This window comes from Ruminococcus sp. BSD2780120874_150323_B10 (assembly GCF_015553695.1).
Taxonomy (GTDB): domain Bacteria; phylum Bacillota; class Clostridia; order Oscillospirales; family Acutalibacteraceae; genus Ruminococcoides; species Ruminococcoides intestinale_A.
In genome coordinates this window covers 57,672-144,539 of record NZ_JADNHD010000003.1, presented here as the reverse complement: position 1 = coordinate 144,539, position 86,868 = coordinate 57,672, and the positions used below count along the sequence as shown (strand labels likewise).

The window sequence follows — 86,868 nt, the reverse complement described above, 5'->3', positions numbered from 1 at the left end:
GCTGAATATTGAGAGTGATTCGGTAGGCGGCGTAGATATTATTTACAACAAACTTAATGAGTTTTTAAAGACTACAAGCGGTCTTGAGTTATGATTTTATAAAAACACAGCAGTTCCCAGGTGTATTCTTCGGAACTGCTGTGTTTTTTAATATTTAACTGTAATTTACCATATAATTTCCGTTTTCATTTATTGAAATATTTACATAAACAGTTTTTGTGGCATTGTTTTTATAATGCAATTCAAAGGTTAATGTATCTCCAAAATACTCATCAAAATTTTTGATACTGTCATACACTGTTTTTTCGGCATCGGAGTATGCTGTTCTATCCAGAATATTACTGTTATAATCGGGTTCTTCCTTACCGGTTATAGACAGAATTTCTGTTGAAAATTTTTCGCAGGTGGGTCGCCATGTTATGAAACCGTTGTCTGAAATTTTAATATTTTCAAATGATTTTTGACCTGAAAAAACGGTTGAATCACTTTGATAAGATATGCAATTATTTTTTACTGTTACATTATAATATTCAACAGCATCGCTTGCAATGGAAAATTCTATACTGTCGGGCGATATATCAAATAAATCTTGTTTAATGATATTTCCGCTATAAGAAGTATCTCTTTCATCGTAAGGTGAACCGTCTGATTTAAAATCAACGGTATAAGTAATTGCATGAATACCCGTGTTGCTGTCAAGTAAAGTCTTTACAGGGCTTAATAAAACCTTTTGCTTTGAATTTTCACTGTTCTCTGATAAGACTTTAGGTAGGGAGTAAATGTGAAAGTCAGAACTGCGGTTAGTTGTACTTAAAACTTCGGAATTATTGACCGGCTTATTAAAATTATTTTTATATATGACTGCATAAGTAACGGAGACCGCACATAAACAGGCTGCAAGGCTTGCCCATATAATAATTTTTTTGCTTTTGGGTTTATAAACCAAAGAAGATGCAATTATGTTTTCGTCAATATTGCTGATTGAATTATATAAGATTTCATCATTGTTTTTTTTCATAGAAATATGCCCTCCTTTTCGAGTGCCTGTTTTAAATTGTTTCTTAATCTGAAAAGTTTGCCTGAAAGTTTGTTTGAAGATGTGTTCCATTGCTTTGCAATGCTTTTTACAGATTCTCCTTGCCAATACCTCAATATAAATAAAGCCTGTTCTTTTTTACTCAGAGTTAATAACCATTTATTAATTATTGGTGTAATTTCTTCAAGTTCATATTCGGTGTCTGTCTGTGGTACTGATAATATATCTTCCATTTCGCTGAAAAGAATTTCAATACCTGCGTTTCTTTTTTGAGTATGGTTTTTCTTCCATATATCAAGTGCAATATTCCTTGTGATTTTGCCTATGTATGCCTTAAAATTTTCAGGGTTATTAGGCGGAATTGAATTCCATATTTTAAGGTAAGTATCATTTTCACATTCATCGGTATCTTCATTATTTGATAGAATGTTATATGCTATTTTTCGACAAAAAGAACTGTACTTGATTTTTGTTTCTTTTATAGATTGTTCCGATCTTGAAAAGTACAAATCAATTATTTGTTTGTCATTCAATTAAATCCCTCCTTTTTAGCTTTCATATATATAGACGATATAATTATAAAAATATTCGTGAGCAATTTATATTTTAACATTATTATATCAAAATATTAAAAGTTACACAAAAAACAACAGCTTGACTTTAGTCGAGCTGTCAGCATTTTTAAAGGCTTGCGCCGTTGTGTTCAAGCCGCTTAATATTGAGAGTGATTCGGTAGGCGGCGTAGATATTATTTACAACAAACTTAATGAGTTTTTAAAGACTACAAGCGGTCTTGAGTTATAATTTAATATTATTGTAAATTCAGCAGTTTCAAAGCATTGCCTTTGAAACTGCTTTTGCTTTTTTATTGTTTGGCTACTTGAACATAACGGTGAGAGATTTTAATAGGCTGTTCAAAATTTTTATTATATAATCTGAAAAAAGTCCTTGACATATAATACTGTGTGATGTATAGTATTATGCAAAGGGAGGTATAATATGGATGTTCAGCTGAAACGAGGACTTTTGGACATATGCGTGCTTGCCGCTATAAAAAACAAAGATTCTTACGGTTATCAGATTATAAAAGATATGAAACCGTATGTGGAAATATCCGAATCAACTTTGTATCCGATTTTAAGAAGATTGGAAACCGCTCAAATGCTTACCGTCAATAAGGTAGAGTATAACGGACGGTTACGCAAGTATTATCATATTACACAAGAGGGATTAAACAGAATAGAAGATTTTAAAAATGAGTGGCACGAGATAGTATCAATTTATCGGTTTATCATAAAGGAGGAAAATGATGATGAGTAAACAGGAATTTCTTGGGGCATTGTATAACGGTTTATCGGGATTGCCGAAAGAAGATATAGAAAATTCGGTTCAGTTTTACAGTGAAATGATTGACGACAGAATGGACGAGGGTATGACCGAAAATGAGGCTGTTGAAGATATAGGCTCGGTAAACGAAATTATACAGCAAATTTTATCGGAATCTTCATTGCCAAAATTGGTTAAAAGAACAGTCAGCAAAAAACACGATTGGAAGGTGTGGGAAATAGTATTGCTCGCAGTAGGATCTCCCGTTTGGTTTCCTCTGCTTTTAACCGCAATAGTTATTGTTCTGACGGTTTACATAGTTATATGGTCTGTGGTTTTGTCATTTTATGCGGCTGATTTCAGTTTGGCGGTAAGCGGAATTTTTACATTGGTAAGTACAGTGGCATATGCTTTTACCTCAAATGCCAATATATTTGCGATGCTCGTGCTGATTGGCGGAGCTTTTGTATGTGCGGGTTTGTCAATACTGTCGTTTTTCGGAATTAATCAAATTACAAAAGGAATGGTATTTGTCAGTAAAAAAATATGGATTTGGATAAAATCCTTGTTTATAAGAAAAGAGGAAGTATAATGAAGAAATCAAAAAAGATACTGATAACGGTAGCTGTAATTCTTGTAGCGGTTGGAATGATTTGCGGATTTTGCGGTATATACAGTCTTGGATTTAATTTTAATGAAATCAGCACATCAGATTTTGTAACGCATACTTATACTGTTGAAGACGATTTTACAAATATTATAATAGAGGACGCGGCAAGCAATATAAATTTTTATAAATCAAATGATGATAAATGTCGGGTATTGTGTGATGAACGGGAAAAAGTCACTCACACTGTTGTAAACGAAAACAATACATTAACAGTCCGTGTGAAAGATGAACGCAACTGGTTTGAGCGTATTAATATCGGATTTTTCGCTGCGGATATGAGGGTTTCGGTTTATTTGCCGAAAAACAAATATGATTCTTTGAATGCAGCTTCAATGAGCGGAGATATTGATGTTGCAAACGAATTTACTTTTGATAATGCAAAGGTCGGCAGTATCAGCGGTGATGTAAGTGTAAAAGCCGATGTAAAACAAGAACTTAATATTTCATCAACAAGCGGAGATGTAATTATAAATAATATTTCGGCAACCGAGTGCATTAATGCGAGTTCTGTAAGCGGTGAGATTGACTTGTCAAATGTAAAAGGCAAAGAAATTTTTGCAAAAACAACCAGCGGTGGAGTTATGCTTACCGATACGGTTGCAAGCCAAAAGCTTAAAGCAAACAGCACAAGCGGAGAGATAGATTTGAAAAGATGTGACGCAAAAAATATTGTACTTGATACCGTAAGCGGCGAAATATCGGGAACATTGCTAAGTAATAAACAATTTATTACCGAAACAACCAGCGGCACGGTAAATGTACCGCAAAGCGTTTCAAACGAAGAGTGCCGAATAACTACGGTAAGCGGAGATATTTATATCGAAATTGCAGATCAGTAAAAAACAACAGCTTGACTTTGGTCGAGCTGTCAGCATTTTTAGAGGCTTGCGCCGTTGTGTTCAAGCCGCCAAACAGCAGGCTGTTCGGCTGTCGTTAGATTGTGCAAACGAAAGTATTTGTGGGCTTTGCCCACACCCACAACCTTTGAAAAGGTTGACCAAACTTTTATAATTACCTGACGAAGTATTCACCTAAGCTATAATTTGCCCAACACAAAAACAAACATAACAACTAAAAACACCGTCATTGTCGGACAGAACCGATAATGACGGTGTTTTGTTTTTAAATATTATAAAACAATTAATTTTCGGCAATAGCTTTAAGCTCTGCAATGGCTTTTGCGCTGTCTTCGGCTTTGAAAACAGCTGTGCCAGCAACACATACATCAACGCCTGCATCGGCTGCCTGTTTGATTGTCGATGTGCTGATTCCGCCGTCTGCCTCAATAAGAACATCAAGACCACGATTTGCGCACTCGGCTTTGATTTCCTGTACTTTCGGCAGCATATCCGCCATAAAGCTCTGACCGCCAAAACCCGGTTCAACAGTCATAACGAGCACCATAAACAATTTGTCAAGGTAAGGGAAAACTGCGCTTGCCGGAGTGTTCGGTTTGATTACAAGTCCGGGTTTTATGCCGTTTTCTGTGATTTTATCAATAGTTTTGCTGATGTCGGAGTCGCTTTCTGCATGAAAAGTAATAATATCTGCGCCGGCTTTTGCAAAATCATCTATATACTTAAGCGGTTCTGAAATCATAAGGTGCACATCAAAAGGCTTTTCTGTGTAACTTCTTACCGCTTTTATTACAGGTGCGCCGAATGTGAGGTTCGGCACAAAGTGGGCGTCCATAACATCAAGGTGCATATAGTCGGCACCGCATTTATCCATTTTTTCAATTTCTTCTCCCATTTTTGCAAAGTCACAGGAGAGGAGTGAAGGAGCAATTTTCATTTTGCAAACTTCCTTTCATCAGGTTTTATGTATAAGCGGTGCAACAAGTGTGGCAACGCCCCAGAACATTGAATATATAAGTACCTCAAGTGTGCCGAGCACGCCTACTCCCGCATAAAGTGCAAGGGTGGCTGTGAGCAGTACGCCGAGTACAATCGAGATAAGCTGAATTACGATTGAAAGCGAAATATTACGCTTTATTTGTACACTTCCCGATACAGCCTTTAAGAAAGCCGATGTTTTACCGTTTGTGATGAGGTAAGCTCTTGAAGTTTCTTCAAATGTAGACTTACATTCCTTAAGTACCGTGCCAAGTCCTGTGGGAAGTACCTTTACCGTACGGTAAAATACATTGTAAAGACTGCATATAAGGTCATTTGTAATATTGCAGTCGGTTGAGTGAACAAGTATGCTGATTCCGTTTGCCTCGGCTCTGTGAAGTTCCGGCATAAGGATTGAATCGGCGATATAGTGAGTTACAAACATTGCAATCAGTCTGCCTGCACGGGCAACATATGTTACCTGTTTGCCGCTCTGAATGTACTTGTCCTCATACTCAATACTCGGAGTTTCTACGCTGTATTTTGTCATAAGCTCACGGTTGCCGACAAGGATTCGTTCACCGTTTACCCAGCCTACAAGTCCAAGCTCATCTTCGTAGAGAACGCTCTCAACCTCCGGCAAATCGCCCTCGGTTTCATCGACTACCTTTTCAAATACTTTGGCAATCGGGTTTTTAGCCTCTTTAAGAATTGCAATTCCGCACAAAAGCGATTCGTCTGTATTGTAATCCTCAAAAGTCTTTATGCCGTCAAGGAATACCGAGTCGGCAGGGAAAAGCTCGTTTGCGTCAATCATTACCGCCGTACTGTCGCAGAACTGTTTTACCGACGGATAACCCGAAAGCATTGCGCCTGTAGGCAAAAGTTTTTTGCAGAGGTTATACATAGGAATGTTTACCGCAAGTAATGTTGAAACAGGAACGCATACCGCACATACAAGCGCAAATGCATTTACCGCACCCGAAAACGAACCGAAGAATATGCCGTAAAGGAGCGCAACCACTACCGCAATTATTGAGGTTGCAGGTGCAAGCTTGGAGGCGAGGTCTTCACTGGGGTCGGGTGCATAGGAGATCTTAAGAAAGTTTGACGGAAAACCCGTGCGGTGCTGATAAGCAATGATTGGCTGCTCAACAGCCGTACCGCTCATCATCTGTGTTGCCACAGATTCGTTATTGTAAATTTTAGCGGCATATCGCTGACCGTCGGCAGCGGTAAACTTAAAGTTTTCTTTAACTCTAAGTACCATAAGCAATTTGCCTAAGTTGTTGGCAAAGAAAGCAACCAGAACTATTACCGTATAGTAGTTGATGTCAAAGCCGGTAACTCCGTACAGACAGAAGAAAGATACCACTGTCTGTATTACGGACGCAACCGCCGCAAGTGCAACCGCCGTATCGGAATTTCCTTTAAAATGCGTAAGCGGTGTAAGTCCGCTCATTATTGATACTCTGTTTACAAAGGTTGAAAAACCGATTAGCAAAAAGTTGATTACCGCATAGGCAACAGGAGCAAAAAATACTGCGCTGCATATTGCCTGCGGGAACAGTCTTACAAGCACTGTAATTATTATTGATACAAGTGCAAGTCCGCCTGTGAGCATTGTTCTGCCAAAGAGCTTTTTTATGTTCAGGTTGATTTCCTGCATTATGCTCTTTTCGTCATCTTCGCCCATATAGTCATCGACCACTTCGGTTTCCTTAACGGGAGTGTCGTTATCGTCCGACGCATCTTTTGAAAAAAATCCCACAAGGCTCGACATTATCTTTTCTGATGCCGAATGAAAATCAAGCGGCTCAACTTCGTCATCGTCCTCTTCAACAATGACTGTACGCTTGGTTTCGGGCTTTATTACATGAGCGATTACCGACGGATTTTTTGATTTTATATATTCCTCGTACTCATATCCGACAACCTCGGAAAATTTGCCCGCTTTTACATTCAGTGCGTTCTGCTCGCCCTCTTTGCGGTAAACAGGCACTTTGGCTATAACCTTTTTGTGCTGTTTTACATCGGGCTCGGGAGTTTTGAACAGTTCGTCAAACTTGCCCTGCGGCTCGTTCGGAGCTTTGGGCGGTTTGGTATCGTCGTCCGTAATATCTATATCAATAGTATGTATACTTTTTATGTGAGTTTCGTTGTCGTTGAACTGGTCGACATCATCTAAAATATCTTGAGAAAAAGTTGTGCCCTCGGAATATTCGGGAGTAAGGGTGACAATTTCTTCGTCGTCTTCGTTTTCCGAGTCTGTATCTGTTTTTTCGTCGGAGTTTGTTTGCTCTGTTGACTTGTTTTCTTCAAGAGCGGTTTCTTGCTTTTCCTCCGATTTTTCGTCTTTATCCTGCTCCGTATTTTTTTCGGTTTCTTTTAAAATTTCGTTTTGCGGTGACGGGTAGTCATCGTCCGTACCCTCAAGAACAAGCTCGGCTTGCAGGGTGGTGGCTGTTTTGTCGCCTGAAATTTCATTTTCGTTTACAGTCTGTTCTTTATCCACATCAAGAGGATTGCTGTTTTCAAGCCTCGGCTTTTTATCTGCATTGCTGAAAATTTCGGCAACAGGCTGTTTTGCTCTGTATTTTTGAGCAGTAAGCTCCATTTTTTCCTGATCTAAGAGGTATTTTGATTCCTCTAAGATTTCGTCAACCTCTCTGTCACGGTCAATAAGCTTGCTGTCCTCATTGGTTTGGTTATTCGGCAAATTTATCACTCCTTTAACAAAAAGCGTTTATCTGTCTTTCATTGCGCTGTACATTATAATGCCTGCCGCAACAGATGCATTAAGAGAATTTATTTGTCCTTTCATCGGCAAAGATACTATAACATCGCATTTCTCACGCACAAGTCGGGAAATTCCCTTACCCTCGTTGCCTATTACAATTGCGCACGCACCCGAAAAATTGCATTTTTGGTAGTCTGTACCGTTCATATCTGCACCGTACACCCATACGCCCTTGCTCTTAAGGTCATCAATCAGGGCGGCAATGTTTGTTACTCTTGCCACACGCATATATTCTATTGCACCGGCAGACGCCTTGCCTACTGTGTAGGAAAGTCCCACACTGCGTCTTTTCGGAATAATTACACCGTGAACTCCGGCACATTCTGCGGTACGGATGATAGCGCCGAGGTTGTGCGGGTCTTCGATTTCGTCAAGAATTACAATAAAAGGAGGCTCGTCCTTTTCTGCCGCATACGCAAGAATATCATCTACCGTTGAGTATTCTCTGACAGCGGCAAAAGCAACAATGCCCTGGTGGTTTTCGTTGCCGCTTACATAGTCAAGTTTTGTGCGGTCAACTTCTTTTACAAGTATGCCCTTGTCCTTGGCTTTGGCAAGAATTCCCACAACAGCGCCGCTCTTTTCGCCCCTTGCGACAAGAATTTTATCAATAGGTCTGCCGCTGCGGATAGCCTCGCTTACAGGATTTCTGCCTGCTATAACATCAGGCTTTACTTCTGTATCGTTGTTTCTGTTATTCATATAAAGCTTTCCTCGCTTTGTCGATAATCTGTTTTTTGAGTATCTGAAAGTCATAATTTTGTCTGTATGCTTTCAGATACTCTTTAAATTATAACACATATTAAATTGATTAGGAATAGTTTAGCGAAAAAAAGCTGTCGAGATATACTGCTCCTTTGTCAAAATTTTCGGGAATTATGCCGTACAGCCCTGTGGTTCTGTCCATAAAAAGATAATTGTGCATAGGGAACGGAGTAAGCGAGCAGTACAAAACCACAAACAGCAGCAACATAAAAAATGCGGGGTAAAACAGTACCTCACACTTTTTGTTGCCGACCGTCAAGCGGAAAGATATGAAAAAAGCTAAAGTACAGCAAATGAGTGCGGCGGTAAATTCGGGCAGAAAGTGGGTTTGCGCACCTGTGAGAGAATACAGCAGGCATATTGCCGAATATGAAAGGCAGAAAAACCAAAGGGAAACCGCCTTTGCGACAATAAATTTGCGAAACGGAATTTTTATACATAAAAGTTCGATTCCCGCCCATAAAAGATACGGAAAGAGCAAGGTTTTTTCTATTTCCCATATACTGTCGTTTACCGAACCGAACATTACGCCGATAAGTGTGTGTCCGCTCAAATCAAGCAGATTTTGCATAAAGACAGACATTATAACTGTAAATAAAATTCCCGCTATTTCAAGATACATCAGTTTTTTCTGCATATAATCACCTCGTTTGTAAAATATATGCAGAAATTACCTTGGTAATGATTTAGCGTGGGTTGCGTATTCGCAGAATTTTGCGCAGAAATTCTTTGCCGTTAAACGGAACAAGCGGATATAAATAGCTTTTGCTTGAGAGCGTACGGTTGGTGCAAAGTAAAACGAGATTTATTATAAACGCAATTATAAATCCCCATACATTAAATATATAGGTCAGTACAAGCAGGAGTACACGGCAGAATTTAAACGAGTAGCCGAGTTCAAAATTCGGTTGTGTGAAGTTTGCAACGGTGACAAGCGCCATATAAAGGATTGCCTCCATTGATACCCAGCCCGACTCAACGGCAAACTCAGAAAGAGCTATAGCGCCGATAATACTAAGCGGTGTGGTAAGACTGTTCGGAGTGTTGAGAGCGGCAAGCCGCAGTCCGTCAATTCCGACCTCCATAAGAATAAGCTGCCAGAATACGGGAATGTTCTGCGGTTCGTCAAGCAGTACAAAGCGAAAAAACTCGGGGCAGTAGTCGGAATTTTGCAGTGCAAGCAGCCACAACGGGGTTATAAGCACGGTTACTATTGTTATAAAATACCGTGCAAGTTTTAGGTATGTGCCTGTGACAGGCGGAAAGTAATAATCGTCAGCTTCTTCGAGCACATCAAAGATAGAAGTCGGCAAAAGCAGGGCAGACGGTGCGTTATCGACGAGAATAACTATATTTCCGTCAAGAATTGCCGATGCCGTGGTGTCGGGGCGCTCCGTGTGCTTTACCTTTGGAAAAGGGTTGTACCACAAATTTTTGTAGAGCGCCTCGACAAGGCTTTGCTGATTCATTGTAAGCGATGGAACATCAATGGCTTTTAAGCGTTTGTCGAGATTTGCAAGGAGCTTTTTGTCAACCTTGTTTTCCATATATATAACTGCGATATCTGTGTGGGATTGAGTGCCTACCGAGTATGCTTTTACCGTGAGATTTGTATCACGGATTCGCCGACGGATAAGGGCGGTGTTGTTTATCAGCGTTTCCACAAAGCCGTCACGACTGCCACGCAGAACCTTATCGTTGTCGGGCTCGCTTGTACTTCTCTGTGGGTATGTTCGTGTGTCGAGCAGGATAACTTCGGTAAAATCCTCTATTATAAGTGCGGAAATACCGCTTAAGACATCTGTACATATTTTTTTGAGGTCAGAAGTTACTTCTACTTCAACATAAGGGACTGCGGACTGTGCAAAATAGAGTGCGGATTTAAAATTTTCGGATTTTATATTTTTGTAAAAAAATTCAAGTATTTTTTCTGTAATGTCATCTTTTAAAAGCCCGTCAATAAAAAATAAAGCAGCTTTACGGTCGGCAATTATAAGGTCACGCTTGACAAGGTCAAAACTCTGTTCACTGCGCAGAGCGTCTGAAATTATTTGAAGATTTGTGTTGTAATCGGTAGTAAACATATTTCCTCCGTGTTGTATTAAATGATTGTTCAAGGTTTAGTTTTTAACATTTTATTGAAAATATGTTAAAAGATTGGAATTGATTAAAATCGGGTACTGAATTTTGAAAAAACTTAGAAAAAACCGATTTTAAAAAATTTTTTAAATTATTTTTTGAAAAATTAGCCTAATTAATGCAATTTTTGAAGTTTTTGTATGTATAGTTGAAAGGCAGTTTTAAATTTGCTTTTCAAACGGAGGTGTTTATGGAAAGAAAATCAAAAGGACTTACCGCCAAGGAAAAAACTTTTTGCAATTGTTTTGTAAGCTGCGGAAGTGCTGACGAGGCGGCTTATAACGCAGGCTTTGTCAGAAATCCCAAGAGGAGCGGAGAAGAGCTTTTATGCAGAGAAGATATTGCCGATGAAATTAAAAGGCTCGGCAAATGCCGCACAAGTTCGCTTTCGGAGATTGCCACCGTGGGTTACAGAAGGCTTGCTTTCGGCAAAATTTCTGACGCCGTGTCGCTTTTATATATGGAAAATCCGTCAAGGGAACAGCTTGAGCATATGGATTTGTTTTTGATTTCAGAAATAAAAAGACCAAAGGACGGTTCTATGGAAATCAAATTTTTTGACAGGCTCAAAGCACTTGAAAAGCTGACAGACGACAGCGAAAAAGAGGACAGGGCAACTCCTTTTTATGACGCTATTGCCAAGGGAGCGGAGGCATTGAGAAGTGAAACCGATGAAAGTTGATACTTTTTCAAAACAACAGCTTAAGGTGCTTTCGTGGTGGTGCAAGGAGAGCCGATACAAAAATTACGACGCAATCATCTGTGACGGTGCAGTGCGTTCGGGCAAAACTTTCTGTATGAGCATTTCGTTTTTTGCGTGGAGCTTTTACAGCTTTGCAAATTCGGATTTTGCCCTCTGCGGAAAGACTATTCGCTCTCTGCGCAGAAATATGGTAACTCCGATAATTCCCGTGCTTAAAAGCCTCGGATTTGAGTGCAGTGAGCAAATTTCAAAAAATTTACTTATCGTGCGCTACGGCGATATTGAAAACAGGTTTTACCTTTTTGGAGGTAAGGACGAGTCCTCTGCCTCTCTCATTCAGGGTATGACACTTTGCGGTGTGCTTTTTGACGAAGTGGCGCTTATGCCCCGTTCTTTTGTGGAGCAGGCGCTTGCAAGATGTTCGGTAAACGGTTCAAAGTTTTGGTTTAACTGCAATCCCGAATATCCCCGTCACTGGTTCTACACCGAGTGGATTCGGAAAGCCGACAGCAAAAATGCGTTATACCTGCATTTTACAATGGAGGACAATCCGTCACTTTCAAAAGAGGTGCGACAAAGGTACGAGGGTTTGTATTCCGGTGTGTTTTATCAGCGATTTGTGCTCGGCAGATGGGTTGCGGTGCACGGTGCGGTGTATCCGTTTATGGACGATGAAAAAATGTACTGCGAAGTGCCCAATGTCGGTTTTGACGATTTTGCGGTTTCGTGCGATTACGGTACGGTAAACCCTGCGTCATTCGGTTTGTGGGGTGAAAAAAATTCCGTATGGTATCGAATTAAGGAGTATTATTTTGATTCCCGCAGAGAGGGTTATCAACGCACCGACGAGGAGCACTACGCAAAACTCGAAGAGCTTGTCGGCAACAGAAAAGTAAGTCGGGTAGTAGTTGACCCGTCAGCCGCAAGCTTTATTGAGGTAATACGCAGACATAAAAGATTTAATGCAGTGCCCGCCGAAAACAATGTTGTAAACGGTATTCGGCTTGTAAGTCAGGCACTCAAGGACGGCAGAATAAAAATCTGCTCAACCTGCAAAGACGCAAGGAGAGAATTTGCACTTTACAGGTGGGACACAAAAAACGGCGCAGATGTGCCGATTAAGGAGAATGACCATTCAATGGATGATATAAGGTATTTTACGGCGTCAATATCGACAGGCAAAAAGGGCTTTTCGGTATTTGCCCTTAGGCGATAGGAGGTGTTAGATTGAATTTGTTTTCACGCAAAAAGAAAGAGAGCAAGGGCACGGTTGTGCAGACCGCACAGAGGAAAATCAATTCCCCTCTTGCAATGTTTTCGGATGTGAGCAGTACGGCTGCGGAGCGTGAATTGTTCAGAAATCTGCGAAAATCAGTCCCGGTAATAGATGCGGCAATATGTAAGCTGATACGCTTGCTCGGTACTTTTACCGTTACGGCAAAAAACAGCCGCTGTCAGCAGATTATTGATGATTTTATGAGCAATGTATGCACAAACGGCACAGGCACGGGCATTAACGGCTTTGTGTATTCGTATATGGAGTCACTTTTGACTTACGGCGAGGCTGTGGGCGAAATGGTGCTTTCCCGTGACGGAAAAAGAGTTGTCGCACTTTACAATGCAAGTGTTGACGATGTTGAGATACAGGAGGGCAGTTCACCGCTTGACCTTGTGATTTGCACAAAAAACGACGGAATGATTACCCCGGTTAAGTATTCAAACCTTGTGTTTGCCACTCTGTTAAATCCCGAACCCGGCACTGTCAGAGGCAGTTCGCTTTTAAAAGGTTTGCCGTTTGTAAGTTCGGTGCTTTTAAAGATTTTTGAGTCAATCAAAACCAACTGGGAAAGGGTAGGCAATGTGCGTTTTGCGGTTACTTGCAAACCGTCCGACAACACTGTATTTACAGAGGACAGCGCAAGACTTATTGCAGACGAATGGAGCAAGGCTATGCGCAGTGAAAGCGTGTGCGACTTTGTTTCGGTGGGTGATGTATCGGTAAAAGTAATCGGTGCGGAAAATCAGATTCCCGATTGCGATGTGCCGATTAAGCATCTGCTTGAGCAGATTGTTGCAAAACTCGGTTTGCCGCCGTTTTTACTCGGATTTTCGTGGTCAAGCACGGAGAGAATGAGTGAACAGCAGGCGGATATTCTTACAAGTGAGCTTGAATATTACAGAACATTGCTCAACCCGATTATCACCAAAGTTATAAGAACTGTGTTAAGGCTTGAGGGTTACACCGACGGTTTTGCGGTTGAATGGGACGACATTAATATGCAGGATGCGGTTCAGCTTTCAAACGCAAGACTTAACAATGCAAGGGCAGAACAGATTGAATTTGAAACAGGTAAGGTGAAAAATGACAGGAGAGATTAAAAAGGAAATTAATGCGGTGACAGACAGCACAACCGCCGAGGTTACCGATAAGGAATTGGAGCTTATCAATGCGTATTCACGCAGAAAGCTGACAAAGGACGAGGTATATGTTTTCGGTGTGGTTTTGTGCGACAACGATATTGACCGTGACAACGAGCGTTTTACTGTGGAGTCGCTTTTTGAACTTGAAAAACTTTTTGTAGGCAAGACGGGTATTTTTGACCACTCGCCGACAGCCAAAAACCAGACGGCAAGAATTTTTGCCTGTTCGGTTGAAAGCGTTGACGGCAGAAAAACGGCAACGGGTGATGATTATTTCAGACTTACCGCAAGGGCATATATTCCGAAAACCAAGGGTAACGATGAGATTATTCAGGCGATTGACAGCGGTATTTTAAAGGAAGTAAGCATAGGCTGTGCCGCAGGTGAAGTAAAATGCAGTGTTTGCGGCGAAAGCCTTAATCATTGCTCGCACATAAAGGGCGAAACCTACGGCGGCAGAAAGTGTTACAGCGAGCTTTGCGGTATTTATGACGCTTACGAATGGAGTTTTGTTGCCGTGCCTGCACAAAGAAGTGCGGGAGTTATTAAAAGTTTTAAGGGAAAGGAAATGAAGATGGAAGAAATTTTAAAGAGCATTTACACCGAAAAGGATATTAATTTAAGCGGTGAAGAGTGCAAAAAACTTTGCTCGTACATAGATGAGCTTAAGAAAAGTGCCGCCGACGGAGTATATTACCGTGACAGCCTTACTTCGGAAGTGCTTAGATTATCGGCTGTTGTTCAGCCTGATATTTCAAGAGAAACTATGGAGAGCGTTGCAAAGAGTATGAGCGTAGTTCAGCTTAAGGAATTTAAAAATGCTTTTGAAAAAAGGGCGGACAGCATTTTGCCGTCGGTTCCCCAGCTTTACAAACAGAAGAACGATATTACAGCCGAATCAAACGGCAATTTTAAAATATAACGGAGGATTAAATAATGAATGTAAATTTTAACGGTTATGACGAAAATGTGCTTACTTTTGAGGCAGGCACCAATCTTAAAACAGCGGGTGTTCCTGTAAAAATGACTGATGACGGCAAGGTAACGGCCTGCACAAGCGGAGAAGTATTCTGCGGTATTTGCCTTTCATTGAGAGGCGGTTATGCAACGGTTCAGCTTAAGGGCTATGTTACAATGCCCGCAAAATCAAAAATCACAGTGGGTTACAAGAAACTTGCTGCGGGCGAGGGTTCTGCAGTGGCATCATCAACAACAGGCAGAGAGTATCTTGTGTTAAATTCAACAGCCGACTCGGTTGGCTTTATTCTTTAAGGAGGTAAAAATTATGGCAAATTTTGAAAATATAACAATTGAAAAGGGAATGTATCAGCAGAAGGGCAAGACACTTACAGATGTACTTGAAACTCTTGACCCGTCGGAAAACTATAAGGGTACGGCGCTTTCAAATCTTGACGCTTTTTCAAGACAGCTCAAGCGTTTTGACATTAAGGTGAACGGCAGCGGCAGTGACTGCGTGGAAAAATTCTTCCAATCCTCGGATTCGGCGGCACTTTTCCCCGAATATGTCAGCCGTGCGGTAAGACAGGGTATGGAGAGAGCGGATATTCTCCCGCAGATTGTGGCTACCGTTACAAATATTGACGGTATGGATTACAGAAGCATTGAGTCCGATATGACAGACGATGACAAGACTTTAAAGCCTGTGGGCGAGGGCGCTGTAATTCCGCAGACAAAAATCAAGACAAGAGAAAACCTCGTAAAACTTCACAAGCGTGGCAGAATGCTTGTGGCATCATATGAGGCGGTAAGATTTCAGCGTATTGATTTGTTTACGGTTACATTAAGACGAATCGGCGAGTACATTGCAAGGGCACAGCTTAAAGACGCTATTGATGTGCTTGTAAACGGTGACGGCAACGCAAATCCTGCGGCAAATGTTGATGTTGCGGCGAGCGGTTCAATTACTTATGCCGACCTTTTAAAACTTTGGTCACAGCTTTCACCGTATGAACTCAATACAATTATTGCACCGACAGACGCTATGCAGAAGTTGCTTTCTATGAGCGAGATGCAGGATGCAAACGCAGGTCTTGATTTTCAGGCAAGCGGCAGAATGATTACACCGCTCGGAGCATCTCTCCTTCATGCTCCGGAAATGACAGGCAGCAAGATTATCGGTTTTGACAAGAACTGCGCACTCGAAATGGTACAGGCAGGCAATGTAAATACCGATTATGACAAACTTATTGACCGTCAGCTTGAAAGAGCGGCAATCACCTGTACCGCAGGTTTTTCAAAGATTTTTGCGGATTCCGTAAAGACTTTGTCTTACTGATGAGGTGAAGTTTTGAATACGGGCAACATTGTTGAAAAATTTGAACTGCTTTCCGGTATTGAGAGCAGTGAGTCGATTAAGTGGCGTAGTGTTGTGGACGATGCCTGTGCCTATGTGTATTCAAGAATTGCCGACAAACCGCTTTCAGTAAGCGATGAACGCAGGATTGAGTTTTTATGTGCCATATATGCGTACAAACTTTATGTTATGTGCGGTAAAAGCGAAGTTTCTTCATTTAAGGCGGGAGATGTTACCGTGACAGCTCCCGCTGATGAGGGCGACAAAGCCGAAAAGCTCTGGCAGGACCAGCTTGCAAAATGTTCTGATTTAATTAAGAAAGAGGGATTTTTGTTCGGGAGAGTGGTAACTTGAAAATCTACGGCACAGTAGGCAAACTTATTGACAGATACGGCACGGAAATTACGGTCGATAACGAAAAGACAAAGGCTTTTATTCAGCCGATAAGGTATAACAGCAGATATTACGGTACAACAAAACGCAAAGTGTCGGGAACGGTTACTTCGGAAAGATTTTTGTATATAGGCAAGCCCGAAACAAAACTGACTTGCGACAAAAGCGTAATACAAATCGCAGACCGTAAATATATTGTTAGGAGATACGATATTTACCGTGTGGGCAGGTACGGAGTATATGCATATGGCGTACTTGCACCGTGCGGTGAGGTATTGGAGGATGAGTATGAATCAGATAACTACACAACTTGACAGAATTATTGCAAGGCTTAAGCAAAACGAAAAACTTGCAAAGGTAAAATTTATCAGAGAGCACGGAAACCACGGTGCAGAGATAAATTTAACAAGTTTTCTTGCGGTAGTTGCGGTTACGGATACCGTACTTTCAAAAAAGTATGTGGGTGATTATCTTTCCGCATCTGTAAAGGGCGAGCAATTTTTGGCAAAAGTGCAGATCTTTGTTTATGCTCCTGCCGATGAAAACGGCAGCGGACTTTCTGAAATAACCTGCGAGATTATGCAGGGATTGAAAAAAGCGGATACCGAAAAAATAATTTCGGAACTGTCGGTATCCGCAATTGATTTTGATACGGATATAAATGCTATTTTCAGAAAAGTTGAGTTTACTATGGAATTTTTTGTTTGCGAGGAGGTTTAAAGGTTGAGGGAATTTTTAAAGGGAGAGGATATTACCGTGCTTAAAAACGGCAATATCCTTGGAGGAATAATAAGTGTTGAAACGCAGAAAAACAGCACGGTTTATGAGGTGAAACAGTATATGAGCGACAGTGTGAGCTGTGCACATACAAAGGACGAATACACTGTTACCATAGAGATGAATGTGCCGAGCAGAGAGGGCTTTTTAAAGGAAAGCAGAATGGACAGCATTGAACTGAAAACTGCCGACGGCAGTGAAACCTACAGAAATTGCACGGTGAAAAGTGCATGGTGCAGACACAAATCCGCCGATTTTTCAATACTGAAAATGGTGCTCGGCTGCGAGAAAAGAGAGGTTACATAATGAATTACAAAGAAAACGATTTTGCCAAAAACGAGGGACAGGCTGAAAAAATCAGCGAGGAACTTGAAAGAGAGAGCAGACGATACAGTCACGGATTTTCGGAGGAAGAAGAGGCAAGAGAAAGATGACGCTTGTTCCTATGAGATTTAAAAACTATGAATGGAGATATAATCCGGAAGAGATAAGTTTTGAGTGTGAAAAAAACATACAGGAGCTTAACTCGCCGAAAAACACGGCATATATTCAGAATCTCGGCAGAAAAAACAGGCTTATAAAAGGAAAAGGTCAGCTTTGCGGAGAGGATTGCCACGAGCAGTTTGCAAATTTGTGGAAAGTTTTTGAGGAGGGCGGAGTAGGTGTGCTTGCTTTGCCGTTTATAAAACCGGTGTATGCGGTGTTTGAAAAACTTACGGTAATCGGCGAGCCTGTACCCGATATGCTTACATACAGCTTCGTTTTCAGAGAAGTTATGGAGAAAGAGAAGAAAACGGCGGTAAATACATACATCACAAAAGCAGGCGACTGTTTGTGGGATATTTCTTACGCTTTCAATGTTCGGATTGAAACGCTGTTAAAACTCAATCCGTGGGTTAAGCGGGCGGACGAGCTTATGCAAAAAGGAAAGGTGATAAAGCTGTGCTGAAATTTAAGATGACAACGCATAGCGGAATGCTTTTACTGCCATCACCCGTTACCGTGGTGTATAACAGTGAGTTTTCTGTGCCTGCCGATGATGTAACCGTTGAATTTCCGTATATCAAAGGATGCGAGGACGGCGATTTTCTTTACGGCTTTGACGGCGAAAACTTAGTGTTTAAGGGGCAGATTGACGAAATTATCACCAAAAGCAGCGGTGAGAAAATTACCGTAAAAATTACGGCGAGGAGTATGGCAGGTATTTTGCTTGACAACGAGGCAGAACCTTGCATTTACTTTAATGCGTCATCATCCGTGATTTTTGAACGGCATTTACAGCCGTTTGGCTTTAACGGTTACATCGGCGACAACAATCCTTATTTCGGTTATATAAAAATCAGTAAGGGCATGAGCCAATGGCAGGTGCTTGAAAATTACTGCGTAAATAAATACGGAAAAAAGCCGAGAATTACAGGCGACGGCAGAGTTATATTAAACGGCGGTATCAACGGTGAAGTGCTTTGCTTCGGCAACAATGAAAGTTACAGGTATATTTCGGCGGAAAGCAGAATAAAGCGTTACAAGGTGATTTCCGATGTCAGATTAAAGGTGAAGCAGGGCAACAGATACGGCAGTGTAATAAAAAACAGCCTTGCTGATACAAGGCTTGTGCGCAGAAGATATGTTGACGCATTGACAGGCGGTGGTTCTGTGGGAACAGCCGACAGAATTATAAGCACCAGCAACGGTAATGCTTTTGAAATTGAACTTGTATGTCCGTATATGCTTATGTGCGAGGTCGGCAACAAAGCAACGATTAACGATGAGGTTATCGGTTCTTATGACGGACTTTATGTGCACAAGATAAGATACACTGCCGACAGCAAGAGCGAAAAAACAGTTATTACACTGAAAAAGGAGATTTGATATGTGGATTGCGGAGAATTTAAGTAAAAATTCAATTAATAAACCTACAGCGGAGAGCGGTAATGTTGTGATGAGTGAAATCGGCAACAATGCGATCATCGCCTCGGGCGAACATATAGGACTTGATTTTGTTACACCGTACGGAATCGTGTCTATTCCTCCCGTAAAGGAAAAAGCTGTTGTACTTCCGCTTGCCGACAAGGAGGTTTGCGTGGGCGTTATTTCGGAGGTTTCTTCCGTTCAGCCGGGTGAAATCCTGCTTAAGTCAAAGGGCGGTGCAGAAGTATATCTGAAAAATGACGGCTCGGTATATATAAACGGTGTAAAGGTTGGTGACTGATACGGATACGCTGATTAAAAATAAAGATATTGCGGTTGACAGCGGCGGCAGGTATATTCATATTTCGGGTGACGATGAAATTTTACAGCAGGCATTTTTTAAAATCAGCGCAAAATTTGCAGGTTTTGTGTATAACCGTGAACTCGGATGTGAACTAAACAAGGTGGATTTTGATGATAAGAATTTTCAAGAAAAAGTTAATCTTATAATGTCGCAGGCACTGGCGGATTTTCCGACAGTTACTGCGAAAGTTTTGGCTTTGAGAAAACCGAAATTCAGTATCAGACTGATTTGCAACGAAAGCGTAAGAGAGGAGATTATTAATACAGATGATTACCTATGATGAAATTTACAACAGAATGAAATCGGAGTTTTCGGCAAAAAGCAAATATGATTTTGACGAAGCGAGTGATGCGGCAATAAGAATGAGAGTGCTTGCAGGCGAAATTTTTAACGCAATGACAAATATTGAGTGGCTGAAAAATCAGATGTTTGTTGCTACCGCAAGCGGCGAGTATCTTGATTATTTTGCATCTCAAAGAGGACTTGAGCGTAAACAGGCGCAGAAAGCGCAGGGTGAAATTACATTCTTTATCAATGAACCTGTTGAAAACAGCATTTTTATTCCTAAAGGAAGTATGGTCGCTACGGCAGATACCGAGCCGCTAAGATATGTTACTGTTGAAGATGCGAAGATTGCGGCGGGAAATACACTTGTCAGCGTTTCGGCAGAGGCGGACAAGGCGGGTAAGATTTCAAATATTCCCATTAATACAGCAAAAATCATTGTATCCGCACCTGCGGAAATCAATTACGCATATAACAGAGAACCGTTTGAGGACGGTTGTGACGAAGAAACCGACGATGAATTAAGGGAAAGAATTAAGGCAAGTTTTCTTGTGCCGTCAAACGGAACAAACAAAGCATATTACGAAAAACTTGCGCTAAGTGTACCAGGAATTACTAAAGCGGGAGTTATAGCAAAGGGCAGAGGTACGGGCACGGTAGATGTATATGTAAGCAACGGAGAAAATTCGCCGTCATCGGCGGCAGTGGCACAAGCACAGGTGCTTATCGCCAAAAACAGAGAACTGAATGTTGATGTTAAAGTTATTTCGGCACAATTGAGAAAAATTAATTTGTCTGTCGCAGTGTATGCTAAAGACGGATATATCAGAAATGATATAGTGAACATTTGTACACAGGTGTTTAAAGATTACTTAAATGAAATTGAGATCGGCGGTACTATGTATGTGGCGGAGCTTGGAAAAAGGCTGATGAACAGCGGCTGCATTTGTTCATATAAATTTCCGACGAATTTTGTTGATGTGAATGCGACGGCGGCGCAGGTGTTTTCGGCAGGTACGGTAAATATTGAGGTGAAATAATGAACAGCTTGGATTCAATGACAAAAAAGCTTGAAAATACTAAGATTTATGCAGTTAAGCCGGGCGGCAGAAATTATGCAGAGATAAAGGCATTTTCTGTCGGACTTGATATGATTTTTAATGAACTTGATGAGATGCTCGGGGAATACTATATAGATACGGCGCAAAGTTACGGACTTACCGAACGGGAAAGATTTACAGGCGCAGTGAGAGATGATTTGAGTATTGAGAAAAGGCGGGAACTTTTAAAGATAAGAGAGCAGACAAACGAGGAGTTTTGTACTCCCGAGGGTTTTAATAAGATTTTGGAGGGATACGGACTCGGTAATTTTAAAATCACCGAAAATCCGTCCCAAAACGCTTTGAGCGTAAAAATTTCCGATTCCTTGAGCGAATTAAATAAAGTATGGGTAAATAAGATGATTGAAAACGACTTCCCTGCTCATCTTGAGATTACGGTTGAATTTGCAAGTTGATTTTAAGGGCGAACGGTAAAGTGTGGTTCGGCTTACTTTAGTCAAGCGACAAAATATTAAATAACAAAAAATTTGAGCGGTAAACCACAACCCACCACTCATTAAAATACAAACAAAAAACTCCTATCGGTAATGGTTACTGATAGGAGTGTAATTTTTTAATCCTCATTTAATTTTCTGACCTTTTCCATGTGGCGGAAATGTTTATAGCGGTAAAGTACATTTTCTGCCCATTCTCGGTCAATTTTTATAAAGCCTTTAAGTTTTTTGTCTTTATAAGCAAATTTGTCAATGATTCCCTTTGACTTGCCGTATATTTCAAGTCGTGCGGTTTGTACATACGGTTCTTTGTTTTTGCCTGTAAAATATGTAAAGCCCATTGTGTTGGTTTCTCTGTCATACATTGACAGGTATCCCTCGTTTACTTCAATGTTTCCGAGCTTTTTCGATACCGTCTGGCTAATTGCGAGTTTTGTCAATTCTACAGCCATATCGTCAAGTCCCGATTCAAAAATAAACAGTTTTTCCTTGAATGCATTGAATGTTGGCACAATTCGCTTGTTGATGTTGCGCAGATTGCTGTATTTGTTTTCAAGCTCATTGTCGCAAAGCTGAAAACGGTCAATTTTAGGTATAAGGTAAACCATAAAACGGTTTTTCATATCGTTATATAAAAGCGGATAGTTAAGTTTAGCGGTGTAGCCGCAGGACGGACATCTGAAATCAAACAACTCTCCGTCAAGCACTCTTTTTCTTATAGTTTTATCTCGTGCAGGATTTATGCTTGTGTGGATTTCCGCTTTGCTAAGTTCTCCACAACCCGGACACACTATTGCTTTTATTACCTTGTCCGACATATTTCAACACCTCTTTCTAAAATATTATATCAAACAAGTACATTTTTAACAAGCAAATTCAAAAAAAATATTGATTTTATCTTTAATATCTGTCATAATAATAGTGTTATAAAAACGAACCCGCATTTATGCGTTAAAGGAGATATTGCTATGACTTTTTTTGATACTGTTAAAGGTACAGTCAACACTGCGGCAGATACTATTTCTAATGTTACTCAGAATATTGTTGAGAAAAACCGTACAAATGCAAAACTTAACCGTCTTCGCCTTATTATGAAATGTGAAAGTGAGCTTATGAACAGAGCATATATTGCTTTGGGTAAGTCTTTCTATGAGAATACAAAGAAAGGCGAGAGCGTTTCTGAAGAACAGCAGAAAAAGCTTTTTGAAGTAATTGAAAATTCCAAAGCTAAGATTGCCAAGGCAAGAGAGTGTTACCGTCAAATTGTTGACAGTTCAAACGATATTTTTTACGGTACACCCGAAACACAGCCGAAACCTGAATTTAAAAACGAAGAGGTTGTTGACATTACAGTTGCTTGCTCAAATGAAAACGAGTACAAAAGTTCTCCTTTCGAGGCACAGCCGGAGAAAAAGGAAGAGCCTGCAAAAGAAGTTCAGAACGAACCCGTAAAAGAAGAAGTTAAAACAGAAGAGAAAAAATCTGTTGATAGGGAGATGGAGGCTTTAAAGGCTTATGTAAATAAGCTCTCACAGAGAGATGCTAAGGACGAAAGCCTTGACGCCGACACCGAAACCGATGACAAAGAGTTATTTTGATTTTAACTAAAAAATAAATTCTTATCCGCTGTTCTTTGTGAATGGCGGATTTTTTTTGACGTGAATTTAGGCGGTTATTTATCAAAAGTTGGGGTAAATTATGGTTAACTAAACTTTTATAATTCTTATGCCAAAATTCACCTTAATTTCACACGGTCAATATAATATAATCATATACAGAGGCTATGATATTTACACAGTCAGAAAAAAGTATAGTATCATACGAAACGCCGATTTTTGTATCATTTTTGCATCTAAAAAAAATTGTTGTTCTTTTTGGCTTGACAAAATCACTGTATAGATATATAGTTATATGTATTAATGAGTGTAATACAAAGTGCGTATATAAAAGCTGATTTGTATAGAAAGGGAGCAACTTTTTAATGAAAAAGTTTGTGTTGATATTTGTTACTGCGGTTGCGGTGGCTAGTGTTTCTGTTTTTGCCGCATATAATTTACCGGAAAACACCGATGCATCTAAATACGAAAACACGCATACTATGGCGTCAACTGTTATTAACAAAAAGCCTGCAGAGTTTACTACATCGCCGAATGTTGATATGACAGGATTTGAACTTACCAAAAATTCGCCGTCAAAGTTGAACTTAAAATGCGTTGATGAGTATCAGGAAGAGTGCTTTCCAAACAATGCTTACCACCCAAAGGTGCTTGATTTAGGTAAAGACGGTTGGAACGGATACAGATACTGGGTGTCATACACTCCGTATCCGCAAGGCAATGATGAATACGAAAATCCGCATATTGTTGCATCGAACGATTTAATTAACTATTCCGAAATTAAATTTTCGCAACCTGTTCTCTCAAATTATAAAAATGGCAGATGCTTTAATTCGGACAGTGAGATTGTTTATAACAATGACTTGAATCGTCTTGAGATAATATGGAGATACACAGACTATGATATTGATTATGCCTCTCTTTTAATGAGTTATTCATATGACGGCAATACATGGAGCAAACCGGAAACTTTTTTTGAAACCTATGACAGAAAAAAAGAAGATATGGTAAGTCCCGGTATTGTATATGATAGCGGTACATACAGAGTATGGTATGTAAATGCTTATAAAGTAAAGTATCGTGAACTCAAGGATGGAAAATGGTCAAAAATAAGAATGTGTAAACTGCCTTATGAAAACGATGCATTTACATGGCATATAGATTTAATTAAGAATAATGATAAGTACGAAATTCTGACTTGTGCAACCAAAGATAAGCAAGATAGAAAACATATGAATCTTTACTATGCAAAGTCAGATGACGGATTGAAATTCGGCACTGCCAAAAAGGTTCTTGAGCCTACCGGTAACGATTTTGACTGGGACGGCAACGGACTTTACAGGTCGACATTTATGTATTCGGACGGAATGTATTATGTCCTTTACGGCGGAAGAAATGACGCCAAAAATTTTGGTGTGGGACTTTTATTCGGCAAAGATATGTATAATCTTTACGGTACAAACTGCGATTATATAAATGACGGAGTAAACAGCGCCGGGAAGTTTTGGAGATTTATAGATCAGTATAAAGATTTTTCAAGTGAATCGGAGATAAGCGAGGAAGGCTTTAAAGTTGACGGTTGACTTAGTAATGCTGATTTAGTTTAGAAAGGGTACATATGAAGAGAATACTTGCATTTTTGCTTGTGGCAGTTATGACTGCATCGGTTTTTGCAGGCTGTGCAAATACAGGAAATGCTGTTTCAAACGGTGTGAGTGAAAGCACAACATCAACATCAGAAACAAAGCCGCAGATACCATCAGCCGCTTTAAGCAAACAAACTAATTTAAAAAGTAAAAATACAGAAACTGACTCAAAAAAGAAATTTAAACAGGATTTTAATTTTTCTTCAAATTCAATAAGCAAACTTAATTTGATAAATTCCGACAGTACAATTGAAAGTTACTATCCGAACAATGCATATCATCCAAAGTTGATTGATATGGGTAAGGAATGGAACGGTTACAGATTTTGGTTGTCTTACACACCTTATCCAAGTGGTAATGACTACTACGAAAATCCGCAGATTGTCGGAACAAACGATCTTATAAATTATTCGGAGGTAAAATTTACAGAGCCGCCGCTTGCAAATTATAAAAAATCCGTACGCTATAATTCGGACAGTCATCTTGTATATAACAAAGAACTTGACCGCCTTGAGCTGTTTTGGAGATATACGGATTATGATACCGACTATATGGCATTGTATATGAGATATTCGTATGACGGTGATAATTGGAGCGACAAACTTGTCTATTTTGAAACCTACGAAAAAGAAAAGTATGATATGGTGAGTCCTGCCATAATCCGTGACGATGGTGCATATAAAGTATGGTATGTGTGTCATTATCAACTCTATTACAGAGAATTGAGAAACGGTGTATGGTCGCAGCCTCAGCCCACAGACTTAACTTTTGAAGACGGTGCATATGTATGGCACCCTGATGTAATAAAAACAAACCGTGGATATGAATTGTTAGCCTGCGCTACAACCAATAAAAAAGACAGAAAGCATATGAATCTGTATTTTTCAGCATCGGAGGACGGGTTCAATTGGGAAACAGCAATGAAAGTAGCTTCTCCGTCAGATGATTATACAGTGTGGGACGGCGGCGGACTTTACAGACCGTCATTCATATATGCGAATAATCACTATATAGTTATGTACAGTGCAAGAAACGATTACAACGACTTCGGTATCGGACTCCTTGTCGGCAGGAATATGTTTAACCTGCATGGTACCGATTTGGATTATATATATAATGGTCAGTCAGATGCCTCACGCTTGTGGGATTATCTGAAAAACGATTTATAAACCGTGCAATGCGACTTACGCACGGAAATGTTTGGAGGTGACAAAATGAATACTGAAAAGCGTGCTGTAGTGCTTGCTTGTGTAACACTGCAGTTTGATTGCGACCGAATTATTAAGATTGCAAAGCAGATTGCAGACGATACAGACTGCGACTTAAGAGTATTGTCTGTGCTTGAGCCTACGCACGATTACACCGAGGCAGCTTGGCAGATTGAATACCTTAATATGGTATCAAAACAGTTTGGTGCGGATATGACAGTGCTTTTTGATAAGAACGCAGATCGTGCAGCGGCTGAATTTGCCAAGAAAAATAATGTCGTAAGAATTGTAACGGGACTTCACGATGGCGGTAAAGAAAGCTTCCTTGTAGGCTTTAACATAATTTTGCCTGAAATGCCGCTTACAATGGTTGCAAAAGATAATATGGTCTATTCTATGGATGTATGTAAGGTATGTTCATAAGAATTTAAAATTATTTAATATGTTAATGTGATTTAAAAGTTTGCAAATTCTTTTTCTTTCTTAATATACTCTCCCTAAAAAGGCTGACTTCGGCAATTGATACCGAGTCAGCCTTTTATAATTATTTTGCTAAACTATAAATTATTTAGATTACCTTATAATTCAGCTGTGTTAAAATTCTATATTGTTTTCCAAAGTTGAATTAGCGTTAAAAAACATTATATAATAAATCGGAATATAAGTTATTTTGCCTTTTGTTTGAACTTTTCTTTCGTTTGATACTACAAAGGCTTTTTTTATGTGGTAGTCTTCATTTTGTACAAATGTATTAAGTGCACTGTGAACTGTGTAATCTTTGCCCGATTTAACCTCAATAGGTACTGCCGAAAGGCTGTTATAGTCATCTATCAAATAATCAACTTCGCCCTTACTGCGGTTGTCATAGTAAAATAATTTATATCCGTGCGCAGTCAATTCGCTTGCCACTACAGTTTCATATACCGAGCCAAGATTTATACTGCTTTTATTATCCAAAATTGCTCTGATATTATTACCGTACAAAATACTTGTCAAAATACCCACATCATTAAGATATAGTTTCAGCAGATTTTTTCCTGTGGATTCAATTAACGGAAAAACAGGATTGGAAATTGCCTGTACATTAAGTGCTATGCCGGCGCTTATAAGATATTCAAATTCATCGCTGTAATCTGTAAAAGTTTTGCCTTTTTTATTTTCAATGTTTTTTGCTATTACTCGTTTCTTTTTATTTTCCATATTAGAAGGAATAAGATCATAAATTCTGCGTATTTTTAGCTTTTTTTCTTCATCATATTTTGATGCGTCTGCTGCATAATAATCGTGTGTTTCGTTTTGGATATTTCGCACGGACTGAATATTTTTTTCATTAAGATATGAGTTGACTGCATCCGGAAGACCGCCTATAAGCAGATATTTTTGAAAATAATCCATCATTTTATTGTGCATATTTTCATCAAGTGATTGTAATTCTTTGAATTTATTTTGCACTGCGGAGATTACAAATTCATTCATTCCGTTAGCATACAAAAATTCTTCAAAATCAAGCGGATACATTCGTACTTTACGAATACTTCCTATAGGAATTGATGTTGTTTGCGACAATGTTACACCCAAAAGCGAGCCGCTTGCTATATATGTGAACTTATTATCTTGAGATAAAAACTTAAGCAGTGTAAGTAAATGCGGATATGCCTGAATTTCATCTATAAATATTAATGTGTCGGATTTAGCTTTCATTTTATTGCCTGCAATCATACTTACTTGCAAATAAAAATCTTCAATAGTTTTTGTATTGGCAAAAAGACGGTCGCCTATGGAATCTTCAACCATATTTATTTCAATAAAATTTTCAAATAATCTTTGACCTACATAACGAATAATATATGTTTTTCCGACCTGCCTTGCGCCGTCAATCAAAAGAATTTTTTGAGTGTCAGATTTTAAATGTTCGTCAATCAATTTTTCGATTTTTCTGTAGAGCATATCATTTCCTCCGTTCTGACTTTTCAAGTAAATTTTATCACAAATAATCTGACTTTTCAATAATATGATGTCGAATAAATTATAACTTTTCAAAGTTTGTGGGTGTGGGCAAAGCCCGCAAGACTTTAAAAAGCCTTGTTCTGATTTTTTAATTATTTAAGCAATGCAAAAGGGCTGTCCCAAAACGGGACAGCCCAAAATATTACGCTATATAATATAAGTACAAAAATGACTGAATTACATTTCAGCAATAGCAGCCTGTGCAGAGTAGCCACGAAAAACGATTTTTTGTTTTTAATTTCCTGTTTCAAAATATTAAAGAAAATAATCTCTTTAAAATGTACCGGGGGAATTTCCCCCTCGTCGCAGAATGCGACAGTCGCATTGGATTTTCTGCCGTTTACCTTAACATCTGCCATCTGTGTTCCCGTGCCGTCTAAGTTCAGATACCACCTGTAATGTGTTTTGCTGTAAGGTGTTACTTTTGAAACAAACTTTTGATAAATTTCACGGGGCAAGACCAGTTGTGAAAAATCAATCAGCTCATTCAGCGCCGCTTCAATTTTGCCAAGTTCCAAACCCGCTTCGTCGCTTTCGGTCGGGCAATCGTCTTTTTCATATTCTGCGGTCAACTGTGAAATCTTTTTATCAATGTCTTCTTTCTTTTTCAAAAATTCCTCTTTTGTGATTTCGCCGTCGCTGCGCATATCCAAAAGAATATCTTTTTTGGATTTTAGTTTTTCGATATTTGCAAGCATAACCGATTTGTTTTGTTGAGGAGCTTTACTATCCGGTTTATAACATTCTTGAAGTATCTCGCAGGCAAGCTTTATATCTTCGGCTCTTGTCCGCCATACCTGCTCCATAATCATTTTGCCCATCATTTCAAGCTTCCAATCGGGTATTTCCGTCTGGTCGCAGTAGCCTGTATCGTCCAATCCTGCGTCACGTCGTTTTTGAGCAGAGCCGTTATTCAGCCTGTTATAGCACAGGTATCCGTATGACCAAGGTGCGTTGTTATTTTTATGCCAGCGATTTCTGCGGAAAGACGCTCCGCATCGACATTTCAATTTGGTTGCCCACAGGTCTTTTGTTTCGTTTTTACCGTGATTCGGTTGTTTCTTCTTGCCGTCGGTAGAAACGCCTATTGTTTTTGTTACTCTCCGTTGTTTGATTTCCTGACACCGATACCATTCTTCCTCGGTTATAATAGGCTCATAATCGCTTTTTACGAGCATATATGTGGAAAAATCGTTATTAAGTATTCGTTTTTGTTCAAGATAGTTGTTGCTGTATGATTTTCCGTAAGCCTGATAACCCATATATGTAGGGTTATTGACAATTCTCGTAATTACGCACGGTGACCACTTTACCAAACCCGATGCATTTTTTCGTCCAAGCCGTGTGAGCTCGTTCGCAATTTTGGAAGCGCCCATTTCGCCCTGTAAGTACAAATCAAAAATCATTCGCACGGTTTCCGCCTGTTCGGGGTTTATCGTGTATGTGGATTTTGCTTTACGGTTATAACCCAAGATATTTCCTCTGCCGTACACCATACCTTGCTGGCGGCTGATATGCTGTCCGGCTTTTACACGCTCCGATGTTTTGCGGCTTTCTTCTTGTGCAAGAGTTGCCATAATTGTCAGTCGAAGTTCACCGTCTCCGTCCATTGTCCAAATATTATCCTCCACAAAATAAACCTCAACGCCGATATTTTTCAGTTCTCTTGTGGTAACAAGAGTGTCAACGGTGTTTCTCGCAAATCGGCAGACCTCACGGGTTACAATCAAATCAAATTTTCCTTTCTTTGCGTCCTCTATCATTTGCAGAAATGCCGGTCGCTTTTTCGCCTGCGTTCCCGTTATTCCCTCGTCGATATATTTGTTCAGCACCTCCCAGTTGGGGTGATATTTCGCTTGGTCATCGTACCATTCAATTTGATTTTCGAGAGCAGCCATCTGTGCTTCGTGTTCGGTGGACACACGGCCGTAAAAGACCATTTTGCGATGTCTGTTGCGATCAAGAAAATCGTAAGGATTCCCGATTTTCGTGTTGTTTTTAAAAATTGTGTTTGTCATAAAAATTCCTCCTTGTGTTTTTAAGTATATTTGACATTAAGCCGCCTGTGAATTGTGCGGATTTTCGGATTTAACTTTTTCTCTCACGGCGTCAAATGTGGCTTTGTTTATAAGCCCACGCTCATATAGAATTTCAATAAGCATAAGCGCTGCATATAAGCTGTCGATTTTCTTATTCATTATCGCTCCTCACCTCTGTTTCTTTCTCTTTGTCTCTGCCACTTTTCAAGCAGGCTGATAATTGTCTTTTGCATATCAAGGCTTGTATAACTTTTGGGGAAATATTTGCGTATATCTTCGGTTTTGAATTTGACCTGTTCTTTTTGATTGGGCTTTTCTTCACTTAAAACGGCAAATATTGTGTCTATGGACAGTCTGCCTTGCTCGCTGAATTTTCGCAGTCGCTGTGCCTGGGATAACGAAGGCGTGGCATCTGTGTATTCTATTTCTTCGGCTAATATTTTCTGCTCATTCTCGGGCAGATACGAGAGCTCGACAGCCGGAGTAAAGGCTATCCTTTCTTCGTCAACGAGTTTCAACAGTTCGGGTATTAAGTGCGTTAAGCGGATATATCGTTGCACCTGTCTGCCACTTTCATTGTCCGAAATGCTATCTCTCGACTTGTGGACAACTTGTCCATAAGTTTTCCCCTGATGTTTCATTGCTTCAAGTTTCATCTTGTAAGCAAAAGCTTTTTCGCTTGGCAGTAGATGTTCTCTTTGCAAATTTGAATCCACCATTGCTATTACAGCTTCATCTTTTGTCATATCTCTGATTATTGAGGGAACGGTTTTTATTCCCAGCTCTTTGCAAACTTCAACTCTCCTGTGACCGCTGATGATTTCGTAAGTACCGGCGGAAAAAGAACGAACAATTATCGGCTCAAGTAAACCGTTTTCCTTTATGCTCTCTTTCAGCTCTTCATTTTCAATTCCGTCTCTTTTCTTAAACGGATGATTTTCAAAGGGAACAAGTAAATCTATGTTGATGTTCTTTATTGGTTCTTGCATTTCAATGCCTCCTTAATCCAATATTTCAATTTCTTTCAGTGAGATGCCTTTGCCGTTTCTCTCATAAATCAATCGAAGATTTGTACCGTTATCTATCTCATAAAATCCGAGATAACTCTGCCACCAGAACACAGGCGTGATTATCTTTCTTCCGTCGCTTAACTGAAAGAAAAGACGCATCATATTTTTGCTTGCCTCTGCTCTCATTATCAGTTTTGCAAAGTATTCGCCCTCTTTGTCTATGAACCGATAATCGGAAGTGATGATGTGTTCCTCTCTCATTTCATCTCTTGTGTATACTTTATTTGCTATCATCTTTAAGTCCTTTCTTTTACGGCAGGTAAGAACTATATATTTATTTATATATTTATACGGTTACCTGCTATTTGAATTGTTTTGAACGGCGAGTGAAAATGATAGTTGCAACAACCGTTTTTCTGTATCAAAAAGGAGCCGAAACCATCAAAAATTCTCTCTGTAAGCCGTTTTATTTTAAAACAAATATCTGTTATCCTCTTATCCCGAATCGTTAAAAACGTTGCTGTTTGGTGGAGATTTGATGCTTCTTTTAGAACAATACAGAGGACAACAGACAACGATTGCTCGAAAACTTTGTTTGCAATCCTTCCGACATTTACGGCACAAGTCGTTGTATGTTCTTCTGCCTGTTTTGGGACTGATAAAAAAATCCCATTCCTGTTTCAATTTCTTTGATAATCTTGCCATAGAAAAAACTCCTTTCACTCATTTGGACAAAGGGTGTCAAAATGCACACCCAAATTCGCCCGATTTTGAAAAAATTTTTAATACCCTTCACTTGTTTGAACCAGGAAGCGAAAAAATGGGGGTATTTTTGAAAAGAAAATTAAAAGTCCTTTCACTTGTTTGAAATGGGAAAGGATTCTTGGGGGTGTTTTTGCAAATATTTTTAAAAATTTCTTTTGAAAACAAAAAATCTCCTCCCGATTCATGAACCGAGAGGAGAAAGTGTTTGAAAAAATATTAAGTTGTAATCTTTACAGCATTAACTTCCCAAAAATGAAAATATATTGATTTTGGGAAATAAAATCATACCCAATAACGCTTATCGTCGTTGAGAAATGAAATATTTCATTGAAATATAATGGATTCAGTTGAAAAACAAAACATAAAATGTTATAATCTATTGTAGATATTTATAGCCTTTTTAATTGCTGTCGATTAGGAGGTAAATAATGGCGATTTCATATAACAAGTTGTGGAAACTACTTATTGATAAAAATCTAAATAAAACCAAACTTCGCACGGAAGCAGGGATTTCATCAAACGCAATGGCAAAGCTCGGAAAGAACGAATCTGTGCAGGTTGAAGTGTTAGCAAAGATTTGCTGTCGTCTTAACTGCACGATTGACGATATATTAGAAATTTTACCAGAAGAAAACTAAGGGGCAAATATAATGGATATTACAACAAGAACAAAAATAGACGCCATATGGCAAGGTATGTGGGATAATGGAATGGCTGACGCCAAAACAAACATTACTCAAATTACATACTTACTTTTTATTAAAATGTTAGATGACGCTCAAATCAAAAAGGAAGCAAATGCCAACGCTTTTGGTGTAAAAATTAAAAATCCTACATTTCCCGAAGGGACTTTTGCCGAGGATAAAGATGAGGACGGTAATGTAATAGATGCTGTCGCATACGAAGATTTAAGATGGCACAACTTTGTGCATTTCTCAACCGAGAAAATGTACCATATTGTTAAAGATTTTGTTTTTAAATTCATTCGTGAAATGCACAACGGAGAAAACAATGCTTTCTCCAGATTTATGACCGATGCGAAGCTTGATATTCCCAGTGGAAAAATTCTTGAAAAGGTTATTCGCGGATTGGATGATGACGAACTGAATCTTGACAACAAAGAGATTATGGGTGATGTTTATGAGTACTTGCTTGCTAAGTTATCCGTAAACGGTACAAACGGACAGTTTCGCACGCCTCGACACATTATCAATATGATGGTGCAGCTAATGCAGCCGAAATTAGGCGAGAAAATTTGTGACCCCGCAATGGGCTCTGCCGGATTTTTGATGGAATCTGCTAAATATATTGCCGAAAACCAAAAAGGCGAACTGAATAACAAAGAAAGCAGATACGCTTTTAACAATGAAATGTTTTACGGAAATGAAACCGACCCTGATATGCTCAGAATCGGTACAATGAATATGACATTGCACGATGTATCCAATCCGCAGATTTATTACAAAAATTCACTTACCGATGATAACAAAGATGAATTCAAGTATGATTTGATTTTGGCAAATCCACCATTCAGTGGCTCTCTTGATGCTAATGACCTTGCAAAATCCCTAAAAGATATTTGCCCGTCCAAATCAACGGAGCTCCTGTTTATTGCTTTGTTCCTCAGAAGCCTTAAAATCGGCGGAAGATGTGCTTCAATCGTTCCTGTCGGTGTAGTAAACAATACTAATGAAAAGGCATACACGATTATTCGTAAGGAATTAGTTGAAAACCAAAGATTGAGAGCAATCATATATATGCCGAGTGGCGTATTCAAGCCTTATTCCGGGGTGCAAACCGCTATAATTATCTTTGATAAAACAGAAAACGGCGGTACCGATAAGGTATGGCTTTACAATATGGAAGCCGACGGATTTTCTCTTGACGACAAGAGAAACGAGGTAAAGTCAAACGACATTCCTGATATAATCGAAAGATTTCAAAATTTAGACAAAGAGGAAAGCCGTACCCCATACGAAAAATCTTTTTTCATAACAAAGCAGGATATCGTTGACAACAACTATGTGCTCAGCCTTAACAAATATCAGAAAAAAGAAATTGTAAAGAAAGAATATCGCCCTACTGCCGAAATATTGAAATCTATAAATGATTTGGAAGTTCAGTTCAATGAACTTATGGGTGAGATTAGCAAAGGTACGAAATAATGGTTATTTGTTTAGAAAATGTACTTGAGTACGAACAACCAACTAAATACATTGTAAAATCCGAGAATTATTCCGATGATTTTGCTTTACCCGTATTAACCGCAGGAAAATCTTTTGTTTTAGGTTTTACCGATGAAACAGACGGCATATGCAAGGCGTCAGAAAATCCCGTGATTATATTTGATGATTTTACCGCTGATTGCAAATACGTTGATTTTGACTTCAAGGTAAAATCTTCAGCTATAAAAATTTTGCACAAGGCAAATGCAGAGGATAACCTTAAGTATTATTTTTACGCAATGCAGGCGATTGATTACACACCTTTTAGCCATAAAAGGGTTTGGATTTCCGAATATAGCAAATTCAAAATTAAAAATCGTTCTGTTGCAGAGCAGAATAACATCGTAAAGAAATTAGACACTGTTGCAACCGCTATAGATAATGCAAAGCAACGCTTAAATGCTCTTGATGAGTTGGTAAAATCACGATTTATCGAGATGTTTGGAGATCCACAAAATAACAACAAGCAATTCCCTACTAAAAAGCTTATTGATGTTGTTACACTTCAAAGGGGACATGATTTACCTGTCCAGAATAGAGATAGCCATGGTTCCGTTCCTGTTTATGGTTCTAACGGGGTATTAGGTTTTCATACTATCGCCAAATGCGATAGAGGGATAATTACAGGAAGGTCTGGAACCATAGGTGAAGTTTATGTTAGCGAAGAACCTTTTTGGCCTTTAAATACAACTTTGTACTCTAATAACACACATGGAAATAATTTGATATACTTAAAATACCTGTTGATGTTTTTTAATCTTAAAAGATTTAAGTCTGGTGCTGGCGTTCCAACTTTAAATAGGAACGAATTTCACGGGAAAGAAATAATGGATGTACCAATCGAACTTCAAAACGAGTTTGCTGACTTTGTTAAACTAATCGACAAATGATAATTTGAATATCAGTAAATTATGACCTTTCAACAGAGGTTACAGTGCTTTAATAAAATCCTCCAAAAGCCTTGAAAACAAAGGATTTATCGCAATGTGTTCGCCTTATCTCTTTATACGGTTACACACAAGTTTACTCTTTCCCTCCTTGCTCATAAGGGCAAATGCAAGGGCAAGAAAATCTCATAACAAGATATAACAGAGTGTGGCAATCGGAGAACTGTGATGTATGTGCGAATATATTATAACGGAGGATTTTCAATGGACAAGTATATTTACGATGATAAAAATGGTCTGTGGTATGAACTGCAAGGAGATTATTATATTCCTTGTCTTATCTTACCAACCGAAAAAGAACAGCCTATCGGTTTGTGGGGACATCGGCATTTGCACTATCTGAAAGAATATCACAGGCTTACATATACCAATTTGCTCACAAGCGGAAGGCTGAACGAATACCTTGCCGAGATAGACAAACAGGCAAAGGATATGTTCCTTCGGTTGATAAAACAGATGTCGGAGCGTGAGGGCGTAACCGAGCAACTAAAGACAGAAAATCAAATGGAGTGGGTTGGCAGGATGAATAATATTCGCAGTAGAGCGGTGGAGATTGTAAATGCAGAACTGATTTACAGTTAAGCCGGAGCGGCGGCGAGGAAAACCTTGCCGCCGTTTTTATGTATATGACCGAAAAATCAAAGATTTATGGTATAATTCTAAAAGAGTTATTTTTTTAAGACCATCGCCTCAAAAAACGTACTTAATAGGTGAAAGCGCTTTTAGGTCAAATGAGGGAGGTGAACAACATGGATGATCTGAGAATCATAGAACTCTACTTTAATAGAGATGAACAGGCGATCAAGGAGACGGATACAAAGTACGGAAAACTCTGCCACAGTATTGCCTATAACATTCTAAATAATCACGAAGATTCTGAGGAATGCGTTAATGATACTTATGTGAGTGTGTGGAACACCATTCCGCCTACAAGACCGCACAATTTCATGTCCTTTATCTGCAAGATTGCACGAAATCTCTCTTTGAAGCGACTGGAGTTTATGAAGCGAAAGAAACGGTCGGCGGAAATTATTTTATCCTTGGATGAGCTTGCGGCAGTATTGCCGGATGAACGATATGCTCCCGATGTGAGCGACGAGGATGTAGGTAAGCTGATCAGTAAGTTTCTTCGCAGTCAGGAGGAATATGTCAGGAATGTTTTCATCCGCAAGTATTTCTATTTCGATTCTATAAGGGAGATTGCAAAGCGCTATTCTTTTACTGAGAGTAAGGTCAAAAATATGTTGTTCTACACCCGAAACAAGCTAAAAGATTACTTGATTAAGGAGGGCGTTGAAATATGAAAACACCGAGAATCGCAAATGCCATCGGGCAAATTGATGACGATCTTGTCGCCGACGCAGCTAAGTGCAAGAAGAAAAATAAGAAACATTGGTTAAAATGGGGTTCCTTGGCAGCATGCTTTGCAGTGATTGTAATTGTAGGGGCGGCAATCCTCCCATCGCTATTTCGGGAAAATGTAACACCGGAGGGAACCGACGGCAGATACAAGGACTTTTCTATCCAAGCCAGCGAATCTGCAATTGTATGGCCATGGGAGTATCAGACTGTATATGAAAAATATAGAAATGTCGAAATTGACGGTATTGAGTATCATGGAAAAGGCCGTGCGGTATCAGAAGCATGGATTGGCGAGAGAATTGGCAACTACACTGTGGTTGGATATGATGAAGTCAATAATGGAAAAAAATATTCTGCCGAGTTTGAAGCATATGCACTGAAGGATATTGCTCAAAGTCAGTTTATAGCCGTAAAGATGGAGGACAGTTATTATGTCTTTCAGAATGACGAGTATGCTCCTCCGAACACCCTTGGTGAGCTTATGGATGTCGTAAATCTGTCCGAGGTCGTGGAGCTTCAGCGCTTTTCCGAAGGAGACAATAGTCCTGATAGCAAACATTTTGCATTGAGCAGTGACGATTATGTGTGGGAAGTTCTGTCCGAATGTAGGAACGCCCCTTTCGTTGAAGATCAAACATGGACGGTTGGTGACAGAAGTTACCTCAGTTTTACGATTACTTCCGAAGCACTTGGTGTTTACAAAGTTGCTCTGTATGTGACGGAAGACGGCTATCTGTGGACAAACGCATTTAATTGGCAGTATCTATTCAACATCGGCGAGGATGCTGCAAGCAGGATTATCCATTATGCGAAAGAGAATTCCACTGAAGTAGAGTATGAACCGTACAGAAACTCGGTAGCCGGTACAATCATTAAGATTACGGAAGAATATATCTTGGTGGATGATTCTATCCTGTGCAAGAATCCGGCGGACGGTATCACCTACAAGGTTCTGCTAAATGACCTTCGTATCTCCCGTTATGTAGATTATGGAATTGTCAAGGTTGGTGATACCGTGCAAATTTCCTATGAAGGCGAAATTGATGAAACCAGTGGTAACACCATTGCAGGTGCAATTTCGGCATTTAAGGCAACAATCTCCGATGGAGATGTATTAATTCCTGAATGAACCACCTACGCCCTGTAAGACTTCAAAATCTTGCAGGGTGTTTCTCTGTCTTAAAATGTATGTAATCCCGCAAGGCAGGGGTACTGCCCTGCGGTGTTGTTTTCGGCATTAAAGCTATCTTTCTCTGTCGTGGGATTTTCGCTTTGGCTGGCTTCTCTGTCTGCCCTCTGCCTGTAGCCGCCTGAGCTGGTCACGAATACTTTTCTTTTCGGGCGGTGTAAGCCTTTCTTTTTCGGCTGGTCTGCGGTTCTCCCTGACCTCCCGCTCCCATGCGGCAAGGTCACGGTTGTACTGCTCCACAACAGCCTCCGCCTTGCGGTAGGTTGCCATGAACGCCTGCACATCGGGATAACCGTCCTCTTTCAGAACATCGGGTAGTTTATCCAGCTTTTCAGCGATTTCCTTTTCTGTCCGCTGTATCTGCTCTGTGAGCGCCTTGCGCTCCTTACCCTTGAAAATCCCTTTTGTATCGGCAAGTTGCTGTTTCAGCTTCGGAAGTACCGTATCCTGCAAATGCCGGATTTCTTTCGCCTTATCCTGCGCCTTTATCATCAGCTTTTGCATGGTGCGGAACTCTGCCATATCTATCTCAAGGACAGGCTTAGGCGGTATATCATGTTCACAGATTAGGTTTTGCAGGAAGTCCTTTGCCTTGCTGACAATACTGCGAAACAGACCCGGCAGCCAGCCCTTGCTTTTGATAGACTGGCTCGTTTTTTCGTGTATCTCTGTCCGCTTGACTTCTAAAATCTTTGCTTCGGAGATACCCGATAATAACGCCATATCCGCTGTCCTGTTCCATTCCTGCCTTGCGGCATTGTCGGCTTTGATTTCGTCCTCTTTGGGATTGTTCTTGCCGATTTTCTTGGTCGGCAGATAGACGCTGTTTTTATCAAATACCTTTAAGTGCTGCTCAGGATCAGAGATATGGCGGTTGATAAGTTCCGTATACACTTCCTTTATCTCCCGGAGAAAAGGCTCTCCCTTAAAGCGTGTATCTTTGGTAGTAAACAGATGGCTTTCGTATACCTCGCCTTTTTTGATGACGGTACAGCCTTTCCGTATCTGCCCGTCCTCCCCCGTGATTTCCTTTTTGGTGCGGACACGCTTTCCAGTCTCGTCAAAGAACACGCTGCGGGAAGCAATCTTCACATCGGGTTCGGGGAGCAGTTTCCTCTCGCTGAAAATCAGATGGATATGATAATTTGTCTTGCGCTTGTTGTGGTGGAGTGCGGACACGCATTCCACACCGTACCGCCTGCGGAACTCCTCTGTAAAGTCCGTGAGTACCTGCTGCGGCTCGTATTGCGTATAGATTTCGGGCAAGGCGATAATCAGCTCCCTTGCTTCAATACACTTTCCCTCTGCGCCGCTTCTCTTAAACTCCTGCTGGCTTTCCCTTGCAAGATTGCTCCAAAAGGTGCTGTCGGCGGTGCGGTAGGTGGCATAGAGATTTTCCTGCCTTGCATGGCTTGTAATATACGATATTCGCCCTTTGACATTGGGCAGCTTCGACATCTGGATAAAACTGTGTCTCGGCATACATCATCTCCGTTTTCTGTTGTCAAGGTGCGTCCTTTTTTGCAACCGTTTACGGTTGCGGCTGTCGCTGCGGCAGCGGTGACAGCCCCGTATCATACGCCGAAGGCGGTTGATACGGAAGCCCCCTGCAAGGGCGAAATACCCGGAGTACAAATCGAAGATTTGTGCGAGGGGTGTATTTCGCTCTCAAACGCCGAGGGCTTAGGGTTACTTTCCGAAAAGAGAATGGATGGTCATTCCACTCTGCGGACATCATCGGGTTTCAGAAGATTTCTTCCCTGATTGACCGTCAGAAACCGTTCCAGCGTGTCCCTGCGGATAATGGTCTTGCGCCCTACTTTGAGGACGGGCAGCTTTCCCCATTCCACCAGCTTCCGCATGGTATTCCTGCCGATACCCGTACATTCTGCGGCTTCCTCTATGGTAAGTCCCATTTTGACTGCGCTCATTCTATCAACCTCCTTTTAGAATACTCATTTTGCAACTATTGTTTTATCATTATACTTATTCTGTCATCTCTTGTCAACCTATTTCGCAACTATTCATAGTTTATTTACAACTTTTATTGAAATGAGGGTTGCAAAATAAGTATCGGCGTGTTATACTGATACCAGTCAGGAGGTGAACACCTTGAAAAAAGAAACCACATTCACCGCAAAACAGGTCGGCGGACGGATTAAGGAACGCCGCACAGAGTTAAACATTACCATGCCGGAACTCGGCAGGCGTGTGGGCGTGAACAAATCCACCATTCAGCGGTACGAAGCGGACGGGGTTGATCCGAAGCGCACAATGGTTATCAACGGTCTTGCGGAAGCGTTGCTCACTACTCCCGAATGGCTGACAGGTCTTTCCGATGATAAGGAATATGACACCTATACTCTCTGCCAGCGGGATATTGAGGAACACATCAGGAAGTATCTGGACACAGTTTCCCATACAGTAAAGGGCGAGCCGCACCAGCAGCTTCTCACGACATTTCTCGGCAAGATGGTTGACCTGTATACGGTTATGACCTGCTACTTTGCTGACGCTATGGAGGAAGTTGACCGTGTGGCGGAGGACAAAGGGCTGAAAGAGTCTCTTGGGCGGTACGCCATAGAGTCCGGGGCAATCATGGAGCAGGTATACCGCAAGAAGATGGAAGTACCGATTGAAGATATGAAACGGTTTTTAGACGGGATTTTACATATCCACGATGAGGGGCGCACAAAAATGTCGATGGGCGCACTTTTCGGGATAGTGGAGGAAGCCGAAGAAAGGCTATCCGAAAAAGAAAATTCCGTGGCACCTTGACAAGTAAAGACGCCAGTTGACTTTCACTGGCGGAAGTGACACAATTACTTTACGCACACCATATGTCACAGTCCCGATTGCCACGGATAGAAAGGAGTTTTTTATCTATGGCAAAAGGTTCTGTAAGAAAGAAAGGCAAAAAGTGGTACGGACGCTTTTACATTGAAGATGAAAGCGGCAGAAAAGTGCAGAAAGAGTTTGCAGGCACAGAGAGCAAGGCGGAAACAGAAGCCATGCTCCGCAAAGCGATAGCGGACTACGAGGAAAAGCAGTTTGTCGGGAAAGCGGAAAACATCACGGTAGGCGATATGCTGGATATGTGGGTAGAGGAAGAACTGAAACCCGGCAACTTAAGCAACGGGACGGTCATGTCCTATCAGGGAACGGTCAACCGTATCAAGCAATATCCCATTGGCAAACGCAAGCTGAAAACAGTGACCGCCGACCATTTGCAGGCGTTCATTGATTTCCTGAGCTACGGTGGGACAAACCCGGACGGGACAACTTCAAAGCCCATGAGCAAAGGGTATATGCTCCTGTTCTCGGCGGTGTTGCAAAATTCCTTCCGCTTTGCGGTTTTCCCGAAAAAACTGATTACCTTTAACCCTATGCAGTATGTGAAGCTGAGAGGCAGGAAGCAGGAAACGGATATTTTCTCGGACAGTGAGGAAGATACTTCCAGTATTCCTACTATCACGCATGAGCAGTTCCAAAAGCTGGAGGAATTTCTCAAGGCAAAGGATAATCCTGCTTTGCTGCCTGTGCAGATAGCCTACTATACGGGGCTTCGTATCGGGGAGGTATGTGGCTTAACTTGGCAGGATATTAACCTTGAGGAACAATATCTTACAGTACGCCGCAGTATGCGCTATAACGGGACAAGGCACACAACCGAAGTAGGAACGACAAAGCGAAGCAAAGTCCGCACCGTTGATTTCTGCGACACGCTGGCGGCAATCCTGCGGGCGGCGAGAACAGAACAGCGCAAAAACCGTTTCCGCTACGGGGAGCTTTATCACCTGAACTACTACAAAGAAGTAAAGGAAAAAGGGCGCACCTATTATGAGGTTTACAGCCTGCAAAGGACAGAGGAAGTCCCGGAGGACTACAAGGAAATCTCCTTTGTCTGCCTGAGAGAAGACGGGGCGTATGAAGCGCCGAGTACGGTGGGGATTATGTGCAGGGCGGCAAAGAAGAAAGTGAAAGGGCTTGAGGATTTCCATTTCCACACGCTCCGCCACACCTACACAAGCAATCTGCTTTCCGGCGGCGCAAAGCCGAAAGATGTGCAGGAACTTCTCGGACACTCTGATGTCAGTACCACAATGAACATTTACGCTCACTCTACAAGGGAAGCGAAGCGCACTTCCGCAAGGCTGCTGGATAAGGTGGTCGGCGGGGAATAAAAAGTTGCCCTTGTTTCGGCTCGTAAGGGCAAAAACAAGGGCAAACAGATAAGGTTTGAATGAAAAACAGGCGTGAAACCTTGAAAAATCAATGGTTTTTGAGGATTAGATAGTTAAATCGAAATTTATCGTGCAGAAACAGATTGATGATTTACAGGAATTGCTCGACAGTAAAATGGATGAATACTTTGGTTAACAGCAAAAAGAAAGGAGTAACCTATGAATTTTGATTACTTAAAAAATATAGAAGAACTCCAAAACCTGTATATAGCGGTTTCATCGGACAATCAAACAGATTCCGCTTATTTGCGTTGTATCAAGTACGGCAGATGTTTGGAAAGCCTTGTCCGTTATACTTATGCAAAGCATTTTCCGAAATATAAAGCAGCTTCAAGCGAACTTATCAAATTGTTAAAGGATAAAACTTTTAAACAGTTTTTGGGTAAAACGGAGTACTATAATAAACTGCATTTTACATATCTTGCCGGAAATAATGCTGCTTTTGACCACGACATCGATAAAGAAACCGCCGACCTTGCTTTAGAAAACTTAAAAGAAGTAACATTTCAAATTTTCTCCAAACTAAATAACTTTGACGAAACGCAGAAAAGAACATTTGAATATGTATCAAAGGTTGAATACTCTATTACAGAAGCAAAAACAAGAGAACTTTACATCGATACCAACTTGAAAAGTGCCGGGTATTCCGTTCTGAAAGAAAAGGGAAAAATTGTGCCAAATAAGGTTGGTATTGAGATAGAGGTGCACGATTTACCGAATCAAAAAGTCGGGTATGTTGACTATGTTATATACAACAAAGTAGGATTGCCTGTTGCCGTAATTGAAGCAAAGAGAACAAGCATATCCGAAGAAGCCGGCGCACAACAAGCGAAAGATTATGCAGACGCACTGGTGAAAAACTTAAATTTGAAATACAGACCGGTTATTTATTACACCAATGGATATATCATAAAAATTCAAGACCGTTTGGGTTATCCGGCAAGAGAGGTGGGTAATTTTGCATCTCTTGATGATTTGGAGTTGCTTATAAAGCGCCAACTTCCAGGTGTTGAAGATAAACGAAAGCCTATCAAAAATAAGGAAGTTGACACTTCGATTATTGACAGAAGCAAGCTTGTTGAAGCAGTTAAAGAAATGATTGATTCGATGAACACCGATGGCGCTATGCGAAGAAAGGGCTTGCTTGTTCTTCCTTGCGGTGTTGGCAAAACGAGAACCGCTGTTGCACTCAGCAAAATTTTAATAAACAACGACTGGGCGCAGAATGTACTCTTTCTTGCGGACAGAAACAATCTCGTTTCCAACGCACTGAAACCGTTCAGCAAATATATAGAGGGTGGCGTCAGCGATATTTCCGCCGAAAATCCGGACAGAGATACCGGTGCTCGAATTTGCCTGTGCACCTATAACTCTATGCTTAATTTTTTGAACAAGCCGAAAAAGGAATTTTCAGTAGGACATTTTGATTTGATATTCGTTGACGAAGCACACCGCTCTCTTTTCAATGTGTACCGTGCTATTTTTGAGTACTTTGATTCGTTTATAATCGGCTTGACTGCTACTCCAAGCAAGGCCATTGATAGGTCAACTTATGAAATATTGGATTTGAACACCGACGAGCCAACATTTGAAGTGAAGTTTGAAGAAGCGGTAAATCTCAATTATTTGGTAAGTTATCGTGCTTTTGACAAAACTTCGGCGGTTATGAAAAACGGTTTGAAATACAATGACCTGAGTGAAGCAGAAAAAGAACAGTACGAGGAAATGTTTGCTGATGAAAACGGAAATATTCCTGAAGAAGTTGCAGGAAAAGCGTTTTACAGAGATATTTTTAACAACGATACCATAGATAAGATGTTTGCTGACCTTTTTGCGAACGGGTTGCGAGTAGAAAACGGTAACAAAATCGGTAAAACGCTGATTTTTGCGGTTGACCATAATCACGCCGTGAAAATCGCAGAGCGTTTTAAGAAAAAATATCCGCATTTAGGTGATGAATTCTGTCAGGTAATTGACAATCAAATAAAAAAGAATAAAACCCGCCAAGACAACTTTGCAAAGAAAGACTCAAATCCTCAAATTGTTGTATCTGTGGATATGATGGATACGGGCGTGGATATTCCGGAAATTGTAAACCTTGTATTTTTCAAGCGTGTTCTTTCGAGAATTAAATTTGACCAAATGTGGGGTCGAGGAACAAGAACCTGCAAGGATTTACATGTAATTACCCCACCGAGAGATTATTTCGAGGGAAGAACCTTAGACGATGAGCGCAAAGATTATGTGGACAAGCAAGGTTTCTTTGTTTTTGATTATTGCAATAACTTTGAATATTTTGACTTGCATCCGGACGGGAAAGACCCTTCAACACCGCTCAATCTAAACCAAAAAATATATGCTTTGCGACTGGATATTCTTGCAAAGTTGCAAAGCATTGAGTATCAGGAGCAACCGGAATACAAAGCATATCATCAACAACTAAAAAACAATCTTGTTGAGAAAATTAAAAAACTTGATACAAATCGTATAGATGTTAAACCGAAACTGTTTTATGTAGATAAATACAGTAAACTTCCTGCTTTTGACTATTTGTCAGACAAGAATGTGTATGAAATTAAGACGCAGCTGTTGAAGCTTATAGACCAAGATACTACCGATGATAATTACTCCAAATCTTTTGATTACAGAGTAAGCATAGTTCAGCTTTCGTTATTGGACGATTCGGTTGATTCTTCAAAGCAACAAGGACAACTTCTTAAAACGGCATTAGCATTATTAAAAAAAGCAAGTATTCAAGATGTTTTTGATAAAAGGGAAATTCTTAAACGCCTTGCCGATGAGGACTATTACGCAGACTTAGATTTCTTTGAACTTGAAAAAGTAAAAAAGGAAGTCGGACCGCTTATTAAATATTTGCGTGGGGAGCCTGATGGCGACAAGATTTCAGATTTTAATGACAAGATTGAAACCAAAGCGCGTGATGTAAAGTATGATTTTGATAATTTCAAAACATACAGAGAAAAAATCATTACATATTTGCAAAAACATTTCGGTGAATTGGAATCTGTAAAGAAAATCATAAATTTGGATGAGCTGAACAGCAAAGACCTTAATGAGCTTCAATCAGTATTGGATTCATTAAAAACACCGGAAACAAGCGCCGAAGAAGAATTTGCAAGCACACAGGAGTTAATTATCTTTATAAGAAAAATTGTCGGGCTTGATAAAAAAGCCATTGATGAAAAATGTGCAAAATTCTTAAACATCAATGACTTTAACAAGAAGCAAAGGCAGTTAATTAACTTAATCATAGATTTTGCAATACGCAACGGAAATGTTACAAAAGATGATTTAGTTAATACAGAGCCATTTTCTGAAATTGAAATTCCTGAGTTGTTTGATAATGAGCTCGCTCCTATTCTTCAACTTGTGGCAATGTTCACAAATTCGCTCAATGTTGCTGCTTAATCTCAAGTGAATATTTTTTTGAAATTACCTCCTGTGAAATATAGGAGGTAATTTTTATGAGCACTAAAATTATTACAGAAATTGTCGAGAGTTTAAAAGATAATTTTGACGAAAACGCATTGCAGATTATTGAAAGAACTCTTTACAAGGCATTAAAAGACAAGGAAATTATTGATGTGGTAAAAACACAACCCCAGTCCAACGAAGAAGCATTGGTGTCGTTCTTGGCGGCAAAGAAAATCGAAGGTTGTTCAAGTCGTTCCATTGCGTTTTATCAAACAACATTACAGAAAATGTTTTCTCATATAACTAAAATCTATTACTCCGTTACGACCGAGGATATTCGATTGTATTTATCAAATTATCAGGATACTAACAAAGTTTCAAAATCCACTATTGATAATATGCGAAGAATAATTTCATCGTTTTTTTCTTGGCTTGAAAGTGAGGATTATATTGTAAAAAGCCCCGCCCGAAGGATACATAAAGTTAAAACACCGAAACTTGTGAAAGAAGTATTTTCGGATGAAAGTATTGAGCTTATGAGACAAAACTGTAAAAATCCAAGAGACCTTGCCATAATTGACCTGCTTTATTCAACCGGTATTCGTGTAGGAGAACTGGTAAGGCTTGATATTTCCGATGTTGATTTTTCTAATAAGGAATGTATTGTTTTTGGTAAAGGCGATAAACAGAGAAAAGTTTATTTTGATGCTAAAACAAAAATACATCTGCAACAATATATTGAAACGCGAAAAGATAACAATCCTGCGTTGTTTGTAAGTCTGTTATATCCATACAACAGATTAAAAGTCAGCGGTGTTGAAATTGCTTTGCGTAAAATCGGAGAACATTTGGAAATTGGTAATGTTCATCCACACAAATTCCGCCGTACCCTTGCAACAAAAGCAATAGATAAAGGAATGCCCATAGAACAGGTTCAGCACCTATTAGGACACGCAAAGATCGATACTACCCTTGAATACGCTATGGTGGATGATGAAAATGTGAAGATTTCACATAAAAAATATTTAGGGTAAAGTAACCAACAAATTTCGATTTGTCGATTAGTTTAACAAAGTCTGCAAATTCGTTTTGAAGCGAAATATTAGCAACTGGTACTTTGATTTTAGAAACGTTTGTTTTAGAAATTTCCTTGAATGTTGTACCGGTTCCAAGAGAATTCAAATATTCGTTATTGTTTTTTAAAAGGGTATAAAGATATATGGGATTTAAAATCGTATTATTACAATGAAAGTTTTTGAATCCTTGATTACAACACATTTCTATACCTGCTATTGCAACTTTACCGATAGGTGCCCTTGTACTTAATAACACGGTATTTTTAGGCATCAATGATAAAGATTTCGATTTTAATCCTTTTTCTGTAATTTTTCTTTCCGAATCAAAGACAAAAAAAGAGTCTTCCGATAATTCTGCAGGTGTAATCCACGGTATCTTACCATCCCAATTTTCTTTTTCTTTTGTGCTAGGTGTTGTCCCCGTATATATTGTTGATATCTCTGACAAGGGAAGCCAAGATTCACCTTGAATAGAAAGGTCAAGGGTTCCAAACATCTCGATAAATCGTGATTTTACAAGGTCATCGAACTCTTTTAGTTGTTTCTGCTTTGTAGAAATCGTTTTTTCAAGAGTGGATAATTCGTTGACTATTTTATCTTGTTCTTCAAGTGAAACAACCGTTATTTCAAGACGGGCTAAATCATCTTTACTAAAACCTGCTTGTGCGGCACGCCCACCTAAATTCAAAATATAGTTTTGAAAATTCGGAGATAGAAAATAATATCTCAAATATTGCTTTCTGACCACAGATGTATCAGGAACAGCTTTCATAATGGCTACATTATAAGCCCCCGATTTACCTGATAATATTTTGCCGACAGAAGCACCATATCTGCCAATTAGAATATCGTCCTCTGTGCATAATCGCAAACGATTGGAGATTTTTACATACTCTGGAGTTACTCTTCCTTCCTGTGTAAAATCTCTAATCTGCAACATCCTTATATAACCATCTTTATATTCAGATGACCATTCACTTTTAGGAGGTTGTGAACCTCCATGAAATTCGCATATATCTGTCAATTTCATCACGCCACCTCCTGAAAGATAAATCGTGATTTTACCAATTCATCAAGATGATTTAAAATAGATTCTTTTAATGAAATCGCCAAATTAATTTTGTCTAATTCGTCGATTATGGTATTTTGAATTGATTTATCGTATTTGCGAATTTTCGTTTCCTTTAATAGTTTGAAGTGTCTACTATATCCTTGATGTTCTACAGGATTAGCCAACATAGCATAATAAACAAATTTAGGAATGAAATCGTTATTATAAACTTTTAACAACTTAACACCATCAGCACCTATATAACACGGTTCATTAATGTATTTTATAACACGAGTATGGTCACCAAAAACAATATAAGGATAATCTGAAGCTACACCGTTTGCTGTGTTGCAATATCCACCGATATAATTTTTTCCTTGGTCAAAAATTTTATATGTTCCATCAGATAAATATTCGCCCTGTGGAATTTTTCTTGTAGTTTTTGTTACATCTTTACACACAGATAAAAAGTTTTCAAACATCACGCCACCTCCTGAAAGATAAATCGTGATTATTCTTTCGGAACAGGTCTTAGGGTGTCACCCTAACGAGGTATTTATGGAATGTATCCATAAATACACTGCTCGCTGAAAGCACGAGCGACAGCACCGTTTTGGACAATCTGTCCATAAATGGTCTGCTCGCTCAGTATGTGCAGAAAGCGGGCAGATTACCGTTTGGTTATCCAAATGGTCTGCTCGCTCAGTATGTGCAGAAAGCGGGCAGATTACCGTTTGGTTATCCAAATGGTCTGCTCGCTTAGTTTGCATACGCCTTTTTATCCCATTTTTTTAACATTCAAAATTAATTATCAAACAAAAATTTAAGCACGGACAACTGATTATTCTGCAATCCGTGCTTAATTTTTATGCGTATCCGATGTAGAGTTCATACTGTGTATCGGATACTTTTTCTGCCCATATCCACACCGATGTAAATCCATCAACATTCTTGTATCTGTTCAATCTGCTTTCAATATCAGCGCCGATATTTTTGTTGTTTGTATTAGCGGATATTGGATTGTCCCAACATTCGGTAGCAGTTTCATCGAAGGTTAAACCTATACTTTGAGCATAATTTTGTGCATAAGAAATCCAATACGATATATCAAATTCTTCATTTTCTTCAACTGTTGTGATGACTTCCGAAACAGTATTTGTTGTTATTTCGGGCTCAGATGCTTCGCTTTTAGGCATTTCTTTTTGTGTGTGAATATCTTGCTTCGGCTCGGTATTTGCTGTTGTTGTTTGAGAAAAAATCGGCTCTTTTGACACCTTTTCTGTACTGGTTTCAGCGGCAGGCGAATGTGTTGTTTCTTCCAAAAATGTGCTTTTCTCAACTGTTCGACCCTCTGCTTTCTCGGACAATTTTTCCACTTGAGTTGTATCAATTACAGCGTTAGTCGATGAACTTTCAACCGCCTTTTTGTCTGGTTCGTTATGGGCAGTGCAACCTACCAAAGTAAAAATGAATGTCAATATCATTGCGAATATTACGATTTTTCTCATACAAAAATCACCTCGCTATTCACAATTTCCATTGCTCTGTTACGGATGCTGTTCATCTTCTGCACCCATAACATAGGGTTATCCGATTTCAGCTTTTCTGTAATATTTTCTTTTTCGGCAAATGATTTGACAAGTTGTGAAAACATTGTTTGTGCCTGTTCCTCGATGTCCGCAAGGTAAGGGTACAGCCTTTCCGTTGTGAGCAGATTGTAATATCTTATTCGATGATGTTGTTTAAGATACTGTCTGTGACGGTTTGCCCACACGCCGATATGCAATTCATTCTGCTTTTTTGTTGCGATGCAAGGCAGTTGATAATCACCTTGTATTTCGTAGTTGCACACGCTTTGTTCAAATAATGTGTTCATAATGAAACCTCCTTAATTTTGTTGATTTCATTATAACGAAAACACAATCTAAACACGAATGTGCAAAAAAATCCGCCTACCGATTTATTCGATAGACGGATATTTTTTAGAAAATCACTTCCACCGTTATATCTTCCCATTGTGATTGGCGAAGATATTGACCGTTGGCGTTACGAAAAGCTTTTGCCTGTTCGTAGTTTATTGTGAAGCAGAAGTAAAAATTACTTCTCATCCCCGCTTCTAATAGCTGCCTGTGCAGATAGGTAAAAATATGGGGGTTTTTAATGAAATGAGCATTGTCCTCATTCTTTTCCCTATGTACCGAGGAAATCTTTTCGATTTCCTCCAATTTGATAATGCAGTTTTTCTTTCTGCCTTCCGCTGTAAAGGTTGCTTTCACATCTGCTGTCCCATTCAGATTAACATACCAATCAAATGTAGTATCCGATGTCGGTGTTATCAGATATACAAACTGATTGACAACATCGTGGCTGATAGTGCTACCACTAAAATCAATAAAGCTGTTCAGAGTGGAACGGATACCCTCTATATCCAATCCTTTCGGATTGCTTTTTTCCTGTGGAATTTCATCAAGTGCTTTTTGAAGTTTCTTGATTTCTTCATCGACAGGACTTCTCATTGCTTGATACTCGTCCTTGGAAATCTCTCCATCAGCTCTCATAGCAATCAAGTTAGTCAGTCTGCTATTTGCCTTATCCAATTTCGCCTGTATCGTTACCGTATCGGATTGAGTTTCGTTAGATTTTTCTTCCTTATAATAATACTTAATAAGGTCTAACGCAATCAGTACAGACTCTTTTCTCTCCGTCCAGAGATGCTCTAACAAAGCTTTTGCCATAAAATCGAGTTTCCAATCGGTTATCATTCTGCTGTCACAATATCCCTCAGTATCTAAACCGATTTCAGCTCTTTTCCGTTTAATTCCGTTGTTAAGCTGATTGTAGCATTGATAACCGTAAGAGGTTTTTCCGTCCAATTTCGTATGCCATTTATTTTTACGGTATGATGAGCCGCAGGAACAACGTAGCTTATTGACCCATATATCTCGTGAATCACGCTTACTATGTGTGTTTTTCCCTGCCGATACACATACAGGTTTTACTCTACTTTCCCTTATCGCCTGTGCTTTATTCCATATCTCTTGAGAAATAATAGAAGGGAAATCACCCTCAACATATTCATAAGTGGACATATCAAGATTGTTTATTCGCTTCTGCTCTAAAAAGTTATTGCTTCTGGATTTGTTGTAACACTTTGTTCCTGTGTAAGTGGCATTTTTAATCGCTCTCATAATATTTGAAACGCTCCACTTTATAAGTCCAGAAGCTGTTTTCCTTTTTCGCTCCGTCAAAATCTTTGCGATTTTCATCGAGCCATAACCTTGCAGATACAAATCATATATCATTCTGACCGTTTCTGCCTGTTCCTCATTGATAACATAGGTATCTCCAACACGGTCATAACCTAAAATATTACCGTTTCCATAGAGAACACCATTATCACGGCTGATTTTCTGACCTGCTTTTACACGCTCGGAAGTCTTGCGACTTTCTTCCTGTGCCAATGTTGCCATAAGAGATAGCCGCAGTTCTCCATCTCCGTCCATTGTCCAAATATTATCGTCGATAAAAAACACCTCAACGCCTATGCCTTTTAACTCTCTTGTAACAACAAGGGTATCCACAACATTTCGTGCAAAACGGCATACCTCTCTGGTAACAATTAAATCAAATTTACCTTGCTTGGCATCTTCAATCATTTTCAAAAAGGCAGGGCGTTTTTTTGCCTGTGTTCCCGTGATACCTTCATCAATATATCGTTCACAGACCGTCCAGTTCGGATGATATTTTACTTGGTCATCATACCATTGTAACTGATTTTCCAATGCAGATAACTGTGCTTCGTGTTCTGTTGAAACACGACCATAAATAGCAACTTTTCTGGCTCTGTTTCTGTCAAACAGAGAATAATCTGTGAGCTTAAATCTGTAATTATATTCATTTACTGCTGTGTTCATTAAGCATACCTCCAATTCATTTTTCTGAATATATTGTACTGATTATCAAGCCGCCTGTGAAATGTGCGAATTTGCGTGTTTCACGATATTTGTATATGTGGCTTGATTTATCATTCCTTTTTCAAGAAGTATCTCAATGAGTTTCAGAGCCGCTACATTTTTATCTACCTTAATTTCATTCATTATTGACCTCCCTCAAAGAAATACTAATGGCAAGAGCTTTATCGGCTCTTGCCATTATGACTGTGGATAGCATACCAACATATTTACGCAGGCGTTGTTTGTCTATGGTGCGGATTTGTTCAAACAGGATAATTGAGTTCTTATCCAAACCTTCAAAATCATTGATTAAAGTGTGTGTCGGCAATTTTGCTTTAGTGTGTATTCGGCTTGTGATGGGTGCGACAATGACCGTAGGGCTATGCTTATTGCCGACATCGTTTGAAATGATAAGTACAGGTCTTGTTCCGCCTTGCTCCGAGCCGATAACAGGATTTAGATTTGCGTAGTAAATATCTCCACGCTTGATTTTTCTTTCCATTATGTTTGACCTCCCAGATTTATTTAGGCAGGTATGTTCTGCCTATGTAGGCAGCCAAACAAAAGGAAGTATTTAAGGTCGGGAGAGTATAAGCAAAATCTCTGTTCCTATGACTACCTTTTATCTGGCTTTATGATAGGAGCATTTCAATTTGTCCTCGACACCCCGAAATGCTATGGGAAGTCGCCAAACGGTCAGTAGCGAACTGACACCACGGGAGTTCCACCCCTCTGACGGTCTGCCAGAGCCGCCCTCATTGCCTGCGACGGTTTTATCACGCTCGGACTGTGACTGGACGGGAGTACCATTATTCTCTTTGTGGGTTATGGCGAAATCGGAAGCAATCCGATATTTTCAGTCGGTAATGAATGAGATCACCCCCTTTCATCGCTCGCTGCTTCTTAACAGGTCTTGGCGTACCGCTGCACACGCTTATGCTCATCACAATCACAAAGAGGAAGTATTTGGCGAATGGATATTCGGTTGTCAAGGATCACTCCCGTTTTCGCCACACAAAGCAAAACAGGTGGAAGGAATTTAATCCCTCTCACCTGTTTGCTCACTTAAAAGCGGTTTCGTATAGGCTAAAATTAAAATTTTTCAAAAAGTTTTTTTAACTTCTTTAGTGCAATGTCAACGCTTCCTTTAACCGCCATTTTGGTGCATCCCTCCAACTTGGCAATCTGCTCATAGGACAACTCTCCGAAAAAGTACAACAGCAGCCTGCGTCTTTGTGTTTCGGGCAGTTTTGATATTGCCTTATGTAGCAGTTCGTATTCGATGCACCTTGAAACGGTTTCCTCAAGACTTTCTTCCTTATAAAAAACTCGGTCATTCAAGGAGTTTTCTGTCAACTCGGAGTGTTCAATGTGCCTGCTCACCCGATTAAGATAGGAAATATCCTCAAGCTCAAAACGGTTAAACAGGTCATACAGCACTTTCTCTATTTCAATATTTTGCATAACACCCCGCCCATCTTTAAAAGAGAGGTAATATCTGCCCTCTACAATCATCAGCGTATAAGGGTTATGCTTGTCCTTTTTTCGGTTAGGATGTTTTTCATTCATTCTTTGTTCCTCCAATCAATCTGAATTTTTGAAATTTCAGATTGATCGGCGGTGAACGACACCCTACGCCACAAACAGGCTTACGACTTAATTCAACAAAAAACGACAAAAGAAAAACCGCAAAGGCTGTCAAACCCTTACGGTTATAAGAAATAACAATTCTATTATATAGATATTTAACATCTACTTTTGGAACATAATTTCCCCAAATGGAGATAAGAATTTTTTTAACAGATTATTCTCATCTCTATCGAACGGTATGTAAATAACTGCTGCTTAAAATCAGCAGCACAGTGTTATCAGACCAACACATAAGAAATCCCTCCAAACTTGAAACAGGTCTGGAGGGATAAAATAGCCATCTGAGCATGACAAAATTGCCCACCAAAACACCGTTTTTTTTATTTGGCGGACTTGTCAAATTCTATATTCATGTAAAAAAAGAGCCGATGACTTATGAGGTTATCTCACAAGTTCATCGGCTCTGCGTCTATGCGTCTGGCTCTTTGATGACGGTTATATGTAATTTCTTTGCATTTATTAAAGTTTCTTTCTTACATTTCGGACAGTAAAGAGGATAATTCTTTAAAACAGTATCTTCTCTAACTCTATCACGGGTTTTGTTGCCACAAATCGGGCAAATTATCCATTCTGAAATCATAAATTATCCATCTCCATTTATCATGTTTTATTTAATCTTTCTATTTTATATTTACTATCTTGACAAATTCATATCGTACACTTATCTGGAATTACTATTATTCTCTAAACTTTTTTCAAGAATAAAGAAAATATCGTACCTTTTTCATCGGATGCCACCTTGATATACCCGTTCTGCTTATTCACAATATCACGGGTAAGATATAAACCGATCCCTACACCGTCAACTCCTGCTGACTGCTTTCCACGGTAAAATCTGCCGAAGATTTTTGCCTGTTCTTCTTCAGGAATGCCAATTCCGTTATCGGATACATCCAATCGCAAATACGATGGATATTCGGTGATTTTCAAGTCCACAACTCCTCCGCTTGGTGTATATTTCACAGCATTGTCAAGTACATTGGTAACAGCTTCTGCCGTCCAGTTAAAATCAAGCAGGGCTTCAAAGGTCTGCCCACAATCAAAGGTAATCGTAATATTTTTATCCCTTGCTTTGGCATAAACCGTTTTTACCGCTTGCATAACAATATCATTTAAACTGCTTTGTTCAGGTTTTAATCGGATAATGCCACTTTCCAAACGGGACATTTTAATCAAACTGTTTGTCAAAAAAGTCAGCTTTTCAAGGGACATCTGCAAGGTGGCAATATATTCCCTTCTCTCCTCATCGGATAACCCTGTATCACCTAATAACTGTGCAAAGGTGTTTGCCGCTGCTACGGGCGTTTTAATTTGATGCGAAATATCGGAGATTAAAGTTTTAATCTGTTCTTTCTCCTGTGTCAGCATTTGATTCTGTGCCTTTAAAATATTGCGGAGTTTTAGAAGTTGATGCTGCAGCCGTGCGGTCAGGGTATCCTCAGCTTCTGAAAAGACCGTACGTTCCTGCTGTTCTACCAATGCTTCAATGAGCAGCGTAATCTCCTCTAACAGATTATCATTATAGCGGTTGTGCAGAAAGTCCAGCAGGAACAACAGACCCCCAAAAAATACAAATGCAAAAGAGATAAAAAGCGTACGGAAAAGGATGTCCTCCATAAAAAAGAACACACCAACAGATACCACCGCCGTAGCAGTACCTATAATTAAAATCAGTTTTCTATAAATCACAAAATGCTTCATCGTCATTCTCCAAAAGAGTAGCCCATGCCAAAAACTGTTACAATGTATTCCTGCTTTTCATCATTCAGTTTCTGCCTTAGCCGCTTAATATTCACACGCACGGTATTATCATCAACAAAGTTTCCATCTATATCCCAAAGCTGTTCCAAAAGCATTGCCTTTGTAACAACCCTTCCCCTGTTTTCCATTAGATAAAGGAGCAATTTGTATTCTGTTGAGGTCAAATGTATTTCCTGTCCCTTCATCAAAACAAGACACTTTTCTTTATCTAACTCTAAATCTCTGTATTTCATACGAAATTTTCCTACGCCACTTCGTTTTAGAACTGCCAATACTTTTTTCCGTAAAACTTCGATAGAAAAAGGCTTTGATATATAATCATCACAACCCACGCCAAACCCTTCCAACATATCTTCTTCCGTATCATTAGCAGTTAGAAATAATACGGGTGTTTCCGATGTTTCACGAATTTTTTCACAAAATTCCAAACCATTGCCGTCAGGCAGGTTAATATCAAGCAGAAACAAATCATACTTTTGTTTTTGGTATTGCTTCAATGCTTCCAAATACCCATAGACTGCTGTGACCATATGCTCGTCTTTTTTTAGGGCGATAGAAATACCCTTGCTCAGAATTTTGTCATCTTCAAGTAGAAAAATATTTGCCATAGCCGCAAAACGCACCACCTTCCTCAATATACAAAATTGCAGGAACAGACGCAGCAATGCTGCGTCCGTCCCACAACCTCATTTAACTATCAAAATTGTGCAGTCTTTCAATGACCGTTTCATCAGAAGTTGCCTTGTAAACAATGGCAGGAACGCTTAAGCAAATTACAAAGATTGCTGCGATCAAACCGATGACAAGTGCAACAGGGTATTTAAATACTGCATAGTTTGCCATATGCGGAACTGCATCTGCCACCAACATTAGGAACGCATTACCAAAAGTCATAATCAGCAGAGTAGAAATCAGAGCATAAATACCGCCTTCTAAGGTCAATATCTTCCTGATCTGCTTTTTCGTTGTTCCGATACTTTCCATAATGGCAAATTCATTTTTCCTTGCCACCACACCCGTCAACATAACATTTACAAAGTTAATCAAGCCGATGACAATGAGCAGAATTGCAGCACCGTTTCCCAGCAAGCTCAAAGAGTAGTTCATCTGGTTATATAGTTCTTTCTGATTCACGGAAGATTTCAGCTGCCACTCCGATGTGGTCAAGGTACTGTTGATCGCCTGTAATTCGCTGTCAATTCGCTCTAAATCGTTGAAATTCTTAATGTCAACGCCGATTGCGGAAATTATTGGTTCTTTTGTCAGGCGTTCCATACCCGCTTCGCTGACAAAGATAACATCTGGCACCATATTTATTTCTTTGCGTCTGCCAATACCTTCTGAAAGAGTATTATCATAATCGTCATAGTAAAAAGCTCCGCCAATTTTGAAATCAGTTGCCTTGCCGTCTGTACTGTCGGCAGTTAGTGTCAATGTTTCACCCACTAAAGCGGTATTAGGAGCGTTATATTCGGTATCTTTTCCTGCAATCGCTGTTTCGCCACGCTTAAATGCTTCCATGTCAATAGGCGTATCAGGATGCTCTGCATTGTATTCTTCCAGTACCCTGTCGTCTGGAAGCGTTGTAATATAGCAGCCATAGTCACCAGATTCAGCGTACCCTTTCAGTGTTTCTATCGTCTGTTCATAGGACTGCCCCTTTGCTTTATATTTGCTGTCCTCATATTTGATTTTCATAAAGCCTTCTAAATCGTTTTCATTAAAGTCAATACCTGCCCAGACTGTTTTTTGAACATCTATATTTTTAATACCGTCAAGCTGCTTGATTTGTTCTACAAAGTGTTCGTCAAACTGCGGTACTTCTTTATTGAGCTGTTCATACTGCTCAAACTGAATATCAGTGTATTCAAAGTTATAGTCCATATATTCCTTAATAAAGTTCTCAGCCGACATACTGCTTATAACCCCATTTACGCCTAAAATCATAGTAATTCCCATAAACAAGGACATAAACACAAGGGCAGCACGCTTTTTGTCACGGAATACATTATGAAATGCCATCACATGCAGCTTGCCACCATTGGTGGAATTTCTGCTTTTTGTTTTCTTCGGTGCAAAATTCTGAAACTTCAATGCTTCTATTGGCGAAATTTTTGCAGCCGCTTTTGCAGGAGCATTGCAGGCAATCCAAACGGTTACTGCTGAAAAGATTACGGACAAAATATAGATAGATGGATGGAAAAACACTTCGGCATCCATCATCGACTTGCCCTGTTCAAAACCCTCGTTCAACACAAATGGAACAATTCCAAAGGAAACAGCGGTGGCTAACAAAATACCAATCGGGATACCAATGCAAGCAAACTTAACTGCCTGATTTTTTACCAGTGATTTAATCTGTTTTTGCGTTGTTCCAAGCGTTTTCATCAAACCGTAAAAACGGGTATCATTTGAAATGGATATATACAAAACATTGTAAATAAGGAGATACCCGCTGCCAATAATAAAGAATACCAATAGGATTACCATTGCAATCACTGAACCGCTTGATGATTTCATGGAAACCGCACCGCCGAAAGATTGATTTTCGTTAAGCTCCACATCTTTTTGAATACGATAAAAATCATCAGGCATTTTATTCAACGACAAAGAAAGAACGCCGTCCTCTGCCATTGTATAGCCTGCATTTTTGCAATACGCTTCGGAAACAAAGCCCATTCCCGTGCCTGTATAGGAATGAAACCATCCGCTTAAAGTGAAATTTTTTTCCTGCTGACCGTTTTTATCATAATAGGACAGAGGGATTTCCATATTCAGCTTCGGCTCTTTCATTCCAAGCTGTGAAAGAGCATCCTTTGACAGCATAATTTCATTTTCATTTGAGGGATATTTCCCTTCTATATCTTTGATTGTTTCTTTATAGTGTTTATCCCATTCAGTAGTGTCGTAATACGAAAGTGCGATAGAAAGATCACGCCCCTCATCGTTCTTCTCGGCAACCGAGCCGACCATATACTGCGTACCGACGGTTTTAACATATTCCAAATTCTTAATCTGCTGTTCCTGCTTTTCTGTCGGCATCGCAAGGGAAGCATTAGCGGTCGTGCCTGCGGTACGCACCTGCATTAACTTCATATTTTCCATATAGTTAATGCCCAAACTAAACACGGTAGTAATCATAAATGTAGTGAGAACGATCGCAAACACCGCAAACAGGTTACGAATACGGTTTGCTTTCATCATTCCCTTTTCTACTCGCTTAACTGCTTTTTTATTTCGGTTAGCGTGCATATCTGACACCTCCCGAAACAACCTTGCCATCCTCAATGCGGATTGTGCGGTCTGCCATTTGAGCGATTTCCTCATTGTGCGTGATCATAATGGTGGTTTGGTGGAACTGACGGCTAATCGACTGCATCAGCAAAATAACATCCATACTTGTTTTTGAGTCCAAATTTCCAGTCGGCTCATCGGCAAGGATAATGGCAGGCTTTGTCGCAAGGGCACGGGCAATCGCAACCCTCTGCTGCTGACCACCTGAAAGATTATTCGGCATATTCTTAAGCTTTTGTTCCAAGCCAAGAGTATGGATAATCTCTTTTACAAATCTTGTATCGGTCTTGCCACCATCGATCTCAATAGGGTACACAATGTTCTCATACACATTAAGAACAGGAAGCAGATTATAATTCTGAAAAACAAAGCCAATGTTTCGACGCCTAAAAATCGTCAGTTCCTCGTCTTTCATTTTCAACAGTTCTTTTCCTCGGATAGTAACACTACCAGAAGTAGGACGGTCTAACCCACCAATCATGTTGAGTAGTGTAGATTTACCGCTGCCCGATGTACCGATAACAGCAACAAATTCGCCTTCCTCTACGGAAATGGATACCCCATCCAAAGCATGGACTTCGTTTTCTCCGCTTCCGTATATCTTTCGTAAATCTTTTGTTTCAAGTATTGCCATATTAAAACCTCCAAATTTCTGTTTTTATTTTGTAAATTCAGTATAGCAACCACTTCTTACAATCTCATTACAATCCAAACTAAAAAATAACAGCATTTCTTTTGTTCCTACCATGCACTTTTACGAATTGATTTCTTTTTTTAATGAAGCAATCCACTCCTCTATTGCCTCTGCCAATGTGTATTGTTGCCGTAAAACTGCCATACCCGTAACAGGAATATCTTCTTTACTCTTTTTCAAAGCAATATTTTCTTCCAGATATTTTTTCAATACCTCCATACTGCTCTCAATATTATCCAGACATTCTTGCTGTCTTTCTCTGGACATACTGTCCAGATTTACAATGACAGCATTAAAATCCAAAAAAATGTTTATCGGCTTACAGGATATTTCAAGCATCAATTTTTCAAACTGCTGTTTCCCTTTTTCAGTTAAAGAATACACTGATTTTTCTGGCATTTTACCCTCTTTTTCTATATGACTTGAAATATATCCTTTTTCCTCCAACTGGATAACCTTTTTATAAATAGACGGGGTACTAATTTTTACCCATTTTGAAATATTGCGGTACTCTACCAACTTTTGAAGGTCATACGCACTCAGAGGTTCTTTCTTTAACATTCCCAAAACAATTAAGTCAATGGTCGCCATATCAATTTCCTCCTTTACTCTCTTGACAACTACTATAAATTATAGTAGAATACCACTTGCGTTTCAACTGCTATAATTTATAGTAGTATATTTTATTCTATTTGTCAAGTGAAAGGAGAAAGAACACTATGGACAATCAAAACAGAAAATTGGAGTTATTGGGCAATGCTCCAATTCCAAAAGCCCTTTTAGCTATGGGTATTCCAACAATGATTGGTATGCTCATCAACGCCTTGTACAATCTTGTTGATGCCTATTTTGTAGGTGGCTTAGGCGAAAGTCAAATGGCTGCCATCTCGGTTGTGTATCCTCTCGGTCAAGTAGTCGTCGGCTTAGGATTACTTTTTGGCAATGGGGCAGCATCCTACATTTCTCGACTGTTAGGACAAAGAAATAAGGATCAGGCAAACAAAGTGGCAAGCACTGCACTATATAGCAGTCTTGTTGTCGGTGCAATTATGATTGTTTTATCAATCCTCTTTTTGAACCCCATTCTAAGACTTTTAGGTGCAACAGAAAGTGTCCTTCCTTATGCGGCTACCTATGCCGGTATTTACATTGTTTCTTGCATTTTCAATGTTTTTAATGTCACAATGAACAATATCGTGACAAGTGAAGGAGCAGCAAAAACTACAATGTGTGCCTTGTTGTTAGGTGCAGTCCTCAATATCGGGTTAGATCCATTATTTATATACACTTTTAATTTTGGTGTTGCAGGAGCTGCTATTGCCACAGCAATTTCTCAGGTAGTATCTACTCTTGTGTATCTGTTTTATATTTTCAGACAAAAAAGTGCTTTTCAGTTTAGAATAAAGGACTGTACCTTTTCTAAAGAAATTCTATCTGAAATTTTCAAAATTGGCGTTCCGACACTTGTATTTCAATTATTAACAAGTATTTCTATCTCTCTAATAAACAATGCCGCTGGTAATTACGGCGATTCAGCCATAGCGGGAATGGGCGTTGTTACCCGTCTTATATCTATGGGCAGCTTAACAGTATTTGGTTTTATCAAAGGTTTTCAACCGATTGCAGGTTACAGTTATGGGGCGAAAAAATTTGATCGTCTGCGTACTGCAATCAAAATTTCCATCTTATGGTCAACTATTTTTTGTGTGATCGTAGGTTTATTATTCAGTCTGTTTTCTACGACCATTGTTTCACAGTTTACAACTGGAAACACAGAAATGATTCACATTGGAGCTTCCTCTTTAAGAGTAAACGGTATTACATTTATGCTGTTTGGATACTACACGGTATATTCCTCTTTATTCCTTGCTCTTGGAAAAGGAAAAGAAGGGTTTATTCTTGGAGCTTGCCGACAAGGTATCTGCTTCATTCCCGTTATCTTAATTTTTCCATTTATATGGGGATTAAACGGTATTTTATATGCACAGCCGATTGCCGATGTTCTCTCTGCACTTATTACAGTATTTATGGCAATCCCTTTGCATAGAAGTTTAGCTGTTGCCGAACAGAAAATGAAGATAACAGCTTCTATCCCCTGTGACAGGCAATAAAATCAAGCATAAAAGTAGTAACAGAGCCGATGAACTGTGAAAGCTTTCTCAAGTTCATCGGCTCTGCGTCTGTGCGTCTGGCTCTTTGATGACGGTTACTTGTAAATTCTCGACTTCAATTAAAGTTTCCTGTCTACATTTCGGGCAGTAAAGAGGATAGTTTTTCAAAACTGTGTCTTCTCTGATTTTGTTTCGGGTTTTGTTCCCACAAAGAGGACATAAAATCCATTGGGAATTTATACTCAGCATATTATCCTCGCCTTATAAGGTCATGTAACCGATTATCTGTAACAAATTTCTTTTTTCTGGGGTCACCCTCTGCACGATAGATTACTAAGCTGTCTAAATCAAATATTGAACTCCAAACTGTTTCAAAATCTGGCTCATCATCATATTGGCACATAAACCCATAATCACCTTTTAAGAGATGTTCGGTAGTTTCAATGTATTCATCTTTTATGCGTTCCGAAGAAAAGCTGTCTAATACTGTCCTGTAACGCCTGTGCGAGTCATAATCATTTCCTTTTGCATCGTCATATGGTTTCATCTCATCAGATGTAAAACTATTAACAGTACAAACAATACTGCCATTTTCAAAAATTTCTGCCGCCCGAACTTTTTTGAGAATTGGCGTACATTCAACCACTACCATATTGCCTTTTTTATCTGCAAGTAAAATATTGCAGTTAGAAGATACTGGCAAGCCCACAAGAAGGGAAACCGCCTGTTCGGTATTATCTGCCTTTTCAAGCAAATATCTTACAATAAAGCAAGAATTGAAACCTGCTTTTATCTTTTCAAGGTCGGTCATTACAAAAGTCATTGCTACAGCAAATCCGTGTTCATTCACTCCTTCTTCGCCGTTAATGAAAGAGGAAGTAGTGATATTGAACCTGTTTCCATTTTTCGGTGCATAGATTTCACTTTTGCTTCCTTCACGCAGATAAGGTGGTAAGTCATTATTTCTACCGTATATTGTTCTGCCATTGCTTGAATATGCAAAAGCAGTACAGCCCCTAACCTCAACGGGGATGTTGTTCTCCAAGTTATACATACAGCAGCCCATACACAACATCCAAGAAATGAAGTGTAGATAATCTGTGCCAATGGCGTCACTTACGCCTCTTACTTCCTCACATATCTCTGGGAAAAACTTTCTTAAAATTTCTTCGCTTTGTTTCCCGTGTTCCAATTGAAAATTATCCAACTGGAGTGGAAAGGAAATATGAGCTTTTTGAAATATGTTTCCTCTTTTTACGCCCATCTGATAATGGTCGCCTTTTAATCTTAAATGATACATACTTAAATCTCCTTTGCTTTTTTGATTGCAATCCACACCTCGGAATGTCCTTTGGATGGCTGTCCTTTGCAGACTGGATATATTTCAACATCTGGAAGTCCTGCATATTCATAACCAGAAAACGGTAGAAATTCTGTCAAAAATCTGCGAAAAACACTCTGCACATCTTCCTTAAATACTCCGTCGTTTTCAAAAACAACCCACATACCCTCTGGTATCATGTATTCTACCATTCCCTCTGGCACGGGAATGTTGCTCGAAACAGCGATATAATAATATATATCCTCTGGATTATTATAAACGCTGACTCCTAAAATGCCGTCTGGATTTTTGTTTGATAGCTCTGCTAATTTGGAGATACTGCCATCCAATACTGCCTTTTTCCAGAACGCAGGAACATTCCGCATATTTTCCTCTGCATCTTCAACAAGAGGTATTCTAATTCCTATAATGCGAATACTTTTCTTTTCTTCAATGTGATATGCCATTGCACTGCCTCCCAAAACTATTATAGAAAATTGGATTGATGGATATGCACACAAGGTACATCCCATACTTTTTGCCGCTATAGGTGCTATCCCGTGTACGCTTTGAAAAGCACGGTTAAAGGATGTTGGAGATGAATACCCGTATTTGTGAGCAACATCAATAACCTTATTATCTGTTCTTTGTAACTCAAATGCAGCCTGTGTCATTTTACGGCGGCGTATGTACTCTGATAGTGACACTCCTGATACATAAGAAAAAATCCGTTGAAAATAATATGTTGAACAACAAGCTATATGAGCTGCTTCATCATAGGATATTTCCTTGTCTAAGTTTTCCTCTATGTAATCAATGGCTGCTCCAAGTCTTTTCAACCATTCCATTTACTTACCTCCTCATATATAAGCATACAAGAATACGAGCATATTTTCCTCGCTTTTCATGTCCGCTTTTGTAAACTTATCTATAGTTTATCCGAATAAAAAATTAGTTTCAAGTATGTCAAGCGTGCTTTAATCTCTTGTTACAAGAGATTAAACTTCCTATACCAAGAGATTTCACATCGTTTAACTGGAAGCCGCATCTCTGTAAAATATAAGAGTAAAATTTTCAGAGAATAGGTGGTGAGCTAATGGACGAAAGGAACAATAATTTTGACTTCGATTTTACTCCGATAGGACAGGCTATCAAAAAAGCCCGTGAAGCCAGAGGGATGACAAGGGAGCAACTATCTGGAATAATCGGCTATGCTCCCAGACATATTCAGTCTATCGAAAACGAGGGGCAGTATCCAAGTATCGAGCTATTTATCCAACTTATTACGATGTTCGATGTGTCGGTTGACGAGTACATATTCCCAGATAATGAGGTCAAGAAAAGTTCCGTCCGCAGACGCTTAGACGCACAGCTCGACAATTTAGACGATAAAGAACTGTCCGTTATAGAAGCAACTGTTATCGGACTATGTAAGGCAAAAGAGCCAGAGGAATAAACCTCTGGTTTTTCTTTTGCCCATTCTTAATAGGCAGGAACGCCGTAGCCATAGATGGAGCTGCTTCCAACCGTATATTGCTTTTGCCTGCAAGCGTCGCCAGAGTTACCCTCCACGGTGTAAACGACACCGTTTTCGCATTTCTCCACAATGCCTACATGGTCGGTTTCTCCGTCGCCTTCCCAATCAAAAAAGATAATATCGCCTGTCGACGGCTCATAGCTTCGGTCTTTCCATTGTCCGTTACCCTTAAACCAATTTGCACCGTCCACGCAGCCTGCGAATTTTGGGATAATCCCGCTTTCGATATAACTACACTGGTCGGCACACCACGATACGAAGCAGGCACACCATTCCACACGCCCATCAAAGCCATACCAACTCCAATAAGGCTGACCGCCCTCATTTCCGAGCTGTGTCAAAGCGACCTCCACAATCGCCTGGTTACCGCCGCTTGTGAACGCCCTCCCGTATGGATAATACAGCAGCACATGGGCGGGATATTGCGTGTCGCCATAGCTGTCCCAACCTAACCGTGCCGCCTGCATGGTGGAGAACTCTACCGCATTGGCATAGGAATAGCCGCCATAGTTGGTCTTAGCCCACGAGATATAGCCGTTGCCGAAATTGTAACCCTGCAAGGCAAGTTTGATATGCTCCATATCAATCGGGTTTTCTACCTCGGCAGAGATAAGGGCAGCCTTTAATTCCTGTACACCGCACTCAATCGAATATTCTGGGTCTTGTATCCCGTTCGGCTCGTGGGGATACCTTGTGTTAAAGCTACCCTCCGCCGCCTGCATGGGGTCAAGCCCACGCCCGCCGCTTTCCTGCATCATCACCGCCTTGATAAGCTCCACATATTCGGGGATGCCGTACTGCTTCGCATACTTCTGTATCAGCGGCGTGTAGGCTTCCACCTCCGCACTGACAGGCGTATAGGCGTTGCTCCCGCTTCCGCCACCAAACAGGGAAACAGCACAGCCGAGCAGGACAACAATGAGAATAATCACAACTGCAATCCAACCACCTGCAATTAAAGCGGAAATCAGAGCTTTTGTTCCTGCAATAATCGCCTTGACCGCAGCTATGGTGGCTCTGACCGTAGCTTTTGTTGCTTCAGCGGTTGCCTTTGCGGTGGCTTTTGCCGCCTGTGCTGCCTTTTGAGCAGTTTTCGCAGACGCCTTTGCCACTGCCTGTGCCGTTTTTACCGAGGTTTCCGTCGTTTTGATTGCCGCCTTAGAAGTTGCCTGTGCGGTTTTAATTCCCTTTTCGGTAGTCTTGACCGTTCCCTTAGCAGTTGATTTCACCGCTTTTTCTGCATTTCGGGCTGTGGTCTTAATCATTTTTCGCCCCTGCTGTCGGGTCTTTATCAACTGCGATTTTGCTGTCTGGGAAACATCGGATGCAGTGGAACGGCTTGCAACCCCGTGACGGATCTGCAAGCCGTGTTGTTCTGACATATTCTGTATTGCTTTCTGTTCTGCGGCTTTGACAGCCCGACTTTGCTTGAAATCGCTTATTTTATCTTTTGCCTTACCGATATTCTCCTGCGTTGTCTTAACTGCCTTTTGCCCCTGCTTATTGAACTGGTGGATACCTTCGTCCTTTACACGGTCTGCCGCATAAGAAATCCTATCCGCAGCATATTCTGTGGCAGAGTTTTCGTCAGCGTAGTATCCCTGTTCTGCCCTTTCCTTTATCTCCACATAGGCAGACTTCATACGCTCACTGGCTATGGCGGCTTTATCTATGGTCTTTATTGTGCCTTTGACCGCATCTCTGGTTTTTATATCAGCCATAGAAAACCTCCTTTCCCAGAGAATTTGCGTTCAAATCAGCCGACCATTTTTGCCACTACAACGAGCCTGCCGTTCCGTGCGGAGTATTCGCAGGTGGAAAGGGTAATGAGCCTGTCGCCGTATTCAGCGGTCACACCTGTATCATACAAAGCAAGCTCCTTGCACTTCCCGACATAGGAATTAAAATCTTCCTCATTCTCCGCATCAACAAAGTCGTAGTATCGGAATCCCTCAGAACTGTACGCCACAGTCTTAAACACAGCGACGATTTCATACTCTGCCTGCTCTGTGAGGGTATCAAACTGAATATTCTTGTGTTCCTCATAAAAGCTCTTGGACTTGTAATCCTCCAACGCTCCAAACATCTTGCCGCCCTTAATGTGATGACCGTAGATAACCAGATTGTCACTTTCAGCAATATCGCAATTCTCCTGCACATAAGGCGTTCCTAAATCGCTGTACTCTTTTTCAAAATTGTGCTTCAGATAAAAATTCGGATTGTTCCCACTCTGCATCACAGGATAATTGATTGTCGTGCCGGCAATGGAAATCCAACCGACCATATCCTCATTCTGTAAATACAATTCCTGATACTTGGCAAGCACATCTTCCCCCTCGCTGACAGGGGCATCGTCTGGCACGGTTTCATCCGTGGGAGCCTGCTCTACCATCTCGGCAATCTCCTCAAAGGCTTCCGTCTGCTCGTCCACCTCTGCATAGTAATGATAAATGCGGAAGCCGCAAAAAGCCGCCGTACCTAACAGGCACACGGCGGCTACAACACAGATAATAGATTTATAATTCTTCATAGGCTTTTCCTTTCTTATCTTGAAATTTCCGTCTGTTTTCTGGGAGCAGGAAGCTCCCTGCAATATTCGGGGTATCTGACCTTGATACCCTCCATAAAGTAGGGAGCAAACTCACAGCAAAACAACTCCTCTGGCGTGAAATACCGTTCCCGCCCTTCCTCTGCATACCCGTTCCAAAGGTTAAAAGCAAGATGGCAGACCTTGACTGTTCCGCTTGTCTGCCAGCCGCCGTGCATACCCTCTGGCTCGATGCAGTCCTCCTTGAAATTGAACATCTGGTTGATGTTCGCCCTCGTTTCCGAAGCGATACCCATCACATAGAAAAATGCCCTGTGATAACAGTCGTTCACTCTGCATTTCATCATATTTTCCAGAAAGAAATCACGGTGAGCCGTATCACGGAATTTAATATCAGCCATAAAAGACCTCCTTTCTTAGACCTCACCGAACTTGGTCGTCATCAACTTGTAAAGCTCGGTATTGCGTGGGAACTTGTTTACAAACGGCACAAGGGAGCTGCCAACTTTGAGTAATCCCTGTCCTGCACCGACATTCGTGATATAACTCATCTGAAGGTCGGAGATATTAAGGAGCTTGGCAAGCTCAAGTCTGTCCGTAGATGCTTGGTTAAGCATAATGATAAATTCGCTGTTAGCAAGCATCGTCCTTGCCGTATGGCTCTGCAAAAGGTCGTCTACATTCTGCGTAATACCCGTACAGTACGCACCGTATTTACGCACACGCTTCCAGAGGGTAAAGAGGAAGTTTGCAGAGTATTCGTGCTGAAAGAGCAAATAGATTTCATCAATGAAAATAAAGGTATTTCTGCCTTTGGCTCTGTTCTGCGTGATACGGTTTAAGATACTGTCAAGCACCACAAGCATACCGATAGGCTGTAACTGCTTACCCAAATCCAGAATGTCATAGCAGATAAGGCGGCTGTGGGTATCCACATTGGTATGCTTGGCAAAGGTGTTGAGAGAGCCATCTGTAAATAATTCGATAGCAAGGGCGATTTCCTGTGCTTCTGGTTCGTTCTGTTTAAGAAGTTCCTCACGGAAGTCCTGCAAGGTTGGCGGCGTTCCCATATAGTTGCCCTGCTGATAGTAGCGGTACACGCTTGCCGTACATCGGTCAATAATGGATTTCTGCTTTGCTCCCAAGTTCGTGCCGCCGATGAGCTGTTCGCAAAGGGATAAAATAAACTCCGATTTCAGAATGACAGGGTTTGCACCGTCACCGTAATCGGAGTTCATATCCATAGCATTGATGTGATTTTCACTTGTCGCAGAGATATGAATAACCTCTCCCTGCATTGCTTTAACAAGCGGGGAATATTCACGCTCTGGGTCAATGATGATTATATCGGCATTAGGGTCGGTCAGAATGATATTCGTCATTTCTTCCTTTGCGGTAAAAGATTTTCCTGCACCTGACACACCGAGAATAAAGGAATTGCCGTTAAGGAGCTGCCTGCGGTTGGCAATAATCATATTTTTGCTGATGACATTCTGACCGTAATACACACCGTTTTCGTGGTAAATTTCCTGCACACGGAACGGTATAAACACTGCAAGGCTCTCTGTTGTGAGGGTACGCAGGGCATCTATCTTCCGTACACCAAATGGCAGAGCTGTATTTAATCCGTCCATCTGTTGATATTTCAGCACCGCAAACTGGCACAAGTGCTTTCTTGCGGTAGTCAAGAGAGCTTCTGTATCATTGTCGAGCTGCTCTTTGGTGTCAGCCGTATGCACCATCGTCAGCACGGCAAACATCATTCTCTGGTCACGGGTTGTCAAATCGTCCAGAAATTCCTTACTTTCCTTTCGCTGCTGTTCCAAATCATAGGGGATAACGGCTGAAAAATTGTTGTTCTGGTTCTGCTTCCTCTGCCAATTCGTAATGTTAGTTTCCACACCAAGCAGACGGTTTTCCACCTCCTGCACGGCTTCATCTGTGGGAACGGGGATAATGTCAACGGACAGCATCATATTCCTGTTCAACTCACAAAGCTCCGCCACCATACTGTCCTTGATATATGCCGCATACTCTCTGAGAAAAATCACACGCCCATATCTGTCCCCCATTCTGAAGCAGTCGCTCTCAAATTCAAAGGTATCAGGGCAGATAAAATCCTTGAAATCGTGACCTTTCCGCATCGTCTGGGTAATATCGAAGTGGAACGCTGTTTCTTCTCCTGTACGGTAGAAGTCGTGGAAGATACGCAGCTTGTCGCCTGCGTCCAGTTCCACACACTTCGACCCCAGACGGTTAAAGTGGGCGATAAGGTCAGCACCCACACGGGCAAAGTAGTTTCGGGCTTCCTCGATATTCTTCTTGCAGACAGATACGGTTACATACTTATCCTGTACGATGGAATTAGCCCCTGTCGCCTTATCCAAAAGCATTTTGTTGTATTCCTTGCGGTACTTATCCAGACCGTCATCAGCCATTGGGATTAAAATGGTCTGTTCAAAATCAGCTTTGTTCAAGCGACGGTTGTTGATAGTGATTTTCGTGGTCGCACCGCTGTCAAGGGAATTAAGAAGCTCCGAGTATTCAAGGAACATTGCTTCCTTATCCTCACGGCTTGCCACGGCATAGTTTATATCCTCAAACTTAAAGGTCTTTGCGTACTTGTTCCTGCCTACAAGAAATATGCCGTCCTCCCAGATTGTCTTAATCGGGATAACATTTTGTACCGACTTCGGCACAACAAACTTTTCCCTGTCCTGCTTGAACAGATTTTTAAGAGTTCTCAGCATTGTTTACCTCCTTGCTGCATTTCGCTTTTTTCTTTTTCGATTTCTTTGGTTTTGGTGTCCTGCCTTTCTGCTTTTTCCGTACTGTCGTCAACCCTTTTTCATAGGCTTCAATGGTTGGCTTCACCGTTTCATAATAAAGATTATCTGGCAGGAACATCAGCTTTTTCGGCATCAGAAATTCTGATTTAAGCCACGCCCAGACAAACTGCTCTGCGGTCATACCGTTGTATTTGATAAAGCCCATAGCCGCAAAGGGGAATGCACCTAAGATACAAACCCAACTGAGGGTTTCCGTTCCAAACCGTGGACGGAGAAGAAAATACAAACCCATCGCCACGCCGCAGGCAAGGACAGAAAAAATGAACTGTCTGAGTGACAGTCCAAAAAACATACTCTCCGTATAATTACGGATTTCCTTATTTATCTTTACTTCCAATCATAGCACCTCCCTTACAAGCCCATCATTTCTCTTACAACACGGTCTGCCATTTTGACCGCACCGACAAGGACGAGCATATTGAACACAAGTTCCCCGATATAGCTCCATACCATTGTAACCGCCGCCGCATCGGGATTGACCACAGGCGGAGAAGAAGCAAATAGGGAAAAGATAATGCAGGCAAGCACGATAACCGCACCTTCAAGGCATACAGCGGCATAGCTCTTAATGAAGCTCTTGCCGACGCTTTGGCTCGGCTCTCCCGCAAAAGCGGAAAGGGGTACGGGTGCTATGGCAGTATAGATATACAGCTTGAAAAACCTGCCATATACCGACATAATCATTATGAATGACAGCACCGTAATAAACAGTCCGCCTATCAGCGTGACCGCCCATAGCGGGATACTCTCAAAAAATCCGCAATCTTCAACGGCTGTCACGATTTCCTGCGGCAACACCGTCTGCTGTGCCGAGCCAAATCCTGCGGCATTCATAATCGTGGAAATCATACCCTGCACAATCTTAAACAGTGCCATCATCAGTTCTAATCCGTAGGTCACTGCACCTTTGGCAATGGCAAAGCGGATAAACAGCTTCAAAGCCTGCTCTGGTCGCTTGACTTCTGCAAAATTTCCGCAGGTACGCATCACACCCACAACAAAGAACAGCACGAGCAGGGCAAGTCCAATAGCCTGCACCGCACCGTGAATATCCACGATGACATTCCATATCGTGCCTCCCTTAAAGTTCTCTGGGGATTGGGTAATGAGCTGCCATATCTCGGCTAATTTCTCATTCCAAGTGTTTAGGGCGTTCTCTAAATTCTGTACCACCCAGTTATCAGACATTTGACCACCTCCTTGATGATATTAGATAACGGGAGCAGTTCCGCACTCGGCGGATCTGCTCCCGTTATCTTTTTGTGTCAGTCTGTTATCTTAGCCTGTGATAAGAGTCAAGATTTCTTTTGCGAAGGTAATGACAACGCCGCCTGCAAGGGTCAAAAATCCGTTAGCTCTCTGGGACGGGTCATGGGATTTGAGGGAAAGACCAATCTGCACGATACCAAAGCCGAGCATAATCATACCAACAGCCCTCACCAGACCGAAAATGAAATCGGACAGATTGTTGACTACCTGAATGGGGTCATTGGCAGCAAAGGCGGTTACGGAAGTACCAAGCACAAAGGTCATTGCCATAACAGCCATACAGTAATAGCGGAAGCCTTTCTTAACCTTTTTAGTCATCGGCAGCTTCGTGGTTTTCTTGTTCTCGTTCTTCTTAAAAAGTTTCATAGGGTAAATCCTCCTTATAAATTGAATATTTCTTCCAAGTCCTCATCGGACAGAAGCTCATAGGAAGTGCTGACAGCTTTCACGCTCACGGCGTTATCTGGAATATCACTGTCAAACACAAGGGTTGCGACAGCCTGCGTAGGCTCTCCGTGGATATACGGCGGTTGCCCTCCGTCAGCCGTCAGCTTCACATTCGGGTGCTTCAAAATGTCATACTTGAAGTCCATAACGGGGCGTTCTCCACGCACAAAAAGAAGTGCGTAACGGTTATCAAGCATACGCACTTCGTCTGGGGTCATCAGCTCACGCCCCGAAATCTGATAATTTGTTGAATAGTTACCACTCCGCCCAGAGCTTTTCCCGTAGGTGTTGGTATCAATGGTTTCCTTGCCCAAAAGCTCTGACACATATTTGTGGGTGCTTTGCTCGTTGCCGCCCAGATACAGAAACTCATCGCAGTTGCCGACAATGCTTTCCCATTGCTTTTCAAAAAGGGCTTTGAGCTGTGCCAGATTTTGCAGGATAATGGATACCGATACCCCTCTGGAACGCATAACAGACAGGATTTTATCAAAGTCGTCGGGCAATGAAACATTCGCAAATTCGTCCATTATGAAATGGCAATGCACAGGCAGGCTTCCGCCGTACTTGTGGTCTGCTAGATAAAAAAGCTGCTGAAAGAGTTGGGTATAAAGGATACTGACAAGGAAGTTAAAACTCGTGTCGTTGTCTGGTATCAGAGCGAACAGAGCGACCTTCTTTTCGCCCAGACTTGGCAGGTTAAGCTCATCGGTGGCAGTAAGCCCTGCAAGGCTCTCCAGATTGAATTTTTCAAGCCTTGCGGCAAGAGTTATCTGGATACTCTTTAAGGTCTTTGCACTACCAGAGTGGTAATCCCTGTAATACTTGAGGGCGATATGCTCTGGGTTTACCATTTCCAGACGGTCAAACAGCTCGTCTAGAGGGCTTACATAGCTGTCATCGTCCTCTCGGACTTCGCCTGCACGGAGCAGCTCCATAACCATCGGGAAATTCTGTTCGTCTGGCGGTGCTTCATATTTCAGATAGAACACCAGAGCCAGAAGCAGCATACTCGCCGCCGTATCCCAGAACGGGTCTTGCGACTGTGAGCCTTTCGGCGTGGTCGCCTTAAACAAGTTTGTTACCAACCTCTGAACATCGTTATCGTTCCGCAGATAGACAAAGGGATTGTAACAATGGCTGCGGTGCATATTGATAAGGTCAAGCACACGCACCTCATAGCCTTTGTTTTCCAACAGACCGCCGATGTCACGGACGATTTCGCCCTTTGGGTCGAGTATTACAAAAGATGTGTTGCACTGCATAGCATTTGGCTTGCAGAAAAACCTCGTTTTTCCCGCACCAGAACCGCCGCAGACTAAAATATTCAGATTCCTGCGGTGCTTTTTCCCGTCCAACCCGATACGGACATTCTGGGTCAAAAGCTTATTAGCTGACGGGTCTTTATCTCGGTACTTCTTATTCAAAGCACCTGCGTTGCCCCATTTCGCAGAGCCGTGTTCCTCACGCCTGCGGTAATTCCTGCGTGTAGAGAAATAAACGCCGATGCCCATAGCGTAGGCAAGTAAAAAAATGAGGACAGTCTTTACGCTGTCCTCACATACCATTATTTCAAACGGATTGCCCATCGCCACAGGCAGACCTCGGATAATCTCTACAAGACCACCGCTGACATAGGGTGCTGTCAGCAGGGCAAGCCATACGACAGGAAGTATGCCGCAGACAGAAAGGATTAGGCTCGTTTTCTGGTCATCGTTCCTCATTGCACCTGCAATGCACGACCTTAACCTTTTTTGTCGGAGCGTGTGCCACCTTGCTTATCAGCTCGTCAACAGGCTCGGTGGGGCGTTCCTCCTGTAACTGCCTTGTACGCAGGGTGTTTAAGGCGTTGATGACGATATTCTTATCGTACTTATCAAGTGCGATATGGTATCGTTTCTCTCTCATAGTCTGCACCTCCGATTAGCGTTCCTGCTCTTTGTTCTTTGCAGGCTTGTTCTTCTCCATACTCTTATACATATCGCTCTGGATTTCGCCCAGAACATCACGCATCGTGCCAAGCTCTCCTTTGAATGCCTGTGTATCCATTTCCGCATACTCTCTGGGAAGTCTGGAAAAGTCAAAACCTCTGGTATCCACGCCATAACGGGAGCTTACCATATAGGCAACGCAGAAGGATTTGAAATCGGAAGCATCACGGCTCTCGTTGTGCTTAAAGTCATAGACCGCCGCCGACACTTCTTTTGCCATACTCACGAACAGCACTTCCTCGGAAAGCCCCTTCTTGACAAAAATGGTCTGCTGAGAGCTGTCATAATAGGCAGGCAGTTCAAGCTCACCGACAGGAACACAGGGTACAGGGCTTGCATCAATCAGAGCCGACACAAGCTCACGCATGGATTTCGGCTCCTGTTCCTGCTGCCTGTCCTTTGCCGAGGTTTCGGAAATATCATAAACCACTTTGGCATTGTAAGAGACGCCCTTTGTCCCGTCCTCACGGGTGTATTCCTTGCTCGGCTCAAGGATAATGATTTTCTGTGCGTCCTTGTTCACATAGACACGGTTCGCTTTCCATTTGCTGTACTCTTTAAGCTGCGTTGCTTCGGGCATCTGTGCTGATACCAGAATAGCGTTAGCCACGGAGTAACGGTCAAAGCGACCCTGCACATCAAGATACTGACGGAAGCTGTCGCCGCTTGCCACCATTTCAGAGCAGGTATTGTCAATCAGCTCATAGGCTTCTTTCCGCTGTGCCTGCTTTGCGGCAGCCCATTCCTCTTTATCAAAAGGTCTGTTGCCGCCGCTGAATACATCGTAAATACTCATAGCTGTTTACCTCGTTTCTTTGGATTTTGGTTTCTTTTTCTTTCTTGTGGGCTGTTTATGCTCCGTTTTCCTGTTAGCACTTTTCGCCCTGTCGGAAGCACCGCTTTTGTCCAGGTCGGAAGTGCCAATCTCTGCTTCCTGCTCCTTGCGGCTCTCCTTGATTTTCCGCAGTTCCTCTCTGACAGAAGGTTTCTCCTTAGTCATAGTAGCCCCCTCTGCGGACTTCTTTGGCTGCTCTAAGGTAGGCTCGGACTGAGGGGATTTTTCTGTCTTTGCCACCGAGGGGTTTGGGGCGTTTTCCTCCTTCTGGACAGGCTTGCCCATAAGCTCGTCAAGCAGCTTGTCTTTCTCCGCCTTTTCCTGCACACCAATATCTGGCTCTGGCTGACCGTCCTTTGCATCTTTGGATTTCTCGGCTTCCGTCACAATAGAAGCGGTATCCACCGAAGCAAGATTAAAGCGTTCCACGATACGACTGATTTTCGATGCGTCCTCGGCACGGGCGATGACATCGATCTCCGCATTGGGGTCTTTGTTTTTCCTGTCCGTGAGGACACAGTAAAGCACACCGTATTTTTTCGCTTCCTGCGTGAACTTCTTTAAGTCGCCGTTTTTGACGGTAAAGACTTTCAGCTCCTTACCAGAACGGAGCATACTCGTCAGCCTTGCTTTGCCTTTGGTTTTCTTTTCTTCTTTGAGAATGGAATACAACAGGATAGCGATGTTCTTCGCACCTGCACCTGTAATTTTGGCAGCGACCTCAAAGCCCTCCAAGCTCATTCGGACGATTTGTTCTGCCGCTTCGCCGCCTGTGTTCATTCTTCATCAGCTCCTTTCTTTGCTGTTCGTGTTCGTCTGCCCGTATCGTCTGCAATTTTTCCTTGAGGGTATCACTACGGGCGGCGATGCCCTCGCACAGTCTGACCTCCTTTCGGATAATTTTCAGCCGCCCCGAAATATCGGAAAGCTCTGCCTTGACCGCTTCCTTTTCTTCGCCGCTTGTCCTGCGGGATTTGGAGTAAAGCTCCTTTCGCTTCTGAAGCAGGGCAGACATCTCCGTTTCCAGAGAGCCTTTATATGAACAAAGCTGCTCCGCCGTATCAATGTGATTGCGGCAAAGCAGCCTTGTTTCCTGTGTGATGGCTTCCATCTTCATAAGGTCGTCCTTTAAGAGATAATGAAGCCGTGCATAATTTTGTTTTCTGCCTTTTGGCAGGATACCGAGCTTGTAGCAGTAATGGAGATACAGCCCACGCAAGCCGCCGATTTTCCTGGCATTCTTCAATGAGCCTTTGACCCGATAGACCTTGACCTGTGGCTCTGAGAAGCTCTGGAATTTGACAGCATAGGAATTTTCGCTGATACGCTCCATAATCCTGTCATTGGTGTATTCCTCTCCGAGCTTATAAAGCCGCTTGGGTCTTTGCCAGCCCTTGCCTATAATCGTCCAATACTTGCGGTTGGGGTCAAAGTTTATGCGATAGCCCATTTCTGCCAACTGGCGGTCAAAGTCTTTCAGCGTAAATGATTTGCTGATAGCTTCATCCACCGCCTGTCTGGCAACATTATCCCTCGTGGGTCGCCCCTGCTTTTCGGCTTGGTAAAGGGCGTAGGGCTTTTTCTTACCGCTTGGGTGTTCGATGACAGACAGAGCATACTCACGGCAAAGCTCATCGGAACGCTGACGGAGCAGCCGCAGATTTGCTTTGTTGTCGTGGTAGTGCATACCGTCCGCAAAAGAAACAGAGTTCACGACAAAGTGATTATGCAGGCAATCGGTATTTAGGTGAGTGGCAACGATGACTTGAAATCTGTCGCCCCACATTCGCTCGGCAAGTTTAACGCCGACCTCGTGAGCCTGCTCTGGCGTAACCTCACCGTGCTTGAAGCTCTGGAAGCCGTGATAGCAGACAATCTCACTCGTGTCGCTCCATCCCGCTTTGGTAATCATCATTTCATCTCTGGCGGTGGTCGGGTCACAATTTACACCTGTGACAAAGAAACGCTGCTCGGTCTTATCCTTATTAGTAGCGTACTCCATTACATCGACCATCGCCTGCAGGTCGTCTTCGGTGTATTTGGGGTTGGCGGTCTTTTCGGGATTTTCGGCATAGTCGATTGGATGGTCGAGCCTGCCACGCACATCCCATATCTCGCAGACCGCCATTACGATGACCTGCGTGGAAGCAGATACCTTTTGCGAATGTCAATCTGAAACTCGTGCCATTTCCTTGCTTCCTCACGGAGCATCGGGGTATCCACAAAGCCGAGGGCGTTTGCCTTAACCGCAAGCTGATTGATACGGTTGCCAATGGCGGACAGCTCACGCATCATTTTATAGAACTCTGGGTCGGGCTTTTCGCAGAGCTGATAGCCCCTTACCATTTCTCTTAAAAAGGCTTCTTTTGAGCGACCCGATTTCCGCACAAGCTCATTAAGGTGTTCGGCTTCCTCCTCAGTCAGACGGAAAAGTATCTGCACATTTCTTTTTCGCATTGTCCACTTCCTTTCTCTCGGAAAGTCTGCTTATCTGCAAGCAACACATACACGCAACACCGAACAGACCGCCGAGCATTGTGCCAATAATGAAAAATAAGAACTCACTCATTTTTAAACTCCTTTCTGTTCTCACGGGGTATTAGGGGCTGACCCCTAACAAGCGAATTTGGCTAACCAAATTCAGTGCTTGGTAAGACATCTCATTCTTCGCAGTCCTCCTCATACATACACTCACCGCACACGGGGCAGAAGTACGGACAGTCCGAACAATCCGTATTTTCCTGTAGTGTATTCTCGCCCGCACCGTCAAGACCGTCCTCGCTCTGCTCGGTAATATCGGCTTCGCCGCAGACAAAACCATCATCGGTAAAGTTGATAAGGTCGGTATCGAACAGGATAATTTTTGTCTTTTCCTTTGCCTGTTCGGGGCTTTCCGCATAGACGGAAACGGTCTTTCGGTAATGGGCAGTAAGGGTTACATCATACTTTTTCAATAGTTCATTCCTCGCTTTCAGCATTAAATTTTGATTTGGTTTCGGTGTCTTTCTGGGCAAAAACTGCTACACAATCAACGGACATCACTCCTTTCACGCTTAAGCTTTGGTCTTGCAATTTTCAGATAGGACAACAAAAAATCGTTGAAGTCCTTGCCGACAGGCGGAGGATCATCAACGATTTTGTAGTCTTTCTGCAACAGTTCCTTCAAAGTAGCGGTACAAAGCCTGCCTACCTTATCATTATCCAGATGCAGAACTATGGTCTTAATTTGTGGATTGGCACTCAAAAAAGTTGTGAGAGCTATGGGGATTTTGCTGTCCTTCATCTCTTTCTTTGGCTGATACACGCCCGATAAAGAAAGCAGATTTTCCGATTTATAGTCCTTTCCCTCACACTTTAGATAGGTGGCGTAGGACAGTAAATCAATGGCGGCTTCAAATAAATGCACGGTATCCGCAGGCTTCTTTGCCAGAAGTCGGAACGAATACTGCTTGTCGCTGCCCGATGCGTCCTGCTTGAAAGTGCTGCCGAGAGTGCCTCGCAGGGCAGCATATTTCGGTGTTCCGCTTTCATCTTTGCCGATAAAAACAGCATTGTGATAATCGGCACTCTCATAAAGCGTGCCGTCTGAGATACACTCCTGTATGAGCTGATAGTCAATACCACGCCCGAAAAGATACTGTATCACTCGGTTACAATCCTTATTTTTTGGCGGCAGGAGCAGGACTTTCGGTTTATCTTTCTTGGGAGCAGGGGGTGGCTTCCAGTCCGCCATCGTCTGTCCCGTGAGAATTTCCACGGCTTCTACGAAGTCATATTCCTTGACCTTGATGAGATAGTCGAGGGCAGAATAGCCGCCGAAACCTCTCGACCACCAATACCATTTGCCGTTGGAAATCTTTAAGCTGTCGTGTTCTGCTGTACAGTACACATTGCTTGTGCCTTTGACCTTAACGAGATTGCTCGGCTCAAACTCACGCAGATAGGATAACAGGTCAATCTGGCGTACCCGTTCAAGCACATCTGGGTCAATCTGCACGTAGGGTCGGTTAGTTCTCAATGGATAAAATCACCTCCAGAAATAGAAAAAGCCGAGGGGATTTCGTTAAATGAAAACCTCTCGGCTATGTAAAATATAGTTCTTTTAGAATGAAAAAAGCATCCCTTTTTCTGTTGCGATATTATAAATCCATTTGTTACCCGTAGGGCTTACCAAATTACTAATATTCGCAATTTCCTTAATTGTTTTTTCTACAAACTCTGAATTATGCAACTTATAATTTTTTGCAAAGCAATCGCAGCACTCCTGCATTTTTGCATCGGCAGGTGGAAAAAGAGCCATTGGAACATCTTTTGCATCTAAACGGCCCTTGATATTACCTCCCGATATTAGGCTTGCATTACCGTCACGCCCTTTACCTGCTATGAGAAAATAGAACGGCAAGGCTAATATAGCATCACAATTTGTATCGGCTACTCGCTTATAAAATGCTTTTATAATATCAAGTAAATCATCGGTAGTTAGGCAATCTTTATTTGTCGCCTTGTTCAAATCTATTGAAATAGCCTTTTCAATAGCTGCGTTACCTGCACTTGAAAAAGCTAAATGGTCATTTATCATAAGGACTTTGTCTAAATCATCTGACAAAGTTTTCCCGTCAATACTTGACCCTCGCTTATCGCCTGCAATAATTATACGGTTATTTTCTTTTATTCCAAAGATAACACTCACAAACTGTCACCTCCTTACTGATTTAAAAATCATACCACATTTTTATGAATTTTTCCACCTCTGCGGCTATGTAAAAGCGGCATCAGCTCCACGCCAATGCCGCCGTTCTCGGTTATAAAATTCCTGCCTTTTTGAGATACCCAACGCTGTCATAGCACCCTCTGAAATAGATTGCTTCCTGCTGCATATCGCTGAGCCTGTTCCGAAGCTCCAAAACTTCTATCAAAGCCTTACACTCCTGCTCGGATAAATCACTCGGCTTTTCCGTATCCAAAACTGCCATCACTTTGGGATACTCCTTGTAGAGTTCCTCTATCCTTTCCTCTGTGGAACGGTATTCTGGATTTTCTTTGGGCAGCTTTGCGATAACGGAGCTTAGATATTCAGCAAAGATGTTGCTATGCACATCAACAAAGGTTTCAAATCTGAAATTATCAAGCACACCTTTCACCTCCGATATTCTATAAATCTACACCTATTATACTTCCCAGAAATCAGCAATACAAATATGCAAACCGCATTATCTCTCCCGACTTGCACATTTTCTTTCGGGCTGTTCTTCTGCCTGCTCTGGCTCGGTATCCATAACGGAAGTATCTTTTTCATTCAGATTCAGCTCAATGTTAAGAGCGTTCAGCCGTTCTGTTTTTTCTTTCAGCTCATCTTCAAAGGCAAAGGGCTTCTTGATTTCCTCCTTTGCGGTTTCAAGCTGTGCGATAGTTTCCGCCTTTTTGGTCTTGGCAGCTTCCAGTCTGGCGGGGAGCTTTGACAGCTCGTTTTCAATTCGGGTCAGATTTCCGAGGGCATCAGCACCTAAATCTACCTTATGCTTTGCCTTTCCACAAAGGTTCATACAATAATGGGCGTTGACGGTATCATAATAAATCTCTATTCGGAAACCTCGATAGCTGCCGATTTCGGTAGCTGCGGACATCGGATAATCCTTGCAGATTGCAAGGAGCATCTCGCCTGCGTCTGCCTTTTCGGTGTAGGTCATACCTTTTAGGGTCATCGGGCAGAACTTATCCTCGCCCTGCGGCTTGTGCTGCTCGACAAGAGCCGCATCGTTTTCATAGCCTGCAATGCGTTCCTCATACTCTTTAATGGTCTGGGGATAGTATTTCAGCACTCTGTCCTCAAGGTCGTAATGCTCGGAAAGATAACTCTGCTTTAACACTCGGAGCTTGGAAACCTGTATATCCAAATCCATCTTTTCCTTAAAACGGGCATCACCTGTGGCAAGCATTTTAACCTCCGCAAAGGACAGGGCAACCTCGTCCACATCTTCGGCAGAGCGTACAGGGCTTTTGCTCGTCATTATCTGGCTGATAAATTTCTGCTTGCTCTCCACCAACTGATAGAGATAAGCATCAAAAGTCTGCTCGGTCACATATCGGTAAACCTCCACCTCTGGAAACATATTGCCCTGCCGTTCAATACGCCCCTGCCTTTGTTCAAGGTCGGAAGGACGCCACGGACAATCAAGGTTATGGATTGCTATGAGCCTGTCCTGCACATTCGTACCTGCTCCCATCTTAGGAGTAGAGCCGAACAGCACACGGACTTCGCCGCTTCTTACCTTGCCGAACAACTCTTTTTTCTGTGCATCGGTGGTCGCTTCGTGGATAAAGCGTATCTGCTCCGCAGGGATACCACGGGCTATCAGCTTCTCCCTCATATCGTCATAGACATTGAAAGTACCGTCATTTTTCGGGGTGGACAGGTCGCAGAACACAAGCTGTGTCGCTTTGGTATCGGCGTGTTCCTCCCAGATACGGTACACATTATCCACGCAGGCATTGACTTTACTTTCTGGGTCATCTGGCAGCATCGGGTCAATCATTCTCTGGTCAAGAGCCAGTTTTCTTCCATCATTGGTTATCTTGAGCATATTGTCAATGTTCGGCTCGACAAGCCTTGCCCTGACTTTCTCAGCCCGCTTCGCAAGGGAAGCTACCATTTCGGTCTGTATCTCACTCGGCTTAGTCTTAATATTGTGGTAATTGACCGTTGGCACAGGGAGCTTTAGCATATCGGCGGTCTGTATATCCGCCACCTCACGGAACATCTGCATCAGCTCTGGCAGGTTATAGAACTTGGCAAACCTTGTCTTGGCTCGGTAATTCGTGCCTTCGGGTGCTAATTCCAGAGCTGTAACCGTTTCTCCAAAGGTAGAAGCCCAACTGTCAAAATGCTGCAAACCGTTCTGTGCAAGAGTGTCATACTGCAAGTACCTCTGAACGGAGTACAGCTCAACCATTGAATTGCTAACAGGCGTACCCGTTGCGAAAACCGTGCCACGGTTGCCCGTGATTTCGTCCAGATAGCGGCATTTCATAAAGAGGTCGCTTGATTTCTGGGCTTCGGTCTGGGCGATACCGCCTACATTCCGCATCTTGGTGTAGAGGTACAAATTCTTATAAAAATGGCTCTCATCAATGAAAAGCCTGTCAACGCCGAGCTGTTCAAAGTCGATAACCGTATCCTTACGCTTGGTGTCGTTGAGTTTTTCGAGCTTCGTCTTGATTGCCTTTCGGGTTTTCATTAGCTGTTTGACCGTGAACTGCTCGCCTTTGGAAGCCTGCACATCGTCAATGCCATGCTCAATATCATCAAGCTGCTTTTCCAACTGCTCCCTCTGGCGTCCTATGCTCATCGGGATTTTTTCAAACTGCGAATGCCCGATAATGACTGCGTCATAGTCGCCTGTGGCAATCCTGCCGCAGAACTTCTTGCGGTTTCCCGTTTCAAAATCCCGCTTTGTTGTCACAAGTATATTTGCACTCGGATAGAGCCGCAGATACTCGGAAGCCCACTGACCGACAAGATGATTTGGCACAACAAACATGGATTTCTGGCATAAGCCGAGCCGTTTGTTTTCCTGTGCGGCGGCTACCATTTCAAAGGTTTTTCCTGCTCCCACCTTATGGGCAAGAAGCGTATTGCCGCCATAAAGGATATGGGCGATGGCGTTGACTTGATGTGGTCTTAGTGTGATTTCTGGACTGATACCTCCGAAAGTGATATGGCTTCCGTCATATTCACGGGGTCGCACAGAGTTAAAAGTGTCGTTGTAATAACGGACAAGGCGGTTTCGCCGTTCTGGGTCTTTCCATATCCAATCCTGAAACGCCTGCTTGATGACTTCCTGCTTCGCCTGTGCCGCCGTGGTTTCCTTTGCATTGAACACCGCTTTTTTATTGCCGTGTTCGTCATACACATAATCAAAGATACGGGTGTCACGCAGGTTTAAGGTGTCCTCAATAATACGATAGGCGGAAGCTCTTTTCGTACCATAGGTGCTGTCCGCCTTTACATTCCCCATATCGGAGCTTTTATTCTCTATGAACCAGTCTCCGTTTATCGGGGTGTATCGTACCTTTAATCTGCCTGCGGCATAACTTGACGGAGTTAAAAGCTCCATCACAAACCGCTGTATATCTTCCTGCGGTATCCAAGTTGCACCCAGACGGACAGAGATTTCCGCCGCCGAGAGGTCTTTGGGAATGACCTTTTCCAAGGCTTCCACATTAACTGCAAGCTCTGGGTCATTCTTCGCAGCAAGATCCGCAACCGTCAGCTTGTTTCGGACATTTCCTGACAGATACTCGTCTGCGGCTACATAGGAAACATGCTCACAGTTCGGTACTTTGAAGATAACACCTTGTAAATCCTGCACAAGCTCAGCCTGCGTTTTGCCTGTGAGCTGCTCCATATAAGGCAAATCAACACGGGCTTTCTCCCCGATAGAGAGGGCGAGGGCTTCGCTTGCAGTTTCAACCGAAGTTACTTCTCGGTGGGGTTTGATAGTCCGCTTTGTGAACATATCTGCCTTCCGTTTGAAGTTGCCCTCATCATCAAGCACCTCCAGAGAACATAGAAGGAAGTAGCTCTCATCTGAAGCAAAAGCAAGATAGTTTCCTCGGCTGTTGATTAGACCGTATTTTGCGGTATAAACATCATACAGACGGTTGAGGTTTTCCTGCTCGGTGCGTATCATTTCCTCTGGGTAATCATCGGTCTGATACTCTATGAGCTTACGCACACAGTCACGAATTTGGATAAGTCCCTTAATACGGTTTTCTGCGGTCATCGACACAGAAGCAGGTTGCATACGGTCATTCTCTCGGAAGTAAACCCTGCCGTCCACCAGAGTAAAAGAGAAGTTACGCACATTCGGGTCAGCAGGAACGGAAAGCTCCTGCTCATCGGAGATTTCATCAACCCTATTATCAAGCTCTGGGATTTCGCCGTTTATCCTCTGAACTGCATTGGACAGAAGCTCGGAAAGTGGTATATCCTTACGGGCTTTACAGACAGGCTCGAAAGTACCAAAGCGTGTGTTTTCCATCTTTATCTCGCCCAACACCATTTCGGGGTGTTCGACAAAATATCTGTTCATCGTAACACCGTTTTCGTCCGTATCAAGGTGTACCCAGTCTGGCTCTATATCCATCACTCGGTCACGCTTTTGCAGGATAAGAATATCGCTCGTGACCTCCGTGCCTGCGTTTGCCTTAAAGGTGTTGTCTGGCAGACGGATAGCACCTAAAAGCTCGGCTCTCTGGGCAATATACTTGCGTACCTCTGGACTTGCTTTATCCATCGTACCCTTTGAGGTAATGAACATCACAACGCCGCCGGCACGGACTTTATCCAGAGCCTTTGCGAAAAAGTAGTCGTGTATGAGAAATTTCTGGGCGTTGTATCGGCTGTCATTGACCCTTATCTCCCCAAAAGGCACATTACCGAGGACTACATCAAAATGGTCGTCTGGGAGATTTGTTTTCTCAAAGCCCTCAATGGCAATGTTCGCTTTTTGGTAGAGCTGCTTTGCAATCCTGCCTGTGAGAGAGTCGATTTCCACGCCGTGGAGCTTGCTGTTTTGCATACTTTCGGGAAGCAGACCAAAGAAATTGCCTGTGCCGCAGGACGGCTCCAAGATATTGCCCTGTGAAAAGCCCAGGCGGTCAAGTACGTCATACATCGCCTTGATAACAACAGGCGGCGTATAAAAAGCGGTCAGCGTTGACTCCATAGCGGCACGGTATTCCTCTGGGGAAAGGCTGGCATATAGCTCCTTAAACTCCTCCGCCCACGCCGCATTGTGTTCATCAAATGCCATAGAAAGACCGCCCCAACCGACATACCGAGACAGGACTTCCTGTTCTTCGGGTGTGGCAAGGCGGTTTTCAATTTCAAGCTCGTGCAGCAGGTTGATTGCCGCCATATTGTTACGGAATTTTTCTTTTGCTCCGCCGATACCGATGGCATCATCGGTAATACGGAAATTATGACGGTCTGTGGCAAGAGTTTCCGTTTTTTCTTCGGGTGGTAATTCGGTTTTTTCCTGTTCCAATAGCTTTTGGATATAGCCGATTTTCTCCACTCGGTTTATCGGAAAGCCCACATTGTTCTGGAATGTGATGTCACGCAGGGACACATCACCGCTGATTTTCCCGATGCTCTCAATGAGATATTTACGGTTATCTATGATGATTTCCCTGCCTATGAGGTCATCTGTGGATTGCTCCATTTCAATGACAGGAGCTTCTGAGCCATTCACTTTATCGGCATTCGCCTGTGGTTTTTCTTCGGCTTCCTCGGCTGTCCTGTACCAATCACTTTCGGTAGCCATAATCTCATCAAGCAGTTTTTCGTCCTCTGGTTTCAGCTCGGTGTGCTGTTCCAAGAATGGGATAAACTCATCTCTGCCACGGAGCAGGCTTTCTCGGTCATCTCCATATAGCTGTTCGCCCTTTGGCGATAAGGCATAATCGTAAAAATTCTTAATATGGGCAATTAAATCGCCCTCACCATCGCCAATATCAAACCGCCCTTCATAGTTAAATTCCTCGCCGCCGATAACAGCCTTGATAACAAAATCTGTCTTGTGATACCACCCGATATTTTTATCGCCCTCACGCTCACGGTGCTGTTTCTCGTCCAAAATACCAAGCAGCTTATTCCCCAGAGCAAAGCTCAAATCCGTATAGCGGTCATTAAGCTGTCTGTCATAAAAGGCAGGGTGTTCGGAAAAACCGATAGAAAACTGTATTCCGTCCTGCTTTTTCTCGGACGGTGCTTCTGTCCTCTGTTTCTCGGTTACGACCACTTTCAGATGGTCATTTGCAGGATTTTCCGTTAGCTTTTCTTCAAAGTCGGCTCGGCTGTATTCCTGCCCCAAGATAGGGAACTCGGCATTTTGCAGATAGACCTTTTCCTCGGTAAGTGTTGCAATCTCATATTTATCCGCACCGATATACACCACATCGCCCTCATTGTAGAGGTAGCAAAGTGGGTGCAGCTCCCTTAATTCCTCGGTAAACTTCCACCCATTACTGCGGCTGAAAACCGAGGTCGTTTTCCATTGTACCTGTGCAAGAAAGTCTATGAGCTGTTGAACGGTTGAGGGGTCGGATAAGTGCTGTTCCATTTGCTCGGCGGTAACATCTGCAAGGTCGCTTCGTTCCACAACAGATAACAGGTCTTTTTCGTACCTGTCCAAGTCACGGATAAAGTCAGATAGCCGCAAAGCAAGGGTATCCCGTTTGTCGGCAGGCGGCAGGTCACGATGGGCGTCGATAAAACGCTGCCTTGCTATTTTCCTCTGGGTGTCAATCTCATATTGAGGGGCTGACACGCTCTCCAGATAATCGGCATAATGGTCTTTTTCTTTCGGATTGAGATAGCGGTTATCCTTAATCAGCTCACGCAGACGCTTTTCAACCTGTGACCATTTTAACACAAGGTCGTGATTGGTATAAGTGCCGTTTCGGTCAATGGCAAGACCTTTGCTGTCATACCAAGAATGACCGCTGAAACCATCGGGGAAGATGTGCGTACCGCCGCCCGTTCCATACTCATTTTTAAGGAACTCAATATTTTTCTGTCTGTCCACGCCCTTTTGGAATTGGCGGTAGATGCGGTATTTTCCGTCCGCAACACCGCTGCCTTTCTGAAGTACGGAGTCAATATCTTCTTTGGAAATAGCAAAAGCAGAGGCTTTTTCGTCCTCTGCTTTTGCTATCATTTCGATTTGTTCATCTACGGTTGGAAGATTGACCCTAACCTCATCCTCTTTGGCAACGCTTACTTGTAAATCAGTTCGGTCAGTATCACTTCCTCCGCTTGGCTGCGGATGTTGTTCATCAGTCCGACCCACTGCATCGGTGCTTTCTCTTTCAGTTCCTCTGTCACGCCCTGCTCGGCTGAGAGCTGCTTCGTCAGAAGCTCCAACCTCTGGAGTGCTGTCTGCTCTACCTCGTGCAGATGCCCGTTCAGCCTGCCCGATGTCAGCAGATTGAGATAGGTCACTCGCTTGTGCTTCTCCAGATAATCCCTGTGCATCAAAGCGTACCTGCCAAGCGGAAGCTCTGGCTCTGTCGGTAATGTTAGGTCGGGAATAAGATAATCCCCCTGTCTGCTGTAAGTGATTTCGCTCATTGTATTCGCTCCTTTCGGGTTGTTGTCTGCCTTTATCATACTGAGCCTGCGTTTTTTGTGCAAAGGTGCGATTCTGGTCTTTTTCCGCTATTTGCACATTTCGGATAGACTGTGAGATTTCCCGTAACGCCATTTCCGCAATATCGCTCGTGGCAACGCCGATGGCGTTTATCGTTGCAGGGGTATTGAAATTTACAATATCCGCAAAATCCTCTCGGTCAAAAAACTCATTCGTATCCAGACCGCAGCGGCTGATCAGCATAAAAGCAACGCTGTTTGTTGCCAGCCGCCTGTAAATGACTTCTATATTAAAGTCGTCCAGTTCTTCCAAAAAGCTGTCTTTCGTGCAGTCCTTTAACTGAGAAAAATAGTCTTGCAGATTGTCCTCCACGGCGTTCTTTGCCGTTTCCATTAAGTCAGAAGCAAGGTCAGTGCTTTCCACATCTCCAAACCTGTCCGAGAGCCTTTCCATAACAGCCTGCTCGTATCGCTCATCCATCTGCCATATCGGAACAGGGCGGCTGCCATAATAGCCCTCGTGGGTGTCGGACACATCAAAATAGTATTTCAGCGTATTCCTGCGACCTTTCGGGTCAAATACGGCAATACCCTTGCTGTCCTTATTGACCCAACGCTTGAACTGCCTGTTCCAAGTTTCGAGCTTCGCAACAGCGACAGCATCGGGGCGTTGGGCGTATATTAAAAGCTGTTCGTCAAAACGGCATTTATAGTTGCGGCAGGCAGAGGACAGAAAGCCCTGCCACGCCTGCGGATTTTTTGCAACCGCAATGCCTGTACGCCGATACAGCTCTGTGATTAGCTGATACTTCGCAGCCATTCAACCTACACCTCCTTATCGTTTCTGTTTCAAATATTTCTGTTTACTCACTCAGCACCACCGCCAAGAAAAGAAATGACCTTGTTCGATTTAATGCTCTTTTGCAGGTCATTGATGAGAGTAATATCCCCAACCGTGATGCCCTGCATAGAAAGAATATCGTCCATAGTCATAGCGGCAATCGCTTTTTCATCGGTAAAGCCTGCTTCCAAGACCTTATTCAAGACCTTGACGGCTTTCTGATTAACAGCCATATTCTAAATCCTCCTTATCGTTCTAAATCCTTGTGCTTCGGTGTTTTCTGCGGCGTTTGTTCCGCAGGTTTCGGCTCATAGGTCGCCCCGTTTTTCTGCATACGCTCGGCAAACTCGCAGATGTGGTACAGATTGCTGCCGACTTCGGTATGGTATTCATCAATGAAGCGGCAGGGATACTCCCGTTTCTCTTCCCAAGAAGTCGTGACAATGACCTTTCCGCCGTCGGGGATACGGAACAGTTCTTTATATTGAGGGTCAATAAATCG

The 86,868-nt window shown here is 41.8% G+C and carries 93 protein-coding genes (1 of these 93 cut by a window edge); 38 read left to right on the top strand and 55 right to left on the bottom strand.

Annotated features, from left to right (window positions below; all coding sequences use genetic code 11):
* Positions 1–154: 154 nt before the first annotated feature.
* Positions 155–1,018: a hypothetical protein gene (locus I2E21_RS03310; RefSeq protein ID WP_195410406.1), complete on the bottom strand. Its 864-nt coding sequence runs from the start codon at positions 1,016–1,018 to the stop codon at positions 155–157.
* The gene (locus I2E21_RS03305) at positions 1,015–1,569 is read right to left on the bottom strand and encodes a sigma-70 family RNA polymerase sigma factor (protein ID WP_176781278.1); all 555 of its coding nucleotides are present in this window, start codon (positions 1,567–1,569) and stop codon (positions 1,015–1,017) included. Before I2E21_RS03305 ends, I2E21_RS03310 begins: the two co-directional genes overlap by 4 nt.
* Before the next feature lie 121 nt (positions 1,570–1,690).
* Here I2E21_RS03305 and I2E21_RS03300 point away from each other — a divergent pair, with 121 nt between their 5' ends.
* The 4 genes from I2E21_RS03300 (at position 1,691) to I2E21_RS03285 (ending at position 3,871) form a co-directional block, all read left to right on the top strand.
* On the top strand, positions 1,691–1,840 hold the full coding sequence (locus I2E21_RS03300; RefSeq protein WP_195410405.1) for a hypothetical protein: 150 nt from the start codon (positions 1,691–1,693) through the stop codon (positions 1,838–1,840).
* Between the two features lie 195 nt (positions 1,841–2,035).
* Complete coding sequence (locus I2E21_RS03295; RefSeq protein WP_195410404.1) at positions 2,036–2,356, top strand: PadR family transcriptional regulator; 321 nt, start codon at positions 2,036–2,038, stop codon at positions 2,354–2,356.
* Positions 2,349–2,954, top strand: coding sequence for a DUF1700 domain-containing protein (locus tag I2E21_RS03290; protein ID WP_022234026.1), 606 nt, complete (start codon positions 2,349–2,351; stop codon positions 2,952–2,954). Before I2E21_RS03295 ends, I2E21_RS03290 begins: the two co-directional genes overlap by 8 nt.
* A complete protein-coding gene (locus I2E21_RS03285; RefSeq protein WP_195410403.1) occupies positions 2,954–3,871 on the top strand; it encodes a DUF4097 family beta strand repeat-containing protein in 918 nt (305 codons plus the stop codon). The genes I2E21_RS03290 and I2E21_RS03285 overlap by 1 nt, the downstream gene beginning before the upstream one ends.
* Positions 3,872–4,172: 301 nt before the next feature.
* Here the strand turns inward: I2E21_RS03285 and rpe are convergent, their stop codons facing one another.
* From rpe to I2E21_RS03260, 5 genes are all read right to left on the bottom strand, one after another.
* The gene (gene rpe / locus I2E21_RS03280) at positions 4,173–4,826 is read right to left on the bottom strand and encodes a ribulose-phosphate 3-epimerase (RefSeq protein ID WP_195410402.1); all 654 of its coding nucleotides are present in this window, start codon (positions 4,824–4,826) and stop codon (positions 4,173–4,175) included.
* 18 nt (positions 4,827–4,844) lie between these two features.
* The gene (locus I2E21_RS03275; RefSeq protein ID WP_022235622.1) at positions 4,845–7,586 is read right to left on the bottom strand and encodes a hypothetical protein; all 2,742 of its coding nucleotides are present in this window, start codon (positions 7,584–7,586) and stop codon (positions 4,845–4,847) included.
* A gap of 27 nt (positions 7,587–7,613) precedes the next feature.
* Positions 7,614–8,369: a 23S rRNA (guanosine(2251)-2'-O)-methyltransferase RlmB gene (rlmB, locus tag I2E21_RS03270; protein WP_022235621.1), complete on the bottom strand. Its 756-nt coding sequence runs from the start codon at positions 8,367–8,369 to the stop codon at positions 7,614–7,616.
* 109 nt (positions 8,370–8,478) lie between these two features.
* Entirely contained in the window at positions 8,479–9,069 is a 591-nt protein-coding gene (locus I2E21_RS03265) for a DUF6512 family protein (protein WP_195410401.1), read from the bottom strand.
* A gap of 49 nt (positions 9,070–9,118) precedes the next feature.
* Positions 9,119–10,516: a spore germination protein gene (locus I2E21_RS03260; RefSeq protein WP_195410400.1), complete on the bottom strand. Its 1,398-nt coding sequence runs from the start codon at positions 10,514–10,516 to the stop codon at positions 9,119–9,121.
* Positions 10,517–10,761: 245 nt separating this feature from the next.
* On the opposite strand from I2E21_RS03260, the gene I2E21_RS03255 reads away from it, so the two are divergent.
* From I2E21_RS03255 to I2E21_RS03180, 17 genes are read left to right on the top strand one after another with little or no spacing between them, the layout of a single operon-like run.
* Positions 10,762–11,253: a terminase small subunit gene (locus I2E21_RS03255; protein ID WP_195410399.1), complete on the top strand. Its 492-nt coding sequence runs from the start codon at positions 10,762–10,764 to the stop codon at positions 11,251–11,253.
* Positions 11,243–12,490, top strand: coding sequence for a PBSX family phage terminase large subunit (locus I2E21_RS03250; RefSeq protein WP_195410447.1), 1,248 nt, complete (start codon positions 11,243–11,245; stop codon positions 12,488–12,490). The genes I2E21_RS03255 and I2E21_RS03250 overlap by 11 nt, the downstream gene beginning before the upstream one ends.
* 11 nt (positions 12,491–12,501) lie before the next feature.
* The gene (locus tag I2E21_RS03245) at positions 12,502–13,653 is read left to right on the top strand and encodes a serine/threonine protein phosphatase (RefSeq protein ID WP_195410398.1); all 1,152 of its coding nucleotides are present in this window, start codon (positions 12,502–12,504) and stop codon (positions 13,651–13,653) included.
* Positions 13,637–14,617 carry a hypothetical protein gene (locus I2E21_RS03240; RefSeq protein ID WP_195410397.1) on the top strand — a complete coding sequence of 327 codons (981 nt, stop codon included), beginning with the start codon at positions 13,637–13,639 and terminating at the stop codon, positions 14,615–14,617. Before I2E21_RS03245 ends, I2E21_RS03240 begins: the two co-directional genes overlap by 17 nt.
* Before the next feature lie 14 nt (positions 14,618–14,631).
* Positions 14,632–14,967, top strand: a complete 336-nt coding sequence (locus I2E21_RS03235) for a hypothetical protein (protein WP_022235614.1) — start codon at positions 14,632–14,634, stop codon at positions 14,965–14,967.
* 13 nt (positions 14,968–14,980) lie between these two features.
* Positions 14,981–15,991 (top strand): phage major capsid protein, encoded by a 1,011-nt coding sequence (locus I2E21_RS03230; protein ID WP_186936067.1) that lies wholly within the window; start codon positions 14,981–14,983, stop codon positions 15,989–15,991.
* A gap of 12 nt (positions 15,992–16,003) precedes the next feature.
* Positions 16,004–16,363 carry a hypothetical protein gene (locus I2E21_RS03225; RefSeq protein ID WP_195410396.1) on the top strand — a complete coding sequence of 120 codons (360 nt, stop codon included), beginning with the start codon at positions 16,004–16,006 and terminating at the stop codon, positions 16,361–16,363.
* Positions 16,360–16,716 (top strand): hypothetical protein, encoded by a 357-nt coding sequence (locus tag I2E21_RS03220; RefSeq protein ID WP_195410395.1) that lies wholly within the window; start codon positions 16,360–16,362, stop codon positions 16,714–16,716. The genes I2E21_RS03225 and I2E21_RS03220 overlap by 4 nt, the downstream gene beginning before the upstream one ends.
* Positions 16,691–17,122, top strand: coding sequence for a hypothetical protein (locus I2E21_RS03215; RefSeq protein WP_195410394.1), 432 nt, complete (start codon positions 16,691–16,693; stop codon positions 17,120–17,122). The genes I2E21_RS03220 and I2E21_RS03215 overlap by 26 nt, the downstream gene beginning before the upstream one ends.
* Before the next feature lie 3 nt (positions 17,123–17,125).
* Entirely contained in the window at positions 17,126–17,485 is a 360-nt protein-coding gene (locus I2E21_RS03210) for a hypothetical protein (RefSeq protein WP_195410393.1), read from the top strand.
* Entirely contained in the window at positions 17,485–17,613 is a 129-nt protein-coding gene (locus I2E21_RS12435) for a hypothetical protein (RefSeq protein ID WP_271229669.1), read from the top strand. The genes I2E21_RS03210 and I2E21_RS12435 overlap by 1 nt, the downstream gene beginning before the upstream one ends.
* A complete protein-coding gene (locus I2E21_RS03205) occupies positions 17,610–18,128 on the top strand; it encodes a DNA circularization N-terminal domain-containing protein (RefSeq protein ID WP_195410392.1) in 519 nt (172 codons plus the stop codon). The genes I2E21_RS12435 and I2E21_RS03205 overlap by 4 nt, the downstream gene beginning before the upstream one ends.
* On the top strand, positions 18,122–19,048 hold the full coding sequence (locus I2E21_RS03200; RefSeq protein WP_195410391.1) for a hypothetical protein: 927 nt from the start codon (positions 18,122–18,124) through the stop codon (positions 19,046–19,048). The genes I2E21_RS03205 and I2E21_RS03200 overlap by 7 nt, the downstream gene beginning before the upstream one ends.
* A gap of 1 nt (position 19,049) precedes the next feature.
* Positions 19,050–19,388 carry a hypothetical protein gene (locus I2E21_RS03195; RefSeq protein WP_022235605.1) on the top strand — a complete coding sequence of 113 codons (339 nt, stop codon included), beginning with the start codon at positions 19,050–19,052 and terminating at the stop codon, positions 19,386–19,388.
* The gene (locus I2E21_RS03190) at positions 19,381–19,731 is read left to right on the top strand and encodes a hypothetical protein (protein WP_195410390.1); all 351 of its coding nucleotides are present in this window, start codon (positions 19,381–19,383) and stop codon (positions 19,729–19,731) included. The genes I2E21_RS03195 and I2E21_RS03190 overlap by 8 nt, the downstream gene beginning before the upstream one ends.
* Positions 19,718–20,776: a baseplate J/gp47 family protein gene (locus tag I2E21_RS03185; RefSeq protein ID WP_195410389.1), complete on the top strand. Its 1,059-nt coding sequence runs from the start codon at positions 19,718–19,720 to the stop codon at positions 20,774–20,776. The genes I2E21_RS03190 and I2E21_RS03185 overlap by 14 nt, the downstream gene beginning before the upstream one ends.
* Positions 20,776–21,252 (top strand): putative phage tail protein, encoded by a 477-nt coding sequence (locus I2E21_RS03180; protein WP_195410388.1) that lies wholly within the window; start codon positions 20,776–20,778, stop codon positions 21,250–21,252. The genes I2E21_RS03185 and I2E21_RS03180 overlap by 1 nt, the downstream gene beginning before the upstream one ends.
* Positions 21,253–21,410: 158 nt before the next feature.
* Here I2E21_RS03180 and I2E21_RS03175 read toward each other — a convergent pair whose 3' ends face one another.
* Positions 21,411–22,109, bottom strand: a complete 699-nt coding sequence (locus I2E21_RS03175; RefSeq protein WP_195410387.1) for a CpXC domain-containing protein — start codon at positions 22,107–22,109, stop codon at positions 21,411–21,413.
* Between the two features lie 150 nt (positions 22,110–22,259).
* Between I2E21_RS03175 and I2E21_RS03170 the strand changes: the two genes are divergently transcribed.
* From I2E21_RS03170 to I2E21_RS03155, 4 genes are all read left to right on the top strand, one after another.
* Positions 22,260–22,889, top strand: a complete 630-nt coding sequence (locus I2E21_RS03170) for a hypothetical protein (protein WP_195410386.1) — start codon at positions 22,260–22,262, stop codon at positions 22,887–22,889.
* A gap of 383 nt (positions 22,890–23,272) precedes the next feature.
* Positions 23,273–24,490 carry a hypothetical protein gene (locus I2E21_RS03165; RefSeq protein ID WP_195410385.1) on the top strand — a complete coding sequence of 406 codons (1,218 nt, stop codon included), beginning with the start codon at positions 23,273–23,275 and terminating at the stop codon, positions 24,488–24,490.
* 35 nt (positions 24,491–24,525) lie between these two features.
* Complete coding sequence (locus I2E21_RS03160; RefSeq protein WP_195410384.1) at positions 24,526–25,722, top strand: hypothetical protein; 1,197 nt, start codon at positions 24,526–24,528, stop codon at positions 25,720–25,722.
* 45 nt (positions 25,723–25,767) lie between these two features.
* Complete coding sequence (locus I2E21_RS03155; RefSeq protein ID WP_186936048.1) at positions 25,768–26,184, top strand: hypothetical protein; 417 nt, start codon at positions 25,768–25,770, stop codon at positions 26,182–26,184.
* A gap of 171 nt (positions 26,185–26,355) precedes the next feature.
* Here I2E21_RS03155 and I2E21_RS03150 read toward each other — a convergent pair whose 3' ends face one another.
* The 6 genes from I2E21_RS03150 to I2E21_RS12220 form a co-directional block, all read right to left on the bottom strand.
* Complete coding sequence (locus I2E21_RS03150; protein WP_195410383.1) at positions 26,356–27,708, bottom strand: AAA family ATPase; 1,353 nt, start codon at positions 27,706–27,708, stop codon at positions 26,356–26,358.
* A 152-nt stretch (positions 27,709–27,860) separates the two neighbouring features.
* A complete protein-coding gene (locus I2E21_RS03145; protein WP_195410382.1) occupies positions 27,861–29,786 on the bottom strand; it encodes a recombinase family protein in 1,926 nt (641 codons plus the stop codon).
* A 36-nt stretch (positions 29,787–29,822) separates the two neighbouring features.
* Positions 29,823–29,966, bottom strand: coding sequence for a hypothetical protein (locus I2E21_RS03140; RefSeq protein ID WP_177946296.1), 144 nt, complete (start codon positions 29,964–29,966; stop codon positions 29,823–29,825).
* Entirely contained in the window at positions 29,966–30,796 is an 831-nt protein-coding gene (locus tag I2E21_RS03135; protein WP_195410381.1) for a ParB/RepB/Spo0J family partition protein, read from the bottom strand. The genes I2E21_RS03140 and I2E21_RS03135 overlap by 1 nt, the downstream gene beginning before the upstream one ends.
* Before the next feature lie 12 nt (positions 30,797–30,808).
* Positions 30,809–31,111, bottom strand: a complete 303-nt coding sequence (locus I2E21_RS03130) for a hypothetical protein (protein ID WP_195410380.1) — start codon at positions 31,109–31,111, stop codon at positions 30,809–30,811.
* 201 nt (positions 31,112–31,312) lie between these two features.
* A complete protein-coding gene (locus I2E21_RS12220) occupies positions 31,313–31,522 on the bottom strand; it encodes a hypothetical protein (protein WP_147518343.1) in 210 nt (69 codons plus the stop codon).
* A 488-nt stretch (positions 31,523–32,010) separates the two neighbouring features.
* On the opposite strand from I2E21_RS12220, the gene I2E21_RS03120 reads away from it, so the two are divergent.
* From I2E21_RS03120 to I2E21_RS03095, 6 genes are all read left to right on the top strand, one after another.
* Positions 32,011–32,220: a helix-turn-helix transcriptional regulator gene (locus I2E21_RS03120; protein ID WP_195410378.1), complete on the top strand. Its 210-nt coding sequence runs from the start codon at positions 32,011–32,013 to the stop codon at positions 32,218–32,220.
* A 12-nt stretch (positions 32,221–32,232) separates the two neighbouring features.
* Entirely contained in the window at positions 32,233–33,747 is a 1,515-nt protein-coding gene (locus I2E21_RS03115; protein ID WP_195410377.1) for a class I SAM-dependent DNA methyltransferase, read from the top strand.
* A complete protein-coding gene (locus tag I2E21_RS03110; RefSeq protein WP_195410376.1) occupies positions 33,747–34,697 on the top strand; it encodes a restriction endonuclease subunit S in 951 nt (316 codons plus the stop codon). The genes I2E21_RS03115 and I2E21_RS03110 overlap by 1 nt, the downstream gene beginning before the upstream one ends.
* Positions 34,698–34,958: 261 nt before the next feature.
* Positions 34,959–35,336 (top strand): TnpV protein, encoded by a 378-nt coding sequence (locus I2E21_RS03105; protein WP_195410375.1) that lies wholly within the window; start codon positions 34,959–34,961, stop codon positions 35,334–35,336.
* Positions 35,337–35,503: 167 nt separating this feature from the next.
* Complete coding sequence (locus tag I2E21_RS03100) at positions 35,504–36,058, top strand: sigma-70 family RNA polymerase sigma factor (protein ID WP_021972109.1); 555 nt, start codon at positions 35,504–35,506, stop codon at positions 36,056–36,058.
* Complete coding sequence (locus tag I2E21_RS03095; RefSeq protein ID WP_118054368.1) at positions 36,055–37,245, top strand: hypothetical protein; 1,191 nt, start codon at positions 36,055–36,057, stop codon at positions 37,243–37,245. Before I2E21_RS03100 ends, I2E21_RS03095 begins: the two co-directional genes overlap by 4 nt.
* A 114-nt stretch (positions 37,246–37,359) precedes the next feature.
* Here I2E21_RS03095 and I2E21_RS03090 read toward each other — a convergent pair whose 3' ends face one another.
* A complete protein-coding gene (locus I2E21_RS03090; RefSeq protein WP_195410374.1) occupies positions 37,360–38,787 on the bottom strand; it encodes a MobA/MobL family protein in 1,428 nt (475 codons plus the stop codon).
* Between I2E21_RS03090 and I2E21_RS03085 the strand changes: the two genes are divergently transcribed.
* The gene (locus I2E21_RS03085) at positions 38,776–39,069 is read left to right on the top strand and encodes a hypothetical protein (RefSeq protein ID WP_195410373.1); all 294 of its coding nucleotides are present in this window, start codon (positions 38,776–38,778) and stop codon (positions 39,067–39,069) included. The genes I2E21_RS03090 and I2E21_RS03085 overlap by 12 nt on opposite strands.
* Here I2E21_RS03085 and I2E21_RS03080 read toward each other — a convergent pair.
* Positions 39,021–39,236 carry a helix-turn-helix domain-containing protein gene (locus I2E21_RS03080; RefSeq protein ID WP_002586623.1) on the bottom strand — a complete coding sequence of 72 codons (216 nt, stop codon included), beginning with the start codon at positions 39,234–39,236 and terminating at the stop codon, positions 39,021–39,023. The two genes, I2E21_RS03085 and I2E21_RS03080, sit on opposite strands and share 49 nt — an antisense overlap.
* A gap of 181 nt (positions 39,237–39,417) precedes the next feature.
* On the opposite strand from I2E21_RS03080, the gene I2E21_RS03075 reads away from it, so the two are divergent.
* The 4 genes from I2E21_RS03075 to xerA all read left to right on the top strand — a co-directional run bounded on the left by I2E21_RS03075 (position 39,418) and on the right by xerA (position 46,018).
* The gene (locus I2E21_RS03075) at positions 39,418–40,083 is read left to right on the top strand and encodes a helix-turn-helix transcriptional regulator (RefSeq protein ID WP_195410372.1); all 666 of its coding nucleotides are present in this window, start codon (positions 39,418–39,420) and stop codon (positions 40,081–40,083) included.
* A gap of 107 nt (positions 40,084–40,190) precedes the next feature.
* Complete coding sequence (locus I2E21_RS03070) at positions 40,191–41,489, top strand: tyrosine-type recombinase/integrase (RefSeq protein ID WP_195410371.1); 1,299 nt, start codon at positions 40,191–40,193, stop codon at positions 41,487–41,489.
* Between the two features lie 219 nt (positions 41,490–41,708).
* On the top strand, positions 41,709–44,978 hold the full coding sequence (locus I2E21_RS03065; RefSeq protein ID WP_195410370.1) for a DEAD/DEAH box helicase family protein: 3,270 nt from the start codon (positions 41,709–41,711) through the stop codon (positions 44,976–44,978).
* A 56-nt stretch (positions 44,979–45,034) separates the two neighbouring features.
* Positions 45,035–46,018, top strand: coding sequence for a site-specific tyrosine recombinase/integron integrase (gene xerA, locus I2E21_RS03060; protein ID WP_195410369.1), 984 nt, complete (start codon positions 45,035–45,037; stop codon positions 46,016–46,018).
* On the opposite strand, the gene I2E21_RS03055 is transcribed toward xerA, so the two are convergent.
* From I2E21_RS03055 to I2E21_RS02990, 14 genes are all read right to left on the bottom strand, one after another.
* A complete protein-coding gene (locus tag I2E21_RS03055; protein ID WP_195410368.1) occupies positions 45,966–47,090 on the bottom strand; it encodes a restriction endonuclease subunit S in 1,125 nt (374 codons plus the stop codon). The genes xerA and I2E21_RS03055 overlap by 53 nt on opposite strands.
* Positions 47,090–47,593 (bottom strand): hypothetical protein, encoded by a 504-nt coding sequence (locus I2E21_RS03050; protein WP_195410367.1) that lies wholly within the window; start codon positions 47,591–47,593, stop codon positions 47,090–47,092. The genes I2E21_RS03055 and I2E21_RS03050 overlap by 1 nt, the downstream gene beginning before the upstream one ends.
* A 384-nt stretch (positions 47,594–47,977) precedes the next feature.
* Complete coding sequence (locus I2E21_RS03045; RefSeq protein WP_195410366.1) at positions 47,978–48,619, bottom strand: hypothetical protein; 642 nt, start codon at positions 48,617–48,619, stop codon at positions 47,978–47,980.
* A complete protein-coding gene (locus I2E21_RS03040; protein WP_195410365.1) occupies positions 48,616–48,987 on the bottom strand; it encodes a TnpV protein in 372 nt (123 codons plus the stop codon). The genes I2E21_RS03045 and I2E21_RS03040 overlap by 4 nt, the downstream gene beginning before the upstream one ends.
* A gap of 106 nt (positions 48,988–49,093) precedes the next feature.
* Positions 49,094–51,025 carry a recombinase family protein gene (locus I2E21_RS03035; RefSeq protein ID WP_243240578.1) on the bottom strand — a complete coding sequence of 644 codons (1,932 nt, stop codon included), beginning with the start codon at positions 51,023–51,025 and terminating at the stop codon, positions 49,094–49,096.
* Positions 51,026–51,070: 45 nt separating this feature from the next.
* A complete protein-coding gene (locus tag I2E21_RS03030; RefSeq protein WP_158563395.1) occupies positions 51,071–51,208 on the bottom strand; it encodes a hypothetical protein in 138 nt (45 codons plus the stop codon).
* Entirely contained in the window at positions 51,201–51,566 is a 366-nt protein-coding gene (locus I2E21_RS03025; protein WP_025577701.1) for a type II toxin-antitoxin system PemK/MazF family toxin, read from the bottom strand. Before I2E21_RS03025 ends, I2E21_RS03030 begins: the two co-directional genes overlap by 8 nt.
* Positions 51,567–52,156: 590 nt before the next feature.
* Positions 52,157–52,633, bottom strand: coding sequence for a sigma-70 family RNA polymerase sigma factor (locus tag I2E21_RS03020; RefSeq protein WP_025577699.1), 477 nt, complete (start codon positions 52,631–52,633; stop codon positions 52,157–52,159).
* 490 nt (positions 52,634–53,123) lie between these two features.
* The gene (locus tag I2E21_RS03015) at positions 53,124–53,294 is read right to left on the bottom strand and encodes a cysteine-rich KTR domain-containing protein (protein WP_011527997.1); all 171 of its coding nucleotides are present in this window, start codon (positions 53,292–53,294) and stop codon (positions 53,124–53,126) included.
* 104 nt (positions 53,295–53,398) lie between these two features.
* The gene (locus I2E21_RS03010) at positions 53,399–54,415 is read right to left on the bottom strand and encodes a HAMP domain-containing sensor histidine kinase (RefSeq protein WP_025577697.1); all 1,017 of its coding nucleotides are present in this window, start codon (positions 54,413–54,415) and stop codon (positions 53,399–53,401) included.
* A 2-nt stretch (positions 54,416–54,417) separates the two neighbouring features.
* Positions 54,418–55,083: a response regulator transcription factor gene (locus tag I2E21_RS03005; RefSeq protein WP_025577695.1), complete on the bottom strand. Its 666-nt coding sequence runs from the start codon at positions 55,081–55,083 to the stop codon at positions 54,418–54,420.
* Between the two features lie 82 nt (positions 55,084–55,165).
* On the bottom strand, positions 55,166–57,727 hold the full coding sequence (locus tag I2E21_RS03000) for an ABC transporter permease (protein ID WP_025577694.1): 2,562 nt from the start codon (positions 57,725–57,727) through the stop codon (positions 55,166–55,168).
* Complete coding sequence (locus I2E21_RS02995; RefSeq protein ID WP_009243486.1) at positions 57,717–58,403, bottom strand: ABC transporter ATP-binding protein; 687 nt, start codon at positions 58,401–58,403, stop codon at positions 57,717–57,719. Before I2E21_RS02995 ends, I2E21_RS03000 begins: the two co-directional genes overlap by 11 nt.
* A gap of 120 nt (positions 58,404–58,523) precedes the next feature.
* On the bottom strand, positions 58,524–59,054 hold the full coding sequence (locus I2E21_RS02990) for a PadR family transcriptional regulator (protein WP_009320282.1): 531 nt from the start codon (positions 59,052–59,054) through the stop codon (positions 58,524–58,526).
* Between the two features lie 128 nt (positions 59,055–59,182).
* On the opposite strand from I2E21_RS02990, the gene I2E21_RS02985 reads away from it, so the two are divergent.
* Complete coding sequence (locus tag I2E21_RS02985; RefSeq protein WP_025577690.1) at positions 59,183–60,574, top strand: MATE family efflux transporter; 1,392 nt, start codon at positions 59,183–59,185, stop codon at positions 60,572–60,574.
* Positions 60,575–60,628: 54 nt separating this feature from the next.
* Here I2E21_RS02985 and I2E21_RS02980 read toward each other — a convergent pair whose 3' ends face one another.
* The 3 genes from I2E21_RS02980 to I2E21_RS02970 are packed head-to-tail and all read right to left on the bottom strand — an operon-like array spanning position 60,629 to position 62,743.
* Complete coding sequence (locus I2E21_RS02980; RefSeq protein WP_081703188.1) at positions 60,629–60,823, bottom strand: cysteine-rich KTR domain-containing protein; 195 nt, start codon at positions 60,821–60,823, stop codon at positions 60,629–60,631.
* 1 nt (position 60,824) lies between these two features.
* A complete protein-coding gene (locus I2E21_RS02975) occupies positions 60,825–61,874 on the bottom strand; it encodes a C45 family peptidase (protein ID WP_195410364.1) in 1,050 nt (349 codons plus the stop codon).
* A gap of 2 nt (positions 61,875–61,876) precedes the next feature.
* A complete protein-coding gene (locus tag I2E21_RS02970; protein ID WP_025577687.1) occupies positions 61,877–62,743 on the bottom strand; it encodes an AraC family transcriptional regulator in 867 nt (288 codons plus the stop codon).
* 248 nt (positions 62,744–62,991) lie between these two features.
* On the opposite strand from I2E21_RS02970, the gene I2E21_RS02965 reads away from it, so the two are divergent.
* Positions 62,992–63,351, top strand: coding sequence for a helix-turn-helix transcriptional regulator (locus I2E21_RS02965; RefSeq protein ID WP_025577685.1), 360 nt, complete (start codon positions 62,992–62,994; stop codon positions 63,349–63,351).
* 26 nt (positions 63,352–63,377) lie between these two features.
* On the opposite strand, the gene I2E21_RS02960 is transcribed toward I2E21_RS02965, so the two are convergent.
* The 22 genes from I2E21_RS02960 to I2E21_RS02860 all read right to left on the bottom strand — a co-directional run.
* Positions 63,378–65,153, bottom strand: coding sequence for a lysozyme family protein (locus tag I2E21_RS02960; RefSeq protein ID WP_025577684.1), 1,776 nt, complete (start codon positions 65,151–65,153; stop codon positions 63,378–63,380).
* A gap of 35 nt (positions 65,154–65,188) precedes the next feature.
* Positions 65,189–65,962, bottom strand: a complete 774-nt coding sequence (gene srtB, locus I2E21_RS02955; RefSeq protein ID WP_025577682.1) for a class B sortase — start codon at positions 65,960–65,962, stop codon at positions 65,189–65,191.
* 14 nt (positions 65,963–65,976) lie between these two features.
* The gene (locus tag I2E21_RS02950; RefSeq protein WP_015560136.1) at positions 65,977–66,381 is read right to left on the bottom strand and encodes a DUF6075 family protein; all 405 of its coding nucleotides are present in this window, start codon (positions 66,379–66,381) and stop codon (positions 65,977–65,979) included.
* Between the two features lie 15 nt (positions 66,382–66,396).
* Positions 66,397–68,730 (bottom strand): VirB4-like conjugal transfer ATPase, CD1110 family, encoded by a 2,334-nt coding sequence (locus tag I2E21_RS02945; RefSeq protein ID WP_025577680.1) that lies wholly within the window; start codon positions 68,728–68,730, stop codon positions 66,397–66,399.
* Positions 68,714–69,166, bottom strand: a complete 453-nt coding sequence (locus I2E21_RS02940; RefSeq protein WP_025577679.1) for a PrgI family protein — start codon at positions 69,164–69,166, stop codon at positions 68,714–68,716. The genes I2E21_RS02945 and I2E21_RS02940 overlap by 17 nt, the downstream gene beginning before the upstream one ends.
* Before the next feature lie 14 nt (positions 69,167–69,180).
* Positions 69,181–70,017 (bottom strand): hypothetical protein, encoded by an 837-nt coding sequence (locus I2E21_RS02935; protein ID WP_008703427.1) that lies wholly within the window; start codon positions 70,015–70,017, stop codon positions 69,181–69,183.
* 90 nt (positions 70,018–70,107) lie between these two features.
* The gene (locus I2E21_RS02930; protein WP_008703428.1) at positions 70,108–70,464 is read right to left on the bottom strand and encodes a glutamyl-tRNA amidotransferase subunit A; all 357 of its coding nucleotides are present in this window, start codon (positions 70,462–70,464) and stop codon (positions 70,108–70,110) included.
* A 14-nt stretch (positions 70,465–70,478) separates the two neighbouring features.
* Positions 70,479–72,269 carry a VirD4-like conjugal transfer protein, CD1115 family gene (locus I2E21_RS02925; protein WP_025577674.1) on the bottom strand — a complete coding sequence of 597 codons (1,791 nt, stop codon included), beginning with the start codon at positions 72,267–72,269 and terminating at the stop codon, positions 70,479–70,481.
* Positions 72,256–72,453, bottom strand: coding sequence for a hypothetical protein (locus I2E21_RS02920; protein WP_025577673.1), 198 nt, complete (start codon positions 72,451–72,453; stop codon positions 72,256–72,258). The genes I2E21_RS02925 and I2E21_RS02920 overlap by 14 nt, the downstream gene beginning before the upstream one ends.
* Before the next feature lie 15 nt (positions 72,454–72,468).
* A complete protein-coding gene (locus I2E21_RS02915) occupies positions 72,469–73,332 on the bottom strand; it encodes a hypothetical protein (protein ID WP_025577671.1) in 864 nt (287 codons plus the stop codon).
* A gap of 6 nt (positions 73,333–73,338) precedes the next feature.
* Entirely contained in the window at positions 73,339–74,151 is an 813-nt protein-coding gene (locus tag I2E21_RS02910; protein WP_195410363.1) for a PcfB family protein, read from the bottom strand.
* On the bottom strand, positions 74,093–75,499 hold the full coding sequence (locus I2E21_RS02905) for a relaxase/mobilization nuclease domain-containing protein (RefSeq protein WP_025577665.1): 1,407 nt from the start codon (positions 75,497–75,499) through the stop codon (positions 74,093–74,095). Before I2E21_RS02905 ends, I2E21_RS02910 begins: the two co-directional genes overlap by 59 nt.
* Positions 75,499–75,828 carry a ribbon-helix-helix protein, CopG family gene (locus tag I2E21_RS02900; protein ID WP_008703437.1) on the bottom strand — a complete coding sequence of 110 codons (330 nt, stop codon included), beginning with the start codon at positions 75,826–75,828 and terminating at the stop codon, positions 75,499–75,501. The genes I2E21_RS02905 and I2E21_RS02900 overlap by 1 nt, the downstream gene beginning before the upstream one ends.
* Positions 75,788–75,940: a DUF3789 domain-containing protein gene (locus I2E21_RS02895; RefSeq protein WP_081703190.1), complete on the bottom strand. Its 153-nt coding sequence runs from the start codon at positions 75,938–75,940 to the stop codon at positions 75,788–75,790. Before I2E21_RS02895 ends, I2E21_RS02900 begins: the two co-directional genes overlap by 41 nt.
* A 91-nt stretch (positions 75,941–76,031) precedes the next feature.
* Entirely contained in the window at positions 76,032–76,325 is a 294-nt protein-coding gene (locus I2E21_RS02890) for a hypothetical protein (RefSeq protein WP_025577661.1), read from the bottom strand.
* 74 nt (positions 76,326–76,399) lie between these two features.
* Positions 76,400–77,389: a DUF3991 and TOPRIM domain-containing protein gene (locus tag I2E21_RS02885; protein ID WP_025577659.1), complete on the bottom strand. Its 990-nt coding sequence runs from the start codon at positions 77,387–77,389 to the stop codon at positions 76,400–76,402.
* A gap of 84 nt (positions 77,390–77,473) precedes the next feature.
* Complete coding sequence (locus I2E21_RS02880) at positions 77,474–78,061, bottom strand: proteasome subunit (protein ID WP_015560128.1); 588 nt, start codon at positions 78,059–78,061, stop codon at positions 77,474–77,476.
* A 112-nt stretch (positions 78,062–78,173) separates the two neighbouring features.
* Positions 78,174–78,503, bottom strand: a complete 330-nt coding sequence (locus I2E21_RS02875; protein WP_025577656.1) for a DUF6664 family protein — start codon at positions 78,501–78,503, stop codon at positions 78,174–78,176.
* A gap of 78 nt (positions 78,504–78,581) precedes the next feature.
* Complete coding sequence (locus I2E21_RS02870; protein ID WP_242833534.1) at positions 78,582–84,497, bottom strand: LPD25 domain-containing protein; 5,916 nt, start codon at positions 84,495–84,497, stop codon at positions 78,582–78,584.
* Positions 84,498–85,153: 656 nt separating this feature from the next.
* The gene (locus I2E21_RS12215; protein ID WP_081646569.1) at positions 85,154–85,507 is read right to left on the bottom strand and encodes a TnpV protein; all 354 of its coding nucleotides are present in this window, start codon (positions 85,505–85,507) and stop codon (positions 85,154–85,156) included.
* An 885-nt stretch (positions 85,508–86,392) separates the two neighbouring features.
* The gene (locus I2E21_RS02865; protein WP_025577652.1) at positions 86,393–86,599 is read right to left on the bottom strand and encodes a hypothetical protein; all 207 of its coding nucleotides are present in this window, start codon (positions 86,597–86,599) and stop codon (positions 86,393–86,395) included.
* Positions 86,600–86,613: 14 nt separating this feature from the next.
* Positions 86,614–86,868: the end of a hypothetical protein gene (locus I2E21_RS02860; RefSeq protein ID WP_044996211.1), read on the bottom strand. 453 nt of this gene lie beyond the right edge of the window; only the last 255 of its 708 coding nucleotides appear in the window; its start codon lies beyond the right edge, outside the window — the gene reads right to left on this strand; its stop codon occupies positions 86,614–86,616.

Excerpts from the sequence above, each read along its gene's own strand:
- I2E21_RS03165 (WP_195410385.1), top strand. The coding sequence starts at position 23,273 with ATGAAAAAGTTTGTGTTGATATTTGTTACTGCGGTTGCGGTGGCTAGT.
- I2E21_RS12435 (WP_271229669.1), top strand. The coding sequence starts at position 17,485 with ATGAATTACAAAGAAAACGATTTTGCCAAAAACGAGGGACAGGCTGAA.
- xerA (WP_195410369.1), top strand. The coding sequence starts at position 45,035 with ATGAGCACTAAAATTATTACAGAAATTGTCGAGAGTTTAAAAGATAAT.
- I2E21_RS03230 (WP_186936067.1), top strand. The coding sequence starts at position 14,981 with ATGGCAAATTTTGAAAATATAACAATTGAAAAGGGAATGTATCAGCAG.
- I2E21_RS03205 (WP_195410392.1), top strand. The coding sequence starts at position 17,610 with ATGACGCTTGTTCCTATGAGATTTAAAAACTATGAATGGAGATATAAT.
- I2E21_RS03130 (WP_195410380.1), bottom strand. The coding sequence starts at position 31,111 with ATGATAGCAAATAAAGTATACACAAGAGATGAAATGAGAGAGGAACAC.
- I2E21_RS03050 (WP_195410367.1), bottom strand. The coding sequence starts at position 47,593 with ATGTTTGAAAACTTTTTATCTGTGTGTAAAGATGTAACAAAAACTACA.
- I2E21_RS02925 (WP_025577674.1), bottom strand. The coding sequence starts at position 72,269 with ATGAGGAACGATGACCAGAAAACGAGCCTAATCCTTTCTGTCTGCGGC.
- I2E21_RS02915 (WP_025577671.1), bottom strand. The coding sequence starts at position 73,332 with ATGAGTATTTACGATGTATTCAGCGGCGGCAACAGACCTTTTGATAAA.
- I2E21_RS02895 (WP_081703190.1), bottom strand. The coding sequence starts at position 75,940 with ATGAGTGAGTTCTTATTTTTCATTATTGGCACAATGCTCGGCGGTCTG.
- I2E21_RS03175 (WP_195410387.1), bottom strand. The coding sequence starts at position 22,109 with ATGTCGGACAAGGTAATAAAAGCAATAGTGTGTCCGGGTTGTGGAGAA.
- I2E21_RS03135 (WP_195410381.1), bottom strand. The coding sequence starts at position 30,796 with ATGCAAGAACCAATAAAGAACATCAACATAGATTTACTTGTTCCCTTT.
- I2E21_RS03010 (WP_025577697.1), bottom strand. The coding sequence starts at position 54,415 with ATGAAGCATTTTGTGATTTATAGAAAACTGATTTTAATTATAGGTACT.
- I2E21_RS03000 (WP_025577694.1), bottom strand. The coding sequence starts at position 57,727 with ATGCACGCTAACCGAAATAAAAAAGCAGTTAAGCGAGTAGAAAAGGGA.
- I2E21_RS03055 (WP_195410368.1), bottom strand. The coding sequence starts at position 47,090 with ATGAAATTGACAGATATATGCGAATTTCATGGAGGTTCACAACCTCCT.
- I2E21_RS12215 (WP_081646569.1), bottom strand. The coding sequence starts at position 85,507 with ATGAGCGAAATCACTTACAGCAGACAGGGGGATTATCTTATTCCCGAC.
- I2E21_RS03025 (WP_025577701.1), bottom strand. The coding sequence starts at position 51,566 with ATGGAAAGAAAAATCAAGCGTGGAGATATTTACTACGCAAATCTAAAT.
- I2E21_RS03040 (WP_195410365.1), bottom strand. The coding sequence starts at position 48,987 with ATGAACACATTATTTGAACAAAGCGTGTGCAACTACGAAATACAAGGT.
- rlmB (WP_022235621.1), bottom strand. The coding sequence starts at position 8,369 with ATGAATAACAGAAACAACGATACAGAAGTAAAGCCTGATGTTATAGCA.
- I2E21_RS03150 (WP_195410383.1), bottom strand. The coding sequence starts at position 27,708 with ATGCTCTACAGAAAAATCGAAAAATTGATTGACGAACATTTAAAATCT.
- I2E21_RS02870 (WP_242833534.1), bottom strand. The coding sequence starts at position 84,497 with ATGGAACAGCACTTATCCGACCCCTCAACCGTTCAACAGCTCATAGAC.
- I2E21_RS03235 (WP_022235614.1), top strand. The coding sequence starts at position 14,632 with ATGAATGTAAATTTTAACGGTTATGACGAAAATGTGCTTACTTTTGAG.
- I2E21_RS02985 (WP_025577690.1), top strand. The coding sequence starts at position 59,183 with ATGGACAATCAAAACAGAAAATTGGAGTTATTGGGCAATGCTCCAATT.
- I2E21_RS03015 (WP_011527997.1), bottom strand. The coding sequence starts at position 53,294 with ATGATTTCAGAATGGATAATTTGCCCGATTTGTGGCAACAAAACCCGT.
- I2E21_RS02960 (WP_025577684.1), bottom strand. The coding sequence starts at position 65,153 with ATGGCTGATATAAAAACCAGAGATGCGGTCAAAGGCACAATAAAGACC.
- I2E21_RS02980 (WP_081703188.1), bottom strand. The coding sequence starts at position 60,823 with ATGCTGAGTATAAATTCCCAATGGATTTTATGTCCTCTTTGTGGGAAC.
- I2E21_RS03310 (WP_195410406.1), bottom strand. The coding sequence starts at position 1,018 with ATGAAAAAAAACAATGATGAAATCTTATATAATTCAATCAGCAATATT.
- I2E21_RS03250 (WP_195410447.1), top strand. The coding sequence starts at position 11,243 with ATGAAAGTTGATACTTTTTCAAAACAACAGCTTAAGGTGCTTTCGTGG.
- I2E21_RS03160 (WP_195410384.1), top strand. The coding sequence starts at position 24,526 with ATGAAGAGAATACTTGCATTTTTGCTTGTGGCAGTTATGACTGCATCG.
- I2E21_RS03095 (WP_118054368.1), top strand. The coding sequence starts at position 36,055 with ATGAAAACACCGAGAATCGCAAATGCCATCGGGCAAATTGATGACGAT.
- I2E21_RS03100 (WP_021972109.1), top strand. The coding sequence starts at position 35,504 with ATGGATGATCTGAGAATCATAGAACTCTACTTTAATAGAGATGAACAG.
- I2E21_RS02990 (WP_009320282.1), bottom strand. The coding sequence starts at position 59,054 with ATGGCGACCATTGACTTAATTGTTTTGGGAATGTTAAAGAAAGAACCT.
- I2E21_RS02930 (WP_008703428.1), bottom strand. The coding sequence starts at position 70,464 with ATGAAACTTTTTAAGAAGAACGAGAACAAGAAAACCACGAAGCTGCCG.
- I2E21_RS03115 (WP_195410377.1), top strand. The coding sequence starts at position 32,233 with ATGGATATTACAACAAGAACAAAAATAGACGCCATATGGCAAGGTATG.
- I2E21_RS03120 (WP_195410378.1), top strand. The coding sequence starts at position 32,011 with ATGGCGATTTCATATAACAAGTTGTGGAAACTACTTATTGATAAAAAT.
- I2E21_RS03265 (WP_195410401.1), bottom strand. The coding sequence starts at position 9,069 with ATGCAGAAAAAACTGATGTATCTTGAAATAGCGGGAATTTTATTTACA.
- I2E21_RS03255 (WP_195410399.1), top strand. The coding sequence starts at position 10,762 with ATGGAAAGAAAATCAAAAGGACTTACCGCCAAGGAAAAAACTTTTTGC.
- srtB (WP_025577682.1), bottom strand. The coding sequence starts at position 65,962 with ATGAAGAATTATAAATCTATTATCTGTGTTGTAGCCGCCGTGTGCCTG.
- I2E21_RS02910 (WP_195410363.1), bottom strand. The coding sequence starts at position 74,151 with ATGAACACAGGCGGCGAAGCGGCAGAACAAATCGTCCGAATGAGCTTG.
- I2E21_RS03155 (WP_186936048.1), top strand. The coding sequence starts at position 25,768 with ATGAATACTGAAAAGCGTGCTGTAGTGCTTGCTTGTGTAACACTGCAG.
- I2E21_RS03070 (WP_195410371.1), top strand. The coding sequence starts at position 40,191 with ATGGCAAAAGGTTCTGTAAGAAAGAAAGGCAAAAAGTGGTACGGACGC.
- I2E21_RS02865 (WP_025577652.1), bottom strand. The coding sequence starts at position 86,599 with ATGGCTGTTAATCAGAAAGCCGTCAAGGTCTTGAATAAGGTCTTGGAA.
- I2E21_RS02905 (WP_025577665.1), bottom strand. The coding sequence starts at position 75,499 with ATGGCGGTCTGCGAGATATGGGATGTGCGTGGCAGGCTCGACCATCCA.
- I2E21_RS03185 (WP_195410389.1), top strand. The coding sequence starts at position 19,718 with ATGATTACCTATGATGAAATTTACAACAGAATGAAATCGGAGTTTTCG.
- I2E21_RS03260 (WP_195410400.1), bottom strand. The coding sequence starts at position 10,516 with ATGTTTACTACCGATTACAACACAAATCTTCAAATAATTTCAGACGCT.
- I2E21_RS03065 (WP_195410370.1), top strand. The coding sequence starts at position 41,709 with ATGAATTTTGATTACTTAAAAAATATAGAAGAACTCCAAAACCTGTAT.
- I2E21_RS03290 (WP_022234026.1), top strand. The coding sequence starts at position 2,349 with ATGAGTAAACAGGAATTTCTTGGGGCATTGTATAACGGTTTATCGGGA.
- I2E21_RS03020 (WP_025577699.1), bottom strand. The coding sequence starts at position 52,633 with ATGAATGAAAAACATCCTAACCGAAAAAAGGACAAGCATAACCCTTAT.
- I2E21_RS03295 (WP_195410404.1), top strand. The coding sequence starts at position 2,036 with ATGGATGTTCAGCTGAAACGAGGACTTTTGGACATATGCGTGCTTGCC.
- I2E21_RS03285 (WP_195410403.1), top strand. The coding sequence starts at position 2,954 with ATGAAGAAATCAAAAAAGATACTGATAACGGTAGCTGTAATTCTTGTA.
- I2E21_RS02945 (WP_025577680.1), bottom strand. The coding sequence starts at position 68,730 with ATGCTGAGAACTCTTAAAAATCTGTTCAAGCAGGACAGGGAAAAGTTT.
- rpe (WP_195410402.1), bottom strand. The coding sequence starts at position 4,826 with ATGAAAATTGCTCCTTCACTCCTCTCCTGTGACTTTGCAAAAATGGGA.
- I2E21_RS03180 (WP_195410388.1), top strand. The coding sequence starts at position 20,776 with ATGAACAGCTTGGATTCAATGACAAAAAAGCTTGAAAATACTAAGATT.
- I2E21_RS03170 (WP_195410386.1), top strand. The coding sequence starts at position 22,260 with ATGACTTTTTTTGATACTGTTAAAGGTACAGTCAACACTGCGGCAGAT.
- I2E21_RS03215 (WP_195410394.1), top strand. The coding sequence starts at position 16,691 with ATGAATCAGATAACTACACAACTTGACAGAATTATTGCAAGGCTTAAG.
- I2E21_RS02935 (WP_008703427.1), bottom strand. The coding sequence starts at position 70,017 with ATGTCTGATAACTGGGTGGTACAGAATTTAGAGAACGCCCTAAACACT.
- I2E21_RS03005 (WP_025577695.1), bottom strand. The coding sequence starts at position 55,083 with ATGGCAAATATTTTTCTACTTGAAGATGACAAAATTCTGAGCAAGGGT.
- I2E21_RS03045 (WP_195410366.1), bottom strand. The coding sequence starts at position 48,619 with ATGAGAAAAATCGTAATATTCGCAATGATATTGACATTCATTTTTACT.
- I2E21_RS02965 (WP_025577685.1), top strand. The coding sequence starts at position 62,992 with ATGGACGAAAGGAACAATAATTTTGACTTCGATTTTACTCCGATAGGA.
- I2E21_RS03090 (WP_195410374.1), bottom strand. The coding sequence starts at position 38,787 with ATGCCGAGACACAGTTTTATCCAGATGTCGAAGCTGCCCAATGTCAAA.
- I2E21_RS02920 (WP_025577673.1), bottom strand. The coding sequence starts at position 72,453 with ATGAGAGAGAAACGATACCATATCGCACTTGATAAGTACGATAAGAAT.
- I2E21_RS03035 (WP_243240578.1), bottom strand. The coding sequence starts at position 51,025 with ATGAACACAGCAGTAAATGAATATAATTACAGATTTAAGCTCACAGAT.
- I2E21_RS02975 (WP_195410364.1), bottom strand. The coding sequence starts at position 61,874 with ATGTATCATTTAAGATTAAAAGGCGACCATTATCAGATGGGCGTAAAA.
- I2E21_RS03030 (WP_158563395.1), bottom strand. The coding sequence starts at position 51,208 with ATGAATGAAATTAAGGTAGATAAAAATGTAGCGGCTCTGAAACTCATT.
- I2E21_RS02995 (WP_009243486.1), bottom strand. The coding sequence starts at position 58,403 with ATGGCAATACTTGAAACAAAAGATTTACGAAAGATATACGGAAGCGGA.
- I2E21_RS03110 (WP_195410376.1), top strand. The coding sequence starts at position 33,747 with ATGGTTATTTGTTTAGAAAATGTACTTGAGTACGAACAACCAACTAAA.
- I2E21_RS02970 (WP_025577687.1), bottom strand. The coding sequence starts at position 62,743 with ATGGAATGGTTGAAAAGACTTGGAGCAGCCATTGATTACATAGAGGAA.
- I2E21_RS03140 (WP_177946296.1), bottom strand. The coding sequence starts at position 29,966 with ATGAATAAGAAAATCGACAGCTTATATGCAGCGCTTATGCTTATTGAA.
- I2E21_RS02900 (WP_008703437.1), bottom strand. The coding sequence starts at position 75,828 with ATGCGAAAAAGAAATGTGCAGATACTTTTCCGTCTGACTGAGGAGGAA.
- I2E21_RS02950 (WP_015560136.1), bottom strand. The coding sequence starts at position 66,381 with ATGGCTGATATTAAATTCCGTGATACGGCTCACCGTGATTTCTTTCTG.
- I2E21_RS03145 (WP_195410382.1), bottom strand. The coding sequence starts at position 29,786 with ATGACAAACACAATTTTTAAAAACAACACGAAAATCGGGAATCCTTAC.
- I2E21_RS12220 (WP_147518343.1), bottom strand. The coding sequence starts at position 31,522 with ATGGCAAGATTATCAAAGAAATTGAAACAGGAATGGGATTTTTTTATC.
- I2E21_RS03080 (WP_002586623.1), bottom strand. The coding sequence starts at position 39,236 with ATGAGCGCAGTCAAAATGGGACTTACCATAGAGGAAGCCGCAGAATGT.
- I2E21_RS03195 (WP_022235605.1), top strand. The coding sequence starts at position 19,050 with ATGTGGATTGCGGAGAATTTAAGTAAAAATTCAATTAATAAACCTACA.
- I2E21_RS03105 (WP_195410375.1), top strand. The coding sequence starts at position 34,959 with ATGGACAAGTATATTTACGATGATAAAAATGGTCTGTGGTATGAACTG.
- I2E21_RS03240 (WP_195410397.1), top strand. The coding sequence starts at position 13,637 with ATGACAGGAGAGATTAAAAAGGAAATTAATGCGGTGACAGACAGCACA.